This is a genomic window from Candidimonas sp. SYP-B2681, assembly GCF_003971065.1.
Lineage (GTDB): Bacteria > Pseudomonadota > Gammaproteobacteria > Burkholderiales > Burkholderiaceae_B > Pollutimonas.
Map to the genome: position 1 here is coordinate 1 of NZ_RYDV01000001.1, position 113,207 is coordinate 113,207.

Sequence of the window (113,207 nt, forward strand, 5' to 3'; positions counted from 1 at the left end):
ACTCCCAAACTCGTCAAGGATCCGACTGCGTCCTGTTGACCGAATTAATCAATTCGCGTCGTTTATATTGTCTTAATGACTTCGCATCAAGTGCCTGGCGCGTTTTCACACAGCCTCGATCCATAGCGGACAGTTGGCAGACGTTACGCCGTCTATGAATCGGGAGGCATCGCATCGATGATAACTTTGAGCGATCCCTCCACCTTAAAAGCTTCGATTCCAAAGTCGACTTCCCCAAGCTTGATCAGCCCGTCAGAGTAAGCGAAGTCTTTGTAATAAATCGCCAGGTTTCCCCAGGGAGCGTAATAAGCGATATCGCCAATTACAGGTTCGGCTCCTGCGGGGGCCCCGTCTCCGGATAGTTTCCGTGGAAGATAGGCCACTTTTTCGGTTTCCGCATGGTCATTCAAGATCAGCGTCAAGGGCAACAAGGAATGAAAATCCTTGGCTGTCGGATTGTCGGCAAGGCTGGCAAAAACTGCTTTTTTATTTACCGTCATTCGAATTTTTAACGATTTCATAGTCTGTTTAGCGAGCGCCGTTGCCGGTCTCGCGTGGTTGTTGGGAGGCCTGTTGCTTTCGCCCCAAGCGGCAAAGCTGACGGCCAGCGCCGCGACGAAAGCCGTAAACAATATTGTTCTCATCATGCGATCTCAATGAGTCGCCCGTAAAGTATTCCGCTGGTCCTTTGCTGGAAGGCTGAGAACCGGCACGCATAAATGTCTATGATTGTTTGCCGCTTCCCTCCGGGAAAGCGACGCTGCCCACAGTAGTGCTCTGAGCATGTGCGACATTTGCTATGAGCAGGAAGACTGGCAGTACTGATGGAACAAACGGTTTCATATTTTCTCCTTACCGGTTTCCCCTACTTCAAATTGCTGTCGAAGAACAAAGTCAGTTTGTCGAAGGGAATCAGATTGACCCGGTCGTAGAGGTCGACGTGACCGGCGCCTGGAACGATGAGCAGTTCCTTTGGCTGTCCCGCTAGCTTGTATGCCGCTTCGCTGAACTCTCTGGAATGGGCCGCATCACCAGTGATGAAAAGCATCGGACGGGGCGAAATTGTGTCGATGTCATTGAACGGGTAGAAGTTCATGAACTTGACGTTGCTGGAAAGCGTCGGGTGTGTCGTCACTTCCGGCGACGAGCCGTTGGGCGTGAATTCACCTCTCGGGGTCCGGTAGAAGTCAAAAAACTCGCGCTGAATCGGATGCGTATCGTCCTTCAGTTCATGCACGGTTCCACCGGTGTATGTTGTTTTACCACCGGTAGCCTCAATGTACCGCTGCTCTGCGGCCTCCGCGATGATTTTCTTTCTCTGCTCGACGGTCTGGGAGTGGTTGAGAGCATTACGACTGGCAGCGCCCATGTCATACATGCTCACAGTCGCGATTGCTTTCATGCGAGGGTCAATCTTGGCCGCGCTGATGACAAAGCTGCCGCTGCCACAAATCCCAAGCACGCCTATGCGGTTCCTGTCCACGAAAGGAGTGGTGCCCAGGAAATCTACAGCAGCACTGAAGTCCTCGGCATAGATCTCTGGAGCAACCATATTGCGAGTCTGACCGTCACTCTCTCCCCAGAAAGACAAGTCTAGGGACAGCGTAACGAATCCTTGCTCGGCCATTTTTGCCGCATACAGATTCGAGCTTTGTTCCTTCACGGCACCCATCGGATGCCCAACAATGATCGCGCGGTTCTTCGTATTCCGGTCCAAATTGTTGGGAATGAAAAGATTCCCGGCAACATTCATCCTGTATTGATTTTTAAACGTGACCTTTTGCACGGTTACCTTATCGCTTTTGAAAAAATTGTCTGCGCCATTGGACATGTCAGCAGCCATGACTGAGAATGAACTTGCAGCCATCACTAGCGACGAAATAAGCTTTTTCATTTTGAGCTTCCTTCACTTAGAGGTTAAAGAGACTTGACAGATTTTTGGGCATGTTCCGCACGCGATGTTAGGAAGGCCAGGAACGCCGAGATCAGCAGCAAAGCAGCGCTCGTCACAAACGTACTTTGATAGCCACTCATATCGAACAGCAGGCCTCCAAAGGTCGAGCCCAGTCCGATGGCGAGCTGAACCACTGCCACCATCAAGCCGCCACCGGCTTCAGCATTCTCCGGCAGCGTTCTTGCCAGCCAGCTCCACCAGCCAACAGGTGCCGCGGTGGCAACCAGGCCCCAGAGCCCTAGAAGTGCCGCGGAGATGGAAAGCGAACTCCCGAATGCAATCAGCGCCACGGCAATCGCGGCCATTAATAGTGGGATGATGACCAAAGTCCCGTAAAAGTTTTTCTTCAAAAATGAGCTAATCAGGATGGTGCCGATGAAACCGCCCAAGCCAATGGTCAAAAGAATGGATGACAGCGTGGAGACGTCGACACCGGTCACGGTTTCGAGGAAGGGACGCAGATAGGTGAACAGAGCGAATTGCCCCATGAAAAAGATGCTGACTGCCGCCATGCCTAGTGCGACCTGTGGATTTTTAAGCAGCTTGAAAACATTGCCGGAACTTGCAGTACGTTCTTCGGCGTTCATGGCAGGCAGGCTGATCCACTGCCAGGAAAATGCCAGCAGCGCGACCGGAGCAAGGCAAAGGAATGCGCCGCGCCATCCGATGATCGAGCCGAGATAGCTGCCCAGAGGAGCCGCGACCACCGTTGCCAGGGCATTGCCGCAATTGAAGATGGCCAGTGCCCGCGGCACCTTGGAGGCAGGCACTAATCGCATGGCCGAAGCGGCGGACATGGACCAGAATCCACCAATAGCTACTCCAAGGAGCACCCGTCCGGCAATGTACGTCGCATAGTTCGGGGCCAGCGCGATAATCGGCGCTGAAAGAAACATGAGCCCCGTCATCCCCAGCAATAGGGCCTTACGACTTGCCTTGCCCGCAAGAGTCGATATGAAAAGACTTGTCAGCACCGCGAAAGCTCCGGAAACGGAGATCGCCTGGCCGGCCAGCCCTTCACTGATCTGGAGATCGGCGGCAACCGGGGTCAGCAAACTGACGGGCATGAACTCCGAAGCCACTAGCGCGAACGCACAAAGTGTCATCGCAAAAACGCCGCTCCAGTAGGCGGGTTGATCGCCGGCTTGACGAAGTGTGGTTTGGTCGCCCGCATAACTATCCAAAGCTTGAGTGCTCATGGTTGTTGCTCCTTTGAAATCAGGCCTCTATCTTGACGAATTCATGAGCGTTTGATTAGCCAGTACAATCTTTATGTACTTGTGAGCGAATTTCAGCAATGGCACACACCAAAGTTAACGACCTGCAAGCCTTTCTGGCCGTGGCGCGAGACCAGAGCTTCACCAAGGCTGCTGAAAGGCTTGGCATCACACCATCCGCCTTGAGTCATACGATCAGGGCGCTCGAGGAAAGACTAGGGGTGCGCCTATTGGCGCGTACGACCCGCAATGTGGCGCCCACAGAAGCAGGAGAAAGATTGATGCGCTCAATCGCTCCGCTGTTTGATCAGATCACGGCAGAGGTTGAGGCGCTAGGTGAATTGCGAGACAAGCCGAGGGGCACCATTCGCATTACCTGCACGGACGATCAAATCGAAATGTGCCTACGGCCAATGCTGGCAGGATTCCTGAAAGCCTATCCCGACATAACGCTAGAGTTTTATGTGGACTATGGGTTCACCAACGTAGTCGAGGAGCGGTTTGATGCCGGCATACGCCTGGGCGAAGCGATCAGCAAAGATATGATCGCCGTTCGTATCGGGCCCGATTGGCGATTGGTAGTGGTGGGATCTCCGACGTATTTCGAACGGAGCCCCCTACCAACGTCACCTCATGATTTAACCAAACATGCTTGCGTGAATATCCGGCACAGGCCATCTGGTGCAATTTATGCGTGGGAGTTCGAAAAGAATGGCAAGGCATTTACCGTCAAGGTTGACGGGCAGCTGGTCTTCAACAGCATCATGCATGTCCTGAATGCTGCCGTAGATGGTATTGGGTTGGGCTACGTACCCGAAGAATTGGCCGCTCCTTACCTCGCTGACGGACGACTCAAACAGGTTCTGGCTGACTGGTGCCCCTATTTTCAGGGGTACCACTTGTACTACCCCAATAGACGGCAGGCATCACCTGCTTTTTCAGCGTTTGTTGAAGCGCTTAGATATCGAGGCTAAACATCGAATCGGAATGTCCGCTACTGGCCCGCGAGTTGCCTGTCATGAGGCTGAAGTCGACCTGTTGTGTTGAAAAACTCCCCGAAATACGCGCATTTTGGAACTGTTCCAGCCTGGAGTCGTCAATGCTCCCTGAGATGCCTACTACCTCTGCTAGGTGGGGTCGGTATCCTTAAATCCGAGCAAGATGTAGCCAGTTCCATCACGCCACGCGTTTGCCATGGCCAGAATGTCTTTCAGCATCTCTGACTTTTCAAAGTCGTTCCCACCTGCGAAGCGGTATTGCTCAATTTTAAAGTCTAAGTCAGTGCCCTCATTTTTGTAGCGGAGCGCATCTAGAAGCTCGTTGTTTACCATCTCAGCATCCTCGACGGTTTAAATGAGTGGGGGGCCGGCACCCGACAAACGATCGCTAACTACAGGTCCCATTCATTCATTGAATAGGATAGATGTCGCAAACTCTTCACCAATCCGTTGTCTCCCTAAGACTAAGCTTGCCTTCAGTCTCCGAAGTTGCGCTACCTGAGCCGGTAAGCCGAGTTGAGAATCAGCTATCGACGTATGGATTCAGCGACCTCCGCTAAAACGCATAGGCAGGCTTAAGGAGGTCGCGAACGCGGTGTTATGGCTATCTAGCACTAATACCACTTTCATTAACGGTGCCGTCAGAAACGTTGACGGCGGTTTTTTAGCGTGTTGATGTCATGACGTGGATAGCACTAGGGTTACTGGCGGGACTCGTCCTGGGGACTTATGATTTCCTGACAAAACTGGCTCTTAAAGAGAAGACGGTACTTGAGGTCGTTTTCTGGTGCTCAATATTGGGCGCGACCATCTGGGTACCATTCTTTCATTTTCCAGCCGGGCACACTGAAAGCTTGCGCGGGTTAGGGTTTTATCCGTCGCCATTGACCAAGACAGAGCAGTTCGTGCTGCTGCCTAAATCGGTAATGATGGTTGTGACGTGGATCCTTTCTTATTACTCGGTGAAAGCGTTGCCGCTGTCGATATCGGCCGGCGTACGCGCATCTGGCCCTTTATGGACCGCCCTTGCTGCGGTAATCCTGCTTGCTGAACAACTGACTTGGTGGCAGTGGCTCGGTTTGGCCGTTTCGATGGGTTCGTACTATCTTTTTTCACTGATTGGAAAGAAGGAGGGCATCAATTTTAATAAGAACGGGTGGGTGCTATGTATGTTGGCCGCTACGCTTTTGTCTTCCGCCAATGCGCTGTATGACAAGCATATTTTGGCCACCTTGCATATGGACCTCGCCGCCGTACAAGCTTATTCGGCTGTACAGCGAGGTGCCATTGCAGCGCTCTTACTTCCTTGGGTATTTCGGGAGCTTGAACTGGCCAGTTTGTTTAAGAGAAACTGGGCCGTTCCGGCAATTGCCTTTGCATATGTTTTGGCCGAATTCATCTATCTAACTTCTGTTCAAAGCGAGGGTGCATTGATATCGGTTATTTCAGTCTTGCGCCGTACGAATCTCGTTATGGTGTTCGCTCTGAGCGCCATGTTTTTCAAGGAGAACTTCATTAAGCAAAAGACGGTAGCCATTGTGGGCGTCTTGGTTGGGATAGCTTTAACCATCCTTCACTAATGAACGTATCCATTCCATAACATTGGCGCCATGTCGGGAGACCAATGCACGTTCGGAGGCCAGCATGAAGTAGGACTGATCGGACGGTATCGAGATGTCGGAAACGCGTTCCAAGACTCCATCCGCCAGCAAACCTTTAACGAGAGAACGCCTCACAAGGGCGACTCCTTGCAGGCTAAGAGCCGCATCCAGCATAAATCCCGTGTCCGAGTATGTGAAGTTGCGTTGTGCCGGCGATATTTTCATGCCGGCTGCATTGAGCCATTGATCCCATGGTTGTCGGCTATGCGAAAGGAAATCCGCAGTCTTGAACAAGCCGCTAAGGCTTGGGTTTCCAAGTTGACGAAGATATTCAGGCGCGGCAACGGGAAACCATTCGTCCATGAGCAGCGGCTCGCAATGGTGTGCTGTCGGAGTGGTTGCTGTAAAGCGAAGTGCAATATCAGCGTCTCCTTGGTCCACATTCACCTTACGGGTAGTTGGAGAAACCTCAATAAAGATGTCCGGATTATCAATACGAAACTGTCGCATGCCCGGTACCAATCGGAACCTCGCGAACGAAGGAAGGGCACTTATTCGCACCACACTCCTTTTTGGGGTGATTTCAGCAAAAGCCGACTCCAGCGCGTTTAGTGGTTTTTTAATCATTTGGTGTAGCCGTGCGCCGTCACCCGTCAAGCCGACAAAGCGAGTGGTGCGCTCGAACAGACTGACTCCAACAAATCGCTCGAGCTCGCGAATACGGTGACTTATAGAGCTGCTAGAAATACTGAGCTCGTCCGCGGCTTTGTTAAAGCTGCCAATTCTTGCTACGGCGTCAAACGCCAAAATCAAATGAAGGGGAGGGATCAGGCTCATGACGACCCATGAAGTTTGGACAGCTCTAAAATCACATGTTGGCATCGACGTCGGTGGGACGAATCGGATGAACAAGGCGAAGGCGCTATGTTTGCAGCTCGGCCCCAAGCTCTACAAGCGTCCACTTGGTTATAAAAACCAAGAGTCGCTTTCGGTACTACCAGAGACTTGCCCGAACAATTCTTGGCCCATACCCTATCGCTCGAAGGAAGGCCCCTCGCCTTGGCCGGCGCTATTCCAACGGCCTGTATCTTATAGATTCTAGCCACTCAGAATGCATGACCGCTAGCCGGCCGATGGTAGTCTATCACCAATGGCTCAAACCGACCCGAAGGAGACATTCGTCTTCCACCCTAAGCCTACGCCAGGGAAGTGTCCCGACCTACATGAGCAAAAGCGCCTGCGAAGCAGCCACACTAAGCATGGAGCTCGCCTTCCTGGGTAATCATTGTTTCGTTGTAAACCTTAAAATCCGACGGTACTCAAGTCTGGGTGGTTTCGATGAGGATCTCTGCAACTCGTTCTGGGCTGTCGATCATGATTGAATGACAACTTGACCCGACGGAAATGACCCGCGCCCCCGCATCTGTCCGAAAGCGGTTGTACATACCGTCACATATCCCGCCGGCTGCATATACATAGACGCGCTTGGCGACAACCACACTACGCCCACTCAACCTGATGGCTTGGACGAAGCAAGCAAAGGGATGCGGCGTGGTTTTTTCATCGATCCACGCCCAATCCTCCGGCAGCGACGTATCGTAGGCCGACGCCGGGAAGGGAGGCACCATCAGCCCCCCGCTTTCAGCCACTCTGGTAACGAAAGGGTCCATGAATTCGGGTCGAAGGCTGAACAGCGTATCCCCGTCTTCAGGCACAAGTGCGTCTAGATAAACCAGTGCGAAGATACGGTCAGAAATTTGATCCGCCACACCCGTGATTACCATACCGCCATAGGAATGACCGACAAGTACTACATCTGACAGGTCTTCCCAAAGGATGGTGTTAACAATGTGTGTGATATGAGTGTCAAGATTAATCGGCATTACAGCGAGGTGGGATCGCTCCCCCAAACCGGTAAGCGTAGGCGTGTATACCTCGTGCCCGGCTTGTCGCAGCAACCTGGCAACCTTTCGATAGCTCCAGCCGCCGTGCCATCCTCCGTGCACAAGAACGAAATTAGCCATGATGAGGAGTTCCTTTAGTATGCGAATGCATTTCGATATTCGAAGCCACGCGAAGCTCCGGTAGCAGCAGGTTCGGGAAGAAACGAGAAGCGAACGTGGTCATTGCAGCTCATTCCTCGCTGTGGAACGCTCGATCCCGTCGATCGTCTCATGCAGCGCCACTGCGTCGCGAAAGCTAGGTGCCGAGCGTGTGCCGGACCGAATATCCTTCGCTACCAGGGCATAGAGGCGAGCGACATTACGGGCGACCGAATTATTCGGCCAGCCTTCGTAAAACGACGCGGGTGGCGTCAGCAGCGCCAGTCCACTCGCGTCGCCGTTGCCGCCATGGATCGATAACTGAACGATCTGGCCATGTCCGTTGGCGCCTGTTACCTGGATGTCGCCTTCTGTGCCGTTGATCTCCCACAGCAGGTTGGTGCCGCGAGACATGCCACCCCGATAATGGATCGAGACTGCCGCGCCGCTCTCAAGCGCGCCATGTACGAGGATTTGGTCATGAGAGGTCGAGGGTATCGTCTCCCCCGTATCGGTGACGTACATGGTATTGCGGCGGTTGATCATGCGTGCGGACAGGTCGCCGAAGCCACCCAGCACATCGCGCATACCGGCAAGCGTGTGTCCCAAGGGGATGCTGAGCAGGGTTGCCCCATTGCTCTTGTCATAAAGATAGGCATGGGCCGCATCGGTCTCGCCGCCACCCCATGCGCCGCCACTGCCCACAAGCGTCGTCGAGAGCACCTCGCCAACATAACCGTCAGCGATGAGTTGGCGGAGATACGTGACCTCTGGAGCGACGCGCATCTGTGTACCGATGGCCGCGACAACACCCTTCGCGTCGGCAAGATCGGCCAGTTCCCGCGCCTCGGCGAGACCGTTCCCGAGCGGCCATTCGCAGTAAACGTGCTTGTCCGCGTTCAACGCTGCGGTCACCAGCTCGCGGTGATGCGGCACCTTGACGGTGACGACGACAAGGTCGATATCGGGCGAATTGACTAGCGCTTGCGCATTCTCAAACGCGTGCGGCAGGTCGAATGCATGGGCGGCGTTTCTGGCACTGGCAAGGCTGGTGTTCGCGACGCCAGCGACGACAAAGTCGTTCGGTAGGGCCTTCAGCGCCGGAATATGGGCGGTGGCGGCCCAATGGATGCCTGGATTAAGGCCGATGAATCCAACGCGGATTGGCTTGTCAGTCATGAGGTGCTCCAGTTTTGCTGATTGATTTGGGCGCATCGGCCGCATCCCGGGCCGTGCCGCTACTGAGATAACCGAAGGCGAGGATCTCCTCGATCCGCTCCGGGGTCGTGCCATATTCGTCGGCCTTGCCGTGGACGAAGGCCGTGCCCAGTGCGCTCAGGAATAGCGCGGGTGCGGAGACCGACTGCCTGGCTACGCCTTCGGCTTGGGCGCGGGAGAGAAATTCACCGGTTATTGAGATAAGTTCCCCACAGGTGTTCGCCAAGGGCGACGCCTGGGCTTCGATGGCGTCAATGAATGGCTGGGGTAAACCGTTGAAGACACTGAAATAATCCACGAGCCCCATCATCCAGGCACGCAGCGCACTTCCTGCGCAAGGCATTGCTGAGACTTCGTCACGGCGGGACAGGAGAATCTCCTTTCGCTCTTGCAGTACTCCGCACAGCAGGTGTTCGCGTGTAGGAAAATGGCGATAGAGCGTGCCGGGTCCGATCCGTGCGTCTCGGGCAATCTCGTCGAGAGAGGTGTTCACGCCATAGGCGGCAAAGTGCCGCGCCGCAGTCTTGAGGATGCTGTCGCGATTTCGCCGCGCATCTGCTCGGAGCGCGCCTCCATCTCCGGATGAACTCTTGGTCAAGGTCAGGCCTCTTCAATACTCAGATAGGGCTGCCTCCACGTAGCACATTAGCGATTTGGAGACAGTCTCCACATGGTAACCGGAGATCACCTCCGTTTCAACTTGAGGCGCCCTTTCCAACGCTTTTGAAATCAAGATCAGCAAACAGCGCTGAGGACGATGTCATCGTCAGAGCAGCAATCTGCCCGTGCTCACGGAACGATACGGCTATCATGATCAATGACCGCTCCTGGCCTATTGTGTTGAAAAACTCGGCATGAGCGGATCCCATAGAGGTCGACGAAGCGTATTCGTCCCAGACCTGCTCGATTGTGGCCAACGGCCACAATCGAGGCCGAGAGGTATCGCAGGTTTTGGAATAAGGGAGTGGCAATGCGACGCATGCGGTTCTGTCCATGATAGAGACGTGAATGCGGCGCTTAACATTCTCGCGGCGGGGCGTGGCCGTCTCGCAGGAGAAACCCTAAGCTGTTGTGGCTTAAGAGTCCCCGTCCTTACCGCGCAAGCGGCAGCCATAGGCTGAGGTCGGGGAGGACGCCAACTATTTGGCTTTCGCGGCCTACGGACGGATCGTCCAGCTCATCTGTTGAGATTCCTGAGATTCCAGGAATCGACTTCAAGACGTGGCGGCCCCGGTATTAGGGGGGTAGGAGGTGCTGGACGCCGCCGATCTTACAAGCGCGAAGACCCAGGGTCAGCGTCGCCACTAGGCGGCAGAAGGATGCTGGTGGCGAACTGCCCCCAGAAATTAACCCGAGTGCGCGCGCTTGCCGGGATTTTTCTTGTGGTGGGTATGCGCGCCACGCTCCTGGCTCACACGTTGGCCGCGGCCTTGTGTGGTAAAGGTCACGCCCTTGGGAGCGACGGGAGGGGGAGTGCGCTTGCGGTCGGCTTCAGTAACGATTTTGGTGCCCATGGAAATCTCTCTAGTTTGGTTAAACTTGCTATTGTTCCACATTCGCTCGGTTTATTCTTGGCAGCAGGAAACAGGCAGAGGATATGCCCGGCAATGCCTTAATTTGCATAGGCATTGCTGAACGGTCGGATCATCACGGATACCAGCCGGAGCAATCGCTCGGCCGAACTATCCAAATGCCCGCTCTTGGCCGCCGGCAGCCCCTCTTACAGGGCTGCTATCGACCCATTGCGGCCCGATGAGCATCAAAGAGCGGACATTCGCGGTCAGTTTGGAAAAAGCGACCGGTAAACATTGGCAAAGTGATCCGGAAAGCGTCCGCTCAATTGTGCGACTGATACACATTGCGTGATCGCTAACGTTCAATGGCAATGATCCGCGCCTGAATTTTCCCGTCCATAGGCCCCGAGCCAAACCGGCTCGTTATTGCATTCGTCGCTGTATCGGTCGCCTCGGCAAGCCGCGATGCGCCGCGAGCTTCGATCTCGCTTCGAAGCGGAGTACCTTGGCAGTACGCAACCGCTGGAGTGCGTGACGAGTCCGCACGACTACGCGCGGGCAGCGTAGTCACCTCGGGAGTCCCAGCAAATCCGCCATGTGCAAGGTCCTGTGCGATGGCGGCAGGATCGTGGTAGCCATGAGGAATTCGAGCTAGGAATTGCGGTGGATCGCTCGGAAAAAAGGTTCTAAGTGAGTTGGTCACGATATCGGCGAACTCGTTTTGGTCGATCCGATCCCACACGTTGAAAAGGAACCGGCCGCCGGGACGAAGAACGCGCCTCGCTTCAGAGAATGCCCTTGCCTTGTCTGGGAAGAACATGACTCCGAACTGGCAGACAACCACGTCAAACGCCCCATCGGGAAACGGTAATTGCATTGCATCTGCCTGCTGCCATTCGACGGGGCGAGATATACCGACCGCGGCGGCTTGATCCAGCATTGGTTGGTTCAAATCCGTTGCCATAATCGAAACCTCGTACGGCAGACACTTCGCAAGCTGGCGTGTCACGACGCCGGTCCCTGCGGCAATCTCAAGCACGCGTGAAGGCTGGCAATGTGCAACGCGCGAAGCGAGATCGGCGGAGTAGGGTTCAAAGATAAGCGGCACGAGATACCGCTCATAAAGTTGCGGAATGGTGCCCGCGAATGCGGCGTCGACGTTAGGATGGTTCATAATCGTCCTGCTTGGTTAATTTGCCACGCGCGTTAATACACGGTAAATGTTGAAAACACGCGTTTGACATAGCTGACGAAACACAGATGCAACAAGCTTTGTATCCAACCGAATTTATAACTCTCTGGATCGACAAACAAGGTTTTCAATGAGGCATGAGCAATCAGGGAGAGGGCTCAGCGAGATTTATAAAACCTGTGCGGACGGCCGATTCGAGGAAAATACGACCGGATGCTCTTGGCCGACGGCTGTCTAAGGCAATCGGCAGATACCGACCCTAAGCGGACCTCTCCACGCTTTCGAATATACGATTAACCAAGCTCGAAAGTTGTCACGCCAAATATCCGTTCCGTTAGGATATCGGGGAAATAACGGTTGTACATACGCGCTGTGCTGAAAACCTCACACATCCCCAAATCGGCGGCAAGGCGGATAGCCTCTATATTCGCTTCAGGTACATCTAGATAAACAGGCTCTTCGTTTGCGATTTCACGGCTTAACGCCAACAACAATAATTCCGCAATCCCGCGATTGTCTGCAAATAATGGACCAACCTTCCAACCGTCACGGCACCGACGAATAACACCATAGCCGCGTATCGTATTGTTTTCCCACCACGCCCGCGCGACTGAACCGGGCTGGTTGAGCCAACCATCAAGGAAAGTTGGGCGCGATGCTGGAAAACACAGCCGGTCATAACGTGCAATGCCGGCCGCATCGACCTGTCTGACAGAAACTACATTTGGCGCGGTAGCAGGCCAGCTTTGTAAGCGCTTATGCCATGCGTAGCGTATGTTGCTATAGGCCAAACTAAAGCCGGACTTGCGGTAGTTTGCCTGTTGTTCCTTCACTCCGTCTAGCCCAATATTGCGTGCACCAAACTGTTCGAGGGCGCTATTCCACAATGGCAGACCGTACCCACAGCCGCGATGCTCTGGAGCCACGATATAAAAGCCCAGAAAGCCGAAACTTTGGTCGTAACGCACTGCGGATATGCAGCCGATCGGTACATCATCCAACAAGCCAACTAAAAAGCCGCCTGGATCCGTGGCAAAGAATACCTCGGCATCATGGACACCCGGATTCCAGCCCTCGTTAGCAGCGAGCTCTATAGCAAAACTCAACTCATCCCGGCGCATCGCACGGACTTGATATGCTGCCGTCATAGATTTCTTCCTTTATATCGATCTAGGCAGTTGATTAGGCAGCATACCGTATGGGAATGACAGCGTTCAATGTTTGGTCGGACGTGGAACCGAAAGCAGCTCAGTTAAGTCTCCAGAGGAAATTGCCGCCATCAAGTAATCGTTAACCGATCGTTTTTTGGTCTCAAAGCGATGTGGCGGCAGACAAGCGTATCCGGCTGATTTCTGAACGAGCACCTATGCGCATGGGTGGGCCCCAATAACCTGTGCCCCGGCTGACATAGACCTGCAAACTGTCCAGGCGATGCAAACCAGCCACAAATGGTTGTTGCAGGGGTACGAAGTAACCCCAGGGCCAAAACTGCCCACCATGAGTATGCCCCGATATTTGCAGGTCGAAACCTGCCGCCGCGGCCGCATTGGCGCTGCGAGGCTGGTGCGCGAGCAGTATCTTCTTGATCGCTGCATCGACCGGTGCACCATGCAGCGCCAGTTTCGGATCACTGGTCTGGGCGCTGTCGAAATGCCCGGCTCCGAAATCGCTGACACCGGCCAGAACGAGTCGTTCACCATGGTACTGCAGCGTTTTATGTTGGTTTATTAGCATCTGCATACCCAGCCGTTGATATTCGGCAACCCATTGTGCGGCACCAGAATAGTATTCATGATTTCCGGTCACAGCATAGACCCCCAGGGTTGCTCGCAGGTCGGACAAGGGTAGGGTATGTTCTTGCAATGTTTCCACATCGCCATCCACCAGGTCGCCCGTCAATACGACGATGTCGGCTGATAGAGCATTGGCGGCTTTGACGACGGCTGCGACATAGCCACGCTTTATGGTCGGACCCACGTGCAAGTCGGTAATCTGCACAATGGTGAAGCCGTTCAGGCCAGCGGGCAGCCCCGCGATTTGAACGCGGACATCGGCGATCTTGGGCAGCCTGCGGGCATTGAATAAGCCTAGCAAGACAGCCAGAAGGCTGATCAGCGGCACCGCCAGTGCGGTTTGCCACTCCAACTGCGCGACGCTGTGATCCGTAACCGACAGTGGGCTCATGGCATGGATGCCAACGGCAATAAGCAGTACGACATCGCGTAGTAGCGTTGTTATGAATAGCCAGGAAAATAAGCCCAGAAAAAGGAAGCCAATCCAGGCGATGGCATCCCCCCAAGGCGTTCCGGTGGTGCGCCGGGCAGCAAACCCGGCCATGATCAATAAATAAACGATCAGTAAACCACCCAGTGTCACGACGCGCCCTGGTAGCGATTCCACAGCGCCGGCCAGTCGTATTCCCACATAGGCATGTGCCAGGAAAACAATGACTGGCAGTCGAAGGAAAAACGAAAAGCGACGCATGATTGTCCTGTGTTAAGGCAGCTTTTACCTTAGCACACAGCGCTTGCTGCTATTTCGCCAGCTTGATTTTGGACCATTTCGAAACTTCCCCTTGGATCAGTGCTTCGAACGCTTCAGGCCGGTTCCCTACGGTTTCCAGGCCTTGCTGCAGCATCTGTTGTTGGATGTTGGGCTGTGCCAGAAAGTCTATGGTCTTCTGAGCAAGCTTGTCTATGATGGGCTTAGGGGTGTTGGCCGGTGCTAACAACCCATACCAAGTACTGACATCAAAGTCCTTGAATCCTTGCTCGTTCAACGTCGGCACGTCGGGCACAAGCTTGGACCGTTGTGCTGAAGTCACCCCCAGCACCTTTATCTTTCCGGACTCAACGTAGCTTGCAGTCGAAACCGGGGTTCCGAACATCAGCTGCAGCTGCCCGCCGACCAGGTCCACCGCCGCGGGAGCCGCCCCTCGATACGGGGCGTGGATCAATTTGATGCCCGCCTCTTGTGCAAAAAGCTCTCCTGCAACATGGCCGACGCTACCTATGCCGGCCGATGAAAATATCATAGGACTATGGCGTCGCCCGGCTTCCGCGACCAATTCCGCGGCATTATTGGCCTGCACACTCGGGTGGGCGAGTATGAGCATAGGCGTGCTGCCGATAAGAGAGATCGGCGCGAAATCTTTTACCGTGTCATATAAGACGTTGTCGTAGACGGCCTGATTTATGCCATGCGTGCCTACCGTCCCTAGCAGAAGCGTATAGCCGTCGGGCTTCGCTTTGGCGACATAGCTCGACCCGATCATTCCGTTGGCGCCTGGCCGATTCTCTACGACAACTGACTGGCCCAAAGCCTTCGACAGCTCCGAGGCGAGCAGTCGCGCGATAAAGTCTGTACCGCCTCCAGCCGAAAAGGGGGAAATAATGGTAATGGCCTTGCTGGGATATGTCGCAGCGGCATCGCCTGACTGCGCGACAGCGGTTCCCGACGTGAAAACCATGGTTAGGCATGTGGCAGAAATCGCCATGCACGCCAGAAGGCGGCCCTTTTTTCGCATATTCATTCTTGTCTCCTGCCCGTATTGTGTGTTCCAGGTGGCGCCATGGGTGATGACCGAGAGGCGCAGGGCGCGCACGCTGGTTACAACGCCTGCGCGAGCCCCTGTCTGTCTTTTAACAACAGTGCAGAAGGTTAAATAGCCGTATTAGCTGAATACGATGTTCGAAAAATTCGAATCGTCCTTGGGGGCAGAGCGGCGACGACCGGCTATCAAGTGAGCGGCCCGATGGCTATCTAGGCGCGGTTCCCGTCCCGCGTGTCGGGGTGTCTGATGATGGCGGATTCACCTTGACCGATTCTGAAGTCTTGCCGGTGGCGCTCGGCACTTCGGCGGGCGAAGTGTTGGTGCTGCTGCCGCTGGACGATCGATTGCTTGCCGGGCCGGATTCGCTGACAGGGTTTGTCGGTGTCGCCCGCTCTACGGGTGTACCGGCTTTGGAAGGACTGCTCTTCGTACCGTCGTTGGGCGCTTGTTTGGTTCCGGCGCTGCCCGATAGCGCACTGGGGTTCGTGGATTCGGTTTGTTTTTCGACGCCGGCCGCGCCTGACCCATGCATGCCGCTGGTGCCCTGGGCACACACCGCAAACGGCGCACTTAAGGAAACCGAAAATAGCGTGACTGCGATGGTGTTTCTCATTGAATTCTCCCGTTGATTATCCGGATGAGCAGATTCAAACGCAGCAAATCCTATGCCCTAAGAAGGGGCCGATACCATTGGCCTCCTGACATGCTGCTCGCTGATTAGTTTCCCGGCGAGGGTACTGGCTGAGTGGTATGGGCAGCCCAGGTCAGAATCGCCGTCACGGCGGTCATGCTGGCGCTAAAGATCATGATGGCATAGGCCAGGCCCAGGCGATCAGATAACCAGCCCATGCCCAGTATCGGCACAATAGTGCCCAGATAGCCGACGATCATGTATGAGGACAGCAGGCCGGCGCGGCTTGCCGGCGTTGCCATTTTGTTCACCAGCGACATCCCGGCCAGGTTTGCCAGCCCATGGCCTAATGCGGTCGTCAGTGCGCTGAGCATGAAAAGCCAGATCAAGCCTGTATAGGTCGTGGCGATGAGTAGCAGGTTGCTTACTACCAGGGCGCCATAGCCGGCGACCGCATTCATTTTGTTTGGAACGCGTCTTGCCGCTAGCTGAAAGGTAGACGACAGAAACAGAATCGCTGCAATCGACGCCCCGCTTGCAGCCGGGCCGTGCCATGAAAGGATATCTTGCATGAAGCTGGGTGCCAACGATGCATAAAGGCTGAACATGCCGAAGGCGCTGAAGGCGCCCATGCTGCCAATCCAGAAAGGGCGGCTCAGGGCGCGTGGCGGCATCGTTATCCGTGGCAGCAATTGCGTGAGCCAGTCCTTGCGGTGGTGTGCGCTTGCAGCCGGTGTCGATAAGGGCGGGATCCTTATCGTGAACAACGCGTAGATGGCAATCAGGCCTAGCAGCAACGAGGGAAGGTAAGCGCTAAAAAGGGGTTTCGGAACCCATTGAGCAATCAACCCTCCCACCAAGGGGCCTAAGCCAAAACCCAAGGTCATGGCGAAGGTGGTTATGACAGCAGCGCGTTTGACATCCCCTGCTCGACTAAGTTGCGACATGCCGATAGAGGCTGACGTCGTGATCAGGCCGGAAGCCAGTCCGATGGCAAGGCGGCTGAGCATGAATGATTCGGGATTCCACGCCACCATCGAGAGCAGTACACCCAAGGTCACTACGATCAGACCCGCGCGCAGCATCGGCAGAAAGCCAAATCGATTGGTGAGCCTTCCCAGAAACAACAGGCTTGCCAGTACCCCGAACATGTAGATAGTGAAAATGACGGTGATGTCGCTGGCCTTGAGATGCCAGACATCTTGATACAGCGGGTAGAGGGGGCTGGCCAGCGCGGTGCCCATGACGCCCACGCACATTGCGAAACACACACGTGCCATGGGAGACCATTGAACTGACATAGGGAAAAGGTAAGACTTAGATGCTGCCGAGTGCAGAATTAGCGCGCGACATGGGTGAGGTCAAAATACGTCGATGTGACGGCCTATTCTACTCCCCGACAATATCCCTGCGGCCGAAGCTGACGCTCGGCGGAGCGAGTCGTTCTGCCGTGACGTACAATTTCCTATTGCCCGCATGGGGACGAGCTGCAGGATCCGATTAGATCCTTGGCGCTTGCCACGGCGCGGGGCCCGCCTGAATTGTTGAATTTATGTCTGACACTACCACTACCACTGCACCGTCCCAAACGCCAGTCAATCGACCTTCGCGCGTCATCTTGGCCAGCCTCATTGGGACTACCATCGAATTCTACGATTTCTACGTCTACGCGACGGCCGCCGTGCTGGTTTTTCCTCATTTGTTCTTCCCTACTGGGAACGAGACGACCGCTCTGTTGGCCTCTTTCGCGGTGTTCGGGGCGGCCATGGTTGCCCGTCCCCTGGGCGCGATTTATTTCGGCCATCTCGGCGACAAAGTCGGTCGCAAGGTGACGCTTGTGGCAGCCCTTCTTACTATGGGTATCGCGACCGTCCTCATCGGCCTGCTGCCGACTTATCAGACCGTCGGCTGGCTTGCTCCCTTGCTGCTGGTCATACTTCGCCTGGCGCAGGGCTTTGCCATTGGGGGCGAGTGGTCGGGAGCGGCGTTGGTTGCCACCGAGAACGCGCCCAAGGGCAAACGCGCCTTGTATGGCACCTTTCCGCAGCTGGGTGCGCCCCTCGGCTTTATTATTGCGAACGGTCTGTTTCTGATTGTGGCGGCTATGCTGCCTTCTGATGACCCGTCTCGTCCGTCGGATGCATTCCTGGCGTGGGGGTGGCGCATTCCGTTTATCTTTTCAGCGGTAATGGTCATCGTGGGTCTTTGGGTACGCCTGACCCTGATCGAGAGTAGCGTCTTCACCAACGCTGTGTCCGCTGGAAAAGTGGTAAAGCGACCGCTAGGCGAGGTGGTTCGCAAGCACTGGAGGGAACTCATTCTTGGCACCTTCTACATGCTGGCAACCTACGTGCTGTTCTACCTGATGACAACGTTTTCGCTAAGCTATGGCCGCGCTCCGACTGACCCAGGGCCGGGCCAGCTGGGCGGTTTAGGCTATGGCTACAACACCTTCGTGCTGATGTTGATTGCAGGTGTACTGTTCTTCGCAATTTTTACGCTGGTGTCGGGCCCTTTGGCCGATAAGTTCGGCCGGCGCAAGACGTTAATTGTCGTCACCCTGGGCATTATCCTGTTTGGATTGGTTTGGGAACCGATGCTGGGTGCTGGCTTTATAGGGGTCATGCTGTGGCTGATCATCGGCTTTATCCTGATGGGTCTGACGTTCGGGCCTATGGGCGCCTTGCTGCCCGAACTCTTTCCTACTCATGTGCGTTACACCGGTTCGGGTATTTCCTATAACGTTTCATCAATTCTTGGCGCTGCGGTGGCTCCGTTCATTGCGGTTTGGCTGTGGAGCATGGCAGACGGAAGCCCGGCCCTAGTCGGTATTTACTTAACCGTCATGGGCCTGATTACGCTGATGGCACTAGTGCTCGGTAAAGAAACCAAGGATGTGGAAATCGATTCGTGATGGTATCCCGCGCGATGCAAGGGATTCAGTCGTTGAATCCTTGTTTCCCGTTCATTCGTTCAATATTTCTTGCTTCCAGTAGTGCTTCGAGCGCTCGTTGAAGAATGTGCTCGCTATCTTGTGGCTCGTCCGAGCGTTGCCGCCACAAGAAATCAAGTACGCCAATTCCAATGATCACCATCGGGCTGATAAAGAACAGGATAGCCCAGTCGACCTTATTCCAATCCACGCCTTCCATGATTTTCCCCTTTGACGTCGCGTATTAACTTCGTAGGTTCGGTAGCTTGTGAGGTCTGCGCCGGAAATCCTCCGACTGGATTCCCGGCCATGCAGCATCGCCGCCTCGATTAGGTTTCGTTGAAAAGATAATGCACGCGCGGATGCCATTGAAATATTCCGCTGCATTGGCGAACGTTGCAACAGTCTTTTTGGCCCCTTCCAGTTTCGGCTTTGCCGCAGTAAATAGTGCTGCGGTTTCCTGGCCCGGCGCTTGCTGTAGTCGCATGTCAGGTGTTTTTTTGGAGATCGCATTATGGTTAAAGACAAAGATTTGGAATTGGCACAGCAAAGTCGCGAATTCGAGGAAGAAGTCAGCTTAGTAAAGACCGGCAGAACAGAGCCTGTCTTGGGGCCAAGTGACTCTTCTGACTCGGGACAAGATATTCCGCTGGGCATGCCGGATACCGACAGCGACAGGGAAAATACGGGCGAACGGCCACAGGTCGAGAATACCGGCGAGGAACCGCTGAACGAGGATATCGAAGCCGACAAGATCGTATCCGAAGACGACGTCGGCCTTGCACGAACGCCGCCTGATCCTGAGCGTAATGGCGGCCTGGATGAGCGCTAGAATGTTGTTGACCTGAAGACTCAAACTGAACCGGCCCCTGGGCCGGTTCAGTCTTTATAGTGAATGTCTATTTAGAGGCGTCGTATTCTTCTATGGCCGCCTTTAAAAAGACTTCCACCAATTGAAGCCTTGGCGAGGACCGAGACCAAATTAGGCCGAAACGCCGGGGAGCACAAGGGCTGGGAAGCGGAATACTTAGTACATTGAGGCCTTGCTTCCAAAGGTGCCAGGCATGGGGAACAATTGCCACACCCAGCCCTTTGTTCACCATCAACGCAATAGCCTCAATAGAGGCAAGCTCGAACCGTTCTTTGGGAGCGATGGCAGCATTTTTTAGATATTCTTCTATTTGCTGGCCCACCCAAGTGCCTTTGTCGTAACGGATAAAGGGCTCGTGCTTCAACAAGTCATGTGCATCCTTGCCTTGGTGTCTGGCCGATGCCAATAAAACGAAATGCTCTTCACTCAACAGGCGCCAGCCTAATCGTTTAGGAAGCTCAAATGGCGGCTCCAAGGCAATGGCGGCATCAAGCTCATTGTTCTCAACGCACGGATAGAATTCGCTGGATAAACCGGGGCGTATGGAAACTTGCAAGGACGGGTATCGGTCGATCAGCATGGCCAAAATATTTGGGATTGTGCTGATCAATGACGTGTTGCCCGCGCCCAGCCTGAGCTCGCCTTTTATTTCCTGGGTGTTAGCCAATGCGCTTAACGAATCGATGTCGTCCAAAATTTTCTGTGATGTCTCCAGAATGCGAAAACCGGCATTGCTCAAGTGCACCGTTTTTCCTGACCGCGATATAAGGGTTGTTCCCAGCTCGCCTTCTAACGCTTTCATCTGCTGAGCCACTGCGCCGTGCGTGATATTCAGGCGTCGCGCGGCTTCGGCCATTGAACCGTATCGGTGCACGGCCAGTAACGTGTTCAGAAATTTGCTGTTCATAACGATAGAATATATATCTTTTGACGGTAGCGAACAATACGCTAGGCTTGGTAGGTGTTGTGCATAATTGCCTTACAAGGAGATTAATAATGCGCAGCAAATTATTTGTACCCGCTTCGCGGCCCGAGCTGTTCGCTAAAGCACTACGTAGCCAGGCCGATGCGATCAGTTTTGACTTGGAAGACTCGGTCTTGCATGACCGCAAGGGCTATGCTCGCGACGAACTAACCAGGCTATTTGATAGCAGGGCGTTCGCGCAAACAAAACATGAAACGCGCAAGACCATAATCGTTCGAATCAATCCGCTGGGCTCCGACTATTTTGCCGACGACTTGAAGGTCGCCTGCCATGCCAACGTCGATATTATCAATATGCCTAAAATCGATTCGGCCGAAGACGTCCTGAACGTTGTCGAGCTACTGATCAAGGCCGAGGACGCCGCGAATGCGGCATCGAACAAGAAGTCAAACATAAAAATACTGGCCAATATCGAGACACCTCTTGCGCTTCATAATGCAGCTGGCATCGCATCAGCTCACCCCAAAGTTTGGGGGTTGCAGTTGGGCTTGGGGGATCTGTTCGAGCCTTTAAGCATTGGCCGTTACGACGCGCAGAACGTGCATGCGGCAATGTTCGCCTTGCGTATGGCGGCAGCCCGCGCGGATTGCATCGTCTATGACTCGGCCTATGCCGATGTGGCCAATATCGACGGCTATCGTCAAGAGGCCCTGCAAGCCAAGAGCATAGGCTTTCTTGGCAAAACCTGCATACATCCTAGTCAGATAAATGTCGCCAATGACGTGTTCAGCCCGACTCAGCAAGAAATCGCCTGGGCTGAGAAAGTGGTCGCTGCGTCGGCGAAAAATGATGTCAATGGGGCTTACCTCGTTGACGGAAAAATGATTGATGCGCCATTTGTTGCTCGGGCTCAATCAATAATTAATCAGGCGAAAACACGCACGACGTAAGCGCGTCGTTAATCGCCCTATCGGAGACAAGACATGACAAAACAAGAAATAGTACCGAAGAATAAATGGCCGGCCGGTTTCGCCAGTGCGCTGCTAATGATGGCTGTAGCCCTTGGGCTCGCACCAGCCGCCCATGCCGCGGCATCCTTTCCTAATGGTCAGCCGATTACCTTGGTTGTGCCGTATCCGCCGGGCGGCTCTAACGATTCGTTTGCGCGCGCCGTTGGCGCCAAACTGGGCGCGTTACTCGATACTTCGGTGGTAATCGTCAATAAAGGAGGGGCAGGGGGGTCGATCGGTACCGCCCAGGTCGCCAGGGCGAAGCCCGATGGTTACACGCTGGTAGCGGTTTCTTCCAGCTTTACAACGAACGCAGCGATACAGGAAAACTTGCCGTTTGACGCTGAGAAAGATTTCAAAGCGGTGGCGTTGATGGCAAAGGGTCCCTTTATCGTCGCTGTGAAAGGCAGCTTGCCGGTGAAAACAATGGCCGATTTGATTGCCTTGGCGAAAAAAGATCCAGGTGGGATCAACTACTCATCCTCTGGGCCTGGCAGCAGTAATCAGTTCGCGACCGAAATGCTCAATTCGGCAGCGGGAATCAAGATGACGCATGTGCCGTACCGCGGCATGGGACCGGCAACCGTGGCATTGATGAGCGACCAGGTGGATGTATTGGTCGCCAGCGGTCCGTCAATTCTGCCCGCCATCAACACCGGAAAAGCCAGGGCTATCGCTATTACGAGCGCGAAGGCTAGCCCTATCGCTCCCGATCTTAAGCCGGTATCTGATGTCGTGCCCGGCTATGAATTCGGCTTGTGGTGGGGGATTCTTGCCCCGGCCGGCACACCCGAAGCCATCATCAACAAGCTGAACAAAGCAGTGCAAGACGTCGTGACTACGCAAGAAATGAAAGACTTTTTCGTCGGTGAAGGTGCAGAGTTCGCGACCGCATCGGCACAAGACTATCAACAAATGATCAAGGATGATCTTGTTCGCTGGAGGCGAGTGGCCGCCGAAAGCAACATTACCGTCCAAAAGTAAGGTCGCGTGGCGCCTGGTCGTCAGCGTAAGGTTCAAAGCTCAACAGAATGGGTCCGTCTATGCCAGTACAAAGTTCATCGCCGTTATCAGGCATTAAGGTTCTAGATTTAAGTGCTTATATAGCGGGCCCATATGGCTGCAGTCTATTGGCCGATTTAGGCGCGGAAGTTATCAAGATTGAACCGCCTGACGGCGATAACCTACGCAAGTATCCGTCTACCCTAGAGGCCGAAAGTCGTGCCTTTCTAGGGGTGAATCGGGGCAAGACCGGCCTATGTGTCGATCTTAAAAAGGACGCCGGCTACGACGTGCTTGTCAGGCTGGTGCAACAGGCCGACGTACTCGTCCATAACTTCAGGCCGTCAGTGCCGCCTCGACTGAAGATAGACTACGAGACTCTTAAGCGTATCAACCCGAGGCTGATCTACTGCTCTATGACCGGGTACGGAAAAACCGGCCCGCTGGCCGATAAGGCCGGTTACGACCAAGTGCTGCAAGCACGTAGTGGCATATGTTCGGCGCAGGGAAGTAAAGACCAGCCTGAAATTGTCTATGGCTCTGCCGTCGACTATTACGCCGCGTCGATGGTTTCCACCGGCGTAACCGCCGCGCTGTATCAACGCGAACGTACGGGGCAGGGTCAAGAGGTTAGCGTGTCGTTGCTGGGTAGTGCACTTGCCATGCAGTCCGCGCGCCTGATCATGACCGAGGACGAGCCTAAGCATATTGATCGTGATATGCGGTCGGGCGGCATTACCGGCATCCATCCGACTCAAAGCGGGCACCTTTATATATCCGCCAATACACCCCACTTCTGGAATGCTTTATGCACGTTGGTCGGTGTGCCAGAACTCGCTCGCGATGAAAGGTATGACTCGGTGAAGAAACGGGCTAAGCACGCTGATGAGCTCGTCCCCATTATTCGCAGGGCACTTCAGGCAAAAACGGCGATGCAATGGGAGGAGTTATTTGGCGTATCGGTGCCATGCTCTGCAGTTCGGCATGTCGAAGATATGTTCGATGACGTACAGGTGTCCGAACAAGGGTTTGTTGTCGAGCTCCATCATCCCAAAGTGGGCCACTATAAAGGCATCGCGAAGTTGATCAAGTTTAGCGGTGAAGCGACTGGAGTCCCCACGTTTGGGGCACCCACGTTGGGCCAGCATTCGCAAAGCATTCTGCGCCAATTGGGCTACAGCGACGACCAGATCCAGCTGGCGTTACGTTCGGGCGCGGTGGTCGATGGCGGCGTTGCCGTCGATTCTGCCGCCATAAGATAGCCGCTTGTTCGGCAGGTCTCGGAAATCGGCAATTAGCTTGTCTACCAACAGCGAAACCCACGGCTACGGGCCTCCATGACTTTCCAGGCACAGTCTTGTACGAGCCAAAGTGCCGTCAATGACGCGGGTATTCCATGATGTTTTCTCTGGATAGGCCTGTGGTAAAACCACAGGCATGACCGGAGCCACAACGATTCTTCGAGCCCAAGACGAGGCCAAGCAAGGTTACGAGAAAGTTTTTCTTTTTCTGCGAGAAAAACTTCTTGGTGGCTCGCTTCGTCCCGGCGACTTGCTGCTTCCCGAGCGGGAACTGGCCGAACACCTGGACGTCAGCCGCCCCGTCGTTCGCGAAGCGCTGCGCGCTTTAGCCATGATGGGTGTGGTGGACATCCGCGAAAGGGTCGGTACGTTCGTGAAGAAACCGGATGCGTCCGTTCTGGGTGATATTTTCGCGTTTACGCTGGCACAAGATGGTGGTCTTATTGAAGACATCATGCAGGCACGAATTGCTATCGAATGCCAAGCCATTCGCCTTGCCTGTCAGCGAATAACGCCGCAAGATCTTGAAGACATCAGCCGAGCGCTTCAACTTATTAAAACGACCATTGATTCGCCGCAAGATGGCGGCATGGCCGACTTCGAGTTCCATTCTGCGATTGTGCGCGCCAGCAAATCAGAAACACTGATCAGCATGTACAAGGCCATGCATCCCTTGTTTATCCGCCTGCACAAAGAAAGGCGTGAGGTCGTCGACGTGGATCCCGATCTCAAGGCGCAGATTATCGAGGATCATCGAAAAATATTTCGTGCATTGGCCGAGAAAGACGAGCAGGGTGCTGATGAACAGCTCCGTATCCATTTTCAGATCGGGGATGAAAGACGATACAAGGCGACCTTTAAAACAGCATTGATATAACCCGCGCCGGGGCTGCGTCCCGGCAAGGAGACAAGTGCGAAAGATGATAAGAAAAGTAGGTTTCATCGGCTTGGGCACGATGGGCCAATGGATGGCGGCCAACCTTATCAAGGCGGGCTTTCAGCTCATCGTCCACGATGTGGCGTCCGAGGCTGTTGCGAAAACCGTCGAGGCGGGGGCTGCCGCTGCGGACAGCCCGGCAGAAGTCGGCAGGCAGTCGGATGTGGTCATACTAATGTTGCCCAATACGCCCGATGTACAGTCGGTGCTGTTCAGCAACGATGGTCTGATTCACACCCCGCCGGCGAAGCGCTTGATCGTCGACATGAGCACGATCTCCCCGGTGGCTGTGCGTCAATTTTCCGCCGACCTTGCTGCGAAGAAGATCGCGTTCCTGGATGCTCCGGTATCGGGAGGCCCCACAGGCGCGCGCGACGCGAGCCTGACCATCATGGTCGGAGGCGACTCGGATGCATTCGAAATGGCCCGACCGGTACTGAACGCTCTGGGGACTAGCGTTACGCACGTCGGAAACGCAGGTGCAGGCCAAACATTAAAGCTGTGTAATCAGTTGATATGTGGCGTTAATATTCAGGCCATTTGCGAGGCGCTGGCATTGGCACGAGCGTCCGGGATAGATCTAAGTTTATTGCGCCAGGTCTTATTGGGCGGATCCGCAGTGTCCTGGATGCTAGACAAGCTTGGCCCCGCGATGATAGATCGTGATCCCGCGGCCGGATTCCGCATAGACTTAATGTTGAAGGATTTGAAGCTGGTACAGGAACTGGCGTTTGAGTTATCGGTGCCCCTTCCGGCAACGGCGCTGGTGACGACGCAGTATCTGGATGCGCGGGCGCATGGTGAAGGGTCAAACGGTAATCAGGCCCTGTTCACCGTGTATGACCGCAGCTCGAATCAGGCTGGACCTCCAAAGAGGGCGTCTGAATGATAGGGCTGGATTTTTCAGTGGTGTTTGAACGTTGGGACATGATCCTTCAAGGCATGTACCTGACCATGCAGCTGACCGTGGTCGCAACGGCTTGCGGGTTTATTCTGGGCACCTTTTGCGCCATCGGAAAACGCGGAAAAATCGTATGGCTACGCAAAGTATGCAGCTTTTATATTGAAGCCATCCGGAACACGCCTTTGCTGGTGCAGATTTTTCTGGTGTATTTCGGCTTGTCTAATATGGGATTGTCTTTGCAAGCCATTACGGTGTCCATGGCGGCGCTAACCATCAACGTGGGTGCCTATTCGGCGGAAATCATGAGAGCCGGGTTCGATTCTATCGAAAAAGGCCAACTCGAGGCGGCCGAAACCTTGGGGCTGACGAGGCGGCAAGTGTATTGGCATGTGATATTGAAGCAGGCTTTAGAACGGGTATATCCGGCACTGACCAGTCAGTTCGTGCTGCTGATGCTGGCTTCGTCCATTTGTTCGCAGATATCGGCCGAGGAATTAACCGCGGTTGCGAACTTCATTCAGTCCGATACCTACCGGCCATTCGAAACCTACATCGTGGTGGGCATCCTATATGTTTTCTTGTCGATTCTTTTAAGGCTTGTGTTCTGGATATTGGGCCTCGTGATTTTTCCGCGGCGTAGAAACCTTCAGGCGTTCATCTAGAGGCGGCAAATGGGGCAAAGTTTCGCAGTTGGATATCTGCTGTTTCTGGCCAAGGGAGCGTTGTGGACCATAGGCCTCTCGACGATCGCCTTGATCGGCGGCGGCGTGCTGGCCTTGATCGTCGCGCTGTGCCGAATTTCGGCATTGCGATGGCTACGGCTTACTACGGCGCTGTACATACAGCTTATTCAGGGCACGCCCGTACTCGTTTTGATGTTCCTGATGTATTTCGGACTGCCATCGATAGGGCTATCTGTTTCGCCTCTTTTGGCCGCATCGGTATCGCTGTCGGTATACGTTTCCGCATACTTGGGCGAAAGCTGGCGAGGTGCCATACAGTCTGTTCCTAAGGCCCAATGGGAAGCCGCTGAGTGCCTGGCTTTATCACGGTGGCAAAGAATGACTAAGGTGGTGTTGCCGCAGGCGGTCAGAATTGCCACGCCGCCCACCGTCGGGTTTATGGTGCAGATTATAAAAAACACGTCGCTGGCCTCGGTGGTGGGCTTCGTCGAACTGGTCAGGGCCGGGCAAATTGTGAATAACACCATTTTCCAGCCTTTCTTTATCTACCTGCTTATCGCTATTCTTTATTTTTCGATGTGTTATCCCTTGTCTATTTTCAGTCGAAAACTTGAGGCCAGATCCGGAGAAAAATCTTATGCATAGCGTTATGGACGAAATCGGCCGCGAAGTGGTGGTCAGCCTCAAAGACGTGCATAAAAAATTCGGCAATACCGAAGTCCTTCGGGGCGTAAGTATGGACGTCGTCAAAGGCGAAGTCGTCGCCATTATCGGGAAAAGCGGGTCGGGAAAAAGTACGGCACTTCGTTGCATGGATCTCTTGGAATCCATCAACGGAGGAACCATTACCGTGTGTGGGCACGAGGTTCACCGCCCCGGCGTGGATCTCAAGTCCCTTAGGCTGGACATCGGCATCGTGTTTCAAAGCTATAACCTGTTCCCGCATCTGACAATCGAAGAAAACGTCATGCTCGCGCCGACTGCGGTTAAGAAGATTCCAAGAAAAGAGGCCCGCGATCTGGCTCACCGGGTATTGGGCCAGGTGGGCTTAATAGACAAAGCCAGGCAATATCCCGAACATCTATCGGGCGGTCAACAGCAGCGGGCGGCCATCGCCCGATCTTTGGCGATGGAACCCAAAGTAATGCTCTTTGACGAGGTAACCTCGGCCCTTGATCCACAGCTCACTGGAGAGGTGCTGCGGGTCATCGAGGATTTAGCTACCAAGGGCATGACCATGATTATGGTCACTCATGAAATGAACTTCGCGCGCAAGATCGCCGACACCATCATTTTCATGAATGAAGGCAAGGTTTGGGAAAAGGGGGGCGCCAGCATTCTGACGAATCCCCACACCCCAGAGCTAAGGGAGTTTTTGCAAAACGAACTCTAAGACGTTATCTCAGCCGTTAAATCCAAAGGAGATGTAATGATGAAAAAAACAACTATCGCGGCCTCGATGCTGTGCATGCTTGGGATATTCGCCGCGGGCGGGGGCGTTGCCCATGCCGATGTGTTGGACAATATCGAAAAGAACAAGGTGATTCGTATATCAACCGATCTTGGCATACCGCCGGCGGGCATGATGAGCGCCTCGATGGAGCCCATCGGAGCCGATGTTGAAGTAGGAAAGCTTTTGGCCAAAGACTGGGGAGTGAAATACGAGCTTATCCAGACGACTGGCGCGACCCGTATCCCCAATCTGCAAACGGACAAAGCCGACATCGTCGTATCGACCTTGTCGGTGACGCCGGAACGCGCAAAAGTGATCGATTTCTCCAAGCGTTATGCCGTACTGCAGTCGGTCGTGGCGGGCTACAACGACATACCGGTCAAAAGTCTCGAGACCCTGAAAGGCCATACCGTGGCGGTAACCCGCGGAACCACGCAAGATACTGAATTGACCCCGCAAGCTTCCAAGTACGGGTATACGGTCGCTCGATACGATGATGACTCTACCCTGGTGACCGCGGCCGTCAGCGGTCAGGCGAAAATGGTCGCGACTTCGCAATCGCTGGTCGCACAAATCGACAAAAAAATAGGCAAGAACAATTTCAAGCCGCTATTTGTGTTGCGGAATTTCGATTTGGCGATTGGCGTTAAAAAGGGTGAAGCCCGGCTACTGGCCAAAGTCAACGAGTGGGTCGAGGCCAATCTCAAGAACGGCAAGCTTAACGAGATCTACAAGAAATATTACGGTACCGAACTGCCCGAAGACATGCGCGGGTCGTGATAAGTTTGTTCAATACTTTTTGGGATGTGCATCATGCGAATTGTTATCGGTTCTGATCATGCCGGCTGGCTCTTGAAAAAATCCGTGATGGACATGGTCAAAAGCCTGGGCCACGAGGTTGTCGACGTTGGCAGTTTCAACGACGCTCCTGTTGATTTCCCTGATATTGCCAAACAATTGACGGACCAGATCAAGTCGGGCTCTTCCGACCGGGGCATCATGGTTTGCGGCACTGGCGTGGGCGCCTCGATTGCGGCCAATAAAGTCCGAGGCATCCGGGCGGCCGTTTGTCATGATGTGCACTCGGCACATCAATGCGTTGAGCATGACGACGTCAATGTCATGTGCATAGGCGCTCAGATTGTCGGGCCGTGGTTGGCGAATGACCTGGTGTCCGCGTATCTGGATGCCACGTTTTCCACCGACGAAGATTGCAGGCGTCGCGTGGAGAAGCTCCATGAAATGGATAGGACATAGGAGTCGAATTGTCTACCACGCGCCCTAGAATTTTCGTACTTGGCATATATGCTGCCGACCTGGTGTTCACCGGAAGCCGGATGCCGGCGCCCGGTGAAACCGTCACCGCGTCTAATTTTTTGCGCGGGCATGGCGGCAAGGGGTCGAACCAGGCGATTGCCGCTGCCAGGGCAGGAGCCGACGTATCGTTCTTTACGTTTATCGGCGACGACGCCTTCGGACATGACGCCGTTGAACTCTGGCAGCATGAAGGCGTCCGCAGTAAAGCGGTGGTGATACCGACGCAAGCAACCGGTGCAGCCGGCATTTTCGTGGACTCCCGAACCGGGGGCAATGCCATCACGGTATTCCCCGGGGCATCAAGATTAATGCTGCCGGTCGACGTCGATAAGGTCGAACCTGATATCGCCGAATCCGACGTTTTTGTCGTTCAGTTGGAGCAGCCGGTGGACGTGGCCCGGCGCGGACTGGAACTGGCTCGTAGACACCGCGTGACGACCATCTTGAATCCCGCGCCCGCTCTCAGCTTGCCTGACGACGTTTTCCCACTGTGTGACTTCATACTTCCCAACGAAACCGAAGCTGGCCTTTTGACCGGAGTTTCCGTAGGTACGTTCGATGAAGCAGAAAGGGCGGCTCGCATGCTTCTAAAAAAGGGTGTGGGCAACGTCATCATTACCCTGGGCGAAAAGGGTGCGCTGTATTGCGGACCGACTCAGACTTTCCTGGTAGAGCCCGTAGGAATGGGTCCATGCGTGGATACCACCGGCGCCGGGGATGGGTTTACGGCGGGTTTTGCAGTGGGTTTGGGCAAGGGCCTATCGTTGCCCGAAGCATTGAAATTCGCGGCAACGCTCGCCGGGATTTCGGTTACCCGGCATGGCGCGGCGGCTTCCATGCCGACGTTGACCGAGATCGAAGTGGCGTTGAAATAAGCAAACCTTGTCGTCCTTAGACAGTGGGCGCGACCTGCTGCATTACCCTATTTTCAATCATTATGAACTCATCAGAATCATCGTCATAATCCCAACGTTCGACTACACAATGCCGAGGCATACCGTCGAATGCATGTCGAATGAGATTGATAGAATTGCTGGAATCATGACGAATCCGGGACGACACTGCCGTTCCGGCTTGCACCGCCCATACTTGACGAGGCATATTTGCAACGCGATCATGCAGCCCACAAATAAAAGGGCGATGAATGTGGCCACCTAATATCAAGTCGACGCCGGCCTCTGCCCACTTGCTTATTGCTTGTTCGTGACCGCGCAACAAATGTTCCTCGTCGCTTGCGTGCGTTACGTGCACAGGCTGATGCGTTACCACGATACGCAATTGATCTTGTGCTGCCTGCTTTAATCGCTGCGCCACCCGTTCGATCTGTCGGACTGAAACTTCCCCTTCGATATGTCGATAACGCCGCGTCGTGCGTACGCCAATAACCAGCAGTTCCGATGATTCGTGGATCGGCTCAAGATCATCACCAAAAGCTCGTTTGTAACGTAAGTAGGGGCGAAATAGGCGGGTGGCCAGGTCAAATAGCGGGATGTCGTGGTTTCCCGCGATGACCAGGCGCGAAGGGATGGCAAGGCGGTCCATGAAGGCGCTGGCAGCATTGAACTCGACGTTGCGCGCACGTTGAGTGATGTCACCCGACAGAATCACGACGGTGGGCGCTTGGGAATGCGCGAGGCGTTCCAGCGCCTTAACAACGCGCGCTCGTTCCGTACCGAAATGCGGATCTGAAATATGTAGCGCCACCCTCATGTCGTATCGCCCATCATGCGGGCTTGCGCAGCGCGCTGCGGCTCGGTGACCGATTCACCGATCAGGGAGCCATTAACATGGTGGTTCGGGTCCACTGCATGATTACGTTTGATCAGCAGTAGCGGTTCGGGGGACACACGGAACTCGAGCGGTGCATTCAGCCACATAATCTCGCCATCGACGGCTACCTTAATGCGATGCTTGCGCGGATTTTTCTTAGCTATCGTGGGTTCGGTTCGATGCGCGGCGCGCTTACCCCGGAACAGTCCTAACGGCGCAACCCTAAGGCTGCGAAAACTGAATGCCATCACATTATCGGCATCGCCCAGCTTGCCTAAGGCACCACGCGTGGCCAGCCACAACATTGCCATCGTGCCCATTGGTTTTACGGCGATGGCTGCCAATTGGCCCTGTTTTACAGCCTCTGCCTGAGGCATGCCAACCTGCTCGAGTTGAAGGTGATTATTGCCAATGAACAGCGTAGTGGTTTGAAAGTTAACCCGTTTGCCGGTCAGTTCTAACGACATGTCCAGATATCGATGATCGCCAAATGCTGTGACGATGGCCGCCCACAGGGCGACAAGTCGGCTTCGACCGTAGCGTTGCTTGAACGCTTCACGATCCTCGAGCAGTTCGGGATAAAAGCCGACGCTGGCATTGACAAGAAAAATACGCTCGTTCACCAGCCCGACCTGCACAGGCGACGGTTTCCCCTGCAATAAATCCTCGAGAGCGGCGTCTATCTCTTCAGGAATGCCATGGGTTCGGCCAAAATAATTAAATGTGCCTTGCGGGAGCGCGCCAAACAAGCAATGATCAGCCAGAGCGGCAGTTGCCACCACATTGATTGTCCCGTCCCCGCCGACGGCGACAACGACACCGTTTTCTTTTTTTGCCGCGGCCACCGCACGTTGAATGGTGGCGTCCAGGCTGCTGATGTCTTCCACGCCGAATATTTGATACCTGCGCGCCGCCGAACGCATGGCAGAGTCAATGGCCTGCCGGGTTGCGCTCGAATCTTGACGCCCCGAGCCATCGTTAATAACGAAGAATAATGGCGGTTCAAACGTGTGAGCGCTGGGTTGCATGTGGACAGACAAACGGTCTCGCAATAATGTTGGAATCTCGTTGAATGTTCTGAGGATCGACGGACCCATATCGGAGAATAGTAACCCATGGATGCGCTCTCCCACTTTTCTGACATGCAGTTCAATTGGCCACTGCTGTCCGCGGTATTTGTGCTCGCCGGTATCGTCAAAGGCGTCGTGGGCCTGGGCTTGCCAACCGTGGCGATCGGCTTGCTGGCGTTGGTGATGCCCCCGGCTGAAGCGGCGGCACTGTTGATTTTGCCTTCATTGTTTACGAATGTCTGGCAGGCAGGTCCCAGGACACTGTGGCCCGTCCTGAAGCGTCTGGCGCCGATGCAAGCCGGTATCGTGGTCGGGACGATCGGTGGTGCATGGCTTATTGGCGCGCCCGCGGGTGCATGGTCCAGCATATTGCTTGGGGTGGCTCTTATCGCTTACGCGGTATGGGGGCTTTGGGGATCGTCCTGGACGTGTCGCCCGAGCCTGGAGTCAAGGCTGGGCCTGGCAGTAGGTGCTGCAACCGGGATTGTCACGGCCGCGACAGGGGTTTTCGCCATTCCTGCTGTTCCGTACCTGCAGGCGCTGAGCTTTGATCGCGACGCGTTGATCCAGGCGATGGGGCTGTGCTTTACGACATCAACGCTGGCACTTGCAGCGGGACTGGTGCTCAACAATAGCCTGTCCATCGACCACCTTGGTATTTCGATGTTGATGCTGCTGCCCTGCATGGCGGGGATGATTGCGGGCCAGATGCTGCGCAGCAGGCTATCTCCGCCTGTTTTCAAGCGATGTTTCCTGATTAGCTTGGTCTTACTGGGCGTTCATATGGTGGCACGCGAGCTGCTTTAGCGGCAGGCCAGGGTCAGTAAATGTCATGTACTCTGTCTCAGCATCCCAAGCGCGGAATCTTCTGGGGCTGGGTGCCACGCATCGCACCGATTCTCGTTTTAGGGCTATTCGCCGCTTTGCTGGTTCCGCGCCTTACGGGGCGATCTTGCCGCGTGCAGTTCCGTGAAACCCGCTATGAAGGCCCGTTTACCAAGATTACTGGTGACCGTACGCTTGTTTACCCGGGTCATTAGGGCGGCATGAGGGGCGCCGACGTCATTCCTTCTTCTTTTCAAGCTCTTGGATGTCCCCCGCCTCCTTCGGCACGGCGCCGTGCTGGTCGGAAAGCGGTATCGACGGGGTGAGTACGGATTTGGTAGCCGTCTCGGTGGAGTGGATGAGGAACGCAAGGTGGGCCTCGTATCGCTCCAGCACATCGTCAATTACCTGCTGTTTCGTCAGGCCCATGAGGTCATAGCCGCCCGAACCGGTCTGCGTAAATACCTCGAGACGGTAGTAGATGTCGGTCTCGCGCGTCATCCGGCCACTGAACATCGGCACCGGCGCCTCGACGATGGCGACCTGGTAGTGGAAGTCGCGGAACGTGTCCATCGACACCCGCAGCAGCGGCTCCTCGATGCCGCTCGCATTGGTCATGGTGCCGCGTTCGACCTGGTACCCCTGCTTACGGAACTCGGCGGCAACGTCGTCGAGAGCCGGCCGCACTGTGCGGTCGAGAAACTGGGTGACCTGCCGCAACGTTGGGAACGCGCGCATCTGTTCAAGCCGCTGCTTCCACGACCGCTCCGGCACGAGGCCCCCGATTGGCGCGATGGACCGCTTGTGCAGAACCTGGCCCTCGCGCTCGGCCCGCTCCATCCGCAGCACCTTATAGAAGGAGGCCATCACAAGGTAGGCGATAATGGTTACCGGTAAGGCGAAAATAAGCGTGGCGTACTCCATCGTCGTCACGCCACCCGAGATCAGCATCGCCACGGTGAGCACTGCCGTGAGCACCGCCCAGAAGATGCGCAGCCATTTCGGCCCGTCGTGAGATGGCTCCGGGATAGAGGCCGAGAAATTGGACATCACCATCGCACCAGAGTTCGCGCTTGTAAGGTAGAACAGCAATCCAGAGAGCGTCGCCAGCGCGATGAGGAACATGGCTCCTGGGAACATCGCCAGCAGCGCGTACCAACCCCGCTCGGGGCTTTCGATCGCAAGCTCGGCGAAAGCCGTGTTGCCAAGCAGTACGTGGTACAGGGCCGAATTGCCGAACAGCGAGACGATGATGAAGTCGCACAGCACCGGGGCGGTGATCGCCGCAATGACAAATTCCCGCAGTGTGCGCCCGCGGGAAATGCGGGCCAGAAAGACCCCGACGAAGGGGCCCCAGGCGAGCCAGAACGCCCAAAAGAACAGCGTCCATCCACCCATCCACTCGGGGCCGTCGGCCTCATAGGCGAAGGTTTGCAACGTGCGTGCGGGAAGCGTGACAAAGAACCGGCCGATATTCTCGGTGAGCGCGTTCAATAGGAAGGCTGTCTGGCCGGTGAAGAGGATGTACACCATCATCGCTACGGCGCTCCAGAGGTTCAGCTCGGAGATCCAGCGGATGCCGCGGTCGACGCCGGACGTGGTGGCCGCGATAGTCAAGAGCACTGCACCCATGACAAGTGCGATCTGCAGCGCGAGTCCCTCCTGAAGGCCGAAGATCAGCGAGAAGCCGACGCCCAGCAGTACGACGCCAATGCCCATCGACGTGGCGACGCCGAACACAGTGCCCACCAGCGCGATGATGCTGATGCCATCACCTAAGGGGCCGCGCACGCGCTTGCCGAGCAGCGGGTAGAGCGCTGCTCGGATTGACAGGGGCATGCCCCAGCGATAGGCGAAGTAGCCCATCGCCATACCCAGCAGCGCATATACCGCCCAGCCAGCGATGCCGTAGTGAAACATCGTCCAGACGACCGCGTCCTGCATCGCATTGGCTGTGCCGCCTTCGCCGGAGGGCGGGTACAGGTACTGCGCGACGGGGCCGGTGACCGAATAAAAGAGCATGTCGATTCCGACACCTGCGGCAAACAGCATTGCGACCCAGGTGGTGAGCTTGTACTGCGGCCGCGAGTGGTCGGGACCAAGGCGCACGTCGCCTTCCTTGGAAAACGCAACCCAAAGCACGAACCCCACGACAAGTGTCATGGTGAGCACGTAGTACCAACCGAGATTCGTCGCGATCCAGTCGACCGCCATCTTCATCGTCGTGCGCGCCTCATCAGGCACAACAATCGCCCAGATCGAGAACGCGAGGACCAGCAGCGACGAAATCAACAGAACGCCCCAGTTGATGCGCGCCCTGCGGTGCTCGAGCAGCTCGTGGGGACCCTTGCTAAGGTCGCTGCGCGACACTGGCGCCTCGTCGTCGGTGGGGCGCTCATGCCGGCGCTCCGTACCGCCGAAGCGGCTGCGCTCAAGTGGCGGATGCGCTTGGCCCGCCTGGGGGTTGGAAGCTTGCTTGCTCGGCTGAGCGGCTTCAGGGCGGTCGGCGTCGGATGGCTTAATTGGCATGGGTTTACTCCTACCGGGGCGCGCCAGACGGCTTTCCGCTCTTAGCTCCGACTCGCGAAGTCGTTTGTCAGACGGTGCGGATGAATAGTGCCCGCAGTTTGCTCCAAAAATCGCCGCCCAGCACAAAGAAGCTCGCGATAAGCATGATGTCGCCCAGGGCCTGAAGTTGCCACAGGTTGGGCCTGAAGCCGGGCAAGGTTTTATCGACGTAAGGCTCCAGCAATGCCGTCAGGATCGGCACGATGAACATCACCAAGCCGATGGCGTGGCGCACCGGCCCGACTTTCTTGGCGGGCGCCAGCCGCTTCGCGTGGCCAAAGACGATGGCCTTGAGCTGCTGAAATCCCTCCTTGCCCATAATGGCGATGCAGGCGATCAGCAAGATCTTATTGGCGATGAACACGGTGGCGGTCAGGGCCGCAATGCGCGAGCCGGGCACGCCCATGGCGGCCCCAAATGGAATGAGCGCCCACAGCGCAAGCGCAAAGATGAAAAGTCCGATCCCGCATTTGAAGCGCCATCCCTTTGCGGGGACGGCTTCGGCTTGATTGTCTGATGATGACATGGTTAACTCCTCTTGAGTGGTCTAAACGGATGGCGGCGGAAAAATCTGGGTTTGCGTGGCGCTCGGGATTGCGGCTCGAGCAGGCGCAGCATCAGGCATGCATAAAGCGTGACGGCGATAAACAGCCCCATGCGCACCGCGAAGGCGGTGTAAACATCCTTGCCGGCGACGCTGTCCTGCACCGATTGGCCAAGCAGGATGATGAGCGTCACCAGCGTGTTCAGCCAGAAGCTGGGCGGATGCCGAGTCGGACTCAGCCGATATAGCTTGCGTGCGCACAGCAGCCCGAACAGCAGCATCCACAGGAAGAACATCCACAGGTTCACGGACAATCTTAAGGCGAACCAAAAGACGATCGCCAGTGCGCCGCCCAGCAGTGTGGAGCCCAGCAATTCTCGCGCGGCGCCTTGCGCCGCGGTGATGCAGCTCTGCCGCCCCAGACTGACCGACTTCAGAATGATGGGCATGTAGCCTAACGGGTCGGTCAGCGCCAAAAGAAAGGCGGGCATCACGACCAGGGTGGCGCGAAACGCCATTCGGCTGGCCTCGGGCGCCGGCAAAACCGGGGAGGAAGGCGGCGCTGGAGCCCCTGCCGGCTCTGGAAACAGCCAGTGGCAGAAGCCCAGCACCAGGACGGCGACCAGCAATCCCTTGGTCAAGGCCTCTATCACCGTGACGGCCAGGCTGTAATCGACGGTCCCGGCCGCGGAAATCATGGTCAGGCCTATGATCAGGAACATGCACACCAAATTGTTGCCGCCGCGCAGGCCGAAGCGAAAGGCAAGGAAGAGGCCCAGGCCGATCAGCAGTATGCCGCTGAACGCGTAGTGGCGCAGCATAGGGCTTAGGAATAGGCCGCTTGCCGTAGTGAATACGAGGACCAGCGTCAGGCCCAGTCCGGCTTTTAAGGAGAGGGGGCGATTCATCGAGGCAAGCATCAGCACGCCGAGCACTGGCGTGACCATGGAAATCGGGAGGTCCAGGCCGAAACCGACCGCCAGGCAGAGCGCGGTGCCGACGCCAAGTCGAAGTGCACGCTGGCCGCGAGGATCGGAATTAGCGGGCATAAGCGTCAGTAGGCATAGGAAAACCAACTCATCAGGCGCAAGTACAGGCGGCCGAGGGGATTGAGCGGATTGCCGGGGGTAGGGAACGCCATGACTTCCGCCTGGCCGCCCACCCGCACGCCGCGCAAGGTGGGCAGTTCCCCCGGATTGATTTCGACAACAACCGGAAAGCGTTGGGCCGGACGCAGCCAATCGCGGCTGTTCTGTACCGTTGGCAGGCTGCCGGGGGGCGAAGGGGGGCCGACATTGACGCCATATCCTACGCTACGCACGCGGCCCTCAAATACTTTTCCTGGCAGCGTATCCAGGACGATTTCCACCGCTGTGCCAGGTTCGACATGGCCAAGATTGTTTTCCGTCATCTCCGCGCTGATCCAGATGTCATGGATGGTGATTAGCGTCATGACCGGGTTGCCAGCAGCGGCGAACTGGCCGGCATCGGTGCGCAGGTCGGTAATAAGGCCGGCCGAGCGGGCGCGCACTTGCGTGTTGGCCAAGTCCAGTTCGGCCTTCGCCACGGCGGAGGCGGCGCTGCGCAGCTTGGCGTTGTCGTCCTCGTTGCCGCCTTCCTGTTCACGCGCCCGCTGCACCTCCGCCCGGGCCGCGGCAACCTGACTCACGGCCTGTGCCAGGTTGGCCCGCGCGATCTCCAGCCGGCGCAGCGAAATCGTACCGCGGTCCTCGCGGTACAGGCGCTCGAGCCGGCTGCTGTCCTGACGTGCCCTCACTTCGTTGGCTTGCGCGGCGCGCAATGACGCCTGCGCCGAATCGATGCCGGCCGTGCTGGCCCCGATCTGCCGGCGCGTTGCGTCCAGGTCTGCGCGGGCACGGTCGAGTGCGATACGGTATTGTTCGGGGTCAACTTCGAACAGGACCTCGTCGGCCTGGACGATCTGATTGTTGCGCACGTGCACCTTGGTCACGCGGCCCGACACCTCCGAGGCTACGGGCACGACAAAGGCCTGCACCCGCGCCTGCTGGGTGTAGGGCGTGAATCGGTCGGCCAGCAGATACCAGACAAGGCTCAGCACGATCAGCAGAACAACCCACTTGACCCCCTTCTTTGCGGGATCGGCGACAGGCGGTGGCGGTGGCGGTGGCGGGGGCGGCGCAGGTTCGGTGTGGGGGCGCGGGGTGTCAGTCATCGGATCGCAGTTTTTGTACGGGGAGGTTGGTCGCCGAAGGATGGTTAGCCTCCGACAATAGGTTGCCCCAGTCGGTGCGCTGCCGCATCTGATCGAGGGTGGCGGGGTCTAGCGGCGGCTGCTCGCTATCCCAGCCGCCGCCCAGCGCCTTGTACAAGGCAATCAGGTCGCTCACGGCAGCGCCGCGGTTCACCACGTAGGCGTCCTGTTGGGCTGCCAAGGCGCGTTGGGCGTCGAGCACGCGCTGGAAGTCGGAATAGCCCTCGCGATAGAGCGCGTTGGCCAGCGTCAGTGACCGTCCAGCCGCCTGAGCCGAGTCATGCAGGATGCCGTCGCGCTCCAGGGCCTTGATCAGGCCGCTGGCCGCATCGTCGGCCTCACGCGCCGCCTGGCGCACGTCGTCTTGGTAGGCGACGATCAGTTGCTGTAGCCGGGCGTCTTGCACCCGCACGTTGTTTTTCAGACGGCCGTAGTCGAACACGTTCCAGCTCAGGCTGGCGCCGCCCAGCAGCGCCAGGCCGCCAGCCGTGCCCGCCAACGATGTGGCGGACCACACAATGCTGCCCAGCAGGGTTAGCGACGGATAGAGATCCGCCTGGGCCACGCCGACCAGTGCTGACTGCGCCGCGATGCGTAGTTCCGCGCTGCGGATGTCGGGGCGGCGAAGAAGTAAGTTGGCGGGCACGTCTTGCAGGACCGCACGATCGATCAGGGGAAGGACCGCCACTTTTGCGGCCAGCTCCGGCATTTCCGGCATGGGGCCGGGCGGCCGGCCGATCAAAATGGCCAGCGCGTTGCGCGTTCGCATGATCTGGCTTTCAAACTCGGGGATACTGCTCAGGGTGCTCAGATACTGCGTCCTTGCCTGTTGCAGGTCGAGTTCGTCGGTTTCGCCGCTCTTGAATAGCCGCTCCGTGATCTCGTAGCTGCGCTTCTGGATCACGGCGTTGTCGCGGGCGATGCGCAGCCGCGCCTCAGTCGTGCGCAGGGAGAAGTAGCTCTCGGCCACCTGGGCATGCAGTAGCACCAGCACATCTTCCCGGTTGGCCCGAGCGGCGAAATATAACGCATCCGCCGACTCGATGGCGCGGCTGAAACGCCCCCAGAAATCGAGCTCCCAACCGACATCAAACCCCGCGCTGTACTGCCAGAAACTGCTCGGGCGCGGGTCCCCCTCGGCCGAGCGCGACGGTCGGTGCTGATAAAGCGAATCGGCGCTAATCAGTTGGGCTTGCGGGTAGCGGCCACTCCTGGCGATGCCTAGCTGCGCGCGGGCCTCCATGATTTGCAAGCCTGCAATCTTCAGGCCTGCGTTGTGCTCATCGGCCTGGGCAATCAGAAATTCAAGGACTGAATCATCAAAGATCTGCCACCACTGTCGGGAATCCGGTTGAAGACGCGCTTGAGTGGCTTGCTGGAGCGCCGGTGTGCTCCATTGCCCGGCCCATGCCTCGCGCTGAGGCTCGAAGTCGGGGCCGAGTTGAACGCAACCGCTAAGGCAGAGGGTACCGATCAGCAGCAGCCAATTCGAACTAGTTAGCGGCGGCATGGGACACCAAGTTGGTCCAGAGCCGCAGCGCAACGATACACGCCGGAGCCCACTGAGGCTGGGTGCGCAGCGCAGCTGAGGGTAGGCCCGGCACCGAGCCTTTCCACCATTCCTGCTGGTTCCACAAGCGTGGGGCGGTCATGATCTAAAGGTACCTTTTCGCTTTCGCGAGATCCTATCGATTGCATGTTCTCAGCATTCGAATAAATTCTAGCGACCTTTTACTCTTTCTCGCAAGCGAAACATATTTGAGAACGCCTGAGGCGGGGCCTGACGGCTTCCAGGTCGTCACCATCCATGGCGGGCCGTTTGCCAGATCGGTTAATCGTTAGTGATGAGGGCTTGGCCGTTCAGGACAGGCATCGGGGCAGCGGGGTTAACCCGAGCGCAAGGGCTTTACTCTTGACCGCAGCAACGATTCTTTCTATTGTTAAAAGCAGGGGCCGGCAAACAGCCGGCCCCGCCGCATTACGGTTTTACATGCCCGGCAGGTATAGCGCCTTTCTAACGGCTCCTCGTCGCTTTCTGGTGCCTGCATCTCTTTCAGCTTCATAAACGCATGAGGCCTCTTGGGTAACGCGGCCGCAAGAAACGCCTTGCACGGCAGACAAAGCGATACGGAACATGTGGGTTTTATAACTCAACGGTAGCCCTTGCTTTGCTGCACGGCCATCCGACATTTGGGCCAGCTATTAAGGTTCCGCTCTGCACCTAAACCATTGTGCTTAATGAATCTTATGGGCATAGGCTTGCATCAACCCCGAGTAAACTGGGGACCTTATTGATACTGAGCAAAGAGGGCTGGCGGCATGACGAGCATCGAGAAGACTAAAAAAGCGATTCTGGAGTTTATGCTTGAAGGCTGGTCTCGAGAGGGATACGTTTTCAACGCCACTGCGTTCTATTTGCGCAAAATGAACGATTGGTCTCGGCAAGAGTTGGACGCTATGGAGGCGGCGGCTGACGGGCTTGTTAAGGATGGACTTTTTGAGAAGGAACAAAATCATTATTATTTAACCGCTGCCGGTTATGCGCGCCTATACGAGCGCAGCGAAATCAAAACCGAACGTGCTTGCGCGGTCCAGAAGCTGCATGCTCTGCCGGATTCGTCGGCTGATAACGCTTATGCCGACAATAGCGCTCCGGACAGCGCGGTGGTTTCCGGTAATCATCCAGTAACGGTGCGGCCCAGCGATTATTCCGACGCATCGATGCAGCCCGCGACGTTTCAATTACTACCTGATCCTCGCTAAACCTAACGCCATTGCCTGCTTGGTAAGGGTCAAAAGCAATAAAAAAGCCCTGATTCTCTAAAGAAGTCAGGGCTTTAATATAACTGTTGGTCCACCTTTAACCAGTAGTGGTGCCGATGAGAGGAGTCGAACCCCCGACCTTCTCATTACGAATGAGCTGCTCTACCAACTGAGCTACATCGGCCTTCGGCATGAAAAAGGCGGCATTGCGCCCACCCTGTCCTGCCAAGCCCGATATTATACATATATCGTTCCAGGCGCATCCGCGCCTGAGTTACATCAATCTGTTATCCGGCGCATCGTTCTGCGGCTATAGTGAATGCTCGCTATTGATCGCCTTTTCCGCGAATCCATCAGATCGGGAGCATATATGAACATTATTGCGTGGCTGATGCTTATTGCGGCAGTCTTGCCTGTTGTGGCGGCAACGATATCCAAGGCCGGGGGCAAGGGCTTTGACAATAATGCGCCGCGCTCCTGGCTTGCCAACCAAGAGGGTTGGCGGGCACGCGCCAATGCCGCGCAGGCCAATCTATTTGAAGCGTTGCCGTTCTTTTACGCAGCGGTGTTGTTTGCTTTGTACAAAATGGTCGATCCCGGGCTGCTTGTCAGTTTGATGAGCGCCTGGATCGCATTGCGAGTGGTTTATTTGGTGGCTTATATAGCCGGCTACGGCACGGCCCGTTCAGCGGTGTGGGCGCTGGCGCTAGCGGTGAATATTGGAATTTTGTTCACTACTGCGTAGTTTGGTTAACGGCGCCATTCAAATCTTGTCTTGAAAAATCGGGCGCCCGCTTCCATTAGGTCTATTCTTCCTGATTCATTCGAATCGCTGAAGGGAAGAGATCCCAGCAAGCTATGAACAACGCAGCCACTAAAGGCCCAATGACAAAACCGTTCAAGCCGAATACTGCCAGGCCTCCGAGCGTCGAGATTAATATCACATAGTCCGGAATTTTTGTGTCCTTGCCCACGAGCAGGGGGCGCAGCACATTATCGACCAGGCCAATCACCAGCACACCAAAAACGGTAAGGGTGACGCCCTCCCATGTGGCACCCGTGACCAGGAAATAGATGGCGACAGGGACCCAGATTAGGGCGGCGCCGACCGCCGGTAGCAGGGACAGGAACGCCATTAAGACGCCCCACAGTAATGCCCCTTCAATTCCAAGAAACCAGAACATGAATCCGCCCAATGCCCCTTGGGTGAAGGCAACGACGATATTGCCTTTGACGGTGGCCCGGATCACGGTGGCGAACTTGCGGTACAGATGCTGCTTGTGCTCTTCACTTAATGGGATCAGTTGTTTGCTTTGGCGTGCCAGGTGCGCGCCGTCACGCAGAAAGAAAAACAAAATGTAGAGCATCACGCCCATGCCGATCAGGAATTCAAAGGTGTTCTGACCGACGTTTACTGCTTGGGTTGCCAGAAATTTGCTGCCTTCCAGTGCCCCGGCAGAAAGTTTCTCTCGCAGGCTGAAAATGTCGCCCACGCCAAAGCGGTTCAGCACATCATGAACCGACGGCGGAAGGACACTAACGATTTGTTCAAAGTAATCGCCCAGGTTAAGTTCGCCGGAACTCATCCGCTTGTATATGACAGAGCCTTCCTGGACCAATGCGCCTGTAATAAGGATCATGGGAATGATGACAATCAGTATGATGATTAGCAGCGTACTTAACGCAGCAAGGTTGGGGCGTCCGCGCATTCTTCCGAGTAGCCGCCTATGCAGCGGGGTGAAAATAATGGCCAGAATGGCGCCCCAGAAGATGGCGCCGTAGTAGGGCAGAAGGACCCAAAAAAAGGCCAGGGTGACCAGGACAAGCAATACAATAAAAGTGCGGAAATAGAGATTGGAGTTGTTCATCCAGGGTCCAGATTATCGTGGCAGGTTACGTCGACAATTGCCGCGTGGCGATGTCATCTTTAGAAAGCTAAGGCAAGACCGGCCTAGGCGAATTCTTATTCACCTAAAAGCTCCGCGACCGCCTGCATGCCCTCGACATGTTCGGCAATGACTTTTACGACGACAATGATAGGTACGCACAGTAACATGCCCCACACTCCCCATAGCCAGCCACCAAAAAGCAGCGCCACAAATACGGCCGTTGCATTCATTTTTGCAATTCGGCCCGTCATCCACGTTGTGACCAGCATGCCGACGATCGACGCGACGGTGGCCATTGTTGCCATAACCAGCAGCATCATCGAAAACGATTCGAACTGTAAAAAGGCGGCGGATCCGGTTATCAGCGCCGTAATCAGGGGTCCGAAATAGGGAATGATGTGCAGTAAGCCTGCAGCGACTGCCCATGCGCCGGGGTTATCGAGCCCGATCGCGTGCAATACCGCCCAAGTAACGAGTCCAACAAGTATGTTCGTGACCAGTAACATGAACATGTACTTCTGAATTGACGAATTAATATCATCCAGAATCTGAACCGTAATTTTTTTGTTGGATAACGATGGCCCCGTAATTCGAACCAGTTTGCGCTTGAACGTATCGCCCGATAGCAGCGCAAAGAACACCAGGAACATGATCATGACCAGTTGGCCCGCAAATGCGGCTACGCCTAGGGATCCCGCCCAAAGCCATTCGTTCAGATCGAAGTCTGGGGGCTTGACCGTAGCCGCAGCGGCCGCCGCGGCGGCATCGGAGGTGGTGTCGGTAGTAGGGCTTGCCGCTTTTTTCAATGCATCGGCTGCACTACGAAGCTTATCCAGCGTGCCCAGCTTTCCGTCGTCCATACGATTCAATGCGCTGTTTAGCTTGTACGTAGCGAGCGGCAGCTCGTCGACGATGGCCTGAGCCTCGTTATATACCGAGGTGGCAACCAAGCCGGACGAGCCGAAAAGACCCAGCATGACAAGGGTGGCTCCGATAGCTCGTGGCAGTTTCAGGCGTTCCAGCCACGTCACCAATGGGTTCAATGTGTAGGCGATAAGAATCCCAAATGTTAAGGGAATAAAGAATTCTCGGGCCCACTGCAAGGCAAAAATGACAGCGATCAGCGCTAAGACGGTTAGTGCGAGGCCACCCGCCTCTATGCGTGGGCGAAGTTCAGGTAAGGGGGCTTGGACGACCGCAGGTTTCAGATTAACGCCTTCGGCCTCGGTCACGCCATTGTCAGCAGGCGAATAGGTGCCGGTCGCGGGCGTGGCTGCCTTTGATTTCACAGTATCCATTTTGTTGGCCTTTGACCACTTATGTCCGTTGGGAGTATTAATTTATTTCGGGCGCATGAAAGAATACATGGAAAGAAACAAGACTCATGTAACATTGCAATACATGTCTTCAAAAGCGGGCAACGCACATTTATTCAACGCTGCCCCTTTCTGTTAGCACTACCATCCTATCAAGGACAGTAAGGAAGCAGATCATGATCCAGCGTTTCGCAATGAACCGGGACGGGCGCGATTTTGCCGTAGGCGACATACATGGTTACTTTACTCGTCTTCAAGAAGTCTTGATAGCTGCCGGTTTTAATCCAGCCAAAGATCGGCTATTTTGCGTCGGGGACCTGGTAGATCGCGGGCCGGAATGCGAGCTTGCCCTGGACTGGCTCGCACAGCCATGGTTCCATGCCGTGCGCGGCAATCACGAGGACTATGCTATTCGCTACATGCGCTCTGGCTTGGTCGATGTCGACACCTATCGCCTTAATGGGGGTGGTTGGTTTTTAGCGCTGCCCGAAGAGCGCCAGGCTATATTCGCCGCGGCGTTCAGCGCCTTGCCCTATGTAATCGAAGTGGAAACCCGGAACGGTGTAGTAGGCATCTTGCACGCCGATTGTCCTGTGCGCGACTGGAATGATTTGCCAACGGCATTGGAACAAAAGGCCGCCCGCATGCATACCATATGGTCGCGTGTTCGCATCGAAAGTGTGGATGAGTCGCCAGTGGCTAATATTTATGCAGTAGTAGCCGGACATACCCCTTTACGCGAGGTGATGGCGCTGGGAAACGTAATCCACATTGACACAGCAGGGTGGATGGACGATGGCCATTTCACGCTGCTTAACCTGGCCGGCATACGATGGTAGTGGCGCTCGCGCTAGGAAATTAGCGGGCCAAGGCGCTCCAGATGGGTTGCGACTTTTCACATGCGCTGATCCAGTCGGCGACTTCTTGAAGCTTGCCTTGTGCCTCTTCGGGTTCGTAATCGGCGCGATGCAATTTTTCCCAGACAAATTCCAGGAACTGGCTTATCTGCTTGGGGTAGCTGATGCTGTCTTGATGCAGGGCGCTTTGCAAAAAAGGTTTGCCATCGGGCGCTGAGTCGCCCTTGATAGCGATGTGGTGCACATGCCAGCCCGTGGCGGTTTTATGCAATCGATACGTGACATCGCCATTCCAGCGGCGGGCATAAACTTTGAACGTGAAGTCTTGCATTGGGGCTCCGGGTTGGCTTTAGACAATCCATCGTAGCGCCTTGGGAACCGCTGCGGTATAGGGCTAACCCTTCTTATCATTGATCGTGCTCTGACGGATCGATGGGGGCCCAGCTAATCATTTCATCGGTCAAGTGAATAATTAACGGTTTCCCCGACGTGGATGCTGTGCCATGGATTTGAAATTGAGGGCGTCCCGTACTAAGGGACTCTTCGACTTCGGCGGCATAGGCTTCGATGACTTCGTCGTCCGGATCTTCGCTAAGATAGGCCACTGCGTGTTCACGTAGTTGTGATTTGATGAATGCCAAGCCAACTCTATTGACGCTATGCATTTCACTCTCCAAGCAGACTGAATGAACCTTGGCAGCGATCTCAACATGGGATGCGTTACCCGATAGGCTCGCTGGCATCCGCAAGCTGATATCGCGAACTTCCCATTGCCCGCGTTACCTGATACCAGACGAACGCCGATTCGGGCCTTGGGGTTGAAAGCAGCACCAAGGCGTCTTCGATCGGTGTGTTCGGGTCTACCCAGATAAGGGCGTCGTCGCGCGTTAACGCAACAGGGCGACGGTCGTGAATATCGACCATTCCGCCGGCGGCATCGTCAGTGATGATCGCAAATCCGTGTGCGGCGTCCTGAACATTATAGGGACTCCATGCCGCAAGCCCCGGAATCAGCACTGGCGCGTCGTCTGTTGGACGGATAAACCATGGTTGTTTGGCTCCTTTCTCGCCCGTCCATTCATACCAGCCATCAGCGGGCAGCAGAATCCTCCGGGTTAATAAGGAGTTCCAGAACGGTGATCCGCCCAGTATGCTGTCGAGCCGGGCACAGCTGGCCGGGCCTCGCTTATACCAAGGCGGCTTGTATCCCCAAAACATTCTCTCGATTTGCTCAGAGCCGTCGCCTAGGCGGTGCAAGGTCAAGGGCCGGGTGCCCGGGGGAACGTTATACCGAGGAACGCCCTCGGGATCGAGAATGTGGCGAGGATTCCATCTGAGAGTTTCGCCGTATTCCTCGCGGCTTCTTGCCTGTCGTATTCGTCCGCACATGACCGTCTCCTTGGCCAATACAGTAGCTATGTTAGATATTATCCGCCCGGCAAAAAAAAAGGATCTAAGTGAAAACGTGGACACTGATGGCATAGACAGCAACGCAATCCGCTAGAGCCCTATACCGGGAACTACAGTTTAGATATGGGCGTCCGTCCCGGATGCCTAACTAACGGCGATACGCATTTCCTCGTCGGCTGCTCGTCCTTGCTGCTTGGCGACTACTATCGCCCCTCGTCGACCAGTGGTCCCTTCTAGCCTTGCTAAACCTGGATCGTGAACTTGGCGTTACATACCTGCCGTCGCGACGCGGCTGACTTTGGACTTTGCCGGTGTTGTAATGAGGTCCCGCCCCGTAACCGGGAGCTGGCCCCCGCTTGTTGACCGAGCCGGATTTATTCTTGCCAGCATACGCCCCTGCGCCGAAATGTTGAGCCTGAACCGAAGACATAAACAACGTCGCGGCGACGACGATCAGCACTTGCATCAGTTTCATAGCGTTTCCCTGCTCGATCATTTCGACATAAGTCTGGATTAGGCGCATCTGAAAATCATCTTCCCATAGGCTCTTCAGCCCGGCAATAAGGCAAGAAGCGGGTATGTTGGCGAATGAAAAGACGCTGAACGCTAGGTGTACTAAATATGCAATGGCCAATATGTCATTTCTTGCTCATGGAGCAAGTGGTCCCCGTAATCATTACCTTTTTGCGACAATGCCCCTGGTTATCCCCGCAGTTATCCACCAGGTTTGGGGATAACGAGTCGTGGAGCAGGGGGGGTTGTCGTTGACCCGCATGGAAGCGACCGCGGCGGGTTCTGTCCGCAAGGACAAGCCAAGAAGGGCAACCGCTAGACCCCAAGACGCCTTTCAGAGCGCTGCGCCTTGAAATAATGAGGCCCCGATCAAAGTGAGCGGGGCCTCATCCCGGAAAGTAGGAAGCCACGCGAGGAGGCTTCCTTGTTGCGTTAGATTATTGGCCGAAGCCTAGGCCGAAGCCGAAGCCATTGCCGCCCGACAAGCTAGACAGATCCGCTGACGATACACCTGTCACTACGATAGATTCGCCCACGTCGATGATGGAGTCGCCGTTACCGTTGACGTCTTCCATTTGACCGCCAATGAGCGAGGACAAGTCCGTGCCCAAAGCGAGGTAGTCGTCGATCATCCCGGTATTTCCATTGCCAAGGCCTATGAGGATGTCAACCGTTTTAGCATTAGCGCCATTCGCGTCGCCTTCGTCGTCACGATCGTCAGGCTCAGGCTCAGGCCCAGGCCCAGGCCCAGGCCCAGGCCCAGGCCCAGGCTCAGGCTCAGGCTCAGGCTCAGGCTCAGGCTCAGGCTCAGGCTCAGGCTCAGGCCCAGGCCCAGGCCCAGGCCCAGGCCCAGGCTCAGGCTCAGGCTCAGGCTCAGGCTCAGGCTCAGGCTCAGCCGGAACTTCTGGCTCGACAGGGGTAACTGGCATAAACGTGTCAGGCAGCGTCATGCCTTCGGGCACTTGTACTCCCTCAGGAATCACAAGCGTCTTACCCTCGACCGGCACAAAGTCAGTCGGAATAGGCAGGTCAGCAGCGGGAGTCCAATTTGCCGGCGCCTGGAATTCCGGCATAAAGGGTGCCACCGCCTCCAGGCGAGCAAGTGCCTGGCCGATCTGGCTGGATGCCAGCGCTTGGGTAAAGATTGGATCATTTGCAAAATCTGCAAGAACGATGCCGTTGCCCAGATCGCGGCCTTCACCAATCCCATGGTTCAGGAAGTGGTCCATTGCAGTCAGTCGGCCGGCCTCTACGGCCTCCGCCACATCGCGATTCGCCCGTATATAGTCGCCCAGGTTAAGCAGGAGCGAAATTCTGCGAGCCTCGCTTTGGCCAAACCTTATGAGATGCTCCATAGCAGTCAGCTTGGCCTCGGCTACTGCGGCCGCCACGTCAGCGTTATGCGCCAGATAAAACTCAGGATCAAACGCTTCAAAGGAGACGCGCCCCTCACCCGCGCCATGCGTGAGGAAGTGATCATATGCCGTAAGGTGACCCCCGGACACTGCGTCGGCAACGTCGGGATTACGGGCAAGGTAGTAGTCAGTGTCAAACATGGGGCCAGGCGAGCGACCTTCCGACTTGCCATGCAATTCAAAGTGCTGCTGAGCAGTAAAAAGCCCCCTGGCTACAGCTTCAGCCACGTCGGGGTTTTGGGAAAGGTACGAGCTAGTAACAAAAAACTGTGTCAAATCCATACTCCTCGATATGAATTGTTACGATTGTGCAAATCGAGGCAGTATAGGCCAAAGGTTTAGTATTTAGGGCGTCCAAAGCGTCAAGACACCGCAATGCGATTACCAGACCGTATAGATGCGATAGATAAAGGCGACTTGCCCATCCCTAATGTCGCCTTTTTGAACAGGCAGATGGCCACGTCGGCCTTCGGCGACGGGTCAGGCGTCCCTGAGCCCCTGGCGCCGTAGAACGACATGCGTGGCCTTTTCCGACGCTGCGAATTCAACGCATTCGTATCCCAGAGCCCGCAAGTCAACCCCTTCGAACAGCGATTCTCCCCGACCTAGCAGGACCGGTGCGATGGCAATGTGCAGTTCATCAATGAGGCCCTCACGAAGATACTGCCGTATTGTGTTCGGGCCGCCGCCGATCCGCACGTCCATTCCAGCAGCGGCCTCGCGTGCCCGGTCCAGCGCCTCGCGAATGCCGCCTGTTATGAAGTGGAACGTCGTGTGGCCTTCCAGTTCGATTGGTGGACGAGCATGATGGGTCAAGATGAAGACGGGAACGTGATACGGTGGATTGTCTCCCCACCAGCCTTTCCAGTTGGTGTCCGGCCAGTCCCCACGGATGGGGCCAAACATGTTTCTCCCAAGAACCCAGGCCCCAACATCCTGAAAGCCGCGGGCAGCGAAATCATCGTCAATTCCGGTAGTACCGTCGTCTTTGCCGAACAAGACCTTCTGAAACGTGCGTGTTGGGAATAGCCACTGGTGCAGCTCCGTTCCGCCAACGCCGAGCGGATTGTTGATGTCTTGATTCGGACCTGCCCCGTATCCGTCGAGCGAAATGGTGAAGCCCTCAACGCGAACTCGTGTCATCGTTTTCCTCCGTTTAGATACCGGTTTGTTTGCAGACTCCAACGCGTCGTCGACCAGGATGCCGAGGTCTCGGACGGTACTTTTCACCTTGGAATGCCCGAGCAGCAACTGAACGGCCCGAAGATTCTTCGTGCGCTCGTAGATCAGGTTCGTTTTGGTTCACCGCATCGAGAGTATCCCATAGGCCGACGGCCCGAGCCCGGACGCTGTCTCCTGCTCTAAATCACGACGGCATGGGGAAGAGCCTGACTCCCATGCGTGACGTCGTGGACGCACAGGCTGACAAGGTCGCAGCCTCGAAACTTCCTGTTGATAGCCAGGTCGAACATGACGAGGTCGCGCAGGTCGCGTCGGTCCCGCTGCGGTGTGGACACTATCGTTTGCGCTATCAACCGATGTATTGGGGTGCGTTTGAGCAAGCAAAAAAATAACGCCTCACAAGGAGGCGTTATTTATCAAGCACTTACTGCTAAGAATTCTTGGCTCCCCGAACTGGGTTCGAACCAGTGACCTGCGGATTAACAGTCCGGAAGTCATGGCATTGCAACGCATTGCTTAACCGCTGAAAATCCCCTGTAAACCCAGTAAATACGCCATTTTTCGCGATACGTTAAAAAAATAGATATTGCTTTGTATTGTTTCAAATTGCATAATTCGGGGTACACAGGGGATACACGAATATGGCACGCATCAGACTTACCGCCGCACGGGTCGAAAACTTTAAATGTTCACCGGGCAAGAAACAAGAATTTATTTGGGATAACGAAGCCCCCGGTTTGGGGGTGCGGGCAACGGCTGGAAGCAAGTCCTATATCTTTCAAGGCAAGCTTAACGGCTCGCTCGTCCGGATCACGGTCGGGGACGTGGGGACGTGGTCACTTGATGAAGTCAGGGACCGCACCTCGAAAGATCTATTGGAGCCAGGCGCCCGGCAGGAAGCTCGTCGTCTACGCGCCATACTGGACCAGGGGCGGGATCCCCGGGAAGTCAAAGCGGAAACCACGGCCGCCGACGTCGCTAAGCGCAAAAGGAACGTACAGCGGCAAACCCCCACTCTGACAATTTGGAGCGACTATTGTGAAGCTCGGTCAACGAGTCGGATCTGGGAGGGCATCGCATTCAAAAAGATCTGGGGCGACCGCCATACGGCTGAACACGACGATGTCTCCCGCGTTGGCGGACAACTGATCGTTTCGGGTCGAGGGCGTCGGAAAGAGGGCCACGACCGCTTAATGCAGGGGATGCTAAGGCCCATTCTCATGCTTCCTTTGAGCGAGATCACCAGTGAAGTGGTGGACGCGTGGCTGGACGAAGAGTCCCCGATCCGGCCGGCCCGGACCCGCGGCGCATTGGCCATGCTAACGGCGTTCCTCAATGCCTGCGCCAAACACCCGGCTTATCGCGACATGGTGCACCTTGATGCGATCAAAGACAAAAAGGCACGTCTACCCCAAGCTAACTTGGCAACGTTCGACGCTTGCTTGCAGCGGGAGCAACTTAAGACTTGGTTCGATCACGTCAATGCAAGATCCAGCTTCACCATGAAGGCCTACCTCCAAACCTTGCTTCTCGTGGGGGCACGACGCGATGAACTTACCACCCTGCTGTGGGAAGACGTGAACATGCAATGGAAGAGCATGACAATCCGCGACAAAGTGGAAGGCGAGCGCACCATCCCGCTGACGCCTTATGTGGAATCGTTACTTCTGGAGTTGCAGCGCCTGAATAATTTACCGCCTACGCTACGGCAGGAGCGCACGCTTGAGGCGCGGGGACAGACCTGGGCGCCTTCACCGTGGGTATTCGCAAGCCGGACGTCCGAAAGTGGACACCTAGAATCCCCGCTAAGTGCACATCACCAAATTACAAAGGCCGCTGGCTTGCCACCCCTGACGCTTCACGACCTACGGCGATCGTTCATTACGCTATCGGAATGGGTCGAGGCACCCACCGGCGTGGTCGCACAGATTACCGGCCACAAGCCGAGTGCCACGGCCGAGAAGCATTATCACCGTCGCCCCCTGGATCTGCTGCGCATGTGGCACGTCAAGATTGAGAAATGGATGCTCGAGCAGGCCGGAATACAACAGCCTGATCCACAGACTTTATAACGTTCGCGTTCAATAAAATGGGCCACACGGGTATTGGCGTACCCCTGTGACCCTTACCACAACACTACTGTTTAGGAGTAGATACCATGGCTAGTGAAAATTTTAGCATTACCCCCGATACCGTGCATCAGCTGAAAGGCTTACTCGCGGAAATAGCGTCGATGGCGTCGACCGTTTCGGAACTCGCTTCTGACCTGATAATGCACGGCAAGTTGGAGAAGAGCGCCGGGGCCGTAAGCATTGACATCATTGCTAAGAATATGGGGTTAATGGCTGATCTTGGCACCAATAAGCTTGGTGGGGGCGAGGGCTTCAAAGGTTCCACGGCTGAGGACTGGATGTTGTCTTAGGGGAACGCGCAAGAAATTGCGGGTCCTCCCTGGCACCCCTGGCCTGCGGGGGCAAGGCGCTCGCGAGATTTCATATCTGCGTGGGCAAAAAAGCCCACTACACATACACATTGAATAATAGGTTGCGATTTACCGTTGTGCAATGCAAAGCAATGAAATACAATGTCACCAGTATTTCGAAAGTTGAATCGCTTTGCGCAGTGGGCTAAACACTCGCGTTGTTCGTGGTAAGGCTACACGTAAAAAAAGCCGTGGAAGCTGGGCTTAATCTGGGTTCTTTCCGTCCCCTAACCCACCTTCCCGCCAGTCGCCCTGACTGGTACGTGCATTGAGAAATACAGACCGGAGCGTAAATGCTGCCGGTCTTTTTCATTTCCGGCAGCGACTCCTGGAGTTGCTTCATGCACAATCGTCAATCGTACCTTTCTACCGAGGCTCTCGCCGAGCTCTTATGCATCCGCCCGGGGACTCTTCGCGAGGCACTATGCCGCCGTGGCCATTACTACGGTGTCCGACCAGTAAAGCTGGCCAGCGGTCGTCTGGTGTGGCCCACCGACTCCTTCGAACGTCTCACCACCGGCAAAGAGAGGTGATCGGCGATGGACATAATAGGCAAGGAACTAAAAGAACTGCCGGTGTGGTCACGGTTGCTCTGGGTAACGAGTCCCGATGAGTCGCCTTTACCCATCTACTACGCTTCGCCATCGGGACGCATGCTGTCGCCGAATTTCAGGCAGGAATTGGATCTGTACTTACCGGAAGTGGCGAAGGCTGGTGCGCCGATATTTGACCATACCCCGCTTCTGGATTATGACAATGCCAAGGGTCTCGAGATAGATGATCCTTATTGCCTCTCACTTCAAAGTCGAAAGGGCCGATATATCCACCAGGATCCGGTGCTTCTATCGTTCACCGGTGGGGTGAGGGCGATAACGCTACACGGGCCATGGAAGACAGTCCGGCGGGCGAAGTGCGACATTTTCCCAGACGGGCTGGTTGGTACAGTAGATCTCGACCACCCAAGACTCAAGAGGCTTCTAGATAGTTTGCCGCACGCGTTTTGCAAGGATGACAACCTTCCCGAATGGGTTGATGTGTTCGTGCCCGACGATCTCACACCAGGCGTTTACAACATCGGCGGTATCGAAGTTGAGGTCGGTCTCGAATACAGGTGTTTTCCATACTACAGTTCGGAGGTCGTTGATCGGCCATTGAAAAGTATTCACGAGGTCGCGCCGATTTTTCGAATGAAGGACTTACCCACTCCGGAAGAGCGAGGTCGCGCCCTCCGAAGTGATCGGGTTCCAGCCGCTGCTCGGAAGCATACAAAACTTCAACCTGGCGGGGACATCATCGACGTCCCCATGATCCGCAAGGACCCTATCAAACTGAAGTTCTCGAGCGCTAACGACTTCCTGGACAAAGCGTTCATGGAATGGCGTGTTCAAGACTTCCTGCCAGCCACCGGCGTCGCCATGATCTACGGCGCATCCCAAAGCGGCAAGACCTTGCTGGGGGTGGACTTGGCGGGGGCGATCTTGAACGGTAGGGAGTGGCTCGGACAACCGACAGTTAAGGCACCCGTGGCGTATGCCGCCCTCGAGGGACCGGAAGGGTTCCGTGACCGCGTGAAGGCCTACAGCAAATACCACGGCAAAAACGTATTGGCCGATCTGATGGTCCTGGACAAAACCTTCTCGTTGACCGATGCATCGCACTTGGACGTGCTGATTAAGCAGCTCCAGGCGGTCGGCTATCGGAACGGCGTGTTCATCATCGACACGCTGTCCGTGGTTGCACACGGAGACCTAAATCAAAATAGCTTTGGATCCGAGGTATACCGGGCCTGCAAGCGCATCGTTGACGCCCTGGGGGGCTTGGTCCTCCTGGTGCACCACACCGGTAAAGACGAAGACAAGGGGGCGAAGGGCGCCAGCTCGATCACCCAGCACATCGATACCATTCTCAAGGTGGAAAGTCGTCGAGGCTCCCGCACGGTAAAAATCGAGAAACAGCGGGATGGAGACACAGCGCACGTGCTCCAGTTCGCCGTGCACCCGCTCGAGATCGGGCGCAACGAGCACGGTAAGACTGTAACGAGTGTACTTGCCGTGAAGGGTCAGGTTTCCGGAGTACCGATGTCCAAACAGAATCAGGAAGCCCTCGACATCTTGGACGACCTGATAAGCAAACAAGGGATACCGGCCGAAACGGTCGCAAATCTGGACAAAACGTCTTTGTCCGAGGGTACCCCCGTGGTGCATAAAAGTGATTGGCGAAATGCCTTCTTAGCTACCCTTCGGACACCGACGGACAAACAGAAGGACACACGACGCAGAGCGTTTGACCGTGCTGTCGAAGCTGCCGGAGACCTTGGATACATTGGGCTTCTGGGCGATCACGTGTACTTGAGAGATTAGGCCGGACATGGCCGGACAAAGTAAACGGACAAAATCCGGCACTTGGACAAATACCCGTTATATGTTCGGACAGACAACACCCCCTCTCTAAGGAGGGGTGTGTGTGTCCAACTACAAGTCTTTATCAAATCATAGAGCACTGGAACACCCACGGCGGAAATCCCACAAGAGGAAATGTGCTGCCGACCGTTGCACACTGCAAGCTCACATCAACAGTTACAAGGAACACCATGTCCAAATTTGCAAACGGCCAGTTCGTCAAGATGGCCCTAGGCGCTGGCATCATCGCCCAGATCACATCTCAGTCTGCGTATCTCAATGGAAATCGCCAGTACGGCATAAATTACGTGGACGCTCACGGCGTACACCACTTCGACTCGGTTCAAGAGCCCCTGCTCGAACCGGTAGAAGGTGAAACGTTCCAGGAAGTCCCGTACGACTTCGCATATGCACTCGGTCAATCCGTGACAATCAGACCGATTAATAAACAGGGGATTGTGGTCGGCGTGCATCAGATCGGCGAGCACAATCCGCAGTATCAAGTTGCCTATGACAACGGCGCGCTGACCGAGACATGGATTGACGAGGTCCTGCTCAAGTAACGCGCAGAAAAAAGCGGGTCCTTCCCGAGGCCCCCCACCTGCGGGGGCAAGGCGCTCGCTAGATTTCATATCTGCGTGCGCCCAGAAAGCTCACTTTACCTTTACATCGGTCACTGATAGGAACACCGAATGCCAAAAAACTTAATCGGTAAGCTTCGCACAGCGCCCCCAGTCGATTCCACCATGGGAATTGACGACGACGACAACCCATTCACTGACGCTGATTACGCCCGCTTGGTGGTAGAAGCGTATGAACACGCTCGGCGTGCAAACGCATACACACCACCAAGCGGCGATCCTGACGTGGATATGGTCACGGAAATTCGCGGCCTGTACCAGGGATCTAAGCACGGTGTGGGCTTTCAGGAGCACGTTGCCGCCGGCGGAGAGGTAACCGGAATCGTTAAACGGTTCGCGGGAAGCATGCGGACCCTTGATATTCGCTCCACCCGCATCGCGAGCCAGCAGCCCAATGACGATTTCGTATTCCACGCAACGGCACGGGCGCCGGTGGAAACGAATCGCCTTTCGGCAAACATCATCGTCAATAGTTTGGTCAGCCAGGCCGGCGCTCGCATCATCATTACCGAAGACCGCCCGTCGCCAATGGTTGGCGACATCATTGCCTATTATTCCGACGCGGGCGTGTTTCGTCTAGTCGAGGCGGCATCGTTCGCACATATCCCTGACGGTGATGAGGTTGCCGAGAGCGCTCACCCCTTTTTCAATTCCCTGATTTCGATGGGCGACTCCTTCGCTTACGCTTTCCGCACGAAAGTGACCCGTAAACAGCTACGCGATGTTGGCGGAAATAGCACGATGGATGCATTGTCCAGCGCAATTACTCTAGGTCTGGCTAACTTGGCAGATCGAGTATTGCTTGCCGAGATCCTTCGGAATACGCCCGGTGAATATTCGGTGGCCAAGGCGGCAAGCCGAGGCTTGCGTTTCCATGAGCTTAATGCTCTGGTCGGGACGGCTGGGTCAGGGGCAGTGGTCGAGAATGGCAAATTGAATGTATCCGGCATTCGTGCAGAGCTCACGTCCGCTAGTACTGACACAGTGATTGGCGCGTTCAATCGGTGCGCGGTGGCAATTTACCCGATCGTGCAAGTCATGATGGAACGTACCAACTTGAACGGTGACATGCTGGTGACGAGTTGGGTCAACATGGTTCCCCTAGTACCGGATCCATCGGCTTTCTGGACAGTGAGCTAAGCCATGGCGACCTGGAAGACACCACGACTCCAAGAGAAACCGGAAAAGGTGAAGGTAGACCTTTTGCCGGCCTATTTGATGGCCGAGCTCGAGGCCATGGCGGTTTTTATCCGGGGGACGGGCAGTGAAACCGACGCTCCCGTGGTCTACATAACCACCTCAGGGCCTACGGGCCATCGCATTCGCTATTACAGCGATACGATCGAGGCGTCCGTCTTGGATCTTTGGCCGGAGTTGAATGCCTACCAGGTCCATCGCGTAGTTCGCTGGATCAATGCCGGCGTCCGAAATGCATTGCGAGAGTCCGCGCAGGAGTCACCACGCGACAGCATGGAACGTATGAACCTGAAGCGTAAACGCAACTGGGCGACCGAATGGAAATCGCCTTCTTTCGAGGATTTTCTATAAATGGCCAATAAACGATTAAATGCCAGCATCATCATCGGTGGTTCGATAACGGGAGGCCTGCGGAATGCCTTCACGACCGCCAGCAAGAGCATGACGCAGCTGGGGGGCGATGTCCGGCGGCTATCCACCGAGCAGAAGATGCTGGGCAGCTCAATACAAACCTTTGGCCGAATGGGTAAAGACGTCGACGGTCTCCGGACCAAATACGCCGGGGTGACGAAAGAGCTCGAGCGGATGCGTAAAGCACACGAAAGTTTATCGCGGCTGGAAAATGCCAAGGCGGCGAACCTCACCAAGCGCGGGGAGATCCGCGGTCAAATGATCGACGCGGTCGCCCTGGGCACTGCGGTGGGGGCGCCCATGGTCGCAGCTGTGAACTTCGAGACGGCCATGCTGGGTGTGGCCAAGCAGCTCGAGGGCGCACGCGACGAGTCCGGCCAGCTGACGCAAACGTATTTCAACATGGCCACACAGGTTAAAGAGTTGAGCCGTGAGCTACCCATTGCCGCCGGCGAGATCGCCGCTATGGTGGCCGCTGGGCTGCGCATGGGTGTAGCCAGCGACGAGGTGGTCGAGTTCACCAGGCGCACGGCCGAGATGGCGACAGCGTTTGACGCCCCCGCCGATCAACTGGCCGACAGCATGGGCAAGATTGCAGGCCTGTATGGGATCCCGATCACGGCTATCGGCGCACTGGGCGACAGCATCAACTATCTCGACGACAACACGAAGTCCACCGGTTCCGGAATTATCGAGTACCTGACCCGCGTGGGCGGTATTGCGTCGGCGGTGAAGGTTGGCAGTAACGAGATGGCCGCTATGGGATCCACCTTGCTAAGCCTGGGCGAACGTACAGAAACAGCCGGTACCGCGACCAATGCAATGTTCCAAAAGTTCGCAGCTGCCGACAAGGGTACGAAAAAGTTCAAGGAAGCCATGAAGGAGATCGGCCTGTCCACTGCCGAAGTCCAGAAGGGCATGCAGTCCGACGCGATGGGCACCATGCTCAACGTGCTCGATTCAATCAGTAAGCTTGACGCCGATAAGCGCCTGGGCGTCATGGTGGAGCTCGTCGGCCTGGAACACAGCGACACCATGGCCAAGCTGGCCAACAATACGGGCGAATTGCGCCGGCAGCTTGAAATGGCGAACAGTGAAGCAGCCAAGGGCAGCATGGGCAAAGAGTTCGATGCCCGTATGCGATCCTCTGAGGGTCAGTTAAAGATTCTCAAGAATGCGACCAGCGAGATGGCTATCAACCTGGGTTCGACATTGCTACCGGCCTTGAACAGCATCACCGGCGCATTGGGGCCTGCCATTTCGAGCATGGCGGCTTTTGCGGAACAGAATCCGAAGCTCACCACGGCGGTGGTCGGCACTGTCGCGGGTCTGGCTGCATTGAAAATTACAGCCCTGGGCAGCGCGTATGCATTCACCTTCGTGAAGGGGGGCGCTCTGACGGCGCTCACGGTGTTTAATCGGGTAAGGCTGGCTCTGCCCCTGGTCGGTAGCGCGATGATGACACTGGGCCGTGTGATGCTGGCCAACCCCATCGGTCTGGCTGTCACGGCGATTGCCGGGGGCGCGTACCTGATCTATAAGAACTGGGAACCGATTTCGGGCTTCTTTACACGGCTGTGGAATGAACCCAAAGCGACGATGACGGCGGCTTGGCAATGGTTCAAGGATACGTTGTCCTGGCACCCGATTGCCCTGGTAGCCAACAACTGGGATCCGGTAAAGGGATACTTCACCGGTCTATGGTCCGACATTACCTCGACGGTCGGCACGGCCATTGAATGGATCACGTCAAAAATCGCATGGGTCGGCGAGACGTGGAAAAGTACCAAGTCGTTCTTCGGCATGGCCGACGAGGCACCCGTCACCAAAGCACAGCCTGTACAAGGGCAGGTTGCAGCGCCAGAAGAGAAAACGCTCTGGAAAAGCACCAAGTCGTTCTTCGGCATGGCCGACGAGGCACCCGTCACCAAAGCACAGCCTATACAAAGTGGGGACTTTCAGCCTGCAATGACAGCACCGGGGGCGCCCGCCGGTCAGTTACTCGAATTGCCACAGCCTGCACTCGCTGCGGCCAGCACGACATACGCTGACAACCGCGTCGATCACAGCCAGGTCACGTTAAACGTGACACAGCAGCCGGGCGAAAGTCAGGACGGCCTGATAAAGCGCATAACGGCCGAGTTGGAAAAGAAAAAGCAGATTCGCGCGCGCAGCAACATGACAGACGGAGCATACGCACAATGACTAGGGAGAAAACAATGACGTTGATGACAAACAACCGAGACGCCGGCCGGATTCGGCTTATGGTCAACACCGACAAGGATCTCGCCGAGCGGGTCTACGGCGAGCGTCAACGGATCCGGGCAACAACCGGCGCCAACGTGAGTATCAGCCAGACTATCGCAGCGTTGCTGCACCGGGCTCTGGATCAGCACTGCGGCCAAGTGTAAAGAGCATGTGCCCACCGGCGGAACATGCCGGGTTATGGAGACTCGTTAAACGTCCGCACAACTACCGGTGGGTTTTGTCCCTGAACGTAAATACAACACGTTCGGGGACATTTTTATTTAAGTGTGCAATTCTGTCAGTGTGGATGCCTAGCGTATTGCATCAACGGGGGTACACGGTGGGTACACAACTCGCAGAAAGCAAAAAGCCCAACCGTTAAAGTTGGGCTAAGTGCTTGATTCTATTGGCTCCCCGAACTGGGTTCGAACCAGTGACCTGCGGATTAACAGTCCGTCGCTCTACCGACTGAGCTATCGGGGAATTGGAGAAACAAGAATATAGCACGTAAGTTTCCCTCACCGCAAGTCGGGGTCTGAACAGCCTCAATGCGATCCCTGAAAAAGGGCGCTTTCGGCGCTTTAGTCGAGCAAGTCTTTCATGTCATCGGCATGTTCTTCTTCTGCGGCCATGATGTCAATAAGCAGGTGCTTGGTGGTTGGGTCCGTATCGCCTATCCGTTCGATCATTTGTCGATACGATTCGATGGCCACGCGCTCAGCGATGAGGTTGGCTCGAATCATGCCCTTAATGTCGCCACATTCGTCATATTCGGCATGGCTGCGCTGCACCAGCGTGGAAGGGTTGAAGTCAGGCTCGCCATTCAGCTGAACAATTCGTTCTGCTATGCGTCCGGCATGTTCCTCTTCGTCTTGGGCATGTTCCAGAAATTCCGCCTTGATCGATTCATTGGCGAGGCCGGTCGCAGTGTAATAATGGCGTTTGTAGCGTAGAACACAGACGAGTTCGGTCGCAAGGGCCGCGTTAAGCATTTCGATGATCTCTTCGCGATTGCCTTGATAGCCGGACGGTACGGCTCCCTTCTCCAGATCTCTGGCGGCAGCGCGGATCGCGGCGATGTCGATAGGTCCTTGGGCGGTGCTGGAGGGCGTTGTGTTTGAGCTCATGGGTGTCCTTTCGTGATAAGGCGTGTATCGGCGTATTGAAAGAAGTACTTCAGGGTCGTCGGAAACCTTAGCAAGCGCCATGCCCGTGCCGCCTTCGGTATCATGGTGATATAGCGTAGCAACATGCAAGGGCAGCCTTTTTCCTTTAATTGAAATCCTTTTTCGTAACCTTATGAGCTCCCTTCCTGTTAGTGCCGAAACGGTCAAAGCCAAAGAATTCTGGATAGGCTTTTTATTGGCGGGGCTCGGGGCCGTGCTCTTTTCAGCCAAAGCGATCGTGGTCAAGCTGACCTATCGTTACGGGGTCGATGCACTAACCATCATCGGCTTTCGCATGATGCTGTCGTTGCCGTTCTTTGTGGCGGTGGGGATCGTGCAGGCGCGCAAGGCGCGACAGGGCAAGCTGCCGAGGCTGACAGCCCGGGAAAGCCTGCAAATCGTATTTCTGGGATTCATCGGCTATTACTTGTCCAGTTATCTGGACTTTTTGGGATTGCAGTACATCACAGCAGGGCTCGAACGCCTTATTCTGTTCTTGTCTCCCACTTTCGTGCTGCTGATTTCGGCGCTGTATCTAAAGCGACCCATTGCGGGCAGGCAGTGGTTTGCGCTGTGCATGGCGTACTTGGGGGTCATACTGGTTTTCGTGCAGGATTTGTCCCTGTCTGGCGACAACGTCATGCTGGGCTCGATGTTTGTGCTGGGCTCAGCCCTTACTTATTCCCTCTATATCATCAGTTCTGGTGAACTGATCAAGCATGTGGGCGCCACGCGTTTGGTCGCCTACGCGATGTCGGTGTCGGCGGTGATCAGCATGATCCACTTTCTCAGCGTGCATTCGTGGCAGGGTTTGATTCAGCCTTTGGCTGTGTATGAGCTCTCCCTGTTGCATGCCGTGGTGCATACCGTGGCTCCTACTTTCATGATCATGTGGTCGGTGGCCCGGATCGGCGCCCCAATGACCTCGCAGCTCGGTTTATTGGGGCCGGTATCGGTGCTGTTTTTAGCCGGCTGGATACTGGACGAGCCCGTTACCCTTTTGCAACTGGTAGGGACCGCATTTGTGCTGGCCGGCGCCGTCGTCTTGGGGCGGCGCAAGGCTTAACCCTGATGGTTCAGAACGGGTGCGGTATATCCCTGCATCCTTCGCTCGATTTCTTCTCCGTGAACATCATGGGTCACAAAACCCGAGAAATTGTCGGGCATGGCTAGCCTGCCAGGGTCCTTTAGCGTTTCCTGAATGTCTTCCAGCCCTCCCTGCCAGTGCTCGCGCATGGCAGCCAGGCCGAACTGATAATCTTTGTAATGCTGTTCGTAAGGTTTATTGCGGTAAATCAGGTGTATGACGTTATATCGTTTGCCGCAGGACAGGTCCTGAACCAGACGATAAAACTGGTCGTTGGCCAACAGCTCGGGCGGGGTGTCTTCTAATATGCGCCGTAGCATGTGTCGCATATTTTGTCCGAAGCGTAGCTGATCAGTGACCAGGCGAGTACGGCTGGAATACTGAATATCCTTGATGCGGTCGGATACTTCGCTCATGTTTGATGGCACAACGCCGCGTGCGCTCCAAAGGTCCACCTGAAAAGCCAGGGTATCGCGCATGGGCCTGGACTCAAGTACATGCGCGAGCGGCGTGTTAGACACCAGGCCTCCATCCCAATAATGCTCGCCGTCGATCTCGACCGGGGCAAACGCCGGCGGCAAGGCCCCGGAAGCCATGAAGTGCTCGGGCCGCAGCTTTATTTTCTGGTTTTCAAAATAAACAAAGTTTCCCGTCCGTACATTGACCGCACCCACTGACACATGGTGTTCGCCGGAATTGATGCGGTCAAAGTCGCATAGCCGCTCCAACGTACCTTTAAGCATGGTGGTGTCGTAATAACTTGCTGTACTCGACGTACCTGGCAAGATCTGTGGCGGTGGTGGAAAACGCGGCGAAAAGAAGCCTTTCTGTCCGTTCAGCATCGCGCTGGCCGCATGCCAGGCACCCATCGTCTGTCTGACGGTGTCGTTGATATTGAAGAGCGACTGTTCGACGAATGGCGGCAGCGCCACCCCGAAGTTAGGCTGGCAAATGGTTTCCCAGAACTCGGTAAGACGTGCAATACGAGTCTCGGGCGGATTGCCGGCAATGATGGCTGTGTTAAGCGCGCCAATCGAGATTCCCGCAAGCCAGGTCGGTTCAATGCCGGCTTCGTACAGGCCCTGATAGACACCGGCCTGATAAGCCCCTAGAGCACCGCCGCCTTGAAGGACCAGCGCGACGGTTTCGTAAGGAGGCAACCGCAGCCTCGCATCGATCGTTTGATCTTCGTTCAGGGGGCGGATTTCACCATGCAGCGCGTCGACAGGTATCGTTAGTGCATCGGTCTGTAGCGTGTCGCATGGCAACGCCGGTGTGCTGACGCTATGAGGCTGCTTGCGCGGGGCCTGCGCTGCTTTGCGTTTTGCCGTTTTTTTGGATGGGGTAGGAAACAAATGGAGTGGGTGACTCATAAGGGTTTGGATGGTTCCGAGTTCCTAATAGAGTAAACAATAACACCCGCTCTAAGGATAAAGATTGTGACATTTAATCAAGGGCGGCCGATACGGAGTCAACAAAAGCATCAATGAGGGCGCCCCGATATCGGGATTTATGCAAGACCAGGGACAGACGCCTGTGCAGGTTCAGGTACGGCGTAGGCAGTATTTTAAGGCGGCCGACCGCCACCGAATCGACCGTCGCTGCCGCGGGCAGGCAGGCGATGCCCAGCCCGGATATAACGGCCTGTTTTATGGCCTCCACTTGGCCTAGTTCAAGCAGTATCTCGCCCGGCGGCAGGGAATTAAGGGCCTGCTCGGTCAAGGCTCGCATCGCTGAGCCACGTTCGCGGAGTATCCATTTGGCGTCTTTAAAATGCTGCGCCTTAAGATCGTCGCGTTGGGCTAAAGGGTGGGAAGCACCCGCGCAGACCACCAGTGCATCATCGCGCCACGGCACGAGTTCCAGTTGCGGATGGTTGATGGGGCCTTCAACGCAAGCGATGTCGATGCTGTGTTCCAGCAGCCTCGATACGATACGGTCGGTGTTTTCGACACTTACCTGCAACGATACCTTGGGATGCAGCGCAATGAACGGTCCTAATAGGTCGCCCACCAGATAGTTGCCTATGGTGTTGCTGGTGCCCAAGCGTAGTTCGCCGGTAAGCGTCAACGGCTGCTCGCCTGCCTGTCGCATCATTTGCTGAATGCGTTCGATTATTTCCTGAGCCATCGGCAAGAGTTCCTTGCCACGCTGATTAAGGCTAAGCCGTCCGCGCTCACGATCGAAAAGCTGGCCATTCAGCTGTCGTTCAAGCTCGGAGAGCGCCATGCTGACGGCCGGCTGGGTCACGAAAAGTCGTTCAGCGGCCCGTCCGACGCTTCCGGTGGCCGCAATGGTGACAAAGACTTCGATTTGACGAACACTTATCGACAACATCAATAAATTTTATACCATATATAAGAAAACGTGAATTTATTTATATCAGGCTGCGTTTTAACATAACCGCAAGTTATTAACATATGCAAGTCAGGCAAATGAGCTCACCCAAAGATATCTCGCTGCTTCCCAGTGTGGCCGGCATCCCGGCAAGTTCCGACGCGCGCCGGGCGCATACGCACGATCATAGTGCCCGACCGCGAAACCCTTCGCTGATGTACGGTTTGGCCCTGGCGACGACGGTCGCTGTTTTTGCCATGTTGCTCGGACGTATGTTTCCTCTCGTGGGCGGACCGGTATTTGGCATTCTGTTGGGTATTGGCATTCGAAATACGGTTGGCCTGGGTCCCTTATTCAGGCCTGGCCTACAGTTCGCAAGTCGGCATGTGCTGCAGTGGTCCATTATTGCGCTGGGGTTCGGCCTAAGCGTTCAGCAAGTCGTTACCACGGGCATGGCGTCGCTCTCCGTTACGCTTATTACGATCGGCGTTGCGTTCGGTTCGGCCTATGTATTGGGCAAGTGGCTGAAGGTGCCAGCAAGGCTCAAGGTGCTCATAGGCGCCGGCACGGCGATTTGCGGCGGCTCAGCCATTGCCGCGGTAGCCCCTATCATTAAAGCCGAGGAACACGAGACCGCTTTTGCGATTGCCACGATCTTCATTTTCAATATAGCGGCCGTCCTTACGTTTCCCTTTTTGGGTCACTGGCTGGGTATGTCGGATATGGGCTTTGGGACGTGGGCCGGCACGGCCATCAATGATACGTCTTCCGTCGTGGCGGCCGGCTATAGTTTCAGCCATACCGCTGGCGACTACGCTACGATTGTCAAGCTTACGCGGGCAACCTTGATCATTCCAGTGTGCCTGCTGTTGCTTCTGATCGAAGTTCGACGCAATAAGCAAGCCCATGGCGCGAGCTTGGCGCTGGGCCGTATTTTTCCCTGGTTCATTGTGTGGTTTCTACTAGCGTCCGCCATTCGTTCCACCGGTTTATTGCCAGAAAACGTTCTCGCCGCCTTGCAGTTGCTGGCCCAATTGCTGATTATTGTTGCCTTGACAGCAATTGGCCTATCGTCCGATTTGCGTCGTATGGCCAAGGTAGGCGCTGGGCCGGTGCTGCTTGGTCTGGGTGTGTGGGTCGCGGTGGCGGGTAGTAGCCTGGTGGTGCAGCACTTCATGGGCAACTGGTAAAAGGGCATCTGCGCACAGATGCCCCGGTTTCTCAGTCTTTTCGGGTTAAAGCCCTGTCAGGCAAACCACGACGCCGGGTTGTGGTTGATTGCCACACCCACGATATAGGCAAATATGGCAACCGCGATTACGGCAGCAATACCGCGTGTTTTGGCGGTTTTGCCTCGCTTGATCGCGATGGTGCCGACGCCAATATAAGCGATCAACAGAATAATCTTTGTCAGCACCCAGGGCTGCATGCCCGCGGCGCCCAGCATGATGGACAACGCTACGCCACAAACCAACAGAATTGTGTCGATAATATGCGGAACGATCTTTACCGCGCGCTTCTGCAGCAGCGCCGATCCGGTCACTGACCAGTATGCGCGTATAACAAAGAACAGAATGCTCAGGCCGGCAGCCGTCATGTGCAGATGTTTAATAGCAAAATAATTCATGGAGTTAACGTAATGCCTTTTGAAAATTGGGGTGTCGTATGCAATTCGGCCCTATCGTAGCAGGTCGCGGTTCAGCTTAAAGCCAGTTCCCATGCGCCCGAGCCTTCCCCTTTCAGGACTAATTGCCGAGGGTGATGCTGGAATAGCGTGCTGCGGTGGCCGACACTTACCAAGATGGTGTGGGGTAGCTGTTCGCGTATCAGCCGGTACATTGCCTCTTCCAGCCCTTCGTCCATAGCCGACGTCGCTTCATCCAGGAATACCGCCACCGGCCGTGCAAGCAACACGCGACCAAATGCCAAGCGTTGCTGCTCTCCAAGAGACAAAATGCGGCCCCAGTCGGCGACCTGATCCAAACGGTCAGCCAAGTGCCCCAGTTGAACCATCCGCAAGACTTTCTGGGTACGCTCGCCTGGTGAGCCGTATAGCGCCGGGCTTGAGTCCGGCGCTGGAGGCGCTGTTGTTGAGCCGTTGGCCGTGCTGTCGACGCGAGTGTGTTCTGCTGTGGAATGGTAGGCGGGTGCGGCCGAGCTATTTTCAGGTTCGCTACCAAGTTCATCCCGTCGTGCCGTAGCCAAATCGTCCAGATTGCTTGGCGCGCCATGGGCGCTGGCGATAGCGGCGTTCTGCTGTTGCTGTATGTTGGCGACTTGCGCGGCATGCTTCAGGCTGGGCAACTGCTGCGGATAATACAAAGCGTCTCGCAGGCTGCCTAAGGGTAAATAGGGCTTCTGAGACAAGAAGAGGGCGTTGTGTTCAGGCCGGACGATGCCCCCTTGGCAATAGGGCCAAAGGCCCGCTATCGCGCGCAGTAGCGTTGTTTTGCCGGACCCGGACGGGCCTCGAATCAACAGGGGTTCGCCTGGAAACACTTCAAGGCTGACGTTTTCAAGAAGAAGCGCGCTGGCGGGTGTCGTAACCGTAAGGTTTTCCAGCGCCAGGCGCGATCCGTCGGCCCGCACATCGGGCTCCGGCAGGGCACGGGCTTGCTCGATGGCTTTTGTGAATCCGCTTAACCGATCCAGGGTGGCGCGGTAGGTCGCAAAACTGTCGTAGGCGGTTCGAAAGAACGACAGATTATCTTGCAGCCGTCCGAATGCCTGAGCCGTTTGCATCAGGTCACCCAAGCTGATCTGTTTCGAGAAAAATCGCTGCGCCTGGATGATGAAGGGAAACACCACGGCTGCCTGACTGACAGAAAGATTGAAGCCTTGGAACTTGATGGATCGGTAAACGATCGCCCAGGCATTGCCGATGACATGGGAAAAGCGGTTACGAAGCAGGGCGCCTTCGACTTTTTCGCCAGCATAAAAAGCGATGCTTTCCGAATATTCGCGCAACCGGACCAGAGCATATCGATAGTCGGCGTTAAACCGCTCGTTCAAAAAATTCAACATGATTAGCGGCCGGCCAATCTTTACGGCGAAAACCGTCGCGATGATGACGTAGGCGAATACCAGAAATACCATTCCGCGTGGAATTTCCACGCCCAGAGCGGCTAATGGTCCGGACAAGCTCCATAAGATCAACGTAAAGGCGAAGGTCGACACCAGCGCATTGACGACACCCATCGATAAGGTAAGCGACATCTCTACGAAGGTGGCGACATCTTGCTGAATACGCTGGTCCGGATTGTCTACGGGCATATCCAGATACTGACTGCGGTAGTAGGCCTGTTTATCAAGCCAGCGGCCGAGCAATTCTTCGTTTAGCCAGACACGCCAGCGTATGGTAAAAGCCTGCTGAACATAAAACTCGATCAACACGCGCAGCACGTGTACGGACGCAAGAATCGCGAACAGCAACATCGCTTGCCAGAATGCCGCCGCGTCCAGTTTCTGCAACGATGTGTACGTCGTGTTGCTCCAGTCCGAGAGCAGCACATCAAGACGGACAGCACATAAAGTAAGGAACAGAATAAGTAGCAACGTAGCGATTGGACGCCAATCGCGGCGTGGCGAAAAATAAGCGGATGTGAGGCTCCAGAATTGTCGTCCCCAAACGGTAAATTTCGCCAGAACCCAAATCGTCGCCGCCGACAATATGACGGTAATAAGGTAGGCTCGCACCACCCAGACACCGCTTTCCATTAGCGTGTTGTTAAGGTTCATTAACTCTCCGGAAATACTGCGGCGTTACAACGCCAAAGTTGGCATTCTGTTCGAAATGCCGCCAGCGCGCCAGTACGCAACGTGCGCAGACCCTTAATGCAAGATCGTCTCGCGCAGTATTGCCGTAGCGTTTAAAGCTGATTGAGCGGGATTTTCAGATAGTGGATCCCGTTGCTCTCGGGTTCCGGATATCGCCCGGCCCGAATATTGATCTGTATGGCAGGCAGAATCAAGACGGGCATGTCCAGCGTCTTGTCGCGTTCCGTACGCATGGCGGAAAAATCCTCAAGGCCCACCCCGTCATGCACATGGATATTGGCCTGTCGCTGTTCTTTCACCGTCACGCAATATTGGGCTTCGCGGCCCTGCGGCGGGTAATCGTGACAAAGATATAGGCGTGTGTCGTCGCCCAACGCCAGAATTTTCTGGATCGAATCAAAAAGCTTACCCGCGTCACCACCGGGAAAATCGCAGCGTGCGGTTCCCACATCGGGCATAAATAATGTATCGCCAATAAATATACCCAGGTTCTCGACGCAGTAGGCCATGTCTGCCGCAGTATGGCCAGGCACGTGCAGGGCGGTGACCGCGATGTCGCCTATCGAGAAGGTCTCTTGGTCATGAAATAGCCGATCGAATTGTGAGCCGTCAGTTGCCACCTTTTGATCGAGGTTGAAAAGACGCTTGAACACCTGCTGGACCTCGGTAATGTGAGCGCCAATGGCGATTTGGCCGCCTAGCTGCGTTTTCAGATAATGAGACGCCGAGACATGGTCAGCGTGCGCATGGGTTTCCAGTATCCATTGCACGTGTAGATGTTTTTCCCGAATAAAGGCAATGATTTGATCTGCGCTCGTGGTGGTGGTGCGCCCTGAATTGGGGTTGTAGTCCAGTACGGAATCGATGATGGCGCAGGATGGGTTGCCACGCGCATGCACGACGTATGAAAACGTGCAGGTTTGCTTGTCGAAAAAAACTTCAACGTCGGGCGATGGCATATGGCCTCCTTCACGTATTTTTTGGTGTTCAACTGGTAGTTTATGGGCGATCGCTTGTGCATTCTATTGGCTGATCCGGCTTTATGATCACCTTCGGTCGCGGATCGGGATGCAGCCTCTTGTCGGCAGCGTAATGTTGGATTATGGTGTGCCATCATCCAACTTTATCGAGGTTTTATGCCGTACGTCACCATATCTGCCACGAAAGGGCTTTCTGCCGATCAGAAAAAACAATTGCTTGAGGGTTCCAGCGACGCTGTCGTGCAAAGCATAGGCGCTCCGCTGGCCAGCGTACGCGTCTTATTGCACGAGTTGGCCGATGGAAATTATCTGAATGGGGGCCAATTCGCTACACCCGGCCTTATGTTCGTGGTCGAGCTCATCGAGGGGCGTAGCGACGAATTGAAAGCAGCACTTATTTCCACGTTAAGCCGTGTCGGTACGGAAACCACGGGCGTCCACGAAAACGAGATCCGGGTTCGGGTGATTGACTTCCCTAAACCGAATATGGGCATGGCAGGGGGTGTCACCGCCATGGCGATGGGCCGTTAAGTCATTAAACGAACGCCCCGTTGCCGGAAAGCTACGGGGCGTCACGTAAACAGACTGCAACTGCTGCTTGCCGGGTTACAGACTACTTAGGTCCGCGATGGCATCGATAACCATGCCGCTGCCGATGGCAATCATCAAAATATCGCTTGCCACTCGTACATAGCGGTATCCCCGGGGTGGCATGCCTATATGGGTAATGACCGTCGGGGGCAATTCGTAATATATGACGTCGCGAGCCAGGGGACGCCCTACACGCCATTTCTTCGCCTGGCCCGGAGGCATACAGCCGTTATTCTTCTTGGCTAATCCGGGCGGGCAGTGGCCCGAGCGGAATTCTCGGCCATAGTATTCGCGCAGATAGCTTTGCTGCTGAGTATTGAAGTGGATGTTTACCGTCACGTTATTCCGGTCGCCTCGCCGGTCGTAATGCTTGTGATGGTCGCGATCCCGGTCGCCCTTACTGCGGTTCTTGTCGTTGTCGTGCCGAACGTCGTGATGTTTCTTACCTGAGGCCTCGTGTTTGCCGGAGCCTTTGTCCCGATCGGCTGCTTGCTGTTTCTGGGGTTTTGAATTTTGCCGCGATTGGCCCTGTCCTTGTTGTTGGTGTTTATTTCCCTGGCCGTGGCCTTTGCCGCCGCGTGATCCGTCCGGCTTATCGGCAAAGGCCGGCTGGATCATGAAGAGCGCACTTACGATGGCTGCCAATATGTGCTTGTTGTTGATACTCATATAAGCCAATTTCCTTCTTTGCAGTAGCGGCCCTGGAAACCACGGGCGCCGGGGTGGGTATTTGTGCTTGCACGAGCTTTGTACATCGGATCAATGGCCGAGTGCCCGCAGATCCGCCTCGGCGTAATTCATTGAAACGCCTTTCACGGGTAATGTGGCCGTGGCGGGCTATTTCAAGCCCAGCTTTTTTGCCAGCTTGTGCAAGTTGCTGGAATCCAGCTCCAGCGATCGAGCAGCTTTTGCCCAGTTATAGTTGGTGATCGTAAGGGCGTGTTGGATGGCGTGGCGCTGGCAATCCTCGATGGCGTTGCGCAGGGGCGTGATTTTCTGCTCAGGCGCGTACGGGCTGGCCGGATTGGCGATCAATGCTGACCCAGGTCCGTAAAACGGTTCGGCGGCGTAAAGGTCGTCATCGCCATCGACGAGTGTTGCGGCGCCATCCACGGCAGGTGGTAAGCCCGGTCGCGAGACCCGGATGTGCTGAAAGTTTGTGCTTGCTGCTTCGGCGATATCAAGATCCAGCAACTCTGGACCCAAGGTCAAAATCTGGTCGCGCGAGGCGCCACGGCTTAATGCTTTTAGGGCCGCACGACTGATCACGTGTTCAAGCTCACGTACATTGCCAGGCCAGTTGTAGCTTGATAAGGCACGTTCAGCGGCATACGACAGGCGCACCCCGCGTAGTCCAAGCCGGCTGCGGTTGAATTCCAGGAAATGGCCCGCCAGTATCAGGATGTCGCGATCACGTTCGCGTAAAGGGGGAATGTGCACGGGGTACACCGAAAGCCTATGGTACAGGTCGGCCCTGAAGTCGCCCGCCAGCGTGCTCTCCTTGAGGTGTCGATTCGTGGCCGCAATGATCCGCACGTCGGTTTTGATAACTTCATCCGTGCCCAGTCGCTGTATCTCGCCATTTTGCAAAGTACGCAAAAGCTTGGCCTGGATCGAAAGCGATAGCTCCCCGACCTCGTCAAGAAACAGGGTTCCACCCTGGGCCGTTTCAAAGCGGCCCGCGCGGTCATTGCTGGCTCCTGAGAAGGCTCCCCTTACATGACCGAACAGTTCGCTTTCAGCCAGCGATTCCGGCAGCGCCGCACAATTCACGTGCACCATAGGCTTGGCGCTGCGACGCGAATGACGATGAACGCGCCGTGCGAACAATTCTTTTCCAACGCCCGTTTCACCCAGTAGCAAGACCGGCAGGTCGGAGTCGGCCACCACATCGAGCTCGTGAAGGAGTCCGGAAATGGCGTCGCTTTCGCCAATGATTTCATTCTCGTCAATGATCTGCATGGAATCACTGACGCTGCTGCCTAGCTGCCGCAGGTTGCGATTTTCTTTTTCGAGCGAGGTGATCCGGATGGCAGCAGCCAGCATCAAGCCATATCGTTGCAATTCTTCCAACGCGGCGTTATCGAAGGTCCCAGTCTTCAAGGCATCCAGGGTAATGGCGCCCCACAAGCGGCCTTCGATGTAGAGGCTCATTCCCAGGCAATCATGTACCGGAAGTGGCGATCCTTTGCGATCATCCAGCAAGCCATCGTAAGGGTCGGGCAAGACGCTGCCTGGTTCAAACCAGGTAGGTTCGCGACGCGACAAGATCGTGGCAAAACGCGGATGTTGGGCCACGGCGAAGCGCCGTCCCAACGCATCGTGCGCGAGCCCTGATGCCGCAACCAGGCGCAAGCTATCGGCATCCAGGCTTAGCAAGCCCACTGCGTCGCAGCAGAAGCGTTCACGCAAGGTGTGCACTGCACGTTGCAGGCGGACAGCGTTAGGTAAGTCGGCGACCAAGTCGGCCAATAAGGGTTGATCCATAGGGTGGATTATACCTAGCTACGGTATGGGGAACCCTGGCAATCAAGGGTGATTAGTACCCTGCGCCGTTGCTGCCCTTGAAAAATAAGGCTTTATAAGTTGGCACGGAGCTTGCGTATTCAAGGGCGGAATCAACCGTTTTCAGAGGACGCGTTATGAATAAGAATTTGCCGGATCAAACGCTGGGCACGCTCGCCAGCGCGGTTCCTGGCGCGACCCGTGTATTTCACGACTTTCAGTTGGATTTTTGCTGCGGTGGCGGCAAGACGCTGGCGCAAGCAGCAGACCAACAAGGTTTGGACTTGCAAGCCGTATTGGCGGCCTTGCATGGGCTGACCACCGATCCTGCCGACGGCGTCGACTGGCGCGGGGTTCCCGCCCCAGAGTTGGTCGCGCATATCGTGGCGCGCTTCCACGAGCGACATCGTATGCAACTGCCGGAAATTATCCGATTGGCGCGTCGGGTTGAACACGTGCACGCGGGTCGCCCAGGCTGTCCTTCGGGGTTGGCCGACGCGCTCGAGGAACTGCAACAGGAGCTCGAAAGCCACATGGTGAAGGAAGAGCAGGTGCTTTTCCCGCTGCTCGCTCGCGGCCTGAATGGACCGGCCCAGGGGCCCATAACGGTCATGCGTTTCGAGCACCAGCAACACGGTAATGCGCTCGCGAATATCTTGCGCCTTACCGACGACATTACGACTCCTGCCAATGCCTGCAATACCTGGCGGGCACTGTACGGGAGTCTGAACGCCTTCAAGGAAGACTTGATGCAGCACATTCATCTTGAAAACAATGTGTTGTTCCTAAATGCCCAACATGCAGCAAAAGGAGCCCATCATGGGTGAGTACAAAAAGTTATGGTGGTTATTACTGGCCGTTCTGGCGGTCACCTTCGGAATACTGGGTTGGAGCGGGGTCGAAGTGTACCGACAAGTGCCGCCGATTCCTGCCCAGGTTGTTACGCCGTCTAATAAAGTGTTGATGACCAAAGAGCAGATTCTCGACGGCCAAACGGCATGGCAAAGCACCGGCGGTATGCAGGTAGGTTCAATCTGGGGACACGGTGCGTACCAGGCCCCCGACTGGAGCGCCGATTGGCTGCACCGCGAGCTCTTGGCCTGGCTGGAAGTCGCCGCACAGCAAACGGGCGGCGTTCCCTTCGCCCAGTTAACCCTTGATCAGCAAGCCGTACTGAAAAATCAGCTGAAAGTTGAATATCGGCTCAATACGCTTAACGCCGAGACGGGCGTCGTAACCGTATCTGAGCGCCGCGCGCTTGCCATAGCGGACACGGCTCAGTACTACATCAAGTTATATGGCGCCGATCCGGAACTCCAACAGACCCGGTCGAATTTCGCCATGAAGGAAGATACCCTGCCCGACGCCAGCCGCCGGGAAGACTTGGTTAAATTCTTCTTCTGGCTGTCGTGGGCGGCGTCAACGGAACGCCCCAACAGTGAAGTCACCTACACCAATAACTGGCCACACGAGCCCTTGATTGATAACCGTCCGTCTACCGCGAACGTAATGTGGTCGGTGGCCAGTGTCGTCATCTTGCTTGCTGGTATTGCGTTTCTGGTATGGGGCTGGGCGTTCTTGCACCGGGAACACCCCGAACCCGAAGCCCCTAAACGGGATCCGCTAACCGTCGGTGCACTGACACCTTCACAGCGGGCATTGGGCAAGTACTTATTCCTGGTCGTAGCGCTGTTTATTGCCCAGGTCTTGTTAGGCGGTTTGACGGCGCACTACACCGTCGAGGGCCAGACCTTCTATGGCATTAATATCTCGGAATGGTTGCCGTACTCACTGACGCGCACCTGGCACTTGCAAACCGCTTTGTTCTGGATTGCTTCGGGCTTCCTGGCGGCCGGCTTATTCCTTGCGCCGGTCATCAATGGTGGTAAAGATCCCAAATATCAAAAGCTGGGCGTTGATATCCTGTTTTGGGCCCTGGTTGTCCTGGTCGTCGGCGCTTATATTGGTAACTTCCTGGCGATCAAGCATATATTGCCCGCCAAATTCAATTTCTGGCTCGGTCACCAAGGCTACGAATACCTTGAACTAGGCCGCCTGTGGCAAATTGTGAAGTTCCTTGGCCTGGCATTCTGGCTGGTTCTGATGTTGCGTGGCATGCTGCCTGCCTTCAAAAAGGGCGGCGACAAGAATCTGTTAGCGTTGTTGATGGCGTCCACCATTGCGATTGGCTTGTTCTACGGCACAGGGCTGTTCTACGGTGAACGCACGCACATCACGATTATGGAGTACTGGCGCTGGTGGGTCGTTCACCTCTGGGTGGAAGGCTTCTTCGAGGTATTCGCAACCACTGCGCTGGCCTTTATTTTCTCGACCATGGGGCTCGTATCCAAACGCGGCGCAACGGCAGCTAGCTTGGCTTCGGCATCATTATTCATGCTGGGCGGCGTGCCCGGTACCTTGCATCACCTTTACTTCTCGGGTACCACCACGCCTGTCATGGCTATCGGTGCAAGCTTCAGTGCGCTGGAAGTCGTACCCCTGATCATTCTGGGTTACGAGGCATGGGAAAACTGGCGTCTGAAAGAACGCGCTCCATGGATGGAAACCATCCGCTGGCCGTTGATGTGCTTTGTGGCGGTGGCGTTCTGGAACATGCTCGGTGCTGGCGTGTTCGGCTTCATGGTCAACCCTCCGATCTCGCTGTATTACATCCAGGGCCTTAACACGACCCCGGTCCACGCGCATGCTGCTTTGTTCGGCGTATATGGTTTCCTGGCAATCGGCTTCACCTTGCTGGTATTGCGCTACATCGTTCCCGGTTTCAAGTTCAGTGAATCGCTTATGCGTACCAGCTTCTGGGGACTGAACCTGGGCCTGGTGCTTATGATTGCCACCAGCCTGCTGCCTATCGGCCTTATCCAAGCTTACGCCAGCATCACCGAGGGTATGTGGTATGCACGTAGTGAAGAGTTCATGCAGCAGGGTATCTTGCAAACTCTGCGTTGGGTACGCACGTTTGGCGACGTTGTCTTCATCGTCGGCGCTTTTGCCATCTTCTGGCAAGTTGTGATAGGCGTGTTTCAACCTAAAAGCTATGTCAGGAAAGGTGCTTCTGGTGTCCCCGTTGCTGCTGAGTAGCTAGCTGGCAGGCGGGTTCACTTCATTGCCGTTCCAGGTCCATACTAAGGGTTCCTGGAACGGCCTTTTCTTTTGGAGAAAGCAATGGACCACTCAGTGTATCCCTCGATGACCCCGGAACTTGCCAAACAACGTGCCGAACTGGCGCCTGAAGCGTTGGCTGCCTTCAAGGCATTTAGCAAGGCCGTGTTTGCAGAAGGCGCATTATCCAAGAGGGAAAAGCAGCTAATCGCCGTCGCGGTAGCCCATGTAACGCAGTGCCCTTATTGCATCAAGGGCCATTCGGAAGCCGCCGTAAGGGCGGGCGCCAGCGAACAGCAACTGATGGAAGCAATATGGGTCGCCGCCGAGATGCGGGCGGGGGGCGCCTATGCACATTCGCACTTGGCGCTGGACGCCATCAATAATCTGAAAGCCCGTTCTTGAGCCTGCCGCTTTATGTAGCACTAGCCTAAATGCGAAGCCGAGGGGAGCTTCTCTTCGGTCTCCATCGCGGCTAGGCCATGGATGATTCCGCAGTCCTGAATAGACTGGGCATTTGCACACTGCTGCCGCAGTTCGATCAGCTGCGCGCGCAACTTTTGGAGTTCAGCGAGCCGAATGTCGACATGGGTAATATGTTCGTCCAGCAGATGGTTCACTGGCGCACAATCGCCATGGGATTTATCCATAAATTGCAATAGCGTACGGATTTCGTCGTGCGCCATATCGAGTGTGCGGCAATTGCGAATGAAGCGTAGCCGCTCCAGATGTTCATGTTGATAGCGTCGATAATTCGCTTCGGTGCGATCGGGCGCAGGCAATAAGCCTTCCTTCTCGTAGAAGCGGATCGTTTCGGTGCCGCAGTTGGCGGCTTTTGCCAATTCGCCGATTTTCATGTTGCCCGCCTCGATAAGCATTGACCTTATAGCTACTTTAAGGTGTTTACTGGTCACATGCAACACCTCAGGCACCCGGAAATCGCTATGTCTACTCATTCTCATGGTCATCGTCACCCGACAGCTTCAGCGTCGGACTCATTGCCGGCCTGCTGTTCTACGGAACATTCGGGTGGTGTATCCGATGGTCATTCCGGCCATGCGCATCACGATCATTCTGATCACGCTGCGGTATTGACCGACCTCGCTCCACAAAAAGTGCTTGCCGGTGGCGCCCGAACCGCCATGCGCATCATGCAAATGGATTGTCCGACCGAGGAATCGCTGTTGCGGAAGAAACTTGAACCCATGGATGGCGTCCACGCGATGCAATTTAATCTGATGCAGCGGGTGCTGACGGTAGACCATGCGCCAGCGGCGCTGGCATCGATACTTCAGGCGATACGTAGCCTGGGCTTCGAGCCTGAACTGCCCGATGAAGGCAAGAGCTTAGGCAAGGCGCTGCGTGCGCCCGTCAAGCCCTGGTGGCCGCTGGCTGTAGCGGGCGTTGCAGCCATCGCTGCAGAGGGCTTTGAGTGGTTTGGGGGATCCGACTGGGTAACAATCGCGCTAGCGTTGCTGGCAGTGGGGCTAAGTGGGCTGGAGACCTATAAAAAAGGTTGGGTTGCGGTCACTAATGGCAACCTGAATATCAATGCACTAATGAGCATCGCAGTGACCGGCGCCTTGATATTGGGAGACTGGCCCGAAGCGGCAATGGTCATGGTCTTGTTCTCGATTGCGGAATATATTGAAGCCCGCTCGCTTGAACATGCCCGCAATGCAATAGAACGATTGCTGGAAGTGGCACCTGAAACCGTCATGGCTCAAGGCCCTGACGGGACTTGGTCCAGCACGCCCGCGGCAGATGTACTTCCCGGAACAATATTGCGCGCCAGGCCCGGCGATCGCATTGGCCTGGACGGGCGGATAGTCAAGGGAAGCTCGATGGTCGACCAGGCCCCCATTACCGGCGAAAGCATGCCCGTTGAGAAAAATATCGACGATTTGGTTTATGCCGGCACCATTAATGGAATCGGCGAAATCGAATATCGAACCGTGGCGGCGTTCAGCAATACCATGCTGGCGCGCATCATTCATGCGGTCCAGGTGGCGCAGGGCCGCAAAGCGCCCGTGCAGCGGTTCGTCGACCGGTTCGCCCGCGTGTATACGCCGATGGTCTGTGCCATGGCGCTGCTGGTGGCTATTGTGCCCCCGCTGTTCATGCAGGCGCCCTGGGTCGATTGGATCTACAAGGCGCTGGTATTGCTGGTCATTGCCTGCCCCTGCGCACTGGTTATCTCTACGCCGGTTGCGATTGTCAGTGGGTTGGCAGCTGCAGCCCGTCATGGCATTCTGATCAAAGGCGGTGCGTATCTCGAGCAAGGGCGCAAGCTGGCTTGGCTGGCGCTGGACAAAACCGGTACGCTCACACACGGCAAGCCGCAGCAAACAGATGTCATCATCTTTGATGACGAATCTGCCTTGCCGTCGTTTTCCGCTTTAAGTCAGGAACAAAATGGCCATCATGCCTATGTTCGCCGGCTTGCGGCAAGTCTTGCCGCCCGGTCCGATCACCCGGTCTCGAGCGCAATTGTGCAAGCTTATAACGACGACAGCCTGCTGCCCGTCGATAATTTCCAGGCTGCCCTGGGGGGCGGCGCTAAAGGCGAAATCGAAGGCATTGAATATTTATTGGGCAATTACCGCTGGGTCAGTGGTGAAATAGGCCTCGAAGCCACAGACTTTAAGCTGTCCGATTCATTGGCGACGCTGCAAGAGCAGGGCAAGACGGTCACCGTATTGGCCGCTCCGGGCCGCGTTCTTGGTCTATTCGCGGTTGCCGATACCGTCAAGCCGTCCACCCGGCAAGCGATCCAGGAATTGCATGCTTTGGGCGTAAAGACGGCTGTATTGTCTGGCGATAACCTGACGACGGCACAGGACATCGCACGTCGGGTGGGCATAGATAGCGTGCGCGCCGAGCTCTTGCCTGAAGACAAACTGGAAGCAATCGAGCAGTATGCGACTGAAGGAGCGGTGGGCATGGTCGGCGATGGCATCAACGATACCCCCGCACTGGCACGCGCCGATATTGGATTTGCCATGGGCGCCATGGGCAGCGACACGGCGATCGAGGTCGCCGACGTAGCACTGATGGACGACGATCTGCGCCGCATCCCGCACTTTATCCGGCTGTCGCGGGCGACCTATGCGATATTGACACAAAATATATGTCTGGCATTGGGCATCAAGGCGGTTTTTCTACTGCTCACCTTGTGGGGCCTGGGTACGATGTGGATGGCGGTTTTCGCCGATGTCGGCGCAAGCATGCTGGTATTGGCAAACAGCCTTCGCTTGTTGCGAAAGTAATGTTGCGTTTGCATAGGATTATAATAAAACCCACATTGTCATGGCTTAAATAGGATTACGATGTCCGCTCTGCTTGATGCTTATCGCGCCGGCTTGCTACGGCGGCCCCACTGGCTTCCAAATATTGTTGCCGGGTTGATCGTCGGGGTCGTGGCGCTCCCCTTGGCCATGGCTTTTGCAATCGCGTCGGGCGTAAAACCCGAGCAAGGCATTTACACCGCCATCATCGCAGGCATCATTGTTTCTTTATTCGGCGGCAGCCGGGTACAGATCGCCGGTCCTACCGGCGCCTTTATTGTGATTCTGGCTGGCGTCGTCGCGCAGTACGGCATTGACGGCTTGCAGATTGCGACCTCTATGGCCGGTATCATCCTTCTGCTTTTTGGGGTGGCCAGGCTCGGCGCAGTGATCAAGTTTATCCCTGCACCCGTTATCGTCGGTTTCACCGCCGGTATCGGCGTCGTCATCTGGGTAGGCCAGTGGAAAGACTTTTTCGGCCTTCCCGCAGTGGGCGGGGAACACTTTCATCAAAAGCTGTGGCAACTGCTGCAAGTGCTGCCGCAGTTCGACTGGGCTACAACGCTTCTTGCACTGACCGCGCTGTTTCTGGTGATCTTCACTTCACGCATACCTCGCCTGGCCCGGGTACCGGGGCCATTGGCCGCCCTGATAGTGGTGACGCTTATTCAAGCGATATTCAATTTTGAAACCGTTGCCACCATAGGCAGCACTTATGGCGAAATTCCGCGCGGCCTGCCCACCTGGAGCTTCCCTGAAGTCACTCTGTCGCGTCTGGTCGAACTGATAGGCCCCGCCTTCGCTATCGCCATGCTTGGTGCGATCGAATCGCTGCTGTCGGCGGTTGTAGCCGACGGAATGACGGGCACCCGGCACAATTCGAATCAGGAACTTATGGGCCAGGGTCTGGCCAATATCGTCTCGCCCTTATTCGGCGGTATTGCCGCCACGGGCGCCATCGCGCGAACGGCCACTAATATCCGCAATGGCGGCAACAGCCCGATCGCCGGTGTGGTGCATGCCATAACGCTGATCGTCGTGTTGCTGTTTCTGGCGCCTTTGGCTGCCAACATTCCCCTAGCATGTCTTGCAGCAATTCTGTTTATTGTTGCCTGGAACATGAGCGAAGTACGTCACGTTATCAAGATGGTAAGGACGGCGCCGCGCGCCGACGTCATTATTTTGCTGGTCACGTTTGCTTTAACCGTCTTCGCCGACTTGGTGGTTGCTGTGAATATCGGTGTCGTGCTGGCCATGCTGCACTTTATGCGGCGCATGGCTGAAAGCGTGGTGGTGCGCAAGCAGACTAGTGAGTCTTTGGATAAAGAGCTGGCCCAAGAGGGTTTCGACCACTTGCCCGAAGGCGTGCTGGTCTTCGCCGTGGACGGACCATTTTTCTTCGCCGCGGTCGAAGCCTTCGAACGTGCCCTGGCCGACACGCGTACTGATCCGCAAGTGCTCATCATCCGCCTGGGGCGCGTCCCCTTTATCGATGCAACGGGTCTGCAAACACTGGAAGAAGTGGTTCTGGATTTGCAAAGGCGAGGCGTGCGTGTGGTGATTACTGAAACCAATACCCGCGTTTACCATAAGATACGCAAAACTGGCTTGTTTGAAAAAATGGGTGCGGAAAACTATGCCGAGACGCTGCCGCAGATTATCGCTTCGCTGGTGCAGGCCGAAACGACGGCGTCAAACGTTCAGACCCCGTGAAGAGCTAAAAGCGGGCCAGAGCCATTTGATAGCTTATTCGGCGGAGGAACTTTTAACTTGCGGGTTGGCTGTAACGCTATCCTTGCCATAACTTACGCCATGCTGCGTCAGGTAATCGCGTATCAATTGGCGGACCACTTGGGATGGCGTGATGTCTTGGCTGGCACAAAGGCGTTCAAGCGCCTTTTTCTTATTTGGGTCAATAAGTATGGTGAGCCTTGCAGTCTTGTTTTCCATGGCGAATCAACGTTTATGATGTTAATGCCATTGTAATGGAAGGACGTTTGTTGTGGGAACCCCGTTTCAAATGACACCAGTAAACGGGGTCCGGCTGTAGTGTAATTTAACTCAGTAGCAGATACGTGACAGGATCATCCGGGCACGCCCCTAGTCCGCATTCCAGCATGGTAGCGACCATATTGCCTGCCACCAGTAAAAAGAACAGCCACAGGGTGGCGGCCGCAAAATGGCCAATGCGCGTGGAATGCGGCGTGTCGGAGCATCGCCGATCAATCATCAGCATGACGCCGCTCCAGGCAATGAATGCGATGAACAACACAAAGGCCCAGGTGTAAAAATGCAGCCCCAGAAAGGGCAGGCCGTAGCCAGGATCGTCCGGGCCAATATGCAAAAGCACTTGCCGTCCGGCGGCGAAGGCGCCACCCAGGGCCGAAATAATAATCATGCCGTAGTGCAGGGGTGACGGCCCAAATCGCACGTTGAGCAGCAGCCCGATCCCGACCAGCGCAAACGCAACTCGTTGCAGCAGGCATAAAGGACAAGGCAGATCGTGAAAGGCAAATTGCCATACGAAGGCCATCAACAAGGCGGCACACACGCCAACAAGTGCGAGCGTATTCAGCGTGCGGGACAGTCGAAATGGGCGCCGAGTAAAGTAAGAGTTTGTCATGGCTTACAGGGATAATCCGAGCGGGTCCGTCATGTGAAACTTGCACCAAGCGCTGAAGACGGCCAAAGTGATAAACCATAGGGTAAGGCATGCGGCTCGCTGTCCCCGGATACCGAACCAGACGGCTACCATACCGGTAAAAAAGGGCAACATCATAATCATCGAATACGACTCCGCTTGAACGAGCAGTTTTACACCATGTAACGGCCCGTAAGTTTACGTCAAATCGATTTTTTCAGATAGCGCCCAGCTCGGTTTCCAGCGCGCTTTGTAGCGCGAGCGCGAATGCCTTGGGCGCGTATGCCCGAGTCGCCGCAGATATGTCGTGCAACGAAGCAATCCGATGACCAGCATAGTGCCTCGTGCTGCCCAACATGGCTTCAAAGCGGTTGGCTCTAGCGGTGACGCCCGGCGCGTCTATAGCAGCCAGAATCAGCGCGTGTACCAGTACAACCTGCGCAGTATCGCGGCCACCACCGATGGATTGGCGGCGCCACAATTGGGCCGTACCGGCAATTTTTCTTGCGAAATCTCCACTGCCCACGGCGAGGTTATATCGCCCATCGCAGAACGAGCCTTCGACGGCCTGCGGGTGGCTGTCAATACCGAAACGGTGCAGTGCCTGGGCAATTATTCTGCATATCAGCAGGTAAGCCGCGTCAGAATGGTCCAGCGGTTTGCCTTCCACGACATACGCCAAGCTAAGGTTGATAATGCCATCGCCTTGAGGAACGATGCCGCCGCCAGATTGTCGCACCGTAACGGGCCAGCCATCTCTGGCGAACACCTCGCAGGCGTGGGGAAACGCCTCGAAGCGTTGATACGTGCGGGGCACAACCAAGCCCTGTGTGGCCTGCCACACAGCAGCAGTCGGCCCCTGAAGCGCAGCAAGACCGATTAGCGCTTCATCAAATTTGGCCGTCTGCGGTAAGCCGCCCGGAACGGGCAGAAGCCGAAACCCCATATCGGCGGGTGGCGGGCAATTCAAGTGCGTACCAGGGCGAACTCTTCATCGCTCATGAACATATAGCGCACCGCATCTATCAGGCCCACCACTATCGCCAATGGCGCGAAAAGGTAAAACAGGATAAGGTAGAAGACACCCCAGCCGATCTGCCCAAGATAAAAGCGGTGTGCCCCCAACCAGCCAAGAAAAATAGCCAGGACGATCGCGATTTTGCGATGGTTCGTGGGCTTTTCAAGCTCGTCGCCCTTGGTTTTGATAATCCACAGGCTAATGGGCACGGTTAGTACCAGCGCAATTACCACCTTGACGACGTGAACCGATACGAAATCTTCGATCGCGTAGTAGATATCCGAGAAGTTATGGATCACCAGGCCGGTCAGATGCGAGATCCATGCGAAGGCTTCGTAAGCGATGGTCTCGCCGAAAGTCAGCGCGACCAGAATGATAATAAAAACTGCTATTGCCAGAATAATTTTTTGCAGCATAATCCAGAACCAGCCTCGTAGGAATAAGGGCTTCTTTGTACATGGTTTTCATCATAAACCATCGCGCACACCATGCTGATCAGCCGCGGACCAGACGCCACAATGATGTCACTTCGATACGGCGAGCTTGGTGTAAAGGGTCAGCCTCGTCCATGGCCTTGGGGTGCGCAGGGCGTGCGTCCAGGCGGCCAGCAACATGCAAACCCGCGTTGGCAACGGCATCAAGTAAAAATTCCCGGCTGCGCAAGCCAAGGTGCTCGGCCAGGTCCGACATAATCAGCCAGCCTTCGCCTTTGGGCGTCAAGTGGCTGGCCAGGCCATTCAGGAACCCTAGCAGCATGCGGTTGTCGGGATCATAGATGGCCCGTTCGACAGGCGTCGTGGGCTTGGCGGGAATCCACGGTGGGTTGCACACGATTAAACTGCTCGTGCCTTCCGGAAACAGGTCGACGTCCTGCAATTCAATTGTTCCGCCTAGGCCTAGTCTGTCGATGTTCTCGCGCGCGCAAGCCAATGCGCGCGGGTCCTGGTCAGTGGCAATCACCTTGCGCACGCCCCGTTTTGCCAGGACCGCCGCCAGCACGCCACTGCCAGTACCAATGTCAAAGGCCAGGTCAGTTGCGGGCAAAGGCGCTTGTGCAAGCAGGTCTATATACTCGCCGCGATTGGGCGAAAATACGCCGTAATGCACATGTATATTGCTTCCAAGGGCGGGAATTGGCACGCCTTTCTTGAGCCACTCGTGCGCGCCAATAATCCCTTGTAGTGCCCGTAAAGAAAGCAGAAAAGGCTCCGGCGTGTCACCAAGGGCAGCGCGGCACGCTTCGTGGGCGTCCGGTGCCCGGCGTAGTGCAATGTGGGCGTTGGCGTCCAGTTCAATCAATAGCTTATTGAGCAACTGCGAGCGCTGCGACTGATGCAGACGATACCTATTGAAGATTTCAGTGGGCTCGGTGGGCGCAATGTCGCTGCGGCCGTGCGCTTTCTTTTTATCGATTCTGCGTGCGAGCGCCTGTAAAAGCTGTCGGCCATTGTGGAAGTCGCCTCGCCACAACACAGATGTACCCTGACTGACCAGGCGATAGGCCGCATCGGCGCTTAGCGTGTCGTCGGCGGGAACGATGCGTTTGGGCGGCGGGCTACTATTTTCGGCATACCATCGCGCCTGATGCGTTTGTTCGTTTTCCGTCCACGAAACGTAGAGGGGCATTACAGCAGAATTCAGGGCAGGCATGAGTAAGCCATCGGTAAAATGGCATTATTGTAGGCCAGTTGACGAATGCCGGTAGCCGGAGCGCGGCATGGCCGGCCGCTTTCAATCGGTCAGTTCATCGTCCTTTTGCGCAAGGTAAATCAGCACAAGAAGAATCGTTGCCAGAAACCGGAAGGCACTGGGTATCCCATTCCATGTTTCGGACATCCACATTCCAAACCATTCACCGCCTATAGAAATAAAACCGACGTGCCAAGTTAAAAAACCAAGGGTTAAGCCGATAACCGCGAGCTTCTTGTTGCGGTTGAACTTCTGGGCTGGCGAATTGATGTGTCGAAGCAACTGCAGCACGCCTGCCCAACAAAGCAGCGCCGTCAGGGTTTCAAGCGCGATAATGACGATGTAACCCGCGTGCTGGATTACAGGAGACGTTATTGCGCGATAGTGAATAGTGGAATTGGGAAAGATGCTGTCCATTAACAGCACATGTTGGACGAAGGGCAAGTTGGTAGCGTAGTCGCTGATATTGCCGAAGGCCACTAACGTGACGAACAAGGCAATCGCCGCCACGCATAGTGTTTTAGAAACGCGTAAGAACATGCTTGTTATTCCGCGCAGGTTTGCCGAACGGCATGTTCCCAGCGTTCCATCAGGGCGTTTGCATCGTTGCGGGGCAGCTCGGGAGTAAAACGGCGTTCGACCTGCCATAAGGCAGCGAGCTCTTCCTTGTTCTTATAAACCCCACTAGTAAGCCCCGCCAGATAGGCTGCGCCCAGCGCCGTGGTTTCGACCATCGTGGGGCGCACAACAGGAATACCGAGCAGGTCAGCCTGAAACTGCATAAGCAAATCGTTCACGCATGCGCCGCCGTCGACACGCAATTCGGTCAGGGGTGCAGATCCGGCGGCAACGGCGTCGCGGCTCATCGCCAACAGTAATGCAGCACTTTGGTAGGCGATGCTTTCCAAGGCCGCCCGGGCGATATGCGCCATGGAACTTCCGCGCGTAAGGCCAGTGATGGTACCTCGGGCGTCAGGCTTCCAATAGGGTGCACCGAGCCCGGTAAACGCGGGAACCAGCATGACGCCACCCGAGTCCGGTACGCTGTGGGCCAGCGCTTCAATCTCGCTGCTTTTTTCAAAGGCGTTCAAGCCATCGCGCATCCATTGGACGACCGCGCCGGCTACGAACACGCTACCTTCCATGGCGTACTCGGTTTGCGCGCTGGTTTGGGCCGCGCTGGTGGTTACCAGGCCGTTTGTTGAAATCTGAAATTTACTGCCCGTATGCATCAGCATGAAGCAGCCGGTGCCATAGGTGTTTTTCGCCATGCCTTCCGTGAAGCACGCTTGCCCGAATAGTGCGCTTTGCTGGTCGCCTGCAACGCCGCAAATAGGAATGGCGTGCCCCAGAAGGTCGGCTTCGACTGCACCGAATTCGGCGGCGGAGGGTAAAACCTGGGGCAGAAGTGAGGGCTCGATGCTCAAAGCCCGCAGCAATTCGCTGTCCCATTCATTGCTGTGGACGTTGAACAGCATCGTACGCGAAGCGTTGCTGACATCGGTGCTGTGTTTCTTGCCTTTTGTCAACTGCCAAATCAGCCAACTATCGATGGTGCCAAACGCAAGTTCGCCTTGGCGTGCCTGCTCCCGCGCCCCGGGTACATGGTCCAGTATCCATTTCAATTTGGTGCCCGAGAAATACGCGTCAACCCGCAATCCGGTTTTATCAAGGATGGTGGCTTCCAGGCCATTCTGGCGGAGTTCGGCGCAAGTCGGTTCAGCACGGCGATCCTGCCATACGATTGCGTTATAAATCGGCTGCCCGCTTTTGCGGTTCCAAACCACCGTGGTTTCGCGCTGGTTCGTAATGCCTACTGCACGAATGTCGCGAGCTTCAAGCCCCGCCTTCGCGATGGCTTCTTGCGCCGTCGCCAATTGTGTTTGCCATATCTCGACAGGATCGTGCTCGACCCAACCCGGTTCGGGGTAAATTTGAGTTATTTCCCGTTGGGCCAAGGCCACAATGCGACCTGTTTGATCAAAAACGATGCTACGCGTGCTGGATGTACCCTGGTCGAGGGCAAGAATATAGGTCATGGCGGCCATTAGATAATGTTTGGCTGAGTTGTATCACAGGGCGATGTCGCAACGCACATGTGCATTGAGCAGTAGATTGGGGAACGGCTCGGGCGGCGCGGCATCGGTGAATAACCTGTCGATCTGGTCCAGCTGCGCTACCCGGACCATCGCAGGACGATTGAACTTGCTGACATCGGTTGCCAACCATACTTCCTGGGCATGCGAAATAATGGCTTGTGAGACCTTCACTTCACGGTAATCGAAATCGCGCAACGAGCCGTCTGCCTCGATGCCCGAAATACCGATAAGGGCAATATCCACATGAAACTGGCGAATAAAGTCGACGGTGGCTTCGCCCACTATTCCGTGGTCCCTGGGGCGCACCACGCCGCCCGCCACAATCACTTCGCTGTTCTGATTACGCGACAAAATTGCCGCCACATTAATGTTATTCGTGATGACCCGCAAACCGGTGTGCTGCAGTAACGCTTTGGCGATCGCTTCGGTAGTGGTGCCGATATTGATCAAAAGCGAACAGTTGTTAGGGACCGCCCGGGCAACGGCTTCGGCGATGCGGCGCTTGCCCTCTGCGTGCAAGCTTTCCCGTTGATGGTGCGCAATATTTTCGACCGTTGAATTAGGTAGCCGCACTCCCCCGTGATAGCGCGCCAGCACACCGGCTTCCGAGAGGCGCTGTACATCGCGTCTGACGGTTTGCACGGTCACGCCTAACCGGGTCGCCAATTCCTCGAGGGCGCTGGTATTTCGCTCGTGCACGTATTGCAGAAGCTTTAACTGGCGAGGGTTAGGGATCATGCGTTATTGTCAATGAACGATACAAAAGAAATGTACATCGAAAGAAAAGGAATCGATCCTAGGGTTTTCATTAAGGGTAAACCTATAGCAAACGAACAATAATGCGCTGAAGAGAACATAAAACACAGAGAGACCAGACCATGCAGTTGACGCTAGCCGGCATCAGCAAGAAGGTGGGAGTCGAGACCTGGCTTTATGAAATGACTCTGCGCCCTCAGCCTGGCGCGGTTACCGTTTTGCTTGGTGCCACGCAAGCCGGAAAAACCACCTTGATGCGCGTCATGGCAGGGCTCGATGCCCCAAGCAGTGGTCAAGTTCTGGTTGATGGGGCCGACGTTACCGGGCGCCCCGTACGCGAACGTAATGTCGCCATGGTCTACCAGCAATTCATCAATTACCCGTCATTGACGGTAAGGCAGAACATCGCGTCTCCTTTGCGACTTCGCGGCGAGCAAAATATTGGTGAACGCGTACAAGCCATTGCCGACCGGCTGCATATTGGTATGTTCCTGGACCGTTTGCCGGCAGAACTGTCAGGTGGTCAACAACAGCGCGTGGCGCTGGCGCGCGCCCTGGCCAAGAATGCACCGCTAATGCTGCTGGACGAACCTTTGGTCAATCTGGATTACAAACTGCGCGAGGAGTTGCGCGAAGAATTAGGGCAGCTATTTACCGCGGGCGATTCCACGGTCGTCTACGCGACGACTGAGCCTGGCGAAGCTCTGTTGCTAGGGGGCTATACCGCCGTTCTGGATCACGGCGAACTTCTACAGTATGGACCGGCAATCGAGGTTTTCGAACTGCCAAAATCCATTCGCGTAGCTAGCGCGTTCAGTGATCCCCCCATGAACTTCATCAAGGCAAGCCGCAGTGCCGATGGTGCTCAGCTAACCGGGTCCGTTCTCCTGCCGCTGCAATTGCCCGAAAGCGCCAACGCGGGATCCGCAGACATTACGGTGGGCATTCGGGCCAGTTCCTTGCGGCTGGAACCGCGGCAAGATGACATTGCCCTGCACGGGCAGGTAGAGCTTGCCGAAATATCCGGTTCCGATACGTTTGTGCACCTTACGTCGGTCATCGGCGATTTGGTTGCGCAGGTAACGGGCGTGCACCACTTTGATATCGGTGCGTCGGTGGCTTTGTACTTCTCGCCCTTATCCGCTTTTGTGTTCGACTCGGCTGGCGACTTGCTGTTAGCGCCATTCCATCGAAGGGGGCGATGATATGGCACGTATCGACCTCGATTTGGCGCATTCGTATTTGCCCCACCCGAAAAGCGAGGATGATTATGCCTTGCTGCCCTTGAAAATGACATTTCAGGATGGTGGCGCGTATGCACTGCTGGGGCCATCGGGTTGCGGCAAAACGACGATGCTTAACATTATCTCCGGCTTGATCGCTCCTTCACAGGGGACGGTCCATTTCGACGGGGTCGACAAAACCATGGCAACCCCCCAGCAGCGCAACATTGCACAGGTCTTCCAGTTCCCGGTGGTTTACGACACGATGACGGTGGGCGAAAACCTGGCGTTTCCTTTGCGTAATCGCAAAATTCCGGCCGCGCAGATAAAGGCCCGTGTTGGGCAGATTGCCGAGATGCTCGAAATGAACCATCAACTGGACCACCGCGCCGCGGGCCTGTCGGCCGACGAGAAACAGAAAATCTCGTTGGGCAGGGGGCTGGTGCGCTCGGATGTCTCGGCGGTACTGTTCGATGAGCCGCTTACGGTGATTGATCCGCAGCTTAAATGGCAATTGCGCCGTAAGCTCAAGCAGATTCATCACGAACTGAAGTTAACGCTTATCTATGTCACGCATGATCAGGTCGAAGCCCTGACGTTTGCCGAACAGATTATGGTCATGTCCCGAGGCAAGGTGGTGCAGGTGGGTACCCCCGAGGAATTGTTCGAGCGGCCCGCGCACACGTTCGTCGGCCATTTTATCGGTTCGCCAGGTATGAACCTGCTGTCTATCGATGTGGCCGATGGCGTGGTCAAGGTCGAAGGCCAGTCGGTTCAGCCGCCCGCTGGGATGCGGCTGGAAAAAGGGCACCTCAAGCTAGGCATACGGCCGGAATATACCCGTCTGGCGGCAATCGGTCAGCCGGGCGTCGTCGCCGCGACGGTGGTGAAGGTGCAAAATATTGGCACCTATCAATTATTGACGGCTCGTGTGGGTTCCAGTCTTGTGCGCGCACGTCTGGGCCTTTGGCACGAGCTACCGGAAAGTGGCGCCACGGCCGGCCTAATCCTGCTTGGCACGCATTCCTGTTTTTATCGCAACGAAGAACTGGTGGTATGAGCAAGCTCTGGCAGTAGAAAGCGTTATACGTAGGACAACAACGCAGGAGACACCGCATGAACCTCTACGTTAAGCCTGTCAATCAAAAAGCCTGGTGGCTGATCCTTCCTGTCGTGCTTTGCGTCGCTTTTTCTGCCGTGCTTCCGCTGATGACGGTCGTCAACTACTCGGTACAAGACGTCATTTCGCCGACTCGTTCGGTCTTTGTGGGCACCGAATGGTTCAGCGCGGTCATGCGAGATGAAGACCTGCATGCGGCTCTACTGCGCCAATTGGTTTTTTCCTTATCGGTGTTGGCGATAGAGATTCCGCTGGGTGTGCTGCTTGCGCTGTCCATGCCTTCCACTGGCTGGAAAGCATCAGCGGTCCTAGTCGTCGTGGCCTTGTCTTTATTGATTCCGTGGAACGTGGTGGGCACTATTTGGCAGATCTTTGGCCGGGCCGATATTGGCCTTATGGGGCACGCCCTGCAGCTAATGGGTATTGAATACAGCTACGCCAGCAACCCCACCCAAGCGTGGCTCACGGTGCTATTAATGGACGTATGGCACTGGACGCCGCTGGTCGCTTTGCTGGCGTATGCCGGGTTGCAGTCCATTCCCGATGCTTACTACCAGGCGGCAAGCATTGATGGAGCCAGTAAGTTTGCCGTCTTCCGCTATATTCAACTACCCAAAATGCGCGGGGTGCTGATGATCGCAGTGCTCCTGCGATTTATGGACAGCTTCATGATTTATACCGAGCCTTTTGTATTGACGGGCGGCGGGCCAGGCGACGCCACGACGTTCCTAAGCCAGTACCTGACCCAGAAAGCCGTCGGGCAGTTCGATTTGGGGCCGGCCGCCGCTTTTTCGCTGATCTATTTCCTGATCATTTTGTTGCTGTGTTTCATCCTGTACAACTGGATGCAGCGCGTAGGCACGCAAGACAAGGGGGCTGGCCATGAATAGTCGCCGACGGTTCCGAAAGCGCAGCATTTTTCTTGTCGTGTATTTGCTGTTTGCCATGTTGCCCATTTATTGGATGATCAACATGAGCTTCAAGACCAATGAAGGGATCCTGTCCAGTTTTTCGCTGTGGCCGCAAAACTTTACCTGGGATAACTACAAAACCATTTTCACCGACGCGTCCTGGTATAACGGTTATATCAACAGCCTGGCCTATGTGGCGCTTAACACCGTCATGTCTTTAACCGTCGCACTGCCCGCGGCGTATGCCTTTTCGCGCTATCAATTCATCGGCGACAGACACGTATTTTTCTGGCTTTTGACTAACCGCATGACGCCACCTGCGGTGTTCCTTCTGCCTTTTTTCCAGCTGTATTCCACGTTGGGCCTGATGGATACGTATTGGGCCGTAGCACTGGCACATTTGGTGTTCAACGTACCGTTGGCGGTCTGGATACTGGAAGGCTTCATGAGCGGTATTCCGCGCGAAATCGACGAAACGGCCTATATCGACGGCTACAGCTTCCCGCGTTTTTTTCTGACGATTTTCCTGCCCTTGATCAAGTCTGGAGTCGGGGTGGCGGCATTCTTTTGCTTTATGTTCAGCTGGGTCGAGCTGTTGCTGGCGCGCACCCTGACCAGCGTGAATGCCAAGCCCATCGTCGCCACCATGACGCGCACGGTATCCGCGTCGGGCATGGACTGGGCCACGCTTGCGGCGGCTGGCACGCTGACTATTATTCCTGGGGCAATCGTTATCTGGTTTGTTCGTCATTACATTGCCAAGGGCTTTGCCATGGGGCGCGTATAAGGAGGCTGTATGCTGCACTGGATGGTCTGGACTTTACCGACCGCGGTGTTTTTTATATGCATAGGCTTGATGCTTATGGGCATGACGATTTGGGAACTGAAAAGCCCGACGGTATTGCGCAAGGGGTTTCTGCCGATCGCAACCACCCGTGGCGATCGCCTGTTTATCGGCTTGCTTGTGGCGGCGTATATCAATCTGGGGTTCCTGGGCTTAAGCGAGAAGCTGTCGCAGTGGCTAAAGCTGGAGCAAGAGCCCAGTGTGTGGATCAGTTTTGTGGTGTCGATGGTCGTCCTGGCGCTGATTATGCGCAAGGGTTAGGAATGTTGTCGCGCGATTTGTCTACCCCCCGGATCAGCGCGACGGGGCAAAGGTGAGTTGAAGGTGCATTGCAAACTGCGTGTGCCGGTTCACTTCATCCGCATAGCGGGGATACGTTCGAGGAGACAATAATGTTATTTCGTCGTACTGCACTGGCGTTCGCCGTAAGTTGCTTGCTGTCCGGGCCAACCTTTGCCGGCGAGGCCGAAGCCCAGAAATGGATAGACAGCGAATTTCAGCCATCAACACTTAGCAAGGATCAGCAGCTGGCTGAAATGAAGTGGTTCATCGAAGCGGCCAAGAAACTGAAGGACCAAGGCGTAAACGAGGTTTCGGTGGTCTCGGAAACTATTACCACCCATGAGTATGAATCCAAGACACTGGCCAGGGCATTTGCCGAAATTACTGGCATCAAGGTCAACCACGACATTATCCAGGAGGGCGACGTAGTAGAGAAGCTGCAGACATCCATGCAGTCGGGCAAGTCCATTTACGATGGCTGGATCTCCGATTCAGACCTGATCGGCACACATTATCGCTACGGAGAAATGTTGCCGCTTACGGATTACATGAACGGTGAGGGCAAGCAATGGACCAGCCCCACTCTTGATGTCAAAGACTTCATCGGTACTTCGTTCACAACGGCGCCCGATGGCAAGCTATACCAGTTGCCCGATCAACAGTTTGCCAACCTGTACTGGTTCCGTGCCGACCTTTTCGCCCGCCAAGACCTCAAAGACAAGTTCAAGGCAAAGTACGGCTACGACCTGGGTGTGCCGGTAAACTGGACAGCCTACGAAGATATTGCCAACTTCTTCACCAACGATGTGAAAACCATAGATGGCAAGCCCGTTTACGGCCACATGGATTATGGCAAGAAGGATCCCTCGTTGGGCTGGCGTTTCACCGACGCGTGGCTTTCCATGGCGGGCACCGCCGATAAGGGCACGCCTAACGGTATGCCGGTCGATGAATGGGGTATTCGCGTGGCTGACGACAAATGCACCCCCGTTGGTGCGTCGGTATCCCGCGGCGGCGCCACGAACTCTCCGGCAGCGGTCTATGCCTTGACTAAATATATAGACTGGATGAAAAAGTATGCGCCCAAAGAGGCGCAAGGCATGACGTTCAGCGAGTCAGGGCCGGTACCCGCGCAGGGACATATCGCCCAACAGATCTTCTGGTACACCGCGTTTACGGCCGACATGACCAAGAAGGGCTTGCCCGTCGTCAACGATGACGGCACTCCGAAGTGGCGCATGGCGCCTGCGCCGCACGGCCCATACTGGAAAGACGGCATGCAAAATGGCTATCAAGACGTTGGTTCCTGGAGCTTCTTCAAAAACCACGATCCTAAAAAAATAGCGGCCGCATGGCTTTATGCCCAGTTTGTTACCTCTAAAACTACGTCGCTTAAAAAATCGATTGTGGGCCTGACGTTTATTCGCGACAGCGATATACACAGCGAGTACTTTACAAAGAATGCCGATAAATACGGTGGCTTGATCGAATTTTATCGAAGTCCAGCACGGGTCGCATGGACGCCTACGGGCACCAACGTGCCCGACTATCCGAAGCTGGCGCAGCTGTGGTGGAAAAACGTTGCGACCGCCATTACCGGAGAAAAAACCCCTCAGCAGGCCATGGATACGCTTGCTACAGAAATGGACGCTGTCATGGCACGTTTGGAACGTGCTGGCATGAGCCAGTGCGCGCCTAAACTTAATCCCAAGAGCGATCCGGAAAAATGGTTAAGCGATAAGGAGGCCCCATGGAAGAAGCTGGCCAACGAAAACCCAAAAGGGGAGACCGTTGCCTACGACGCCTTGGTAAGTGCATGGAAGGCAGGCAGGGTGCGTTAGCAATACAAAATCAGGGCGGCTGAATCCAGGTCGTGTGCGAGAGTCCACGCACACGACCTTTTTTCGCGGCTTGCCCTGCACTGGTCAGCGGCTGCTTTACACTTACGCTGCTTCGAAATCTTATGGTCTTTCCTATATGACAACTCTAGTCTCTCCCAAACTGGCCGACCGTACGCAGCAATTGGCGGCGCTGGCGGGTCTGGATCAGGTCGATCTGGCCATTATCGGTGGCGGGGCCAGTGGCCTGGGCCTCGCGCTCGATGCCGCGTTGCGTGGACTTTCAGTGGTGCTGCTCGAGTCTCATGATTTTGCAAAAGGCACGTCGTCCCGAGCCACCAAGCTGGTGCACGGGGGGGTTCGATACCTTGCGCAAGGCAATATCGCGCTAGTGCGAGAAGCTCTGCAAGAACGCACGACCTTGCTGCATAATGCTCCGCACCTGGCGCGGCCCTTGCCCTTCGTTATGCCGAGCTACAAATGTTGGGAAACGCCGTTTTATGGCGTTGGCTTGAAGATGTACGATGCCCTGGCCGGAAAAGCGGGGCTTGGTTCTACCCAGTTTCTTAGTTCTACCCAGACTCTTCAATGCCTGCCCGGGATCAAGGCGCGGGACCTGAAGGGCGGCGTCAAGTATTGGGATGGTCAGTTTGATGACGCGCGGCTGGCCGTTGCCTTGGCACGCACCGCTGCGTCGCAGGGTGCTTTAGTGTTGAATTACTGTCCCGTCACGGATCTGGTACACGAACAGGGCCGAGTGGTCGGATTGCGTTGCCAGGATTCGGAAACAGGTACCCAGTACACAGTAAGGGCCAAGTGCGTCGTGAACGCAACCGGGGTCTGGGTAGACGACATACGACAGAAGGATGGCGACGCCACTGGCCGTGCGACGCAGCCCATGGTTGCACCCAGCCAGGGTGTTCATCTGGTGGTGGACAGCGAATTCTTACCTGGCGATCACGCGATGCTTGTGCCCAAAACGCTAGACGGTCGCGTACTTTTTGCCGTTCCTTGGCTAGGAAAAGTCATTCTTGGAACCACTGACACCCCGCGGCAAGACCTTGCACGCGAGCCGGACGCGTTCGCAGAGGAAGTTGAATTCATCCTCAGCGAAGCTGGAAAATATTTACATCGCGCGCCTAAACGCAGCGATGTAAGAAGCATTTGGGTCGGCTTGCGCCCCTTAGTGCGGCCGCCGCAGAACGAGGGCGGCAACACCAAGAAAATCAGTCGCGAGCACACTGTTCTGGTCAGCCCAAGCGGACTGGTCACAGTCACCGGCGGAAAGTGGACCACCTATCGCGCCATGGCCGACGATGTGCTGGAAAAGTGCGTCGAAAATGCACTTTTTCCTCGCCTGCCGCCATCCGAGACCAGTGATTTCCTATTGGTGGGAGCGCAACCGGGTGGTTCGGGCCGGGTTTCCATGACCACTGCGCCCAGCCTTGAAGCCTATGGTTCCGAAGCCGAATGGGTCCAGGGACTGCCAGGTGCAAACACGTATCTAGCGCCTGGCCTGACCGAGGCTATGCTGCGTTTCGCTGCCCGCTACGAATACGCTCGAACGGTGGAAGACGCCTTGGCGCGGCGCTCCCGTCTTTTATTTCTGGATGCACGTCTGGCAGCCGAAATTGCACCGGAAGTGGCTGCCATCATGCAGGAGGAAACGGGAATCGATCCACAGTTGGCCGGCTTCCTGCAATTGACGGAGCAGTACCTGCGGCTGCCGGCTTGACCACGTCACGACTGAAGTCAGGCGCCGAACAGGGTTCGCGCCGATTCGAAGCGTTTCGCGAAATAGGGGTTTTTCATCGAGTCGATGCGCACTTGGCCGCCTGTGGATGGGGCGTTGATGAAACGCTCGTCTCCTATATATATACCCATATGGGAAAAAGGGCGGTTCAGTGTGTTGAAAAATACAAAGTCGCCGGCTTTCAACTGTTTCTTTGATATGGGCCGGCTGAGCCTGGCAATTTCAGCGGTGTTATGTGGCAACGGCTGGCTAGCGGCATTACCGAAAACATAGGCGACCAGGCCGCTGCAGTCGAAGCCCCTGACCGGGTTGGAGCCGCCATATTTATAACGTGATTCCAGCAGCGCCAGCGCAGTAAGCACCACTTCGGTACGTTGGGCCGGATTTATGAGGATGGTGGATCTATACGCCGCGTCTCGACTATGTTGAGCCGGTCCGGCGCAGCCAGCCAGCACCGATACCGATGCTGCCAGCATCACGGGAACGATAATTCGGGGCAGGAAGGTCGTAATTATCATTTCGATTACATTGTTGTTGTAAACCAGCACATAAACAATAGCATCGATGCGACGGTCAAGTCACCATATTTCACCGACGGCTTACGACGTATGGCGGTTGCAATTTGCGGCGCTTAGTTACAGCCGGCGGGCTTCTCGCTTCACCGGGCCATCATAAGTCAGCGCCGAAACACCATAATTAGATGACGGTTTGACGTGCATTTACGCCCTTTTTTGTCTTTATAATTTGTAACCCCTGATATACCTCGTGTAAATTAATGTGGATTTTTGATACTATCTCTTTACGGTTTATTCGTAAAAGACATAGTAAAAGCGAAGTTGCATTGTTTTGTGTAAGTTACAACACGGTAGCAACGGTAGTAACAGTAGCGACTTACATGGCTAACTTATGAATATTGCGTCGGAGCTCATTCGAGTTCTTTAGCTTGAAGTAAAAATGTATTCTATAAGGAAGGCCAGAATGCCTGTTACCGACAATTCATCACTGAACGACATCAAAGAAGTCAATTTGTCTTACTTGATGTTGGCTCAACGTTTGTTGCGCGAAAACTATGCCGCCGGCATGTTTCGTCTTGGTTTCGATTCCGATGTGGCCGATATCGTTCTTCGTCTATCGCCTGCGCAGCTGGTAAAGTTGGCTGGCTCCAGCTCTCTTATCTGTGGCTTTCGTCTTAATGACTATGACTTGCTCTCGTCACTGACACAAGATGTGTTGGGCGGTGTTCTGCAACAGGCACATTCGACCATATTGCTTGCGCAGCGCAACGTTGCGCAGACCGCTTAGCACTAAGATTCAAAGTATATACGTCATGGCAACGAAAAGTGTCGCAAAAGAAGCCGAGGAAATATTCCTGGCTTCCGAAATGATCACGCTGGGCGCGCGCCTGCAGGTGCTTCAAGCCGAAACCAGTCTAAGTTACGACCGTCTCGCCCGCCTTTACAGAGAGGTCAAGGGGTGTTCGCCGCCTAAAGGAATGTTGCCGTTTTCAGTCGACTGGTTCATGACGTGGTTGCCGAATATACACTCCAGTTTGTTCTACAGCGTTTATCACTATATGGATACGCACACGCCTGCCAAGAAATCGCGTGCCTTGGTGGAAGCGTACCGCCTGTACCTCGAGCAATCGTCAGCCGGGCGTGCCGACGAGCCCCTAGGCGAACCGGTGCTCAGCTTTACACGTGCCTGGATGCTCATCCGCTTCTTCGATAGCAATATGGTGCAGTTGTCTCATTGCGAGCGTTGCAAGGGCGGTTTTGTCGCTCATGCCCACGACCCGCACAAAGGCTTTATTTGCGCTATTTGCAGGCCGCCGCCGCGTGCCGGAAAGACTCGCGCGCATGCAGCGGCAAGCCGCAAATCGGCCTTGGCCAAAGGTTCCGCCGTCGCGCAGTCTGCTGCCAAACCAATCAAGCCCAAGCCGGCATCTGCGGCTCGCAGCCGGCCGGTCTCACCCGCGCCACTGGCCATACCCGGATAGGCACGCGCCGCATTCCAACTCCCCATACCGTTCCGCCGCCGCTGCATTTCGCGGCGGTTTTTTGTGCCAGAGCCGGGATTTAGGCTCAAAAACCCCCTCTGAAAGGCGCTTTTACCAGACCCAAAGAGGCGGATCATATGCAACATGTGTTTATCTAGGGCGTATCCGTGTTTATTCTGCTTGGATTTGTAATCGTTTTTGTTTCAGTCTTTGGTAGCTTTATTGCCATGGGTGGACATCTGGGCGCCTTGTATCAGCCGTTCGAGTTCGTTCTCATCGCCGGCACGGCGCTCGGTGCGTACATCGCTTCCAATAGCGGCAAGTCGGTAAAAATGCTGTTTTCAGCATTTCCCAAGATCCTGAAGAAAAATCCTTACAGCAAAGATTTGTACATGGAGCTCATGGCTTTGCTGTATGTCTTGCTGAATAAAGCGCGTCGCGACGGGCTTATGTCGGTTGAATCCGACATCGAAGAACCCCAAACCAGCCCGATTTTTACAGAATACCCGCGCATCCTGAACGACGAAAACCTGATGGAATTCATCACCGACTATTTACGTCTGATGATCAGCGGCAACATGAGCCCCTTCGAAATCGAAGCGCTTATGGATCAGGAAATCGAAGCGCATCATAACGAAAGCAATGTGCCCGCCATTGGTTTGCGAGCCGTAGCCGATGCGCTACCGGCATTCGGGATCGTGGCGGCCGTGTTGGGTGTGATCAAGGCTCTGGCGGCTGTGGATCAGCCGCCGGCGATTCTAGCCGACCTGATCTCCAAAGCCATGGTCGGAACGTTCCTGGGTATTTTTCTGGCTTACGGTTTTGTTGCGCCGTTGGCTGCCTGTATCGAACGTCGCTCGGTCGCGTCGGAGAAGGTGCTGGAATGCATCAAGGTTACGCTGCTGGCCAGCATGAACGGCTATCCGCCTCAGTTGGCGGTGGAGTTCGGACGCAAGGTGTTGTACTCGTACTTGCGCCCATCGTTCATGGAGCTCGAAGACCACGTACGTCAGACTCGTGCACCCGGTAAAAAGGCGTAACGGGCAGCGTTATGAATAAATCCGAACCCCGGATCGTCATCCGGCGCAAGCGTCGTCGCCAGGAAGCCCACCATGGCGGCAGCTGGAAAATAGCCTACGCCGACTTCATGACCGCCATGATGGCCTTTTTTCTGGTCATGTGGCTGCTGTCGCTGGTCCCCCAGCGTGACCTGCAAGCGATTGCTGAATACTTTCGCATGCCTTTAATGGAAGCCATTGCCGGCGGACCAAAGAACGACAGCGGTTCCACCGTTATACCGGGTGGCTCGCCCAGCATCATCCCCAACGTCAATCTAATCCCGTCGCGTGGTGACGTTCATACCGAGGGGGATCAGCGTGATGCGCAGCGGCTTGAAAACCTGAAAGCTGAACTGGAAAAGTTGATCGAGACCGACCCGGTGCTAAGCCAGTTCCGGCCGCAGCTGCTTCTGGATATGACGCCCGATGGTCTGCGCATACAGATCATCGACAAGTACAACCGTCCGATGTTCACCACCGGCAGCGCCCAAGTCCAGCCCTACATGCGGGCAATCCTGCGTGAACTGGGGCCCGTCTTTAACAAGATGCCCAATAACCTTAGTATGTCCGGGCACACCGATGCGGTCCAATATGCCACTGGCGAGCGCGAATACAGTAACTGGGAGCTTTCCGCCGATCGGGCAAATGCGGCACGTAAAGAGCTCGTCGCAGGCGGTATGGCCGAGACTAAGGTTAAGCGCATTCTCGGCCTGTCGTCGTCGGTAAGTCTTATTAAAGATAATCCCAATGCTGCCGTTAATCGCCGTATAAGCATCGTCGTATTGAATCAACGTGCGGAACGCCGCATCAACGAACAGAACGAGTCCGGCACGACCGCTTTTGATCTGAAAGACATTATGGAACCGGCGCCAGCGCTGCAACTCGTTGTGCCTGGCCTGCCGGTGTTGCCGTCTACTCCTGGCCTGCCGGTGTTGCCGTCTACTCCCGGCCTTCCATAGGCGGCCGGTGTTGCGCAGGCGGTGTCAGGGCGGACCGCGGCGGCAGGCACGGTGCCTTGCACCGGTCCGGTATCTCATTGAAATTAACAACGAATCAGGTCCAGGAGCAGAATTCCAGATGACACAGCGCTACAGTAAAAGGAAGCCATCATGAGTGCGGGCGTCGACCTGAGCCAGTTTTTTGAGACATTTTTCGACGAAGCCGATGAGCTGCTGGCCGATATGGAGCGCTTGCTGCTTGGACTGGACCTTAGCAATCCCGATGTGGATGAGCTTAATGCGATCTTCCGGGCTGCCCATTCGATCAAAGGCGGGGCCGGAACATTCGGCTGTTTCGGACATCTGGCCGACACGACCCATCTACTGGAAAACCTGCTCGATTTAATACGCAGGGGCGAGATGTCCTTGCGCAAAGACATGATTGATCTTTTCTTGGAAACCAAAGATGTGTTGACAGAGCAAGTGGCGGCTTATCGCAATTCACAAGAACCGAACGCTGCTGCTTACGAACGCATTTGTGCGCAGTTGCGCGCGCTGGCGATCGAGCAAAAGGGCGAACAGCCTGTTGCTGCACCGGCGCCAGTAGCAGCGCCGGCACCAACGCCTGCAGCAGCCCCGGTCGTTGCCCAGGCCGTGGTTCCGACCGAGGCCACGACCGACCTTCCTTTGCACGTGCGGATTAACAAGCTCGACAGCAAAGATGCGGTTGCCCTGGCCGAGGAAATGGCGTTGATGGGCGAAGTGCTGCATCAGGAAAGCACGGGCAACTCGCTGTCCATGTGGTTGAAAACCACCGCGTCAGTCAGCGACCTTGAAGCGGTATGTTGCTTTATCGTCAATGCCGACCAGGTCAATATTGTGGCACAGGCTTTGCCGGCAACGGCGTCGGGCCATGCCGCCCAAAACCCGGTTCCTGCGTCACCGCCGGCGGCGGTCGCGCCTGCAACAGCCGCGGCGCCCGTCGCGACCCCAACGCAACCCGAAAGCAATTCCGCGGCTGCTCCATCGACTCCTGCTGCGCCGGCCGCCAAGGTCGAGAATAAAGCGCCCGCATCGGGGGCCGCGTCCAATAACAGCACCATACGGGTCGGCGTTGAAAAGGTCGATCAAATTATCAACCTGGTCGGCGAGCTGGTCATCACGCAGGCCATGCTGGTGCAAACGGCTTCCACGCTGGATCCGGTGTTGCACGATCGTTTGTTGAACGGCATTGAACAGCTCGATCGCAATGCCCGCGATCTGCAAGAAGCCGTCATGTCCATACGCATGATGCCCATGGACTACGTCTTCAGTCGTTTCCCACGCGTGGTGCGTGAAAATGCAGCCAAGATGGGCAAGCAAATCAAGCTCACCACTCAGGGGCAGGCGACAGAACTCGACAAGAGCCTGATCGAACGTATTATCGATCCGCTGACTCACCTGGTCCGAAACAGTATCGATCACGGTATTGAAACCCCGGAAAAGCGTATAGAAGCTGGCAAAAGCCCCGAAGGCAATATGTTGCTGTCCGCGCAACATCACGGCGGACAGATCGTTATTGAAGTCTCTGACGATGGCGCTGGTTTGGACCGCGAACGTATCCTGAAAAAGGCGATAAGTCAGGGGATGGCGGTAAGCGAAAGCACGCCCGACGAAGAGGTTTGGCAGCTTATTTTCGCGCCGGGCTTTTCCACCGCTGAAAAGGTCACCGATATCTCCGGTCGTGGCGTAGGCATGGACGTCGTGCGACGCAATATCCAGGGCATGGGCGGCCATATTCAGCTGTCGTCGCGCGCAGGACGCGGCACCACGACCCGTATTGTGCTGCCACTGACACTGGCTATTCTCGATGGCATGTCGGTGCGTGTGGGCGAAGAAACGTTTATTTTGCCGCTCAGCCACGTCACCGAATCCATGCAACCCGCCCCGGATCAAATACGCGCCATTTCGGAAACCGAGCACGTGCTGCAGGTACGTGGCGAGTATTTGCCTATCGTCGCTCTGCACAATGTCTTTGCGGTCGATAACGCAGAAACCGACATCACGAAAGCGATTGCTGTGGTCCTGCAGGCACAAGATGTTCGGTTTGCCTTGATGGTCGATCATCTGATCGGTCAGCATCAGGTGGTCGTCAAAAACCTTGAGTCCAACTACCGCAAGATACCGGGCGTTTCGGCAGCCACAATTCTGGGCGATGGCAGCGTAGCGCTGATTGTCGATGTGTTTGCCCTGATGCGTTTCACACTCGACAAAGCAACGATATAACGCCTTTTTGAAGTTTCGGAGAAAACCATGTTTAACAAGTTCTCGTCAAATGCCGAACAGGTTGATACCACCGGCCAGGAATTCCTTGTCTTCACGTTAGCCGCACAGGAATACGGTATCGATATCCTGAAGGTCCAGGAAATTCGCGGCTACGACGCCCAAAGCGTGACCCGTATCGCGAACGTGCCTTCCTTTGTCAAGGGTGTGACAAACCTGCGCGGCATCATCGTTCCCATCGTCGACATGCGCATCAAGTTCAACCTCGATACCGTTGAATACAACCATCAGACTGTGGTGGTCATTCTTAACCTCCAGACTCGTGTGGTGGGCGTGGTGGTCGACGGCGTGTCCGATGTCCTGATGCTGCAGCCTTCGCAAATCAGTGCCGCACCGCAGTTCGGCACGGCGTTCTCCACCGAATACCTGACGGGCATTGGCACCCTGGGCGAACGCATGCTTATCCTGGTTGACATCGAAAAACTGATGACCAGTGAAGAAATGGCCCTGGTAGAAAGCGCGGCGGTGTAAACGCCCTTGGGCGTTGCGGTGTCCGGATGATTCGAAAATACGAGGCAATGCAGTATGCGTAAGATGTCGCTGTTCTCCAATATGAAGATTCGTACCAGCCTGATCATGGTCCTGGTCTTCTTCTTGATCATGCTCGTTGCTGGTGCCGCACTGGGCGTGTTGTCCCTGCGTGCCAGCAATCATTCGCTGCAGAATATTGTTCAGAATCAGCGCCTGGACGCCGGTCTGTACAGGGCGGTGGATGGCTACAAGGATGTTCAAACCATTTTGGGGCGCAGCGTTACCAGCTTTGTCATCGAAAATGAACAACACGCCAAAGTGGCTTCGAACGATTGGGGCCCAGCCCTGCCTGCCAAGACCCCGGTTGTGGGCGACGAAACCCGTAAGCTGGTTGATAGCGCCCGCGCCGAGTACGAAAAATCGCTAAAACTTTTCGCTGGACTTCAAGAGCATGTAAAAGGTATAGCCGACCCTGAAAATCATTACGCCCGTGTTGCGGAAGGCTATACGAAGCTGATGAATGGCGGGGTCAAGCCATTGTTCGATATGCTTCAGAACGGCAATATCAAGGAATTCCACACGTTTCTGGGCGGTACCACGCTGTCTCTGGAAAAGGACCTGTATAGCTCCATAAACAGTCTGCATTCATTTCAGCAACGCATTATCGACCAGGCCTATCAGAAAGAAGCCGGTCAATATGACTTGGTCGTTCGGCTGGTTTCTGTTGCCATGCTGTTATGCGTGCTAATCGCCTTCGTCACCTATGCTTTCCTAAGCCGCATGGTCTTGCGGCCGCTGCGCCAAGCCGGCGCGCATTTCGATCGCATTGCAGGCGGCGACCTAACTCAACGTGTCGACGTGCTTTCGCGCAATGAAATCGGTGTCCTATATGAAGCCATGCGGCGCATGCAAGACAGCCTGACGCGTACGGTTAGTGCCGTTCGGCATGGGGTTGACGAGATCAATCTGGGTTCGCGGGAAATTTTCATGGGGAACACCGACCTTAGCAGCCGCACGGAACAGCAGGCGGCGGCGCTACAGGAAACAGCGGCCAGTATGGAGCAATTGGCCAGCACCGTACGCCAGAACACGGACAACGCCGAACAGGCCGATAAACTGGCCAAGGGGGCGTCTGAAGTGGCGGTGCGTGGCGGCCAGGCCGTTTCGGTTGTCGTGGCCACCATGGACGAAATTTCCATCAGTTCGACTAAGATGGCCGAGATCGTCGGCGTGATCGACGGCATCGCTTTCCAGACCAATATCCTGGCGCTCAACGCCGCTGTCGAAGCGGCCCGCGTCGGCGAACAGGGCAGGGGTTTTGCTGTGGTGGCGGGCGAAGTGCGATCACTGGCGCAGCGCAGCGCGCAGGCCGCCAAAGAAATCAAAGAGCAAATCGAAGAATCACTGATCAAAGTGCAGGCAGGCGCACAACAGGCCAGCGAAGCGGGCGACATCATGCAGGAAGTGGTGGGATCGGTCCAGGGCGTCACCACCATCATGGGCGAAATCTCTTCCGCTTCGCACGAGCAGTCCGACGGCATCGAGCAGGTGAACCGCGCCGTGGCCGAAATGGACAGCGTGGTTCAGCAAAACGCCGCGCTGGTTGAGCAAGCTGCCGCCGCCGCTGGTTCATTGCAAGACCAGGCGACCCGCCTGACAGAAGCCGTTTCCGTTTTCAAAATCAATACCAACGAAGTTATCGATGTCGCGGCAGCCCAGCTGAAACATTCCAGGACACGGCTGAACTCCATTCTGGATCCGGCCAGTCCGACACAATCTCTTGGGGCGCTCGCGCGTACCTGACTGCATGGCCCAGCCTGAACCACAATCAATATTCACCATGCCCGTCCTTGCCGAGGTCGGGCAGCATGACTTTGAGCGCTCCGCACGCGTGTTGCGCGCTCGGGCGGGGATTGTAATCGGCAGTCATAAGCTGGAAATGGCAGCGCGCACGCTGGGATTGCGGGCGAAGGGCCTGGGGCTGACCACAGTAAAAGAGTACCTGGATCATCTGGAACATAACCCGCACTCGCCCGAGTGGGAGGCGTTCATCAACGCCTTTACGATCAATCACACGGCGTTTTTTCGCGAGCAGCATCATTTTGAAATTCTTGCCGAGTTCGCCAGAGCCCGGAAAAAACCTTTTTCGGTATGGTGTGCGGCGGCTTCTACCGGTGAAGAGCCCTACACCATTGCCATGACGCTGCGCGAGTCCTGTCTGCAGCCGGACATAGGTGTATCGATATACGCCACCGATATCGACACACGCGCCATCGAGCGCGCGAGCGAAGGCGTTTATTCCCTGGAGCGCGTGCAACCTGTGCCCGAGGAATATCTGAAAAAGTACTTTCAGCGCGGGACCGGCAAGCAGACCGGTATGGTTCGGGTGAAGAACGTCTTGCGCGACATGATCGAATTCGACACCTTGAACTTGCTCGCCCCAAGTTGGCCCACCGACCGCAAATTCGATGCCATCTTCTGTCGCAACACCATGATCTATTTCGACAAGCCAACCCAGACGCGACTCCTGGAACGCTTTGCCCCGACACTAAAGCCCGGAGGCCTGCTATTTGCAGGCCATTCCGAAAATTTTACTTATCTGACCAAAGCGTTTCGTTTGCAAGGTCAGACGGTGTATACGCCGACGTAGCGGCAACGTCAGCCTTCACCACTTTTTACTGAATTGTCTAATGAAGAAAATTCGTGTCCTGTGCGTTGATGATTCGGCATTAGTCCGCGGTCTGATGACCGAGATTATCAATGGCCAAGCCGATATGGAAGTCGTGGCATCCGCTCCGGACCCCCTTGTCGCGCGCGAACTGATCAAGCAGTACAACCCTGACGTGCTGACGCTCGATGTCGAAATGCCACGCATGGACGGCCTGGATTTCCTCGAACGCCTGATGCGTTTGCGGCCCATGCCTGTGGTGATGGTATCGTCGCTTACCGAACGCAATTCTGAAGTCACGTTGCGCGCGCTCGAACTCGGCGCGGTCGATTTCGTTACCAAGCCCAAGCTTGGATTGCGTGACGGGTTGCTTGAATACAGCGAGCTCATCGCCGACAAGATTCGTGCGGCTGCAACGTCCAGGCCGCGCCAGGCGGCGCGCGCTGGTGCGACGCCGGCGCGGCGCCTTACACATTTGTTTTCCACGACTGAAAAGCTGGTACTGATTGGTGCGTCGACCGGCGGCACCGAGGCCATACGTCAGGTGCTTGAACCGTTGCCGGCCAACAGTCCGGCCATTATGATTACGCAGCACATGCCAGCAGGGTTCACGCGCTCGTTTGTGCAGCGCCTGGATAATCTGTGCGCCGTAGAAGTGCACGAGGCCGAAGATGGTCAGCGTGTATTGCCTGGCCATGTGTATTTGGCGCCGGGCGGCGTAGCGCACATGAAGCTTGCCAGGTCGGGCGCCAACTACGTGGTCAAACTGGAATACAGCGACCCCGTGAATCGCCACCGTCCGTCGGTGGACGTATTGTTCCATTCGGCTGCACAGGTTGCCGGTAAAAATGCGGTGGGCGTCATTCTGACGGGAATGGGCAAAGACGGTGCGCAGGGCATGCTGGCCATGAAGCAGGCGGGTGCCATCACTTTTGCGCAAGATGAAGCAAGTTGTGTTGTGTTTGGCATGCCGCGCGAGGCGTTGCATATTGGTGCCGCCGATAGCGCGGTGCCGTTGTCAGAAATCAGCGAGCGCATTTTGTCCAGCGCTGGTTCCTATGGTCACCGGGTCTGAGTTTCCCCAAGAATTGCTAGTCGTTTATTATTTTGGAGCGTGTTAAGTGGTACAAAAAACCATGAAAATTCTGGTTGTTGATGATTTTCCGACCATGCGTCGCATCATCAAGAACCTGCTAAAAGACCTTGGGTTCGAGAACGTGGACGAAGCCGAAGATGGCGCCATGGGTCTCGAAAAACTGCGCAACGGCAATTTCGATTTTGTCGTGTCCGACTGGAATATGCCCAATATGGACGGCCTCGTCATGTTGCAGCATATTCGCGCCGATCCCGCACTGGCCAAGCTGCCGGTGTTGATGGTCACGGCCGAAGCCAAGAAAGAAAACATTATCGCCGCTGCGCAAGCCGGGGCAAATGGTTATGTCGTCAAGCCTTTCACTGCTGCAACGCTAGAAGAAAAGCTCAACAAGATCTTTGAAAAGCTTGGAATCTAAAGGAAGAGCAATGACTATCGCGGACACTTCTTTGGCACCTCAGACCGACGACCAACCTGTCGACTTAATACACCGTGTTGCATCGGTTACCCGTAAACTGCGCGAAAGCATGCGGGAACTGGGTTTGGATCAAGCTATCCAAGATGCTGCCCACGCCATTCCTGATGCTCGTGATCGTCTGCACTATGTGGCCCGCATGACCGAGCAGGCAGCGAACCGCGTGCTGAACGCCGCCGAACAGACCCAACCTTTGCAAGACAGTATGCTGCGCGAGGCCAAGGCCCTGGATGCTCGTTGGCAAAGTTGGTTCGATCATCCGGTAGAACTGGATCAGGCCCGGGGGCTTGTCGACGACACGCGTGCCTTGCTTAAGGTAATTCCGGAAAAAGCGCAGGCCTCGCAAAACAACTTGCTCGATATCATCATGGCGCAAGATTTTCAGGATCTGACCGGCCAGGTCATCATGAAAATGCTGGGCGTTGTCACAGCAATTGAAACGGAACTGGTTCAGGTCCTGATCGACAGCGTGCCGCAAGAGCGCCGCGAAGAAGCCTCATCGCTGCTGAACGGCCCCGAAGTCAGCCCGGCTGGCAAGGTGGATGTCGTGACCAGCCAGGACCAGGTGGACGACCTGCTCGATAGCCTGGGTTTCTGACCTACCCCTATTTTTTAATCAAATACGTATTCACACGCGCCAGCTTCGCAAGAAGCTGGTGTAATGCGGTTGCTGGAGGATGGTGTTGTCACGATGGGGCGCCCTTGATGGCGTCCTAATAAAAAAATATAAAGCGGGAGACAAGCATGAATCGAAAGTCCGGGCGCACGTTGGGCGTCTCGCGTTTACTTGGCCGGCTTAGCCGTGGGGAAGCGACGTTGTCAGATCGGGCCTGGACGTTCAGCCCGCTAGCCTGGCCTTTGGCGAAGTTTTTACGTATCTTGCGCGACCGGTTCGTGACCATGCGTGAGGCCAGTATCGATATTTCGTTGAACACGGCGCGGCTACATACCCAAACCCAGGCCTGTGGCGAGATGGCGGGCCAGCAGGCCGCCGAAGCCGAGGGCTTGGCCACACGCGGCGAGCAAATCGCGTCAATGTCTGGGCAAACGGCTGCCGCGGTCAACGACATTGCCGCGATGTTTCATCTGCAAATGCAGGTTGCACACGACACCTTGCAACAGCTTAATGCGCTTCACCAGCGGGTAACACGGGTCGCGTCGCAAATGGAAGTCTTCAGCGGCGTCGTTTTACAGCTTAGCGAGCGCGCCCGTTCTGTCGAGGACACTAGCCGGCTCATTAAAGACATTGCCCTGCAGACGCATTTGTTGGCCTTGAACGCCGGGGTGGAAGCGGCGCGTGCGGGGGATGCCGGCAAGGGCTTTGCGGTAGTGGCCAGTGAAGTGGGCAAGTTGGCCGAACGGGTCAATTCCGCCACCGGCGAAATCGTCAAACATACCAGCGAAATACTGGACCTGGTGGCCGACACGCGTGGCAAAACTGATCAGATTCATCTGGATATGGACTCTTCAGACCAGATGGTAAGCCAGTTCACCGTCAGCTTCGATCAATTCGTCAAAGAGTTCGAGCGCATGGATGGGCAGATGAACGAGGTTGTCAGCACCGTCGCGCAAGTGAATACGACCAACCAGGAAATGAACGGGGCGATTGCCCGTATTGCATCGCTGAGCTCGCAAGTGCAGAGCCGCATGGTCGTCATGAATGACCAGGTGCGTGCCGTACGATCTAAGTCCGAGCACTTGCAGGAAATGCTGGCCGCGCTGCGCACCGGCAATACGCCCTTCGATTCCCTCGTCAGCGTGCTGGAATCGCTAAGCCTGGCATGCAGCCAGCTGCTGCTGAACGCCGATCGGCAGGGCGTCGATATCTTCGACAACCAATATCGCCGTATTGCCAACAGCAATCCCCCGCGCTATCACACGGCGTACGATGCTGCGATCGACCAACAACTGACACAGATTCTGGATTACGTCCTGGATCAGTTGCCGGGCGGCTTCTATACCCTGCTGGTAGACAAGGGCGGCTATTGCCCCACCCACAACTCGCGCTATTCGCGGCCGCCCACCGGCGACCTCGACCACGATACGCGGCATGTGCGCAATAAGCGCATTTTTGATGACCACGTTTGCAAGGGTGCCATCGCTAACAAGTCGGGTGTCTTGTGTCAGACCTACACGCGAGACACCGGCGAGATCGTCACCGATCTGTCCATTCCCCTGGATATCGGTAACAGCCGCTGGGGCGCGGTACGCATAGGCGTCGACTACGCCCGTTTCGAAGAACGAATTAAGCGGGTTTAGGGGGCTTGCTCGGCCATTCGTTTAACGGTGGGTGTTCTAGAATCGTGTTTGATCGAATTTCTTCGTATTCACCCCCCCCGTTTTAGTAGCACTGAATGGCAGAGGACAGCGACCTCGAAAAAACCGAACCGGCCTCTCAGCGGCGCCTGGAAAAGGCGCGTGAAGAAGGCCAGGTCGTACGTTCACGCGAGCTCAACACCTTTCTGTTGTTAGCAGCTGGCGTGGCGATGCTATGGTTCGGTGGCGCGCAGATGTACCAACGCCTTAACGGTATATTGCGCTCGGGTATGTGGTTCGACCTGCGCGTAACGCGCGACACCAATGTCATGTTGTCCGTGGCGGGAAACTCGGCGCTCGAGGCCTTGCTGGCGCTGGCGCCCTTGTTCGTCTTGCTCGTGGTTGTGGCAATTTTCGCGTCAGTCATCCTGGGTGGATTCATGTTTTCGACCAAGGCGCTCGAGCCCAAGTTCGAGCGTCTTAATCCGTTGAAAGGCGTGAAGCGGATGTTTTCCGCGCAAACGGTCGTAGAACTGATCAAGACGCTGGCCAAAGCCTCGGTTATCGGTACGGTCGGGGCAATGGTCATCTGGCACTATCGCGACCGGATGTTGTCGCTGATGCACACCACGCCGACCGAAGCTCTGACAACAGGAATGGGCTTGGTTGCGCTGTGTTGCACCTTGATTGTGTCGGCGCTGATTCTGATCGTATTGATCGATGCGCCCTGGCAGCTTTTCAGCCACTTCAAGAAAATGCGGATGTCCAAGCAGGACGTCAAGCAGGAACACAAGGAAAGCGATGGCGATCCTCATGTCAAAGGCCGGATACGTCAGCAACAGCGCGCCATGGCGCGGCGTCGCATGATGTCTGAAGTACCCAATGCAGATGTCATCGTTACCAATCCGACGCACTATGCGGTGGCGTTGACCTATACAGAGGGGCAGGGTGGCGCACCGAAGCTGGTGGCCAAAGGTACAGGCCTGGTGGCCGCGCGTGTACGCATGGTTGCGGCCGAACACAATGTGCCGGTACTTAGCGCTCCGCCGCTGGCGCGCGCACTGTACCACCACGTGGAATTGAATCAAGAAATACCCGCCGAGCTGTATTCGGCCGTTGCCGAAGTGCTGGCCTGGGTGTTTCAATTGCGCAGCTGGAATTTGGGAATGGGGATAGAACCCCAGATGCCTTCCCGCTTGATGGTCCCTCCAGAGCTTGATCCCGAGGGTAAACAAAAGGTTGCGACAAACGCATAATGAATAGTTTCTTTGCTTTACTTAAGGCCAACGGCGGGCAACACGCTCGATTGATGGCGGGTCCGATACTGATCCTGATGGTGCTTGGCATGATGATCCTGCCATTGCCGCCGTTCATTCTCGACCTGCTCTTTACCTTCAATATCTCGCTCTCGGTGATGATATTGCTGGTCGCCATGTTCACCAAAAAGCCGCTGGATTTCGCTGCGTTTCCGGCCGTGCTGCTGTTCGCCACCTTGTTGCGCCTGTCGCTTAACGTGGCCTCGACCAGAGTGGTGCTGTTACATGGACACAAAGGTCCAGACGCCGCCGGGCAGGTGATCGAAGCCTTCGGCCACTTTCTGGTGGGCGGCAACTTTGCCGTCGGTATCATCGTATTTGTGATCCTGGTGATCATCAATTTCGTGGTGATCACCAAGGGTGCCGGGCGTATTGCTGAGGTCGGGGCCCGGTTTACTCTTGATGCCATGCCGGGCAAGCAAATGGCGATCGACGCCGACCTGAATGCCGGCCTGGTGGGTGAAGATGATGCCCGGCGCCGACGTCAGGAAGTCGCCCAAGAGGCCGAGTTCTATGGCTCGATGGACGGCGCCAGTAAGTTCGTGCGCGGCGATGCCGTGGCAGGGCTGCTGATCATGGTCATTAACATTATCGGCGGGCTGATCATCGGGGTGGGGCAACACGATCTTCCCTTCAGCGAAGCCGGTCGTGTATATACATTGTTAACCATCGGCGATGGCCTGGTCGCGCAAATTCCTGCGCTAGTGATATCGACGGCCGCCGGTGTGGTGGTGTCGCGGGTGGCGACTGACCAAGACGTTGGCCAGCAAATGGTCAGCCAGTTGTTCGCCAACCCCAATGTATTGTTCATCACGGCTGGCATCATGGCGTCCATGGGTCTTATCCCCGGCATGCCCCACGTTGCCTTTCTTGCGCTGGCGGCGGCGATGGCAGGCGGTGGCTGGATGGTGTGGAAACGCCAGCAGGCCGAAAAAGCGGCCGAAGCGCAGGAACCACACAAAGCCCAGGAGGCCGTCGAGGCCGCTGCAGCCGAAGCCAGCTGGAGCGACGTTGCGCTGGTCGATCCGCTGGGCCTGGAGGTCGGCTACCGACTGATTTCGCTGGTGGATCACGCACAGAACGGTGAACTGTTGCACCGCATCCGCAGTCTGCGCAAGAAGTTTGCGCAGGACGTCGGCTTCCTGCCGCCGGTCGTGCATATACGCGACAACCTGGAGCTTAAGCCTAACGATTATCGTATTTTGCTGTCTGGCGTGGAAGTCGGAAAGGGAACGGCCACCCCGGGGCAATGGCTGGCCATCGATCCCGGCGGCGTCACCATGAAATTGCCCGGTAATATCACGACCGATCCGGCCTTCGGCTTGCCCGCGGTCTGGATCGATGTCAGCTTGCGTGAACAGGCCCAGATCGCGGGTTACACCGTTGTGGACGCCGGCACGGTCATCGCCACGCATTTGAATCACCTTATGCACCGATACGGCGGCCAGTTGCTGGGCCGTCAGGAAGTTCAGTCCTTGCTGGATCATGTCGGCCGCGAAGCGCCCAAGCTGGTCGAAGACCTGGTGCCCAAAACCATCACCCTTACGCTCTTGCAGAAACTATTGCGTGGTTTGCTGGCCGAGGAAGTGCCAATCCGCGATATGCGTAGCATTATCGAATCGTTGGCGGAACAGGCTCCGCGCCTTTCGGCGCTTAATCCCAACGGCACGGGGCCGGATCCGGCCGAACTGCTTGCCTTTACCCGTGTGGCCCTGGGCCGTGCCATTACGCAGCAATGGTTCCCTGGCGATACCGAATTGCGCGTGATCGGCCTGGACCCAAGGCTGGAGCGGGTGCTGACACAGGCCATGACCACCAGTGGCGCACTTGAACCCGGGCTGGCTGAAAGCGTATTGAACGACGCCCAGCGCGCCGTCCAGGTTCAGGAAGCCAATGGCGATGCCACGGTGCTGGTTGTGCCACCCGTACTGCGGGCGTCCTTGTCGAAATTCTTGCGTCATCACTTTCCCCAGATTGGGGTGCTTTCCAATGCGGAAATTCCAGATGAACGCATCTTGCGTATAACGGCTGTAATAGGTGGGGCGGCGTGAACATAAGTCGTTTTGTTGGCAGTACCAATCGCGAAGCCCTTAGGCAGGTGCGCCTGGCGCTCGGGCCCGATGCTCTAATCGTTTCGAATAAACGAATCAATGGCGGGGTTGAAATACTTGCCACGGATTCAAGCTCCATACAAAGTGCCAACGACAGGGCTGACGCCGTCCAGGCCGCTGGCAGCGCCCCAGGACAACTGCTTCAAGCAGCGCCTATGCAGCAAAGACCAGCGCAAGCGCCGTCGCACATGCCACCGCTTCAAGCCGGCACCGACGTCATGGGCGCCATAGGCGAAATGCGTGGCGCCCTTGAAAATCGTATTGATGAGCTGCTGTGGGGCAATCAGTTACGGCGTGCACCGCAGACGGTGTCGCTGTTCCAGACCTTGCTGGGCTTCGGGTTTAGCACCGCCTTATTACGGGCCATGTTGAAACGGTTGCCCGAGCAGCTTTCGCCCAAAGCGGCATTCCAGTGGGCGCGTAACGAGCTGGCGACGCATTTGCCCGTGCTGAAAAGCGAAAACGACTTATGGACGCCGGGCCTGGCGCTGGCGCTGGTCGGACCCACTGGGGTCGGTAAAACCACCACGATTGCCAAACTGGCTGCACGTTGCGTTAAGCGCGCGGGTCCGGATGGCTTGGTGCTGCTGACCACAGACACCTATCGCATCGGCGCGCACGAGCAATTGAAGATCTACGGTCAGCTTATGCGGGTTCCCGTCCATGTGGTGCAGAATGCGACCGAGCTGCGCCAAGTCATGCAAGGCATTCGCCCCGATCAAACGATTCTTATCGATAATGTCGGCATCAGTCAGCGCGACCGGTATATTCCCGAGCAGGCAGCCATGCTGGCCGGATCGGGTCGCCAGGTCAGCCGACTGCTGGTTCTTAATGCGTCGAGCCACGGCGATACGCTGGATGAGGTCGCCCGCACCTACAGCAATGACGGCGGCTCGCCGCTGAAGGGCTGCATTATCACTAAGGTCGACGAGGCCAGTCGCCTGGGCGCGGCGCTGGACACGGCAATACGCTTTCAGCTACCCATTCATTACGTCTCGAACGGACAAAAGGTGCCGGAAAATCTGGCGTTCTTGTCGGCGGCCGAACTGGTCGACCAAACCTTGGTCAACAATCAGCTGACGCGCGCCTTGTACGCGCCGACCGAGGCCGACTTTGCGGCCCTGATGTCGATGGCTAAACCGCCCGAAGACGACACGAAAGCCATCGCAGCCGAAAGCCGCCGCAAGCGTTTGCTGCCCGGCCTATTATCCATGGCTGCCGAAACCGGCGCGCGTTTGTCGATGGATGATCTGGAGGGGGCATGCGCTTATATCGACGCGGAAGTCGCTACGTCGGAAGCCTATGATTTATGGCGCAGTCATACCGGGGCCGCAGCCGACAGTACTTCATTGTCCGCCTATATTGAACACATGTTGCGCGTGGTGCAAAGCGAAATATCGGATCGCGGCCATCACCATATCTTGGCGATGCACGAACAAGTAGCAGTCAAGTCGCCTGCCGGCAGTACCGGCCATTTACGGGCCAGCTTGTTGTTTACCGATAAGGGCGAATCGCTGACCAGTTCCATGCAGCAAATCAATTTTGCGGATGGCTGGCAATCGTCCTGCGGCGCCAGCGCTCAGCTAGCGCCCGTAGCCGGCGAAGCCTTGCATCACCAGATTCAGTGGCTAAGCCATCACCCGGCTAAATTGCCCCTGGTGCATCTGTTCGAAGGCGGCACCCATGCCTTGTGGCGCAGAATATCGGCGCTTAGTGTCCAGTGGCTTGCACAATGCACCGCCACCACGCGAATCGAATTCGATTCCTGCGCCACAACCGTCGGCGCACTGGCTAAGACACTGCATCATCGTCCGGTCGAGCATCCCGCCTATTCCGCGGCATTGCTTGATATTGCCAGCGTTCCCGCAGCCGGTGTGGTCTTGTGGGTTGGAAGCGAAACGATCGAAGTCGTCGCCCGCCAGCAAAGCCCGCTGAAGCTGCAGCTGATTTCGGTCCGTGTCGTTAGCCGTGCCGATGGCTCAACCATCAAGACCTTGCACGGTTTAAGCAATATGTTGGCCGCTGATGCAAGCTCCGACCTATTGGGGGCCTGGCTTGTGGCACGGTCAGAAGCGAAGCAGGCGTTACGCTACGTCGCTCGAGCCTGGCAATTGCTAGCCCAGCGCGACGACGCCGAATCTGTGCAAAAGAAAGCGCTGAATGCGGTCCAGCTGGGTTGCGCGGCATGGCAATACAAGCAAGACCCCGAGGCGCATTTGGCGCGTCGCGTGGGGGCCAGTCTTACCGGCAAGCCGGGCTTGCCATCGACCACCGCCGTCCCAGCATTGCTGAAATTGTTTGCGTTAAAAGAGATGGTCGCGACGTAAGCTTTTTGAAGCCGTAGGGGCTGAATCGGTTTCTAGATTAGATTTTGGCGCGAAGCCCAAGTGCAGACATCACTGCCGAAATGCAGGGAAGGCCACAACCCACGGGTTTGATCCGGGAATGGGATCAACCGGCCTTGAAGGTTTTGCTTGCGCCCTTGCCGCCGC

111 protein-coding genes, 2 tRNA genes and 3 pseudogenes (1 of these 116 running past the window's edge) are annotated in these 113,207 nt (G+C 55.9%); 62 read left to right on the forward strand and 54 right to left on the reverse strand.

Going from position 1 to position 113,207, the window contains the following annotated elements:
• Nucleotides 1-152: 152 nt before the first annotated feature.
• From EKL30_RS00005 to EKL30_RS00015, 3 genes are all read right to left on the reverse strand, one after another.
• Nucleotides 153-632: a cyclophilin-like fold protein gene (locus EKL30_RS00005; protein WP_233582624.1), complete on the reverse strand. Its 480-nt coding sequence runs from the start codon at nucleotides 630-632 to the stop codon at nucleotides 153-155.
• Between the two features lie 233 nt (nucleotides 633-865).
• Nucleotides 866-1,894 (reverse strand): alpha/beta hydrolase, encoded by a 1,029-nt coding sequence (locus EKL30_RS00010; RefSeq protein ID WP_126705169.1) that lies wholly within the window; start codon nucleotides 1,892-1,894, stop codon nucleotides 866-868.
• A 23-nt stretch (nucleotides 1,895-1,917) separates the two neighbouring features.
• Nucleotides 1,918-3,153 (reverse strand): MFS transporter, encoded by a 1,236-nt coding sequence (locus tag EKL30_RS00015; protein WP_126705170.1) that lies wholly within the window; start codon nucleotides 3,151-3,153, stop codon nucleotides 1,918-1,920.
• 98 nt (nucleotides 3,154-3,251) lie between these two features.
• Here EKL30_RS00015 and EKL30_RS00020 point away from each other — a divergent pair, with 98 nt between their 5' ends.
• The gene (locus EKL30_RS00020) at nucleotides 3,252-4,145 is read left to right on the forward strand and encodes a LysR family transcriptional regulator (RefSeq protein ID WP_126705171.1); all 894 of its coding nucleotides are present in this window, start codon (nucleotides 3,252-3,254) and stop codon (nucleotides 4,143-4,145) included.
• 153 nt (nucleotides 4,146-4,298) lie between these two features.
• On the opposite strand, the gene EKL30_RS00025 is transcribed toward EKL30_RS00020, so the two are convergent.
• Nucleotides 4,299-4,502, reverse strand: a complete 204-nt coding sequence (locus tag EKL30_RS00025; RefSeq protein ID WP_126705172.1) for a hypothetical protein — start codon at nucleotides 4,500-4,502, stop codon at nucleotides 4,299-4,301.
• Between the two features lie 196 nt (nucleotides 4,503-4,698).
• On the opposite strand from EKL30_RS00025, the gene EKL30_RS19375 reads away from it, so the two are divergent.
• Nucleotides 4,699-4,845, forward strand: coding sequence for an SDR family oxidoreductase (locus EKL30_RS19375; protein ID WP_126705951.1), 147 nt, complete (start codon nucleotides 4,699-4,701; stop codon nucleotides 4,843-4,845).
• A 4-nt stretch (nucleotides 4,846-4,849) separates the two neighbouring features.
• Nucleotides 4,850-5,749, forward strand: coding sequence for a DMT family transporter (locus EKL30_RS00035; protein WP_126705173.1), 900 nt, complete (start codon nucleotides 4,850-4,852; stop codon nucleotides 5,747-5,749).
• Here EKL30_RS00035 and EKL30_RS00040 read toward each other — a convergent pair.
• The 4 genes from EKL30_RS00040 to EKL30_RS00060 form a co-directional block, all read right to left on the reverse strand.
• Complete coding sequence (locus tag EKL30_RS00040) at nucleotides 5,732-6,607, reverse strand: LysR substrate-binding domain-containing protein (RefSeq protein ID WP_158618361.1); 876 nt, start codon at nucleotides 6,605-6,607, stop codon at nucleotides 5,732-5,734. The two genes, EKL30_RS00035 and EKL30_RS00040, sit on opposite strands and share 18 nt — an antisense overlap.
• Before the next feature lie 482 nt (nucleotides 6,608-7,089).
• Nucleotides 7,090-7,794, reverse strand: a complete 705-nt coding sequence (locus EKL30_RS00050; RefSeq protein WP_126705175.1) for an alpha/beta fold hydrolase — start codon at nucleotides 7,792-7,794, stop codon at nucleotides 7,090-7,092.
• Nucleotides 7,795-7,893: 99 nt separating this feature from the next.
• Entirely contained in the window at nucleotides 7,894-8,991 is a 1,098-nt protein-coding gene (locus tag EKL30_RS00055; RefSeq protein WP_126705176.1) for a Gfo/Idh/MocA family protein, read from the reverse strand.
• Complete coding sequence (locus EKL30_RS00060) at nucleotides 8,984-9,628, reverse strand: TetR/AcrR family transcriptional regulator (protein WP_158618362.1); 645 nt, start codon at nucleotides 9,626-9,628, stop codon at nucleotides 8,984-8,986. The genes EKL30_RS00055 and EKL30_RS00060 overlap by 8 nt, the downstream gene beginning before the upstream one ends.
• 272 nt (nucleotides 9,629-9,900) lie before the next feature.
• On the opposite strand from EKL30_RS00060, the pseudogene EKL30_RS00065 reads away from it, so the two are divergent.
• Nucleotides 9,901-10,151: pseudogene (locus EKL30_RS00065) on the forward strand (zinc ribbon domain-containing protein); the annotation flags it as partial.
• A gap of 225 nt (nucleotides 10,152-10,376) precedes the next feature.
• Here the strand turns inward: EKL30_RS00065 and EKL30_RS18910 are convergent.
• The 5 genes from EKL30_RS18910 to EKL30_RS00085 all read right to left on the reverse strand — a co-directional run bounded on the left by EKL30_RS18910 (nucleotide 10,377) and on the right by EKL30_RS00085 (nucleotide 15,268).
• A complete protein-coding gene (locus EKL30_RS18910) occupies nucleotides 10,377-10,544 on the reverse strand; it encodes a hypothetical protein (RefSeq protein WP_199748440.1) in 168 nt (55 codons plus the stop codon).
• A gap of 355 nt (nucleotides 10,545-10,899) precedes the next feature.
• On the reverse strand, nucleotides 10,900-11,718 hold the full coding sequence (locus EKL30_RS00070) for a class I SAM-dependent methyltransferase (protein WP_126705178.1): 819 nt from the start codon (nucleotides 11,716-11,718) through the stop codon (nucleotides 10,900-10,902).
• A 311-nt stretch (nucleotides 11,719-12,029) separates the two neighbouring features.
• Entirely contained in the window at nucleotides 12,030-12,884 is an 855-nt protein-coding gene (locus tag EKL30_RS00075; protein WP_199748441.1) for a GNAT family N-acetyltransferase, read from the reverse strand.
• 163 nt (nucleotides 12,885-13,047) lie between these two features.
• Entirely contained in the window at nucleotides 13,048-14,220 is a 1,173-nt protein-coding gene (locus tag EKL30_RS00080) for a metallophosphoesterase (RefSeq protein ID WP_126705179.1), read from the reverse strand.
• A 49-nt stretch (nucleotides 14,221-14,269) separates the two neighbouring features.
• Nucleotides 14,270-15,268 carry a tripartite tricarboxylate transporter substrate binding protein gene (locus EKL30_RS00085; RefSeq protein ID WP_126705180.1) on the reverse strand — a complete coding sequence of 333 codons (999 nt, stop codon included), beginning with the start codon at nucleotides 15,266-15,268 and terminating at the stop codon, nucleotides 14,270-14,272.
• A 284-nt stretch (nucleotides 15,269-15,552) separates the two neighbouring features.
• On the opposite strand from EKL30_RS00085, the gene EKL30_RS00090 reads away from it, so the two are divergent.
• Entirely contained in the window at nucleotides 15,553-15,918 is a 366-nt protein-coding gene (locus EKL30_RS00090) for a hypothetical protein (RefSeq protein WP_126705181.1), read from the forward strand.
• Nucleotides 15,919-16,006: 88 nt separating this feature from the next.
• On the opposite strand, the gene EKL30_RS00095 is transcribed toward EKL30_RS00090, so the two are convergent.
• Complete coding sequence (locus EKL30_RS00095) at nucleotides 16,007-17,179, reverse strand: MFS transporter (protein ID WP_126705953.1); 1,173 nt, start codon at nucleotides 17,177-17,179, stop codon at nucleotides 16,007-16,009.
• A gap of 293 nt (nucleotides 17,180-17,472) precedes the next feature.
• On the opposite strand from EKL30_RS00095, the gene EKL30_RS00100 reads away from it, so the two are divergent.
• Nucleotides 17,473-18,834, forward strand: coding sequence for an MFS transporter (locus EKL30_RS00100; RefSeq protein ID WP_126705182.1), 1,362 nt, complete (start codon nucleotides 17,473-17,475; stop codon nucleotides 18,832-18,834).
• A gap of 25 nt (nucleotides 18,835-18,859) precedes the next feature.
• Here EKL30_RS00100 and EKL30_RS00105 read toward each other — a convergent pair whose 3' ends face one another.
• Entirely contained in the window at nucleotides 18,860-19,072 is a 213-nt protein-coding gene (locus tag EKL30_RS00105; RefSeq protein WP_126705183.1) for a hypothetical protein, read from the reverse strand.
• A 294-nt stretch (nucleotides 19,073-19,366) separates the two neighbouring features.
• On the opposite strand from EKL30_RS00105, the gene EKL30_RS00110 reads away from it, so the two are divergent.
• Nucleotides 19,367-19,684, forward strand: a complete 318-nt coding sequence (locus tag EKL30_RS00110; RefSeq protein ID WP_233582626.1) for a MatE family transporter — start codon at nucleotides 19,367-19,369, stop codon at nucleotides 19,682-19,684.
• Nucleotides 19,685-19,751: 67 nt separating this feature from the next.
• Here the strand turns inward: EKL30_RS00110 and EKL30_RS00115 are convergent, their stop codons facing one another.
• Complete coding sequence (locus tag EKL30_RS00115) at nucleotides 19,752-20,630, reverse strand: LysR family transcriptional regulator (RefSeq protein WP_126705184.1); 879 nt, start codon at nucleotides 20,628-20,630, stop codon at nucleotides 19,752-19,754.
• An 89-nt stretch (nucleotides 20,631-20,719) separates the two neighbouring features.
• Here EKL30_RS00115 and EKL30_RS00120 point away from each other — a divergent pair, with 89 nt between their 5' ends.
• From EKL30_RS00120 to rbsK, 11 genes are all read left to right on the forward strand, one after another.
• A complete protein-coding gene (locus tag EKL30_RS00120) occupies nucleotides 20,720-21,598 on the forward strand; it encodes a CoA ester lyase (protein ID WP_126705185.1) in 879 nt (292 codons plus the stop codon).
• A gap of 33 nt (nucleotides 21,599-21,631) precedes the next feature.
• Complete coding sequence (locus EKL30_RS00125) at nucleotides 21,632-22,642, forward strand: tripartite tricarboxylate transporter substrate binding protein (protein WP_199748442.1); 1,011 nt, start codon at nucleotides 21,632-21,634, stop codon at nucleotides 22,640-22,642.
• Nucleotides 22,643-22,701: 59 nt separating this feature from the next.
• Nucleotides 22,702-23,922: a CaiB/BaiF CoA-transferase family protein gene (locus EKL30_RS00130; RefSeq protein ID WP_126705186.1), complete on the forward strand. Its 1,221-nt coding sequence runs from the start codon at nucleotides 22,702-22,704 to the stop codon at nucleotides 23,920-23,922.
• A gap of 175 nt (nucleotides 23,923-24,097) precedes the next feature.
• Nucleotides 24,098-24,838: a FadR/GntR family transcriptional regulator gene (locus tag EKL30_RS00135; protein ID WP_126705187.1), complete on the forward strand. Its 741-nt coding sequence runs from the start codon at nucleotides 24,098-24,100 to the stop codon at nucleotides 24,836-24,838.
• Nucleotides 24,839-24,881: 43 nt separating this feature from the next.
• Nucleotides 24,882-25,787 carry an NAD(P)-dependent oxidoreductase gene (locus EKL30_RS00140; RefSeq protein WP_126705188.1) on the forward strand — a complete coding sequence of 302 codons (906 nt, stop codon included), beginning with the start codon at nucleotides 24,882-24,884 and terminating at the stop codon, nucleotides 25,785-25,787.
• Entirely contained in the window at nucleotides 25,784-26,464 is a 681-nt protein-coding gene (locus EKL30_RS00145; protein ID WP_199748443.1) for an amino acid ABC transporter permease, read from the forward strand. The genes EKL30_RS00140 and EKL30_RS00145 overlap by 4 nt, the downstream gene beginning before the upstream one ends.
• Nucleotides 26,465-26,473: 9 nt before the next feature.
• A complete protein-coding gene (locus EKL30_RS00150) occupies nucleotides 26,474-27,130 on the forward strand; it encodes an amino acid ABC transporter permease (RefSeq protein WP_126705189.1) in 657 nt (218 codons plus the stop codon).
• A complete protein-coding gene (locus EKL30_RS00155) occupies nucleotides 27,123-27,878 on the forward strand; it encodes an amino acid ABC transporter ATP-binding protein (protein ID WP_233582628.1) in 756 nt (251 codons plus the stop codon). The genes EKL30_RS00150 and EKL30_RS00155 overlap by 8 nt, the downstream gene beginning before the upstream one ends.
• A gap of 36 nt (nucleotides 27,879-27,914) precedes the next feature.
• A complete protein-coding gene (locus EKL30_RS00160; RefSeq protein WP_126705190.1) occupies nucleotides 27,915-28,718 on the forward strand; it encodes a transporter substrate-binding domain-containing protein in 804 nt (267 codons plus the stop codon).
• Nucleotides 28,719-28,751: 33 nt separating this feature from the next.
• Nucleotides 28,752-29,195 carry a ribose 5-phosphate isomerase B gene (gene rpiB / locus EKL30_RS00165; protein WP_126705191.1) on the forward strand — a complete coding sequence of 148 codons (444 nt, stop codon included), beginning with the start codon at nucleotides 28,752-28,754 and terminating at the stop codon, nucleotides 29,193-29,195.
• 8 nt (nucleotides 29,196-29,203) lie between these two features.
• Nucleotides 29,204-30,130, forward strand: a complete 927-nt coding sequence (gene rbsK, locus EKL30_RS00170; protein WP_126705192.1) for a ribokinase — start codon at nucleotides 29,204-29,206, stop codon at nucleotides 30,128-30,130.
• A gap of 16 nt (nucleotides 30,131-30,146) precedes the next feature.
• On the opposite strand, the gene EKL30_RS00175 is transcribed toward rbsK, so the two are convergent.
• Together EKL30_RS00175 and EKL30_RS00180 are read right to left on the reverse strand one after the other, a co-directional pair.
• A complete protein-coding gene (locus EKL30_RS00175; RefSeq protein WP_126705193.1) occupies nucleotides 30,147-30,965 on the reverse strand; it encodes a metallophosphoesterase in 819 nt (272 codons plus the stop codon).
• Complete coding sequence (locus EKL30_RS00180) at nucleotides 30,962-32,053, reverse strand: diacylglycerol kinase family protein (protein ID WP_126705194.1); 1,092 nt, start codon at nucleotides 32,051-32,053, stop codon at nucleotides 30,962-30,964. Before EKL30_RS00180 ends, EKL30_RS00175 begins: the two co-directional genes overlap by 4 nt.
• Before the next feature lie 87 nt (nucleotides 32,054-32,140).
• Here EKL30_RS00180 and EKL30_RS00185 point away from each other — a divergent pair, with 87 nt between their 5' ends.
• Nucleotides 32,141-32,902, forward strand: a complete 762-nt coding sequence (locus EKL30_RS00185; protein WP_233582630.1) for a sulfite exporter TauE/SafE family protein — start codon at nucleotides 32,141-32,143, stop codon at nucleotides 32,900-32,902.
• Nucleotides 32,903-32,922: 20 nt separating this feature from the next.
• Nucleotides 32,923-33,135, forward strand: coding sequence for a hypothetical protein (locus EKL30_RS00190; protein ID WP_126705195.1), 213 nt, complete (start codon nucleotides 32,923-32,925; stop codon nucleotides 33,133-33,135).
• 94 nt (nucleotides 33,136-33,229) lie between these two features.
• Here the strand turns inward: EKL30_RS00190 and betT are convergent.
• From betT to EKL30_RS18775, 6 genes and pseudogenes are all read right to left on the reverse strand, one after another.
• Nucleotides 33,230-35,449, reverse strand: a pseudogene (gene betT / locus EKL30_RS00195) (choline BCCT transporter BetT); the annotation flags it as partial.
• A 67-nt stretch (nucleotides 35,450-35,516) separates the two neighbouring features.
• Nucleotides 35,517-36,014: a transporter suffix domain-containing protein gene (locus EKL30_RS00200; RefSeq protein ID WP_126705197.1), complete on the reverse strand. Its 498-nt coding sequence runs from the start codon at nucleotides 36,012-36,014 to the stop codon at nucleotides 35,517-35,519.
• A gap of 2 nt (nucleotides 36,015-36,016) precedes the next feature.
• Nucleotides 36,017-37,081, reverse strand: coding sequence for a DUF2955 domain-containing protein (locus tag EKL30_RS00205; RefSeq protein ID WP_126705198.1), 1,065 nt, complete (start codon nucleotides 37,079-37,081; stop codon nucleotides 36,017-36,019).
• Nucleotides 37,082-37,086: 5 nt separating this feature from the next.
• Nucleotides 37,087-38,226 (reverse strand): HlyD family secretion protein, encoded by a 1,140-nt coding sequence (locus tag EKL30_RS00210; RefSeq protein WP_126705199.1) that lies wholly within the window; start codon nucleotides 38,224-38,226, stop codon nucleotides 37,087-37,089.
• Nucleotides 38,219-39,775, reverse strand: a complete 1,557-nt coding sequence (locus EKL30_RS00215; RefSeq protein WP_126705200.1) for an efflux transporter outer membrane subunit — start codon at nucleotides 39,773-39,775, stop codon at nucleotides 38,219-38,221. The genes EKL30_RS00210 and EKL30_RS00215 overlap by 8 nt, the downstream gene beginning before the upstream one ends.
• Nucleotides 39,759-39,917: a hypothetical protein gene (locus EKL30_RS18775; protein ID WP_158618363.1), complete on the reverse strand. Its 159-nt coding sequence runs from the start codon at nucleotides 39,915-39,917 to the stop codon at nucleotides 39,759-39,761. Before EKL30_RS18775 ends, EKL30_RS00215 begins: the two co-directional genes overlap by 17 nt.
• Before the next feature lie 667 nt (nucleotides 39,918-40,584).
• On the opposite strand from EKL30_RS18775, the gene EKL30_RS00220 reads away from it, so the two are divergent.
• On the forward strand, nucleotides 40,585-41,028 hold the full coding sequence (locus tag EKL30_RS00220) for a hypothetical protein (RefSeq protein WP_126705201.1): 444 nt from the start codon (nucleotides 40,585-40,587) through the stop codon (nucleotides 41,026-41,028).
• Between the two features lie 108 nt (nucleotides 41,029-41,136).
• Here EKL30_RS00220 and EKL30_RS00225 read toward each other — a convergent pair.
• Nucleotides 41,137-41,212 (reverse strand) — tRNA-Thr (locus EKL30_RS00225).
• Between the two features lie 186 nt (nucleotides 41,213-41,398).
• On the opposite strand from EKL30_RS00225, the gene EKL30_RS00230 reads away from it, so the two are divergent.
• Nucleotides 41,399-41,773: an MAPEG family protein gene (locus EKL30_RS00230; protein WP_126705202.1), complete on the forward strand. Its 375-nt coding sequence runs from the start codon at nucleotides 41,399-41,401 to the stop codon at nucleotides 41,771-41,773.
• Nucleotides 41,774-41,834: 61 nt separating this feature from the next.
• Here the strand turns inward: EKL30_RS00230 and EKL30_RS00235 are convergent, their stop codons facing one another.
• Both EKL30_RS00235 and EKL30_RS00240 read right to left on the reverse strand, forming a co-directional pair.
• A complete protein-coding gene (locus tag EKL30_RS00235; protein WP_126705203.1) occupies nucleotides 41,835-42,896 on the reverse strand; it encodes an AI-2E family transporter in 1,062 nt (353 codons plus the stop codon).
• A 95-nt stretch (nucleotides 42,897-42,991) separates the two neighbouring features.
• The gene (locus EKL30_RS00240) at nucleotides 42,992-44,215 is read right to left on the reverse strand and encodes an AI-2E family transporter (protein WP_126705204.1); all 1,224 of its coding nucleotides are present in this window, start codon (nucleotides 44,213-44,215) and stop codon (nucleotides 42,992-42,994) included.
• A 194-nt stretch (nucleotides 44,216-44,409) separates the two neighbouring features.
• Between EKL30_RS00240 and EKL30_RS00245 the strand changes: the two genes are divergently transcribed.
• Nucleotides 44,410-45,072 carry a metallophosphoesterase gene (locus tag EKL30_RS00245; protein ID WP_126705205.1) on the forward strand — a complete coding sequence of 221 codons (663 nt, stop codon included), beginning with the start codon at nucleotides 44,410-44,412 and terminating at the stop codon, nucleotides 45,070-45,072.
• Nucleotides 45,073-45,091: 19 nt separating this feature from the next.
• Here the strand turns inward: EKL30_RS00245 and EKL30_RS00250 are convergent, their stop codons facing one another.
• From EKL30_RS00250 to EKL30_RS19380, 6 genes and pseudogenes are all read right to left on the reverse strand, one after another.
• Entirely contained in the window at nucleotides 45,092-45,421 is a 330-nt protein-coding gene (locus EKL30_RS00250; RefSeq protein ID WP_126705206.1) for a hypothetical protein, read from the reverse strand.
• Between the two features lie 76 nt (nucleotides 45,422-45,497).
• Complete coding sequence (locus EKL30_RS00255) at nucleotides 45,498-45,755, reverse strand: hypothetical protein (protein ID WP_126705207.1); 258 nt, start codon at nucleotides 45,753-45,755, stop codon at nucleotides 45,498-45,500.
• A gap of 55 nt (nucleotides 45,756-45,810) precedes the next feature.
• Nucleotides 45,811-46,479 (reverse strand): SOS response-associated peptidase, encoded by a 669-nt coding sequence (locus EKL30_RS00260; protein WP_126705208.1) that lies wholly within the window; start codon nucleotides 46,477-46,479, stop codon nucleotides 45,811-45,813.
• 971 nt (nucleotides 46,480-47,450) lie between these two features.
• Complete coding sequence (locus EKL30_RS00265; RefSeq protein WP_126705209.1) at nucleotides 47,451-48,704, reverse strand: hypothetical protein; 1,254 nt, start codon at nucleotides 48,702-48,704, stop codon at nucleotides 47,451-47,453.
• 204 nt (nucleotides 48,705-48,908) lie between these two features.
• The gene (locus tag EKL30_RS00270) at nucleotides 48,909-49,571 is read right to left on the reverse strand and encodes a dihydrofolate reductase family protein (protein WP_126705210.1); all 663 of its coding nucleotides are present in this window, start codon (nucleotides 49,569-49,571) and stop codon (nucleotides 48,909-48,911) included.
• A 36-nt stretch (nucleotides 49,572-49,607) separates the two neighbouring features.
• Nucleotides 49,608-49,915: pseudogene (locus EKL30_RS19380) on the reverse strand (integrase); the annotation flags it as partial.
• A 336-nt stretch (nucleotides 49,916-50,251) separates the two neighbouring features.
• On the opposite strand from EKL30_RS19380, the gene EKL30_RS00275 reads away from it, so the two are divergent.
• The 9 genes from EKL30_RS00275 to EKL30_RS00315 all read left to right on the forward strand — a co-directional run bounded on the left by EKL30_RS00275 (nucleotide 50,252) and on the right by EKL30_RS00315 (nucleotide 59,151).
• Nucleotides 50,252-51,682, forward strand: coding sequence for an integrase family protein (locus EKL30_RS00275; RefSeq protein ID WP_126705211.1), 1,431 nt, complete (start codon nucleotides 50,252-50,254; stop codon nucleotides 51,680-51,682).
• A gap of 86 nt (nucleotides 51,683-51,768) precedes the next feature.
• Entirely contained in the window at nucleotides 51,769-52,032 is a 264-nt protein-coding gene (locus tag EKL30_RS00280; RefSeq protein ID WP_126705212.1) for a hypothetical protein, read from the forward strand.
• A 401-nt stretch (nucleotides 52,033-52,433) separates the two neighbouring features.
• Entirely contained in the window at nucleotides 52,434-52,625 is a 192-nt protein-coding gene (locus tag EKL30_RS00285; RefSeq protein WP_126705213.1) for a hypothetical protein, read from the forward strand.
• Between the two features lie 6 nt (nucleotides 52,626-52,631).
• Nucleotides 52,632-54,452 (forward strand): AAA family ATPase, encoded by a 1,821-nt coding sequence (locus EKL30_RS00290; protein ID WP_126705214.1) that lies wholly within the window; start codon nucleotides 52,632-52,634, stop codon nucleotides 54,450-54,452.
• Nucleotides 54,453-54,682: 230 nt separating this feature from the next.
• Entirely contained in the window at nucleotides 54,683-55,054 is a 372-nt protein-coding gene (locus EKL30_RS00295) for a hypothetical protein (RefSeq protein ID WP_126705215.1), read from the forward strand.
• Between the two features lie 129 nt (nucleotides 55,055-55,183).
• Nucleotides 55,184-56,272: a hypothetical protein gene (locus EKL30_RS00300; protein WP_126705216.1), complete on the forward strand. Its 1,089-nt coding sequence runs from the start codon at nucleotides 55,184-55,186 to the stop codon at nucleotides 56,270-56,272.
• A gap of 3 nt (nucleotides 56,273-56,275) precedes the next feature.
• Nucleotides 56,276-56,680: a hypothetical protein gene (locus EKL30_RS00305; protein ID WP_126705217.1), complete on the forward strand. Its 405-nt coding sequence runs from the start codon at nucleotides 56,276-56,278 to the stop codon at nucleotides 56,678-56,680.
• Nucleotides 56,681-58,945 carry a phage tail tape measure protein gene (locus EKL30_RS00310; protein WP_126705218.1) on the forward strand — a complete coding sequence of 755 codons (2,265 nt, stop codon included), beginning with the start codon at nucleotides 56,681-56,683 and terminating at the stop codon, nucleotides 58,943-58,945.
• Nucleotides 58,946-58,959: 14 nt separating this feature from the next.
• Nucleotides 58,960-59,151: a hypothetical protein gene (locus tag EKL30_RS00315; RefSeq protein WP_126705219.1), complete on the forward strand. Its 192-nt coding sequence runs from the start codon at nucleotides 58,960-58,962 to the stop codon at nucleotides 59,149-59,151.
• A 243-nt stretch (nucleotides 59,152-59,394) separates the two neighbouring features.
• On the opposite strand, the gene EKL30_RS00320 is transcribed toward EKL30_RS00315, so the two are convergent.
• A tRNA-Asn gene (locus EKL30_RS00320) sits at nucleotides 59,395-59,470 on the reverse strand.
• A 98-nt stretch (nucleotides 59,471-59,568) separates the two neighbouring features.
• The gene (locus tag EKL30_RS00325) at nucleotides 59,569-60,114 is read right to left on the reverse strand and encodes a ferritin-like domain-containing protein (RefSeq protein WP_126705220.1); all 546 of its coding nucleotides are present in this window, start codon (nucleotides 60,112-60,114) and stop codon (nucleotides 59,569-59,571) included.
• A 172-nt stretch (nucleotides 60,115-60,286) separates the two neighbouring features.
• Between EKL30_RS00325 and EKL30_RS00330 the strand changes: the two genes are divergently transcribed.
• Entirely contained in the window at nucleotides 60,287-61,219 is a 933-nt protein-coding gene (locus tag EKL30_RS00330; protein WP_126705221.1) for a DMT family transporter, read from the forward strand.
• On the opposite strand, the gene EKL30_RS00335 is transcribed toward EKL30_RS00330, so the two are convergent.
• On the reverse strand, nucleotides 61,216-62,508 hold the full coding sequence (locus EKL30_RS00335; protein ID WP_370246215.1) for a patatin-like phospholipase family protein: 1,293 nt from the start codon (nucleotides 62,506-62,508) through the stop codon (nucleotides 61,216-61,218). The two genes, EKL30_RS00330 and EKL30_RS00335, sit on opposite strands and share 4 nt — an antisense overlap.
• A 178-nt stretch (nucleotides 62,509-62,686) precedes the next feature.
• Nucleotides 62,687-63,577 carry a LysR substrate-binding domain-containing protein gene (locus tag EKL30_RS00340; RefSeq protein ID WP_126705223.1) on the reverse strand — a complete coding sequence of 297 codons (891 nt, stop codon included), beginning with the start codon at nucleotides 63,575-63,577 and terminating at the stop codon, nucleotides 62,687-62,689.
• Nucleotides 63,578-63,675: 98 nt separating this feature from the next.
• Here EKL30_RS00340 and EKL30_RS00345 point away from each other — a divergent pair, with 98 nt between their 5' ends.
• Nucleotides 63,676-64,767: a YeiH family protein gene (locus EKL30_RS00345; protein ID WP_199748444.1), complete on the forward strand. Its 1,092-nt coding sequence runs from the start codon at nucleotides 63,676-63,678 to the stop codon at nucleotides 64,765-64,767.
• Between the two features lie 56 nt (nucleotides 64,768-64,823).
• Here EKL30_RS00345 and EKL30_RS00350 read toward each other — a convergent pair whose 3' ends face one another.
• The 3 genes from EKL30_RS00350 to EKL30_RS00360 form a co-directional block, all read right to left on the reverse strand.
• Complete coding sequence (locus EKL30_RS00350) at nucleotides 64,824-65,204, reverse strand: SirB2 family protein (RefSeq protein ID WP_126705224.1); 381 nt, start codon at nucleotides 65,202-65,204, stop codon at nucleotides 64,824-64,826.
• A gap of 71 nt (nucleotides 65,205-65,275) precedes the next feature.
• A complete protein-coding gene (locus tag EKL30_RS00355; protein WP_126705225.1) occupies nucleotides 65,276-67,315 on the reverse strand; it encodes an ABC transporter ATP-binding protein/permease in 2,040 nt (679 codons plus the stop codon).
• Nucleotides 67,316-67,446: 131 nt separating this feature from the next.
• Entirely contained in the window at nucleotides 67,447-68,313 is an 867-nt protein-coding gene (locus tag EKL30_RS00360) for an MBL fold metallo-hydrolase (protein ID WP_126705226.1), read from the reverse strand.
• 177 nt (nucleotides 68,314-68,490) lie between these two features.
• Here EKL30_RS00360 and EKL30_RS00365 point away from each other — a divergent pair, with 177 nt between their 5' ends.
• On the forward strand, nucleotides 68,491-68,865 hold the full coding sequence (locus tag EKL30_RS00365; RefSeq protein ID WP_126705227.1) for a tautomerase family protein: 375 nt from the start codon (nucleotides 68,491-68,493) through the stop codon (nucleotides 68,863-68,865).
• 75 nt (nucleotides 68,866-68,940) lie between these two features.
• On the opposite strand, the gene EKL30_RS00370 is transcribed toward EKL30_RS00365, so the two are convergent.
• Both EKL30_RS00370 and norR read right to left on the reverse strand, forming a co-directional pair.
• Entirely contained in the window at nucleotides 68,941-69,594 is a 654-nt protein-coding gene (locus EKL30_RS00370) for a hypothetical protein (RefSeq protein ID WP_199748445.1), read from the reverse strand.
• Between the two features lie 168 nt (nucleotides 69,595-69,762).
• Nucleotides 69,763-71,412, reverse strand: a complete 1,650-nt coding sequence (gene norR, locus EKL30_RS00375) for a nitric oxide reductase transcriptional regulator NorR (protein WP_126705228.1) — start codon at nucleotides 71,410-71,412, stop codon at nucleotides 69,763-69,765.
• Between the two features lie 155 nt (nucleotides 71,413-71,567).
• Here norR and ytfE point away from each other — a divergent pair, with 155 nt between their 5' ends.
• The 3 genes from ytfE to EKL30_RS00390 all read left to right on the forward strand — a co-directional run bounded on the left by ytfE (nucleotide 71,568) and on the right by EKL30_RS00390 (nucleotide 74,955).
• Nucleotides 71,568-72,257 carry an iron-sulfur cluster repair protein YtfE gene (gene ytfE, locus EKL30_RS00380; protein ID WP_126705229.1) on the forward strand — a complete coding sequence of 230 codons (690 nt, stop codon included), beginning with the start codon at nucleotides 71,568-71,570 and terminating at the stop codon, nucleotides 72,255-72,257.
• Complete coding sequence (locus EKL30_RS00385; RefSeq protein ID WP_126705230.1) at nucleotides 72,250-74,529, forward strand: nitric-oxide reductase large subunit; 2,280 nt, start codon at nucleotides 72,250-72,252, stop codon at nucleotides 74,527-74,529. Before ytfE ends, EKL30_RS00385 begins: the two co-directional genes overlap by 8 nt.
• Nucleotides 74,530-74,613: 84 nt before the next feature.
• Complete coding sequence (locus tag EKL30_RS00390) at nucleotides 74,614-74,955, forward strand: carboxymuconolactone decarboxylase family protein (protein WP_126705231.1); 342 nt, start codon at nucleotides 74,614-74,616, stop codon at nucleotides 74,953-74,955.
• 20 nt (nucleotides 74,956-74,975) lie between these two features.
• Here the strand turns inward: EKL30_RS00390 and cadR are convergent, their stop codons facing one another.
• Entirely contained in the window at nucleotides 74,976-75,407 is a 432-nt protein-coding gene (cadR, locus tag EKL30_RS00395) for a Cd(II)/Pb(II)-responsive transcriptional regulator (protein WP_126705961.1), read from the reverse strand.
• An 87-nt stretch (nucleotides 75,408-75,494) separates the two neighbouring features.
• Here cadR and EKL30_RS00400 point away from each other — a divergent pair, with 87 nt between their 5' ends.
• Complete coding sequence (locus EKL30_RS00400) at nucleotides 75,495-77,819, forward strand: cation-translocating P-type ATPase (protein ID WP_233582636.1); 2,325 nt, start codon at nucleotides 75,495-75,497, stop codon at nucleotides 77,817-77,819.
• A gap of 60 nt (nucleotides 77,820-77,879) precedes the next feature.
• A complete protein-coding gene (locus EKL30_RS00405; protein ID WP_126705233.1) occupies nucleotides 77,880-79,550 on the forward strand; it encodes a SulP family inorganic anion transporter in 1,671 nt (556 codons plus the stop codon).
• Between the two features lie 33 nt (nucleotides 79,551-79,583).
• Here the strand turns inward: EKL30_RS00405 and EKL30_RS00410 are convergent, their stop codons facing one another.
• The 9 genes from EKL30_RS00410 to EKL30_RS00445 form a co-directional block, all read right to left on the reverse strand.
• Nucleotides 79,584-79,787, reverse strand: a complete 204-nt coding sequence (locus EKL30_RS00410; RefSeq protein WP_126705234.1) for a ribbon-helix-helix protein, CopG family — start codon at nucleotides 79,785-79,787, stop codon at nucleotides 79,584-79,586.
• 106 nt (nucleotides 79,788-79,893) lie between these two features.
• Nucleotides 79,894-80,460 (reverse strand): disulfide bond formation protein B, encoded by a 567-nt coding sequence (locus tag EKL30_RS00415; RefSeq protein ID WP_126705235.1) that lies wholly within the window; start codon nucleotides 80,458-80,460, stop codon nucleotides 79,894-79,896.
• A 3-nt stretch (nucleotides 80,461-80,463) separates the two neighbouring features.
• The gene (locus tag EKL30_RS19025) at nucleotides 80,464-80,622 is read right to left on the reverse strand and encodes a DUF5993 family protein (RefSeq protein WP_370246195.1); all 159 of its coding nucleotides are present in this window, start codon (nucleotides 80,620-80,622) and stop codon (nucleotides 80,464-80,466) included.
• Nucleotides 80,623-80,695: 73 nt separating this feature from the next.
• The gene (locus EKL30_RS00420; RefSeq protein WP_126705236.1) at nucleotides 80,696-81,448 is read right to left on the reverse strand and encodes a lipoate--protein ligase family protein; all 753 of its coding nucleotides are present in this window, start codon (nucleotides 81,446-81,448) and stop codon (nucleotides 80,696-80,698) included.
• Entirely contained in the window at nucleotides 81,445-81,912 is a 468-nt protein-coding gene (locus EKL30_RS00425; protein WP_126705237.1) for a TM2 domain-containing protein, read from the reverse strand. The genes EKL30_RS00420 and EKL30_RS00425 overlap by 4 nt, the downstream gene beginning before the upstream one ends.
• 79 nt (nucleotides 81,913-81,991) lie before the next feature.
• Nucleotides 81,992-83,146 carry a methyltransferase gene (locus tag EKL30_RS00430; RefSeq protein ID WP_370246196.1) on the reverse strand — a complete coding sequence of 385 codons (1,155 nt, stop codon included), beginning with the start codon at nucleotides 83,144-83,146 and terminating at the stop codon, nucleotides 81,992-81,994.
• Between the two features lie 81 nt (nucleotides 83,147-83,227).
• On the reverse strand, nucleotides 83,228-83,725 hold the full coding sequence (locus tag EKL30_RS00435; RefSeq protein ID WP_126705238.1) for a DUF2165 family protein: 498 nt from the start codon (nucleotides 83,723-83,725) through the stop codon (nucleotides 83,228-83,230).
• A gap of 5 nt (nucleotides 83,726-83,730) precedes the next feature.
• Nucleotides 83,731-85,224, reverse strand: a complete 1,494-nt coding sequence (gene glpK / locus EKL30_RS00440; protein ID WP_126705963.1) for a glycerol kinase GlpK — start codon at nucleotides 85,222-85,224, stop codon at nucleotides 83,731-83,733.
• Nucleotides 85,225-85,257: 33 nt separating this feature from the next.
• The gene (locus EKL30_RS00445) at nucleotides 85,258-86,022 is read right to left on the reverse strand and encodes a DeoR/GlpR family DNA-binding transcription regulator (protein ID WP_126705239.1); all 765 of its coding nucleotides are present in this window, start codon (nucleotides 86,020-86,022) and stop codon (nucleotides 85,258-85,260) included.
• Nucleotides 86,023-86,162: 140 nt separating this feature from the next.
• Between EKL30_RS00445 and EKL30_RS00450 the strand changes: the two genes are divergently transcribed.
• From EKL30_RS00450 to EKL30_RS00480, 7 genes are all read left to right on the forward strand, one after another.
• Nucleotides 86,163-87,245, forward strand: coding sequence for an ABC transporter ATP-binding protein (locus EKL30_RS00450; RefSeq protein ID WP_126705240.1), 1,083 nt, complete (start codon nucleotides 86,163-86,165; stop codon nucleotides 87,243-87,245).
• A 1-nt stretch (nucleotide 87,246) separates the two neighbouring features.
• Nucleotides 87,247-88,323 carry an ABC transporter ATP-binding protein gene (locus EKL30_RS00455; protein ID WP_126705241.1) on the forward strand — a complete coding sequence of 359 codons (1,077 nt, stop codon included), beginning with the start codon at nucleotides 87,247-87,249 and terminating at the stop codon, nucleotides 88,321-88,323.
• Between the two features lie 56 nt (nucleotides 88,324-88,379).
• Entirely contained in the window at nucleotides 88,380-89,273 is an 894-nt protein-coding gene (locus EKL30_RS00460) for a carbohydrate ABC transporter permease (RefSeq protein ID WP_126705242.1), read from the forward strand.
• Nucleotides 89,266-90,081: a carbohydrate ABC transporter permease gene (locus EKL30_RS00465; RefSeq protein WP_126705243.1), complete on the forward strand. Its 816-nt coding sequence runs from the start codon at nucleotides 89,266-89,268 to the stop codon at nucleotides 90,079-90,081. The genes EKL30_RS00460 and EKL30_RS00465 overlap by 8 nt, the downstream gene beginning before the upstream one ends.
• Before the next feature lie 9 nt (nucleotides 90,082-90,090).
• A complete protein-coding gene (locus tag EKL30_RS00470) occupies nucleotides 90,091-90,399 on the forward strand; it encodes a DUF2160 domain-containing protein (protein WP_126705244.1) in 309 nt (102 codons plus the stop codon).
• A gap of 131 nt (nucleotides 90,400-90,530) precedes the next feature.
• Nucleotides 90,531-92,261, forward strand: coding sequence for an ABC transporter substrate-binding protein (locus EKL30_RS00475; RefSeq protein WP_126705245.1), 1,731 nt, complete (start codon nucleotides 90,531-90,533; stop codon nucleotides 92,259-92,261).
• A gap of 136 nt (nucleotides 92,262-92,397) precedes the next feature.
• Nucleotides 92,398-93,993: a glycerol-3-phosphate dehydrogenase/oxidase gene (locus EKL30_RS00480; RefSeq protein WP_126705246.1), complete on the forward strand. Its 1,596-nt coding sequence runs from the start codon at nucleotides 92,398-92,400 to the stop codon at nucleotides 93,991-93,993.
• A gap of 17 nt (nucleotides 93,994-94,010) precedes the next feature.
• Here EKL30_RS00480 and EKL30_RS00485 read toward each other — a convergent pair whose 3' ends face one another.
• Nucleotides 94,011-94,529, reverse strand: coding sequence for a C40 family peptidase (locus EKL30_RS00485; protein WP_126705247.1), 519 nt, complete (start codon nucleotides 94,527-94,529; stop codon nucleotides 94,011-94,013).
• A gap of 460 nt (nucleotides 94,530-94,989) precedes the next feature.
• Here EKL30_RS00485 and flhD point away from each other — a divergent pair, with 460 nt between their 5' ends.
• The 15 genes from flhD (at nucleotide 94,990) to flhF (ending at nucleotide 113,042) form a co-directional block, all read left to right on the forward strand.
• Nucleotides 94,990-95,313, forward strand: a complete 324-nt coding sequence (flhD, locus tag EKL30_RS00490) for a flagellar transcriptional regulator FlhD (protein ID WP_126705248.1) — start codon at nucleotides 94,990-94,992, stop codon at nucleotides 95,311-95,313.
• Between the two features lie 25 nt (nucleotides 95,314-95,338).
• Nucleotides 95,339-96,007, forward strand: coding sequence for a flagellar transcriptional regulator FlhC (gene flhC / locus EKL30_RS00495; RefSeq protein WP_126705249.1), 669 nt, complete (start codon nucleotides 95,339-95,341; stop codon nucleotides 96,005-96,007).
• Nucleotides 96,008-96,174: 167 nt separating this feature from the next.
• Nucleotides 96,175-97,047 (forward strand): flagellar motor stator protein MotA, encoded by an 873-nt coding sequence (gene motA / locus EKL30_RS00500; RefSeq protein WP_126705250.1) that lies wholly within the window; start codon nucleotides 96,175-96,177, stop codon nucleotides 97,045-97,047.
• A gap of 11 nt (nucleotides 97,048-97,058) precedes the next feature.
• Nucleotides 97,059-98,024: a flagellar motor protein MotB gene (gene motB / locus EKL30_RS00505; protein ID WP_126705251.1), complete on the forward strand. Its 966-nt coding sequence runs from the start codon at nucleotides 97,059-97,061 to the stop codon at nucleotides 98,022-98,024.
• Nucleotides 98,025-98,174: 150 nt separating this feature from the next.
• Nucleotides 98,175-100,268 (forward strand): chemotaxis protein CheA, encoded by a 2,094-nt coding sequence (cheA, locus tag EKL30_RS00510; protein ID WP_126705252.1) that lies wholly within the window; start codon nucleotides 98,175-98,177, stop codon nucleotides 100,266-100,268.
• A gap of 27 nt (nucleotides 100,269-100,295) precedes the next feature.
• Entirely contained in the window at nucleotides 100,296-100,796 is a 501-nt protein-coding gene (locus EKL30_RS00515) for a chemotaxis protein CheW (RefSeq protein WP_126705253.1), read from the forward strand.
• A 54-nt stretch (nucleotides 100,797-100,850) separates the two neighbouring features.
• Entirely contained in the window at nucleotides 100,851-102,599 is a 1,749-nt protein-coding gene (locus EKL30_RS00520) for a methyl-accepting chemotaxis protein (RefSeq protein ID WP_126705254.1), read from the forward strand.
• Nucleotides 102,600-102,603: 4 nt separating this feature from the next.
• A complete protein-coding gene (locus EKL30_RS00525) occupies nucleotides 102,604-103,446 on the forward strand; it encodes a CheR family methyltransferase (protein ID WP_126705255.1) in 843 nt (280 codons plus the stop codon).
• 40 nt (nucleotides 103,447-103,486) lie between these two features.
• Nucleotides 103,487-104,539, forward strand: coding sequence for a chemotaxis response regulator protein-glutamate methylesterase (locus tag EKL30_RS00530; protein WP_126705256.1), 1,053 nt, complete (start codon nucleotides 103,487-103,489; stop codon nucleotides 104,537-104,539).
• Nucleotides 104,540-104,585: 46 nt separating this feature from the next.
• A complete protein-coding gene (gene cheY / locus EKL30_RS00535) occupies nucleotides 104,586-104,975 on the forward strand; it encodes a chemotaxis response regulator CheY (protein ID WP_126705257.1) in 390 nt (129 codons plus the stop codon).
• A 10-nt stretch (nucleotides 104,976-104,985) separates the two neighbouring features.
• The gene (gene cheZ / locus EKL30_RS00540) at nucleotides 104,986-105,630 is read left to right on the forward strand and encodes a protein phosphatase CheZ (protein WP_126705258.1); all 645 of its coding nucleotides are present in this window, start codon (nucleotides 104,986-104,988) and stop codon (nucleotides 105,628-105,630) included.
• Nucleotides 105,631-105,776: 146 nt separating this feature from the next.
• Entirely contained in the window at nucleotides 105,777-107,291 is a 1,515-nt protein-coding gene (locus EKL30_RS00545; RefSeq protein ID WP_126705259.1) for a methyl-accepting chemotaxis protein, read from the forward strand.
• Nucleotides 107,292-107,386: 95 nt separating this feature from the next.
• Nucleotides 107,387-108,544, forward strand: coding sequence for a flagellar biosynthesis protein FlhB (gene flhB / locus EKL30_RS00550; RefSeq protein ID WP_126705260.1), 1,158 nt, complete (start codon nucleotides 107,387-107,389; stop codon nucleotides 108,542-108,544).
• On the forward strand, nucleotides 108,544-110,655 hold the full coding sequence (gene flhA / locus EKL30_RS00555; protein ID WP_126705261.1) for a flagellar biosynthesis protein FlhA: 2,112 nt from the start codon (nucleotides 108,544-108,546) through the stop codon (nucleotides 110,653-110,655). The genes flhB and flhA overlap by 1 nt, the downstream gene beginning before the upstream one ends.
• Nucleotides 110,652-113,042 carry a flagellar biosynthesis protein FlhF gene (flhF, locus tag EKL30_RS00560; RefSeq protein ID WP_126705262.1) on the forward strand — a complete coding sequence of 797 codons (2,391 nt, stop codon included), beginning with the start codon at nucleotides 110,652-110,654 and terminating at the stop codon, nucleotides 113,040-113,042. Before flhA ends, flhF begins: the two co-directional genes overlap by 4 nt.
• A gap of 124 nt (nucleotides 113,043-113,166) precedes the next feature.
• On the opposite strand, the gene EKL30_RS00565 is transcribed toward flhF, so the two are convergent.
• Nucleotides 113,167-113,207, reverse strand: partial view of a flagella synthesis protein FlgN gene (locus EKL30_RS00565; RefSeq protein WP_126705263.1) — the final stretch only. 436 nt of this gene lie beyond the right edge of the window; only the last 41 of its 477 coding nucleotides appear in the window; the start codon falls outside the window, past its right edge; the stop codon is at nucleotides 113,167-113,169.

Coding starts and splice junctions, on each gene's coding strand:
- EKL30_RS00010 (WP_126705169.1), bottom strand. CDS start 1,894: ATGAAAAAGCTTATTTCGTCGCTAGTGATGGCTGCAAGTTCATTCTCA.
- EKL30_RS00015 (WP_126705170.1), bottom strand. CDS start 3,153: ATGAGCACTCAAGCTTTGGATAGTTATGCGGGCGACCAAACCACACTT.
- EKL30_RS00020 (WP_126705171.1), top strand. CDS start 3,252: ATGGCACACACCAAAGTTAACGACCTGCAAGCCTTTCTGGCCGTGGCG.
- EKL30_RS00025 (WP_126705172.1), bottom strand. CDS start 4,502: ATGGTAAACAACGAGCTTCTAGATGCGCTCCGCTACAAAAATGAGGGC.
- EKL30_RS00035 (WP_126705173.1), top strand. CDS start 4,850: ATGACGTGGATAGCACTAGGGTTACTGGCGGGACTCGTCCTGGGGACT.
- EKL30_RS00040 (WP_158618361.1), bottom strand. CDS start 6,607: ATGAGCCTGATCCCTCCCCTTCATTTGATTTTGGCGTTTGACGCCGTA.
- EKL30_RS00050 (WP_126705175.1), bottom strand. CDS start 7,794: ATGGCTAATTTCGTTCTTGTGCACGGAGGATGGCACGGCGGCTGGAGC.
- EKL30_RS00055 (WP_126705176.1), bottom strand. CDS start 8,991: ATGACTGACAAGCCAATCCGCGTTGGATTCATCGGCCTTAATCCAGGC.
- EKL30_RS18910 (WP_199748440.1), bottom strand. CDS start 10,544: ATGGGCACCAAAATCGTTACTGAAGCCGACCGCAAGCGCACTCCCCCT.
- EKL30_RS00070 (WP_126705178.1), bottom strand. CDS start 11,718: ATGAACCATCCTAACGTCGACGCCGCATTCGCGGGCACCATTCCGCAA.
- EKL30_RS00075 (WP_199748441.1), bottom strand. CDS start 12,884: ATGACGGCAGCATATCAAGTCCGTGCGATGCGCCGGGATGAGTTGAGT.
- EKL30_RS00080 (WP_126705179.1), bottom strand. CDS start 14,220: ATGCGTCGCTTTTCGTTTTTCCTTCGACTGCCAGTCATTGTTTTCCTG.
- EKL30_RS00085 (WP_126705180.1), bottom strand. CDS start 15,268: ATGAATATGCGAAAAAAGGGCCGCCTTCTGGCGTGCATGGCGATTTCT.
- EKL30_RS00095 (WP_126705953.1), bottom strand. CDS start 17,179: ATGTGCGTGGGCGTCATGGGCACCGCGCTGGCCAGCCCCCTCTACCCG.
- EKL30_RS00100 (WP_126705182.1), top strand. CDS start 17,473: ATGTCTGACACTACCACTACCACTGCACCGTCCCAAACGCCAGTCAAT.
- EKL30_RS00105 (WP_126705183.1), bottom strand. CDS start 19,072: ATGGAAGGCGTGGATTGGAATAAGGTCGACTGGGCTATCCTGTTCTTT.
- EKL30_RS00110 (WP_233582626.1), top strand. CDS start 19,367: ATGGTTAAAGACAAAGATTTGGAATTGGCACAGCAAAGTCGCGAATTC.
- EKL30_RS00115 (WP_126705184.1), bottom strand. CDS start 20,630: ATGAACAGCAAATTTCTGAACACGTTACTGGCCGTGCACCGATACGGT.
- EKL30_RS00120 (WP_126705185.1), top strand. CDS start 20,720: ATGCGCAGCAAATTATTTGTACCCGCTTCGCGGCCCGAGCTGTTCGCT.
- EKL30_RS00125 (WP_199748442.1), top strand. CDS start 21,632: ATGACAAAACAAGAAATAGTACCGAAGAATAAATGGCCGGCCGGTTTC.
- EKL30_RS00130 (WP_126705186.1), top strand. CDS start 22,702: ATGCCAGTACAAAGTTCATCGCCGTTATCAGGCATTAAGGTTCTAGAT.
- EKL30_RS00135 (WP_126705187.1), top strand. CDS start 24,098: ATGACCGGAGCCACAACGATTCTTCGAGCCCAAGACGAGGCCAAGCAA.
- EKL30_RS00140 (WP_126705188.1), top strand. CDS start 24,882: ATGATAAGAAAAGTAGGTTTCATCGGCTTGGGCACGATGGGCCAATGG.
- EKL30_RS00145 (WP_199748443.1), top strand. CDS start 25,784: ATGATAGGGCTGGATTTTTCAGTGGTGTTTGAACGTTGGGACATGATC.
- EKL30_RS00150 (WP_126705189.1), top strand. CDS start 26,474: ATGGGGCAAAGTTTCGCAGTTGGATATCTGCTGTTTCTGGCCAAGGGA.
- EKL30_RS00155 (WP_233582628.1), top strand. CDS start 27,123: ATGCATAGCGTTATGGACGAAATCGGCCGCGAAGTGGTGGTCAGCCTC.
- EKL30_RS00160 (WP_126705190.1), top strand. CDS start 27,915: ATGATGAAAAAAACAACTATCGCGGCCTCGATGCTGTGCATGCTTGGG.
- rpiB (WP_126705191.1), top strand. CDS start 28,752: ATGCGAATTGTTATCGGTTCTGATCATGCCGGCTGGCTCTTGAAAAAA.
- EKL30_RS00175 (WP_126705193.1), bottom strand. CDS start 30,965: ATGAGGGTGGCGCTACATATTTCAGATCCGCATTTCGGTACGGAACGA.
- EKL30_RS00180 (WP_126705194.1), bottom strand. CDS start 32,053: ATGCAACCCAGCGCTCACACGTTTGAACCGCCATTATTCTTCGTTATT.
- EKL30_RS00185 (WP_233582630.1), top strand. CDS start 32,141: ATGGATGCGCTCTCCCACTTTTCTGACATGCAGTTCAATTGGCCACTG.
- EKL30_RS00190 (WP_126705195.1), top strand. CDS start 32,923: ATGTCATGTACTCTGTCTCAGCATCCCAAGCGCGGAATCTTCTGGGGC.
- EKL30_RS00200 (WP_126705197.1), bottom strand. CDS start 36,014: ATGTCATCATCAGACAATCAAGCCGAAGCCGTCCCCGCAAAGGGATGG.
- EKL30_RS00205 (WP_126705198.1), bottom strand. CDS start 37,081: ATGCCCGCTAATTCCGATCCTCGCGGCCAGCGTGCACTTCGACTTGGC.
- EKL30_RS00210 (WP_126705199.1), bottom strand. CDS start 38,226: ATGACTGACACCCCGCGCCCCCACACCGAACCTGCGCCGCCCCCGCCA.
- EKL30_RS00215 (WP_126705200.1), bottom strand. CDS start 39,775: ATGCCGCCGCTAACTAGTTCGAATTGGCTGCTGCTGATCGGTACCCTC.
- EKL30_RS18775 (WP_158618363.1), bottom strand. CDS start 39,917: ATGACCGCCCCACGCTTGTGGAACCAGCAGGAATGGTGGAAAGGCTCG.
- EKL30_RS00220 (WP_126705201.1), top strand. CDS start 40,585: ATGACGAGCATCGAGAAGACTAAAAAAGCGATTCTGGAGTTTATGCTT.
- EKL30_RS00230 (WP_126705202.1), top strand. CDS start 41,399: ATGAACATTATTGCGTGGCTGATGCTTATTGCGGCAGTCTTGCCTGTT.
- EKL30_RS00235 (WP_126705203.1), bottom strand. CDS start 42,896: ATGAACAACTCCAATCTCTATTTCCGCACTTTTATTGTATTGCTTGTC.
- EKL30_RS00240 (WP_126705204.1), bottom strand. CDS start 44,215: ATGGATACTGTGAAATCAAAGGCAGCCACGCCCGCGACCGGCACCTAT.
- EKL30_RS00245 (WP_126705205.1), top strand. CDS start 44,410: ATGATCCAGCGTTTCGCAATGAACCGGGACGGGCGCGATTTTGCCGTA.
- EKL30_RS00250 (WP_126705206.1), bottom strand. CDS start 45,421: ATGCAAGACTTCACGTTCAAAGTTTATGCCCGCCGCTGGAATGGCGAT.
- EKL30_RS00255 (WP_126705207.1), bottom strand. CDS start 45,755: ATGCATAGCGTCAATAGAGTTGGCTTGGCATTCATCAAATCACAACTA.
- EKL30_RS00260 (WP_126705208.1), bottom strand. CDS start 46,479: ATGTGCGGACGAATACGACAGGCAAGAAGCCGCGAGGAATACGGCGAA.
- EKL30_RS00270 (WP_126705210.1), bottom strand. CDS start 49,571: ATGACACGAGTTCGCGTTGAGGGCTTCACCATTTCGCTCGACGGATAC.
- EKL30_RS00275 (WP_126705211.1), top strand. CDS start 50,252: ATGGCACGCATCAGACTTACCGCCGCACGGGTCGAAAACTTTAAATGT.
- EKL30_RS00280 (WP_126705212.1), top strand. CDS start 51,769: ATGGCTAGTGAAAATTTTAGCATTACCCCCGATACCGTGCATCAGCTG.
- EKL30_RS00285 (WP_126705213.1), top strand. CDS start 52,434: ATGCACAATCGTCAATCGTACCTTTCTACCGAGGCTCTCGCCGAGCTC.
- EKL30_RS00290 (WP_126705214.1), top strand. CDS start 52,632: ATGGACATAATAGGCAAGGAACTAAAAGAACTGCCGGTGTGGTCACGG.
- EKL30_RS00295 (WP_126705215.1), top strand. CDS start 54,683: ATGTCCAAATTTGCAAACGGCCAGTTCGTCAAGATGGCCCTAGGCGCT.
- EKL30_RS00300 (WP_126705216.1), top strand. CDS start 55,184: ATGCCAAAAAACTTAATCGGTAAGCTTCGCACAGCGCCCCCAGTCGAT.
- EKL30_RS00305 (WP_126705217.1), top strand. CDS start 56,276: ATGGCGACCTGGAAGACACCACGACTCCAAGAGAAACCGGAAAAGGTG.
- EKL30_RS00310 (WP_126705218.1), top strand. CDS start 56,681: ATGGCCAATAAACGATTAAATGCCAGCATCATCATCGGTGGTTCGATA.
- EKL30_RS00315 (WP_126705219.1), top strand. CDS start 58,960: ATGACGTTGATGACAAACAACCGAGACGCCGGCCGGATTCGGCTTATG.
- EKL30_RS00325 (WP_126705220.1), bottom strand. CDS start 60,114: ATGAGCTCAAACACAACGCCCTCCAGCACCGCCCAAGGACCTATCGAC.
- EKL30_RS00330 (WP_126705221.1), top strand. CDS start 60,287: ATGAGCTCCCTTCCTGTTAGTGCCGAAACGGTCAAAGCCAAAGAATTC.
- EKL30_RS00340 (WP_126705223.1), bottom strand. CDS start 63,577: ATGTTGTCGATAAGTGTTCGTCAAATCGAAGTCTTTGTCACCATTGCG.
- EKL30_RS00345 (WP_199748444.1), top strand. CDS start 63,676: ATGAGCTCACCCAAAGATATCTCGCTGCTTCCCAGTGTGGCCGGCATC.
- EKL30_RS00350 (WP_126705224.1), bottom strand. CDS start 65,204: ATGAATTATTTTGCTATTAAACATCTGCACATGACGGCTGCCGGCCTG.
- EKL30_RS00355 (WP_126705225.1), bottom strand. CDS start 67,315: ATGAACCTTAACAACACGCTAATGGAAAGCGGTGTCTGGGTGGTGCGA.
- EKL30_RS00360 (WP_126705226.1), bottom strand. CDS start 68,313: ATGCCATCGCCCGACGTTGAAGTTTTTTTCGACAAGCAAACCTGCACG.
- EKL30_RS00365 (WP_126705227.1), top strand. CDS start 68,491: ATGCCGTACGTCACCATATCTGCCACGAAAGGGCTTTCTGCCGATCAG.
- EKL30_RS00370 (WP_199748445.1), bottom strand. CDS start 69,594: ATGAGTATCAACAACAAGCACATATTGGCAGCCATCGTAAGTGCGCTC.
- norR (WP_126705228.1), bottom strand. CDS start 71,412: ATGGATCAACCCTTATTGGCCGACTTGGTCGCCGACTTACCTAACGCT.
- ytfE (WP_126705229.1), top strand. CDS start 71,568: ATGAATAAGAATTTGCCGGATCAAACGCTGGGCACGCTCGCCAGCGCG.
- EKL30_RS00385 (WP_126705230.1), top strand. CDS start 72,250: ATGGGTGAGTACAAAAAGTTATGGTGGTTATTACTGGCCGTTCTGGCG.
- EKL30_RS00390 (WP_126705231.1), top strand. CDS start 74,614: ATGGACCACTCAGTGTATCCCTCGATGACCCCGGAACTTGCCAAACAA.
- cadR (WP_126705961.1), bottom strand. CDS start 75,407: ATGAAAATCGGCGAATTGGCAAAAGCCGCCAACTGCGGCACCGAAACG.
- EKL30_RS00400 (WP_233582636.1), top strand. CDS start 75,495: ATGTCTACTCATTCTCATGGTCATCGTCACCCGACAGCTTCAGCGTCG.
- EKL30_RS00405 (WP_126705233.1), top strand. CDS start 77,880: ATGTCCGCTCTGCTTGATGCTTATCGCGCCGGCTTGCTACGGCGGCCC.
- EKL30_RS00410 (WP_126705234.1), bottom strand. CDS start 79,787: ATGGAAAACAAGACTGCAAGGCTCACCATACTTATTGACCCAAATAAG.
- EKL30_RS00415 (WP_126705235.1), bottom strand. CDS start 80,460: ATGACAAACTCTTACTTTACTCGGCGCCCATTTCGACTGTCCCGCACG.
- EKL30_RS19025 (WP_370246195.1), bottom strand. CDS start 80,622: ATGATTATGATGTTGCCCTTTTTTACCGGTATGGTAGCCGTCTGGTTC.
- EKL30_RS00425 (WP_126705237.1), bottom strand. CDS start 81,912: ATGCTGCAAAAAATTATTCTGGCAATAGCAGTTTTTATTATCATTCTG.
- EKL30_RS00430 (WP_370246196.1), bottom strand. CDS start 83,146: ATGCCTGCCCTGAATTCTGCTGTAATGCCCCTCTACGTTTCGTGGACG.
- EKL30_RS00435 (WP_126705238.1), bottom strand. CDS start 83,725: ATGTTCTTACGCGTTTCTAAAACACTATGCGTGGCGGCGATTGCCTTG.
- glpK (WP_126705963.1), bottom strand. CDS start 85,224: ATGACCTATATTCTTGCCCTCGACCAGGGTACATCCAGCACGCGTAGC.
- EKL30_RS00445 (WP_126705239.1), bottom strand. CDS start 86,022: ATGATCCCTAACCCTCGCCAGTTAAAGCTTCTGCAATACGTGCACGAG.
- EKL30_RS00450 (WP_126705240.1), top strand. CDS start 86,163: ATGCAGTTGACGCTAGCCGGCATCAGCAAGAAGGTGGGAGTCGAGACC.
- EKL30_RS00455 (WP_126705241.1), top strand. CDS start 87,247: ATGGCACGTATCGACCTCGATTTGGCGCATTCGTATTTGCCCCACCCG.
- EKL30_RS00460 (WP_126705242.1), top strand. CDS start 88,380: ATGAACCTCTACGTTAAGCCTGTCAATCAAAAAGCCTGGTGGCTGATC.
- EKL30_RS00465 (WP_126705243.1), top strand. CDS start 89,266: ATGAATAGTCGCCGACGGTTCCGAAAGCGCAGCATTTTTCTTGTCGTG.
- EKL30_RS00470 (WP_126705244.1), top strand. CDS start 90,091: ATGCTGCACTGGATGGTCTGGACTTTACCGACCGCGGTGTTTTTTATA.
- EKL30_RS00475 (WP_126705245.1), top strand. CDS start 90,531: ATGTTATTTCGTCGTACTGCACTGGCGTTCGCCGTAAGTTGCTTGCTG.
- EKL30_RS00480 (WP_126705246.1), top strand. CDS start 92,398: ATGACAACTCTAGTCTCTCCCAAACTGGCCGACCGTACGCAGCAATTG.
- EKL30_RS00485 (WP_126705247.1), bottom strand. CDS start 94,529: ATGATAATTACGACCTTCCTGCCCCGAATTATCGTTCCCGTGATGCTG.
- flhD (WP_126705248.1), top strand. CDS start 94,990: ATGCCTGTTACCGACAATTCATCACTGAACGACATCAAAGAAGTCAAT.
- flhC (WP_126705249.1), top strand. CDS start 95,339: ATGGCAACGAAAAGTGTCGCAAAAGAAGCCGAGGAAATATTCCTGGCT.
- motB (WP_126705251.1), top strand. CDS start 97,059: ATGAATAAATCCGAACCCCGGATCGTCATCCGGCGCAAGCGTCGTCGC.
- cheA (WP_126705252.1), top strand. CDS start 98,175: ATGAGTGCGGGCGTCGACCTGAGCCAGTTTTTTGAGACATTTTTCGAC.
- EKL30_RS00515 (WP_126705253.1), top strand. CDS start 100,296: ATGTTTAACAAGTTCTCGTCAAATGCCGAACAGGTTGATACCACCGGC.
- EKL30_RS00520 (WP_126705254.1), top strand. CDS start 100,851: ATGCGTAAGATGTCGCTGTTCTCCAATATGAAGATTCGTACCAGCCTG.
- EKL30_RS00525 (WP_126705255.1), top strand. CDS start 102,604: ATGGCCCAGCCTGAACCACAATCAATATTCACCATGCCCGTCCTTGCC.
- EKL30_RS00530 (WP_126705256.1), top strand. CDS start 103,487: ATGAAGAAAATTCGTGTCCTGTGCGTTGATGATTCGGCATTAGTCCGC.
- cheZ (WP_126705258.1), top strand. CDS start 104,986: ATGACTATCGCGGACACTTCTTTGGCACCTCAGACCGACGACCAACCT.
- EKL30_RS00545 (WP_126705259.1), top strand. CDS start 105,777: ATGAATCGAAAGTCCGGGCGCACGTTGGGCGTCTCGCGTTTACTTGGC.
- flhB (WP_126705260.1), top strand. CDS start 107,387: ATGGCAGAGGACAGCGACCTCGAAAAAACCGAACCGGCCTCTCAGCGG.
- flhA (WP_126705261.1), top strand. CDS start 108,544: ATGAATAGTTTCTTTGCTTTACTTAAGGCCAACGGCGGGCAACACGCT.